We start from the raw sequence: 115,343 nt of genomic DNA, 5'->3' as shown, positions 1-115,343 counted from the left end.
AACAGGGCGAGGCACAACCGTTTGTCCCCGCCTATAAATTGCCTGCTGCTTTTTTACCCGTTTTCAGTAGGGTGACTTCTTGAGTTTGACCCACTAGAATGCATGCCCTTGATTCTGGGGTCGGAAACGGCCGGCTAACGTCTGTGCAACGAGGAATATCCATGCAAGTTTCTGTTGAAAATACTACTGCTCTTGAGCGCCGCATGAGCGTCACCGTGCCGGCTGAGCGTATCGAGAGCCAGGTCAACAAGCGTCTGCAGCAGACCGCCCAAAAGGCCAAGATCGCTGGCTTCCGTCCAGGCAAAGTGCCAATGAGCGAAATCAAGCGCCGTTTCGGTGCTGACGCTCGCCAGGAAGCTGTAGGCGACGTAATCCAGTCTTCTTTCTACGAAGCTGTGGTTGAGCAGAAGCTGAACCCGGCTGGTCAGCCTTCGATCGAGCCTAAATCCCTGGAAGCAGGCAAGGACCTGGAATACGTAGCCGTATTCGAAGTGTTCCCGGAGTTCACCGTTGCCGGTTTCGAAGGTATCGCTGTCGAGCGCCTGAGCGCTGACGTGGCTGATGCCGATCTGGACAAGATGCTGGAAATCCTGCGTAAGCAGAACACCCGTTTCGAAGTCGCTGATCGCGCTGCTCAGAACGAAGATCAACTGAACATCGATTTCGTCGGCAAGGTCGACGGTGAAGTGTTCGCTGGTGGTTCCGCCAAAGGCACCCAGCTGGTACTGGGTTCCGGTCGCATGATCCCTGGCTTCGAAGACGGTCTGGTCGGCGCTAAAGCCGGCGAAGAGCGCGTTCTGAACCTGACCTTCCCTGAGGACTATCAGAACCTCGACCTGGCAGGCAAAGCCGCTGAGTTCACCGTGACCGTGAACACCGTTTCCGAGCCTAAACTGCCAGAGCTGACCGAAGAATTCTTCGCTCAATTCGGCATCAAGGAAACCGGTCTGGAAGGCTTCCGCACCGAAGTTCGCAAGAACATGGAGCGTGAACTGCGTCAGGCGATCAAATCCAAGGTCAAGAATCAGGTTATGGACGGTCTGCTGGCCACCAACCCGATCGAAGTACCAAAGGCTCTGCTGTCCAACGAAGTTGACCGTCTGCGCGTGCAGGCTGTTCAGCAGTTTGGCGGCAACATCAAGCCTGACCAACTGCCGGCCGAGCTGTTCGAAGAGCAAGCCAAGCGCCGCGTTGTGCTGGGTCTGATCGTGGCTGAAGTGGTCAAGCAATTCGACCTCAAGCCTGACGAAGCCCGCGTTCGCGAGATGATTCAGGAAATGGCTTCGGCTTACCAGGAGCCTGAGCAGGTTGTGTCCTGGTACTACAAGAACGACCAGCAACTGAACGAAGTCCGTTCGGTTGTGCTGGAAGAACAAGTTGTGGATACTGTTCTGCAGAAAGCTAGCGTGACCGACAAATCGGTCTCTTACGAAGAAGCTGTCAAGCCGGTAGAAGCTCCACAAGCCGACTGATCGTTTTTGCGGTAAGAAGCACACACCATAAGCCAGCCTTCGTGCTGGCTTATGCGTATTCAAGACATAACTATTTGGGAGTGACTGCAGAGCATGTTCCGTAATTCCTATATTCAGCAGAACTCTGATATCCAGGCCGCAGGCGGCCTGGTCCCGATGGTTGTCGAGCAGTCTGCTCGTGGCGAGCGCGCCTATGACATCTACTCGCGCCTTCTCAAGGAGCGAGTGATTTTTCTGGTTGGTCCGGTAGAGGACTACATGGCCAACCTGATCTGTGCGCAACTGCTGTTCCTTGAAGCGGAAAACCCGGACAAGGACATCCATCTCTATATCAACTCCCCGGGCGGTTCGGTCACGGCGGGCATGTCGATCTATGACACCATGCAGTTCATCAAGCCAAACGTGTCGACCACTTGTATCGGTCAAGCGTGCAGCATGGGCGCGTTTCTTCTGACGGCCGGTGCCCAGGGCAAGCGTTACTGCCTGCCGAACTCGCGTGTGATGATTCACCAGCCACTGGGCGGTTTCCAGGGCCAGGCTTCGGATATCGAAATCCATGCCAAGGAAATCCTCTTCATTCGTGAGCGTCTCAACACGCTGATGGCCAAGCATAGCGGGCGCACTCTTGAAGAAATCGAGCGCGATACCAACCGCGATAATTTCATGAGCGCTGAAGCCGCGCGTGAATACGGGTTGATCGATGAAGTGATCAACCAGCGCCCCGCTTAATAATAAGCAGCTCAAAATAGGGTTGGTCAGCTGGTCTGATCACCGGCGGGCTTGAAAAAGCCCGCAATAGCCTTCATCTTGTGTTGCAAGCCTATCGGATTTGGATCGAACGAATGACTGACACCCGCAACGGCGAGGACAACGGCAAGCTGCTCTATTGCTCCTTCTGTGGCAAAAGCCAGCATGAAGTACGCAAATTGATTGCCGGCCCCTCGGTCTTTATCTGCGACGAGTGCGTCGACCTGTGCAATGACATCATCCGTGAGGAGGTGCAGGAAGCCCAGGCCGAAAGCAGCGCGCATAAATTGCCTTCGCCTAAAGAAATCAGCGGCATCCTTGATCAGTACGTGATTGGTCAGGAACGTGCGAAAAAGGTTCTGGCCGTAGCGGTGTACAACCACTACAAGCGTTTGAACCAGCGTGACAAAAAGAATGACGACGTCGAACTCGGCAAAAGCAACATCTTGCTGATCGGCCCGACAGGCTCGGGTAAAACCCTGCTTGCCGAAACACTGGCCCGCTTGCTGAACGTTCCGTTCACCATCGCCGACGCAACCACCCTCACCGAGGCGGGTTATGTAGGTGAAGATGTCGAGAACATCATTCAGAAGCTGCTGCAGAAGTGCGATTACGATGTAGAAAAAGCCCAGATGGGTATCGTCTACATCGATGAGATCGACAAGATCTCGCGCAAGTCTGACAACCCGTCGATCACCCGGGACGTTTCCGGTGAAGGCGTGCAGCAGGCCCTGCTCAAGTTGATCGAAGGTACGGTCGCTTCCGTTCCACCTCAAGGTGGTCGCAAGCATCCGCAGCAGGAATTCCTTCAGGTCGACACCCGTAACATCCTGTTCATCTGCGGTGGTGCGTTCTCCGGTCTGGAAAAGGTTATTCAAAACCGTTCCACCAAGGGCGGCATTGGTTTCAACGCGGAAGTGCGCAGCAAGGAAGAAGGCAAGAAAGTCGGTGAATCCCTGCGTGAAGTCGAGCCTGACGATCTGGTCAAGTTCGGTCTGATCCCGGAGTTCGTTGGTCGTCTGCCGGTACTTGCCACGCTGGACGAGCTTGATGAGGCTGCGTTGATGCAGATTCTCACCGAGCCGAAAAATGCTCTGACCAAGCAGTATGCCAAGCTGTTCGAGATGGAAGGCGTGGACCTGGAATTCCGGGCTGACGCGCTGAAATCGGTCGCCAAACGTGCCCTGGAACGCAAAACCGGTGCCCGTGGACTGCGCTCGATTCTCGAAGGTGTATTGCTCGACACTATGTATGAAATCCCCTCGCAGTCCGAGGTGAGTAAAGTAGTGATCGATGAAAGCGTTATAGAAGGCAAGTCCAAGCCACTGTATATCTACGAAAACAGTGAGCCGGCTGCCAAGGCAGCGCCAGACGCCTAAGCGTCACACTGCTGAAATAAAGAAGGGGCCTTCGGGCCCCTTTGCTATTGTGGGAGCTGGCTTGTCGGATCGCCGCACCGCTGCGAAGGCAGCATGACATCCGACCTTTTTGGATGTATCCGGACCCATGCAGGCGCTACCGTAAGCGGCGATCTTTAAAGTGGTTTTTTTATCCGCTTGTTTTTTTTGAAAACAGCCCCCATCTTGGTTTCAAGCTTACTTCCATCTGTTTACGGCCTTATGGCCGCCGTAGAGGCGAAATCATGAAGACAACCATCGAATTGCCTCTCCTGCCATTGCGTGATGTCGTGGTTTATCCGCACATGGTTATCCCGCTGTTCGTGGGGCGCGAGAAATCCATCGAAGCCCTCGAGGCAGCGATGACGGGCGACAAGCAGATCCTTCTGCTGGCTCAGCGAAATCCTGCTGACGACGATCCCGGTGAAGAAGCACTTTATCGCGTAGGCACCATCGCTACCGTTCTGCAGCTGCTCAAGCTGCCTGACGGCACGGTCAAGGTTCTTGTCGAAGGCGAGCAGCGGGGCGCCGTGGAGCGCTTCAGCGAAGTCGACGGCCACTGCCGTGCCGAAGTTTCGCTGATCGACGAAGTCGACGCGCCTGAGCGCGAGTCGGAAGTGTTTGTCCGCAGCCTGCTGGCTCAATTCGAACAATATGTGCAGCTGGGCAAGAAAGTCCCCGCTGAAGTCCTGTCGTCGCTTAACAGCATCGACGAGCCAGGCCGCTTGGTCGATACCATGGCCGCGCACATGGCCCTGAAAATCGAGCAGAAGCAGGAAATCCTCGAAATCATCGATTTGTCGGCCCGGGTCGAGCACGTTCTGGCGTTGCTGGATGCCGAGATCGATCTGCTGCAAGTCGAAAAACGCATTCGCGGCCGCGTTAAAAAGCAAATGGAGCGCAGCCAGCGCGAGTACTACCTGAATGAGCAGATGAAGGCCATTCAGAAAGAACTGGGCGACAGCGACGAAGGCCACAACGAAATCGAAGAGCTGAAGAAGCGTATCGATGCCGCCGGTCTGCCGAAAGACGCGTTGGCCAAGGCTCAGGCCGAACTGAACAAGCTCAAGCAAATGTCGCCAATGTCCGCGGAAGCGACGGTGGTGCGTTCGTATATCGACTGGCTGGTTCAAGTGCCGTGGAAGGCCCAGAGCAAGGTGCGTCTGGACCTCGCTCGTGCCGAAGATATTCTCGACGCCGACCACTATGGTCTGGAAGAAGTCAAAGAGCGGATCCTCGAATACCTCGCCGTGCAGAAGCGCGTGAAGAAGATTCGTGGTCCGGTGCTGTGCCTGGTCGGTCCTCCCGGGGTGGGTAAAACCTCTCTGGCGGAGTCGATCGCTCACGCCACCAACCGCAAATTCGTGCGCATGGCCCTCGGTGGTGTGCGCGATGAGGCGGAAATTCGTGGTCATCGCCGGACTTATATCGGTTCGATGCCAGGAAGATTGATTCAAAAAATGACAAAGGTGGGCGTCCGCAACCCGCTGTTCCTGCTCGATGAAATCGACAAAATGGGCAGCGACATGCGTGGCGATCCGGCGTCGGCGTTGCTGGAAGTGCTCGATCCCGAGCAGAACCACAACTTCAACGATCACTATCTGGAAGTCGATTACGACCTGTCCGATGTGATGTTCCTTTGCACCTCCAACTCCATGAACATTCCGCCAGCGCTGCTGGACCGGATGGAAGTGATTCGTCTGCCGGGTTACACCGAAGACGAGAAGATCAACATCGCTGTCAAATATCTTTCGCCGAAGCAGATTACGGCCAACGGACTGAAGAAAGGCGAGCTGGAATTCGACGCCGAAGCGATTCGCGACATCATCCGCTACTACACCCGCGAAGCCGGTGTACGTGGGCTGGAGCGCCAGATTGCCAAGGTTTGCCGCAAGGCGGTCAAAGAGCATGCGATGGAAAAACGCTTCTCGGTGAAGGTCACTGCCGACATGCTCGAGCACTTCCTGGGCGTGCGTAAATTCCGCTACGGTCTGGCTGAGTCGCAGGATCAGATCGGTCAGGTCACAGGCTTGGCGTGGACTCAGGTGGGTGGCGAATTGCTGACCATCGAAGCCGCGGTCGTCCCGGGTAAAGGCCAGTTGATCAAAACCGGTTCTCTGGGTGACGTGATGGTCGAATCGATCACCGCAGCCCTGACCGTTGTCCGCAGCCGTGCGAAGAGCCTGGGGATTCCTCTGGACTTCCACGAGAAGCGCGACACCCATATCCATATGCCGGAAGGGGCAACGCCGAAAGATGGCCCTAGCGCCGGTGTAGGCATGTGCACGGCCCTGGTGTCAGCATTGACTGGCATTCCTGTACGCGCAGATGTTGCCATGACCGGCGAAATCACCTTGCGTGGTCAGGTGTTGGCGATTGGTGGTTTGAAAGAAAAACTGCTGGCTGCTCACCGTGGTGGAATCAAGACGGTGATCATTCCTGAAGAGAACGTACGCGATCTGAAGGAAATTCCTGACAATATCAAGCAAGATCTACAGATTAAACCAGTTAAATGGATTGACGAGGTCCTGCAAATTGCGCTGCAATACGCGCCGGAGCCCTTGCCGGATGTGGTTCCGGAGATCGTTGCAAAGGATGAAAAACGCGAGACTGACTCTAAGGAAAGAATTAGCACGCATTAGTACGCATTTGCCTGGGGGGCTTGTTGACAGTTTTTTAGAGCCCTTGTTATAAAGCGGCTCTTAAGTGTCTGTAGGCCATTCAGCACTCGTTTTTTTGCTTTTACCAAAAAACTTAGAATCAAACTCAAATAGATATAAGGGGACTTAGAGTGAACAAGTCGGAACTGATTGATGCTATCGCTGCATCCGCTGATATCCCGAAAGCTGCTGCTGGCCGTGCGCTGGACGCTGTAATCGAATCCGTCACTGGCGCTCTCAAGGCTGGTGACTCTGTTGTTCTGGTTGGTTTCGGTACCTTCTCCGTAACCGATCGTCCAGCTCGCATCGGTCGTAACCCACAGACCGGTAAGACGCTGGAAATCGCCGCTGCCAAAAAGCCAGGTTTCAAAGCCGGTAAAGCACTGAAAGAAGCTGTCAACTAAGTTCGATTCAGGTTTTTGCCTATCCGGGTCGGGGTCATTCCTGACTTGGCAGCGGAGCGGTAGTTCAGTCGGTTAGAATACCGGCCTGTCACGCCGGGGGTCGCGGGTTCGAGTCCCGTCCGCTCCGCCAGTTACGAGAAGGCGCATCCTCGGATGCGCCTTTCTTCTATCCGGATTCTACCCACGCTCCACGGTTGCCTAATTTTGAAGTTCAACCGTTTCTGGGGGACGCATGCTGCAGAATATCAGGGACAATTCACAAGGCTGGATTGCCAAGACCATTATCGGGATCATCGTTGTACTGATGGCTTTCACCGGTATCGAGGCCATTTTCCAGGCGACGACCAACAGCCAGGATGCGGCCAAGGTCAATGGTGAAGAAATCAGTCAAAACGAGCTGAACCAGGCGGTTGATATGCAACGCCGTCAGCTCATGCAACAGCTTGGCAAGGATTTCGATGCTTCCTTGCTCGACGAAAAAATGCTGCGCGAATCGGCCCTCAAAGGCCTGATCGATCGCAAACTGCTGCTGCAAGGCGCAGAAAAATCGAAATTCGCTTTCTCCGAAGCGGCTTTGGATCAGGTGATCCTGCAAACGCCTGAATTCCAGGTGGAAGGCAAATTCAACGCCGATCGCTTCGATCAGGTGATCCGTCAACTGGGCTATAGCCGTCTGCAATTTCGCCAGATGCTGGCTCAGGAAATGCTGATCGGTCAGCTACGTGCTGGCTTGGCTGGTAGCGGCTTTGTCACCGATGCACAGGTTCTGGCCTTCGCCCGTCTGGAAAAACAGACCCGCGATTTCGCCACCTTGAACGTCAAGGCAGATCCAGCGGCGGTGAAACTGACTGACGACGAAGTCAAAGCCTACTACGACGAGCACGCCAAGGAATTCATGACGCCGGATCAGGTGGTCATCGACTACCTCGAATTGAAGAAGGCGTCCTTCTTTGATCAGGTCGGCGTCAAGGACGAAGACTTGCAAGCGGCGTATCAGAAAGAAACCGCGAACCTGTCCGAGCAACGCCGGGCTGCGCATATTCTGGTCGAAGTGAACGATAAGGTGAGCGAGGCGCAAGCCAAGGCCAAAATTGAAGAAGTGCAGGCGCGTCTGGCCAAAGGCGAGAAATTCGAGGCTCTGGCCAAGGAGTTCTCCCAGGACCCAGGCTCGGCGAACAACGGCGGTGACCTCGGTTATGCAGGTCCAGGCGTCTACGATCCAGCGTTTGAAAAAGCCCTGTATTCGTTGGCCAAGGATCAGGTTTCGGAGCCGGTTCGCACTGACTTCGGTTTCCACTTGATCAAGCTGCTGGGCGTTGAAGCCCCTGAAGTGCCGACGTTTGCCAGCCTGAAAGACAAGCTGACCCGCGAGCTGAAAACCCAGCAGGTCGAGCAGCGTTTCGTCGAGGCGACCAAGCAATTGGAAGACTCGTCGTTCGAAGCCTCCGATCTGGCCCAGCCAGCACAAGACCTGAAGCTGACTGTCCACACGTCCGCGCCATTCGGCCGGGAAGGTGGCGAAGGTATTGCGGCCAATCGTGCCGTAGTGACCGCTGCGTTCAGTCCTGAAGTGCTGGATGAGGGTGCCAACAGCACCGCCATCGAGCTGGACCCGGAAACCGTGATCGTGCTGCGCGCCAAGGAACACCGCAAGCCAGAGCAACTGCCGCTGGAAAGCGTGGCTGCCAGCATCCGTGCGCAGCTGACCAAGGAGCATGCCAGTGCTGCCGCCAAGACCAAGGCTGATCAACTGATCGTCAGCCTGCGCGATGGCAAGACTGCACTGGACCAGGCGATCGATGGCCAGAACTGGAAAGTGACTCAAGCTGCGACGCGTGCTCAGGAAGGGGTCGACCCAACCGTGCTGCAAGCACTGTTCCGTATGCCCAAGCCGGTTGCCAAAGACAAGCCGACCTTCAGCAGCGTGACCCTGGCCGATGGTAGCCTGGTGATCGTGCGTCTGAACGGCGTGAACGAAGCTGCGGCGCCGACCGAAGAAGAGAAGGTTCAGTACCGTCGCTTCCTCGCCTCGCGCATTGGCCAGCAAGACTTCGCGGCTTACCGCAAGCTGTTGGAGAGCGAGGCTGAGATCAAGCGTTTCTGATGCTTGACTGAGCTTTGCGTGACACAAGGACCCCGGCCGAAAGGCTGGGGTTTTTTATGGGTGAAACAAAAATGGCATGAGCTACCCGTCGCCTGCTTATTTACCGCGCGACTTTTTCCTGTCAATGACAGTCAGTAGACTTGTAACTGTTTCAAGACACTAAACGGTGCGACGCTAAGCATCGATCTGTTGCACAATACGCCCCGAACCGTTTTCCTCAGGATGTTCAATGTTTAGATCAATTCCCATGCATGTTGTCGGACTGGCCTTGGTGCTGGTCGCCGCTGCCGGTTGTTCGTCGAAGAAGGCCGCCATCTATGAGCATGAGAACTTCGACGACTCAGGAACGTTTTCGCGCAGCTACCCGGTGACCGATGCGCAGACCTGCGAAGCAGCCCGTCGGGCTTTGCTCAGCCAGGGTTACATCATCACCAGCGCCGATCCGAAGCTGGTCAGTGGTCACAAGAGCTTCCAGCAGACTGGCGAGACCCACATGGAGATCAGCTTCAACGTGGTCTGTGCCGATGACGGCAGCGAAGGGCATCACGCGACCATGTTCGCCAATGCGCTGCAGGACCGTTATGCGCTGAAGAAGACCAATAACTCCGCCAGCCTCGGTGTTGGTGTATTGGGCTCGGTATCGATGCCAATCGGCTCGTCCGACGACTCGATGGTCAAGGTCGCCAGTGAAACCGTGTCCTCGGCCAAGTTCTACGAGCGTTTCTTTGCCCTGGTCGAGTTGTTCCTTCCGCCGGAAGCGAAGAAGGCGGCACACATTACCGAGAAGCCGAAGACTGATCTGGGTGTGCCCGAAGCCAAGGCTGCGCCGGCTCAGTTGGCGCCGACTTCGACCCCGGCGGCAGAACCTGCGCCTGCTCCAGCGCCGGTAGCTGCACCAACCGAAACCGCTCCTGCTGCTTCAGAGCCTGTTGTGCCACCTGCCGAAACAGCGCCGATTACCCCGGCGCAGAGCAGCGAGCCGAGTTCGTCCACCGAAACAGTATCTCCACCGGCGGATTCAAGCACCATGCCGGCACCGACCGAGCCAATTACGGCCATGCCTGTCTCCGGCCAGTAATTGGCCAATGTCATGGGATCGGGTCAGACGACTCCGATCCCGTAACACCTTCCAAGATTGATCCACATCAAATCGAGCTGTATTCCTACAGCTCGTATCGAAAAAAACCTGTGATAAATTCCTGACCACCTGCTACGTTTTATTCAGTAGCGACGTAGTGTAATGCCCGCGTCATTTTTCTTTCATGCGGGCACTTTATGCTCAGGGCGCTGGTCATTTATTCAGACGATTTTTTCAGTAGGCGATGGGGGTTTAATAATGGACGATTATCAAGAAGAACTGCTCGAATACCAGGCGTTTGAACTGGACCCGCTGGAGCCGGCTGAAGACGCTACCGAGCTTTAGGGGGCGCCGCGGGGAAACTTATTGAGAGCGCCCCCTAACCTTACGCGGATTGGCGATGACTGCGGCGAAACTCGCCGGGGGTCTGGCCGTTCCAGCGTTTGAAGGCCCGTTGGAAGGCTTCGGCTGAGGCAAAACCCAGCAGGTAGGCGATTTCCCCGAACGCCAGTTCGGTGTCGCGGATGTAGGTCATGGCGAGGTCGCGGCGTGTGTCGTTGAGAATTGCACGAAACTGCGTGCCTTCCTCGGCGAGTTTGCGACGCAAGGTCCAGGTTGGCAGCTTCAGGCGTGCCGCCACTTCTTCCAGGTCGGGTTCCCGACCACCATTGAGCAACGGCCCCAGTAACTGAGTGATGCGTTCACGCAGGCTGCGGGTGCGTGTCAGTTGCTCCAGTTCCCGTTCACACAGTTGCAGCAGGTGCCGCCAGGTACTCGGGCAGTGTTGCGGGTTGCGCTGGGCGAGGCTCTCCAGGCTCAGGCGCAGTTGATTCTGTTCGGCGCCAAACTGAATCGGACAATCCCCCAGCACGGCGTAGGCCTCACGGTAATCCGGCGCCTGGAATTCGATCTCGATCCGTTCGGCGCGTAGCGGGGCAGGGCTTACGCTGGACAATTGCTGCAACCAGCCGGCGATGATGGAATCCACCACGAAGCGGTTGTAGGCATTGTAGGGACTGATCGAATAGAACCGCAGCCAAGCGCCTTGGGCGTCTTCATGAAAGCTCGATTGGCCGCGATAGTTGGAGCCATACAGCGCTTCAAAGCGAATCAGGCAGCGCGCCGCTTCCCGCACGGTGGGGGCTTGGGCGGCGGTGACTCCGGCCAGGCCTGCCTGGCTCAGACGGCTGAGCTGGCCCATGCGCAAACCCAGTGCCGGGTCGTCAGTCAGTTGAATGGCCCCGTGACCCAGGCGCATGTAGCGCGGGATCGAGAGGCGGGCGCCGGCCTCGGCCAGTCGCGCGGCGTCGAGGCCGTACTGTTCGAGCAGCGGTTGTGGGTCCAGGCCATGGCTGCGCACGGCGTCGGCCAGGCTATGGACGAAGCCCACCGACAAATCCCCGAGGCGCATCGGCTGCGGTTTCATCGGCTTACAGCCAGAGGTTCAGCAAACGCGCGCCCCGGGCATCGCCGTCGGCGAATTGTTGCCCGTTGCTGCTGAGGAAGCTTTGACCGGCGCTGCTCTTGTCCCAGAACTGACCGCGCAGGAACACGCTCATGCCGGCGATGGCCTGGCTGCCGGACGGTTGGGCAATCAGCGTCAACCGATGCCAGGCCTGACCTTCACTGAGTTCGCCAGCCTTGAGACTGACAGAGCTCGGCGTGGACTGGCCTTTGTAGCCGCGCCATGGTTGGTCCCAAGACCCGCGCCCGACGACGAACGCCGGGACCGCCACCAGTTGCGCGCCTTGATCGTCGAGTTTGCGATAGTTTTCCGGATACCAACTGTCGCTGCCGATCAACACGCCCAAGCGTCCGGCCGGTGTGTCGACGACGTTGATCGTGTATTCGGAATTGGCATCGACGGTGTCGTGACCAGCGAAAGTCGGGTGCATTTGCCGCTGCGGCTGGCCGATCGGCAAACCGTCGCGACCGAACACTACGCTGCTGTTGTACAGGGCACCGCGGCCAATCTTCAGGGTGCCATCGCTGACACTCGGCTCGGGCAACACGATGGAACCCGCCACCAGAGTGATGTGGAATTCTTTCGCCAAGCCGCCGAACAGCGCCTGGTAACTCTTGGCCATTTTCTTGGCTTTCATCCGCAAGTGCGCGTCGTCGAGACGATTGCCGCCCTCGGCGCTGATCAGGGCGCGGATGAACTGCAACGGGTTGCTCACCGCCAGCCAGTTCATGGCTTCCTTGAGGGTGGTGGCCTGGTACAACTCGTCTTTCTCGCCGCTGACCATCAGCCAGGTGCCGATATGTTCAGGCAGTACGACGATGGTCTTTTCATTCAGCAGGCCTTGGTCCTGAGCCTTCTGCAAATAAGCCGCGAGCTTGCGGTGCAGGCGTTCGGGGCTTTGATAGTCGGTGGGGAACAGCTCGGGCTGAATACCCAGCAGATTGCCGCGATCGGCGGGAGTGCCCTGATCGACCGCGAGACTGATGCGCAGGTCCGACAGGTAATGACCCACCGGACGGTCCGCGGCCCACATGGCGTAGGTCGTGAGGGCGGCGATCAACGCCATGGAGAAAGTCAGGTACAAAAGTTTGCGCATGGGGAAACAGTCAACGACCGTGTGCAGGGTTCGCGACTAGGGTAGGGCGCATGCCCGCACTTGCCAAGGGGCGCTGCACATTTGGATCAATAAGTTGTCAGTTGCGGTCATTGAGTGACAGCGGTGCGACTCTTAGTCTGTCGAACATGACTGATGGGGCCGAAGAGCTCCTGCATTTTTTCCGTGATCGCTCGTTGTGGAGTTACCGATGGCCGCCGCTCATTACCCGCACCTGTTGGCCCCGCTGGACCTGGGTTTTACCACGTTGCGCAACCGCACCCTGATGGGCTCGATGCACACGGGTCTTGAGGAAAAGCCCGGCGGTTTCGAACGCATGGCCGCGTACTTCGCCGAGCGTGCCCGTGGTGGCGTTGGCCTGATGGTCACCGGCGGTATCGGCCCGAATGATGAGGGCGGGGTTTACTCCGGCGCGGCCAAGCTGACCACCGAGGAAGAGGCGCTCAAGCACCTGATCGTCACCCGGGCAGTGCACGAGGCGGGCGGCAAGATCTGCATGCAGATTCTTCATGCCGGGCGTTATGCCTACAGCCCAAAACAAGTGGCGCCGAGCGCGATTCAGGCGCCGATCAACCCGTTCAAGCCTAAAGAGCTGGACGAGGAGGGCATCGAGAAGCAGATCAGCGACTTCGTCACCTGCTCGACCCTGGCGCAAAAAGCCGAGTACGACGGCGTCGAAATCATGGGCTCCGAAGGTTATTTCATTAACCAGTTCCTCGCGGCCCACACCAACCATCGCACCGACCGTTGGGGCGGCGCTTACGAAAACCGCATGCGCCTGCCGGTAGAAATCGTCCGCCGGGTACGCGAAGCGGTCGGTCCGAACTTCATCATTATCTTCCGCCTGTCGATGCTCGACCTGGTGGAAGGCGGCAGCAGCTGGGAAGAGATCGTGCAATTGGCCAAGGCCATCGAGCAGGCCGGTGCGACGATCATCAACACCGGCATCGGCTGGCACGAAGCGCGGATTCCGACCATCGCCACCAAGGTGCCGCGTGCGGCGTTCAGCAAGGTCACGGCCAAGCTGCGTGGCACGGTGAACATTCCGCTGATCACCACCAACCGCATAAACACCCCGGAAGTCGCCGAGCAGATTCTGGCCGAAGGCGATGCCGACATGGTGTCCATGGCGCGCCCATTCCTCGCCGACCCGGATTTCGTCAACAAGGCTGCGGCCGGTCGTGGCGATGAAATCAACACCTGCATCGGTTGCAACCAGGCATGCCTGGATCACACCTTTGGCGGCAAGTTGACCAGTTGCCTGGTGAACCCGCGGGCCTGCCATGAAACCGAACTCAACTACCTGCCGGTGCAGCAGATCAAGAAAATCGCCGTGGTCGGTGCCGGCCCTGCGGGGCTGTCTGCCGCGACCGTGGCTGCTGAACGTGGTCATCAGGTGACTTTGTTCGATTCGGCCAGCGAAATCGGCGGCCAGTTCAACATCGCCAAGCGCGTGCCGGGCAAAGAAGAGTTCTTCGAAACCCTGCGCTACTTCAACCGCAAATTGCAGACCACCCACGTCGAGCTGTGCCTGAATACCCGTGTCGATGTGGCGAAGCTGGTTGAGGGCGGTTACGACGAAATCATCCTGGCGACAGGTATTGCGCCACGGGTGCCGGCGATTCCGGGCGTCGAACACGCCAAGGTGCTGAGCTACCTGGACGTGATCCTCGAGCGCAAACCGGTGGGTAAGCGCGTCGCGGTGATCGGTGCCGGCGGTATCGGTTTCGACGTGTCGGAATTCCTCGTTCACGAGGGTGTGGCCACCAGTCAGGACCGCGAAGCCTTCTGGAAAGAATGGGGCATCGATACACATCTGGAAGCGCGCGGCGGCGTTGCGGGTATCAAGGCTGAGCCGCATGCACCGGCCCGTGAAGTGTTCCTGCTGCAACGCAAGAAATCCAAGGTCGGCGACGGCCTGGGCAAGACCACTGGCTGGATTCACCGTACGGGTCTTAAGAACAAGCAGGTGCAGATGCTCAACAGCGTCGAGTACCTGAAGATCGACGACGAAGGCCTGCACATCCGCATCGGCGAAAGCGGCGAACCGCAGGTGCTGCCGGTGGACAACATCGTGATCTGCGCCGGACAGGATCCGTTGCGTGAGTTGCAGGACGGCCTGGTCGCGGCGGGGCAGAACGTGCATTTGATCGGCGGCGCGGACGTGGCGGCGGAGCTGGATGCCAAGCGCGCGATCAACCAGGGTTCGCGGTTGGCGGCTGAGTTGTAATACGCATAACTCTGTGGCGAGGGAGCTTGCTCCCGCTGGAGGCCGAAGGACTCCCTCTATCAGCGATGATGTAGTGTCAGGTTAATCAACGTCGCTGATTCTGTGGCTGCTGCGCAGCCAAGCGGGAGCAAGCTCCCTCGCCACAAGTCTGCTGCTAAGATACCGGCTCTTTACCCCGAGCCGGCATCAATGCTTTCCCCTCCAACAGACTGGCTACCCCAAGCCCCCCTCGAACCCCTTCACCTCGACTGGCTCACCACCGCCGGCATCGACGTCGCGATCCTGCGTCTGGACCAGATCGACCCGCTGATCAGCGGTAACAAGTGGTTCAAACTCATCGAACACCTCAAAGCCGCTGACCAGAATGGCGCCCAAGGCATCATCAGCCTGGGCGGTGCCCATTCCAACCATCTCCATGCATTGGCCGCAGCGGGCAAACGCTTCGGTTTCACCACGGTCGGACTGCTGCGCGGGCATCCGCAAGACACCCCGACGGTAAAGGACTTGCAGGCGTTCGGCATGCACTTGCATTGGTTGGGTTATGGCGGTTATCGAGCGCGACATGAACCGGGCTTCTGGCAGCCATGGCGGGAGCAATACCCCGAGCTACATCCTGTACCGGAAGGTGGTGGCGGCTTGCCTGGGGCGAAGGGCTGCGGGCAATTGGTGACTCTGGCCTGCGAGCAATTGAGCGGTCTGGGCTGGAGCCACTACGATGGCTGGTGGCTGGCCTGCGGAACGGGTACCACCTTGGCCGGTCTGGTTCTGGCCGAGGCGGGCGAACATCCGGTGTATGGCGCGCTGGCGGTGCCTGACGACCATGGCGTGGCGCAGCAGGTCGACATAATTGTGCAGGAAGCCGGACTGATCGATCCCGCCTATGAACTGCTGGACGCCAGCCGTGGCGGTTTTGCCAAAGTCGATCCGCCGTTGCTTGCGTTCATCGAGCAGACCGAACAGGTCAGTGGCATTCCTCTCGAGCCGCTGTACACCGGCAAAGCGCTGCTGGCGCTCAAGCAACAAATCGAGGCGGGTAAATTTGCCCGGGGCACGAGGCTGATCTTCATCCATACCGGTGGCTTGCAGGGGCGTCGGGGTTTCAGTTCACAAACCTGAAGGGGCACATTGTACTTTTGTGGAGAGGGGCCAAGAAATTTGAGCGACGATAATCCTGTGGGAGCGTGGTTTGCCCGCGAAGAATGCACCGCGGTTTTCAGGTATTACGCGTCATCGTTCTTCGCGGGCAAGCCACGCTCCCACAGGTTCTGCGTCTTGGCTTACCGAACTCAACCGCGCTTGGGCATCATCCGCAGCAAGGTGTTATCGCGCACCACATAGTGATGATAAAGCCCGGCCACGGCGTGGATTCCGATCAGCCAATAGCCGATCGTCCCGCCGAGCACATGCCAGCCTTCAAGCTGCTTGGCCAGCGGTTTGTTCTCTTCGATCAGCAACGGCAGATCGAAGCCATAGAACATCACCTGATGCCCCTCGGCGCTGGTAATCAGCCAGCCCAGAATCGGCATGGTGATCATGAAAATATACAACGCCCAATGCATCAGTTTGGCGAGCAGGGTTTGCCAGCGAGGCGAGGCGGGAAAGATCTGCGGTGCTGGCCCCAGGCTGCGGGCGAACAGCCGCAACCAGACCAGCACGAACACCGTCAGGCCGAGCATGAAGTGCGCTTCCTTGATCAGCGTCCGGCCGCCACTGCCTTTGGGGAATATCCCGCGCAATTCGATGCAGGCGTAAACCACGATTAGCAGTACCAGCATCAACCAGTGCAGCGCGATTGATACGGTGCTGTAGCGTGATTCGGAATTCTTCCAGGGCATACGGTGTTTCCTCACAGGTCTGGTCTGAAGTCACCGTTCTTGTTCGACGGCGTGGGTTAACTGTAATCCTGTTTGGTGGGTTTGCCTGAGGCGAAGGGGCTGTTCAATGCTCTGAATCAAGTAATCGACCACAAAAAAGCGCCAGTTCCGTTAAAGGAGCTGGCGCTTTTTTATGAAACGAGAGGCGCAATCACTCGGTTTGCGGCATCTCGCCCTTGGCCAGGCGCTTGTTGATGTCGGCGATCACCTCGGGCAGATCGGTGATGGTGTCGATCATGTAGTGCGGCCGCGAGCCTTCGAACATGGCGTGAATGCGCTTGCGTTCGCTGGCCAGTTTATCGCTGCTCAGGGCGCGATAGCCTTCGTAGTCCAGACCCAGCGCGTTGCCGGAGCAGATCAATGCCACGGTCCACATGCCGGCGCGGCGACCTTCGAGAATGCCCGGCACCGTGTCGTCGATCTTCACGCAGGCCGCGACGTCGTCGATGCCCAGGGCAATCACGTTGGCCAGTGCCTGAGCCGGCCATGGGCGGCCGTTGGGCACTTCGTCGGTGGCGACCACGTGATCGGCGACGTAACCGTTGGTGGCGGCCAGTTCGACGACTTTGTCCATGACCTGTTTCGGGTAGCCGGAGCACGAACCGATCTTGATCCCTTGCTGGCGCAGGTTGGCGATGGTGTCCAGGGCGCCCGGAATCAGGGCCGAGTGTTCGGCGATTTTTTCGATTTGCAGCGGCATGAAGCGCTTGTAAATGGCGGTGACGTCATCGTCGGTCGGGGTGCGACCGAACACGTTGCGGTAACGCTCGGCGACTTGCGGCTGATCGCACAGGGTACGAATGTGGTCCCACTTGCCCATGCCCATCGGCCCGCGGGCTTCTTCGATGGACACCTGGACGTCGAACTCGGCGAAGGCTTCGACGAAAATCTGCGTCGGGGCGAAGGAGCCGAAGTCGACGACAGTGCCGGCCCAGTCGAGGATGGCGGCTTGGAGTTTGGTTGGGTTGGTGTAGTTCATGGCAAATAAATCCTATGAGAACGAGATATTCGAGATTCGATGTACCTGTGGGAGCGGGCTTGCCCGCGATGAGGCCTTGTCAGTCGACATCAATGGTGAATGTCAGACCGCTATCGCGGGCAAGCCCGCTCCCACAGGGATTGGTGGTGAATCAGATTTCGAGTACTTCCATCTCGCGTAGCACGTCGGCGACCGCCGCCACTGCCGCGTGCATTTCGGCCTGGTTGACGTGGCCGATGCAGCCGACGCGGAAGGTTTCGACCTGGGTCAGTTTGCCGGGGTAGAGGATGAAACCCTTGGCCTTGACCCGTTCGTAGAATTCCTTGAACTGATAGCGCGGGTCTTTCGGCGCGTGGAAGGTGACGATGATCGGCGCCTGGATCGCGGCCGGAAGGAAGCTGCGCAGCCCCAGTTTGGCCATGTCATCGAGCAGCACCTGGCAGTTATTGGCGTAGCGCTGATGCCGTGCGGGCAAGCCGCCTTCTTCGTTGTATTGCAGCAGCGCTTCGTGCAGCGCCGCGACCACATGGGTCGGCGGGGTGAAGCGCCATTGCCCGGTCTTGGCCATGTAGGTGTGCTGGTCGAACAAGTCCATCGCCAGTGAGTGCGAGTTACCGGCGGCATTGGCCAGCGCTTCTTTGCGTGCGAAGACGAAACCCATCCCCGGCACACCCTCCAGGCATTTGCCCGAGGCGGCGATCAGTGCGTCGAATGGCACGTCTTGGGCGTCGATCGGCAGGGCGCCAAACGAGCTCATGGCGTCGATGATCAGGCGTTTGCCGTGTTGCTCGATAACGTGGGCGATGTCCGCCAGCGGGTTGAGGATGCCGGTGCTGGTTTCGCAGTGAATCAGCGCGACGTGGGTGATGCTGGCATCGGCGCGCAGCAGACGGTCGACGTCGGCGGCGGTGGTTGGTTCGTCTTCGGCGGTTTCGAAGGTGCTGAATGAACGGCCGAGCACTTCACAGATTTTCGCCAGGCGTTTGCCGTAGGCGCCGTTGATCAGCACCAGAACTTTACCGTTCCGAGGCACCAGTGTGCCGATGGCCGCCTCGACCGCGAACGTGCCGCTGCCTTGTAACGGCACGCAGTGATGGCTGTCGCCGCCGTTGATGATCGTTAGCAGTTGTTCGCAGAGGCTGGCGGTCAGTTGGTTGAAGCGGTCATCCCATGAGCCCCAGTCGACCATCATTGCCTGACGGGTGCGGCTCGATGTGGTCAGTGGGCCAGGGGTGAGCAGGATGGGCTCGGCAGTACTCATTCTTGTGTCCTCGCAAAAGCTCAGTGGGATGAAGCTACGGGACATAAATTGCAATTCGGTGAGCTATCAATCAAATTGTTTGTTGTTATGCTAGCCATCAGTAAGGGTTATTCATGAATCTGTTCCAGCTACGCGCCTTCGACGCCGTGGCCCGCGAGGGTAGCTTCACCCGTGCCGCCGAGCGGCTGTTCATCAGTCAACCGGCCGTCACCGGGCACATCAAGGCGCTGGAGGAGCACTACCAGATCACTTTGTTGCGACGTACCGCGCGGCGTGTCGAGCTGACGGAAGAGGGCACCAAACTGGCAGCAATCACCCGGGCGATGTTCGGCCTGGCTGAAGAAGCGCAGGTGATGCTGGAGGCCAACCGGCAGCTGCTGACCGGGCGCCTGGAAGTGGCGGCGGACGGGCCGCACATGGTCATGCCGATGCTCGCCAGTTTGCGTGCGCGTTATCCGGGGATCACCGTGAACTTGCGGTTGGGCAATGCCCAGGAAACATTGGCAGCGTTGCTGTCGGAACATGCCGACGTGGCGGTGCTGACCGAGGTCGAGCCGCGCAAGGGGCTACACTTGCAAGCGTTGAGCGAGTCGAGGATTTGCGCGTTGGTGCCCGCTGCGCATCCGTGGGCGCAGCAGTCGAAAGGGGTGCAGCTCAAGGAGCTGGACCAGGTGATCATGGTCTTGCGTGAGCCGAGTTCGATTACCCGACGCACGTTCGACGAGGCGTGCGCACAGGCCAGGGTCAATCCACGGGTGTTGCTGGAACTGGACAGTCGCGAGGCGGTGACCGAGGCGGTGGCCGCAGAACTGGGCGTGGGTGTGGTGTCGTCTGTGGAAGTCAGCCACGACCCGCGAGTGGCGGCGGTGCCGATTATTGGCGAGGGGTTGGTCAATCGGCACATGATCGGGTGCATGGAGCGGCGGCGGGATTTGCGCTTGATCCAGGCGTTTTTTGGGTTGGCGCCTGGCAGATAGACCGGGGTGCGGCTATCGCGGGCAAGCCACGCTCCCACAGGTTTTGCGTCGTACACAAGGTATGCGGCCAGCACAAATCCCTGTGGGAGCGGGCTTGCTCGCGAAGAGGCCGGGCCTGCCTACACAAGACTCTCGCGAACCATCTCCAGAAACGTCGCCACCACTCGCCGCGAACTCTGTTCGCGCAAGCACACCAGCGTCTCCGTCAGCCGCCGTGTGCAATCGGTAATCGGTAACGCGCATACCCGCGAATCCGCGCCGAACTCAGCGGCCGACACCACCCCCACGCCAATCCCGACCACCACCGCCTCGCGCGCCGCTTCCCGGCCTTCGACTTCAATCGCCGGGCGGATGCGAAACCCGGCGCGGGCCATTTCTTCTTCCAGGGTCTGGCGGGTCACCGAACCGATTTCCCGCAGCACCAGCGGCGTGTCGTCCAGATCTGCCAGGCAGATGGACTCGCGATCGGCCCACGGATGATGACGCGAAACGAACGCCACCATCGGGTCATTGCGCAGCGGCAACGAGAGCAAACGATCGTCGCTGACATCGCGCCCCAGCAAGGCCAGATCGGCCTGGTAGTTGAACAGCCGAAACAGTGATTCGTCGGTGTTGCCGGTTTCGATCTTCACGCTGATGCCGGGGTAGCGCTCGCAGAACCGCGCGATTTGCGGCAGCACATGCACCGGTGCATCCACCGCCAGAATCAGGCTGCCGGTCTGCAGCGCCTGTGACGCGTGAAGCAACTCCTGCGCCTCGGCTTCGATGACGAACAGTCGCTGGGTGATGCTCAACAGACGTTCGCCCAGATCGGTCAGGCGCACCGAGCGTTTATTGCGGTGGAACAGCAACACACCAAAACGCTCTTCGAGTTTGCGCACTTGGTCGGAAATCGCCGGTTGCGTCAGAAACAGCCTCTCGGCGGCTTTGGTAAAGCTTCCGTGGACCGCGACGGCGTGAAAGGCTTTGAGCTGGGCGTGGGACACCGACATCGAACTCTCCAGTAACGAGCTTGGCCAGTAACAAGCTGAGCTTATATTTGAAATACGATAAATCGATTTCACTTATTAGTCAGTTATTGTTTTTATCGCCTCAACCCCGGTGACTGCTCAGTCGAACAGCATCGGCGGCCATGAGCCTGTGCGTGCAATCAGCAGGACTCATCTGACCGGTATCGCCTCAGGGAACAGGCGATACCGCAGTGCTCAACAATAAAAAACACAGGCGTTTTCTTCCAATTCTGCCGGCACACTCACACCCTGAGGTCAGAACCACAATGAACAATCCCATCGGTACCATCAAGCGTTGGCGCGTGCAGATTTTCGCCATCACCTGGCTCGCGTATGCCGCGTTCTACTTCACCCGCAAAGCGTTTTCCGTGGCCAAACTGGGGATCGCCGAAGACCCCACCTTCACCCTCGATAAAATGGCCATGGCCAACCTCGATGCCATCTACCTGGCGGCGTACGCCATCGGGCAATTCACTTGGGGCATCCTGGCCGACCGCTTCGGGCCACGGGTCGTGGTGCTCGGCGGATTGCTGATTTCCGCGGTGGCCGCCTTGGTGATGGGCAGCTTTGCCACGTTGCCGATTTTCGCCACTTGCATGCTGATTCAAGGGCTGGCGCAGTCCACCGGATGGTCGGGGCTGTGCAAGAACATTGGCAGTTTCTTTCCCGCCGAGCAGCGTGGGCGGGTATTGGGTTTATGGAGCTCCTGCTACGCCTTTGGCGGGCTGGTGGCCTCGCCGTTTGCGGGTTGGTGGGCGTATACGCTGATCGGCACCTGGCACGCGGCGTTCATTTCCAGTGCGGCGGTGGTTGGGCTGGTCGCCGTGCTGTTTTTTATTTTTCAACGTAACAAACCCGAAGACGTTGGCTTGCCGGCGGTGGAGCCGGAACCGGAATTAACCGCCGAAGAGGCGCACGCTCAAAGCAAGATCAGCGTTCTGGAGCCGCTGCGGGAAATCCTGCGCAACCGCACGGTGTTGGTGCTGGGGCTGGCGTACTTTCTGTTGAAACCGGCGCGCTACGCGATCCTGTTGTGGGGGCCGGTGATCGTCTTCGAGCAAATGCCGACGGTGGGCAAGGTCGGCGCGGCGATCATTCCTACTGCGTTCGAACTGGCCGGGCTGCTCGGGCCGATTCTGCTGGGGCTGGCCTCGGACAAACTGTTTGGTGCCCGCCGCATGCCGGCCTGTGTGCTGAGTCTGTTGGCGCTCACGGTTTCCCTGGCGCTGTTCATGGGCGCTTTGCATACCGGCAGTGTCTTGCTGGTGGTGGCACTGCTGTTCGTCATGGGCCTGACCCTGTACGGACCGGACTCGATGATCAGCGGCGCGGCGGCGATCGATTTCGGCACCGCCAAGGCCGGTGCCACGGCAGCGGGATTCGTCAACGGTTGCGGCTCGGTCGGGGCGATTCTCGGCGGGCTGCTGCCGGGTTACTTCGACTCGGTCACGGTATTCATCGTCTTTGCCGGCTGCGCGTTGTTCTCGTCGCTGGTGCTGATTCCCCACTGGAACAGTCGCCCGGCGGGTCTGCGTGCCGAAAGAGCCTTTGTGCCTAACCAACCGATGACCGTAAAACCCCTGCGTACATAAGGATTACCCCATGAGACCTTTCTGGCTGGAACAGGCGCTGGCGGCCGAGACCTGCGCGCCGTGCGAACCTTTATCCGGTGATACCCGCGCCGACGTCTGCATTGTCGGTGGCGGCTATACCGGGCTATGGACCGCAATCATGCTCAAGCAGCAGAGTCCCGAACTGGACGTGCTGTTGATCGAAGCGGACATCTGCGGTGCCGGTGCCAGTGGTCGCAACGGCGGTTGTGCGCTGTCGTGGTCGGCCAAGTATTTCACCCTGGAACGGCTGTTCGGCGTCGAGGAGGCGGTGCGGCTGGTCAAGGAATCTGAACGCAGCATCCACGCCATTGGCGCATTCTGCGAACAGTACGCGGTGGACGCCGATTACCGTCTCGACGGCACGCTCTACACCGCCACCAACCGCGCCCAATGCGGCTCGACCGACGCGGTGATTGCGGCGCTGGAGCGCAACGGCATCAATTCTTTCACCCAGCGACCACTGGCGGAAGTACAGCGTATGGCCGGTTCCAGCAAACACCTGGAGGGCTGGTTTTCCCCGGCTGCTGCGAGTGTTCAGCCGGGCAAACTGGTGCGCGGCTTGCGTCGCGTAGCCTTGCAGCTTGGGGTGAGGATTCATGAAAACACTGCGATGACCGGCTTGGTAGAGGGCAAGCCTGCGGGAGTTAAAACCCCTAACGGCACGATCCGCGCCGACCGGGTGGTGCTGGCGATGAATGCCTGGATGGCCCGGGCATTTCCACAGTTCGAACGCAGTGTGGCGATTGTTTCCAGCGACATGCTGATTACCGAACCGCGGCCGGATTTACTCAACGAGATCGGTTTGACCAGCGGCGTGACGGTGCTCGATTCGCGGATTTTTGTGCACTACTACCACAACACCCCGGATGGTCGAATCATGCTCGGCAAGGGTGGCAATACCTTCGCCTACGGTGGGCGAATGCTGCCGGTGTTCGATCAGCCATCGCCCTATGCCGGCGTGTTGCAGCACAGCCTGAGCGAATTCTTCCCGGCGTTCGCCAAGGTCAAGGTCGAGGCTACCTGGAACGGGCCGTCGGATCGTTCCGTCACCGGTTTACCGTTCTTCGGCCAGATGAGCGCCAGCGGCAATGTGTTCTACGGTTTCGGTTACTCCGGCAGCGGGGTCGGGCCTTGCCATATGGGCGGACAGATTCTCGCCTCGATGGTGCTGGGGCTGGACAACGCCTGGACCCGTTCGCCGTTGGTGAATGGCCCGCTGGGCTTTTTTCCGCCGGAGCCGATCCGCTACCTCGGCTCATTGATGGTGCGCAACGCCATCCGCCGCAAGGAGCGCGCCGAGGATCACGGGCGCCGGCCACGGCACCTCGACGTGCGCCTGGCCAAGTTTGCCGCGGCGGCGGGCAAGGCCGACAAGGGTTGAACTCAAGGTGCGAGATCCGAGCGGTTGACCAGCCAATCGAGCAGTAGACGGCCATCGCGGCGTGGCTCGGAAGCAGGCCGGGAAGGCTTTGGATGGCCCATGCCGGCACACAGCACTGGCCGGTCCGGATCGCTGTCGAGAAAACTGATCAGCACGTCGGTGCCGGCCGTGGGCAGCCTGGCCGGATCGATCCGACCGTCTGGTGCTGCGAGGGCGATCGGTAGCCAGAGACCGACGGACTCATCCGCCTCGAACGCCGGCGTCGGCCATAGCCTGACCTGTATCCGGCCTTGATCATCGAGTGCCGCCGGTTGCCCGGCGGGGCCGAGTACCCGGGCGATCTGATAGCCCGGGATGCTCGGCTTGATCTGTTCAAGCGCCGGCCTGAAGACCGTTGACCAGGGAATGGCCGTGAACTGATTGCTATAGCGCCGGGCACTGCCGGGCTGATCCTCGGCGAGAATCGAGGGCTGCTGCCCCTGGTGCCGGATATCGGTGAGCAACCACTGATCGTTGAAACTCGAGAGCGGATGCTGCGCCACTTGCAGGATCCGTCCACTGCGCAGTTCGCTTTGGTTGCTTTGGCCGTGGATCTGCCGTTGCGGGCAACGCAGGCGTTCCAGCCGTCGGCGGCTGAGCTGGTCGTGATGAAGCTGTGCAGGTGCAGGGCGTGCCGTGACCGGGCCCGTTCTGGCGAGCATGTGATTGGCCGCTCCATCGCCGACCACCGGCGCGCCGCGGTTTCTGGCTTCCCATCGTGCCGGGGCGGGGACCGGCTCATGGCGCTGGAACAGTTCGCTGATTACCGGCAACACGGCGTCGCTGAATGGGTCGTCCTGGAACGGCATCAGCAGTGGCTCCTGGGGGAAACTCAAGCTGTCATCGGCCAGCACCAGTACGTGTCCATCGGGCTGATGTTCGAAGTGATAGTGGATGCCTTCTTCCTCACACAGCCGCTGCAGGAAGGCCAGATCGCTCTCATCGTACTGAATGCAAAAAGGCCGGGGCGGGTAGCAGCCGTTTGCCAGTTCGAAACGATAACTGTGCTCGGGCAACTGATGCTCCTCCAGCAACTGGCGCACGATCGCGGGGACGCTGAGACGATGAAACACCCGACGCAAACTGTGTCGATCCAAGTGTTGCAGATGGGGCGTCAGCACCAGGGAATAGCCGACCCGGTGCGGGCCGCGATGTTCGCGACTGACGCTGTGGATCACGCCGTGAATGCCTTGGTCATCCGCCAGCCGCAAAAACGCCGGTTGTTGCAGACATTGGTCGAGGTGCATCGCCGGTGCGAGGCCGATCACGTCGATGTCGAATCGATAGGGCTGGTTGAGACCTTCACGGCCGCTGAACTGCAACACCTGCAGACTCAAACCGCCGTCGAGCAGTGTCAGGGTAAAGGGGCTTTCCTTGTCGTTGTGCATCGAACGCGCTTCTGCCAGGGAGGATGGGCGCAGAGGGTACGAAACCACAGCCCTGAAGCGTCACCGCAAATCGACTTTTCAGAATCGCCCTACAAACACTGGTGAAGATGTCGATTCGTCGCAGGGTGAAGATCTTGGAATTTTTGGTCGATTGGCGTCTTTAGGCCGTATAAACTTGCGCAACGCGTCGGCCAATAGATGTCTCGGCGCCACAGATCAAGAGAGTGAGTAATGGGCGCACAGTGGAAGGTTAAACACAAAGAAGCGGCAGCCAACGCCAAAGGCAAGATCTTCGGCAAACTGGTGAAAGAAATCACCATCGCTGCCCGCAACGGTGCCGATACCACCACCAACGCACACCTGCGTCTGGTGGTCGAACAGGCGAAAAAAGCCTCGATGCCCCGCGAAACCCTGGAACGCGCGATCAAGAAAGGCTCCGGCCAGCTCGGCGAAACCGTGCAATACCATCGCGTGACGTATGAAGGGTTCGCACCGCATCAAGTGCCGCTGATCGTTGAATGCGTGACTGACAACATCAACCGCACCGTCGCTGAAATCCGCGTCGCGTTCCGTAAGGGCCAGTTGGGCGCTTCCGGTTCGGTGGCCTGGGACTTCAACCACGTCGGCATGATCGAGGCGTCCCCGGACAGCCCTGACGCCGACCCGGAAATGGCTGCGATCGAAGCCGGTGCCCAGGATTTCGAACCGGGTGAAGACGGCGCGACGCTGTTCCTGACCGAACCTGCGGACCTGGATGCGGTACAGAAAGCGCTGCCAGAGCAGGGTTTCACCGTGTTGTCGGCCAAGTTGGGCTACCAGCCGAAGAACCCGGTCAGTGGCCTGAGCGATGAGCAGATGGCTGAAGTCGAAGCGTTCCTCGAAGGCCTCGATAACCACGATGACGTGCAGGATATGTTTGTCGGGTTGGCGGGTTAAGTCTGTGTGTCATTGACGGCTTTTGTTGCCTGGCAGGCCGTCTTCGCGAGCAAGCCCGCTCCCACATTCGATCTGTGGCGTTCACAAATCCTATGTGGGAGCGGGCTTGCTCGCGAATGACCGCGCAGCGGTCACCGTCCCTTCAATTCCCGCACAACCTCGCTGAACCCCGGCCGTGCCAGCACATCCGGCTGACAGCAGCGCTGCTGCAATGCCTCTAACGACTCCCGCCTTTCATCACTCAACCCCGAGTCGATCCGCGCCAGCAATTCCCCCAGCAGCACCCCGAATGCCCGCACTTCGATCCGTTGCAGCGCGCGGCTTTCAAGGCTGTCCGAGGTGGCATGGAAAGACGCCGCGCCAAAGTCGCCCAACAGGCAATCGCCGTGCTCGTTCCACATGATGTTGTGACCATAGAGGTCGCCGTGGGTGATGCCTTGGCGGTGCAAATGTTCAGCCACTGAAGCAATGCCATTGGCGATGCGCAGCGCCACGCTGGCGCTGAACCGGGTGTCGTCGGCGTAGACGTCGCGGGTGCAGGACGCCAGGCTCGGCAGCCCGGCCAGGTTGCGGTAACTCGGATCGATCAGTTGCATCACCAGTCCGGCCGTTTGCTGGGGGTGATCGACAATTCGGCCCTCGACCCGGATCAGGTTGGGGTGGATGCCGGCGGTGATGCACGCATTCATTTCGTGCAACGGCGAGCCATCGCTGGTCATTTCGCCTTTGTAGAGCTTCACCGCGACCTGTTTCGTCTGCTCCCACAACGCCTGATGAATAACCCCCGACGCGCCTTCGCCGAGTTTCTTCTCAAGGTTCAACCCCGACCAGGGAATGCTTGCCGTGGCTTCAAGCGCAGCCGCGTCGGCTTCGGTTTCCAGCGGGTTACCGGCGTACGCCAGCCAGGTCAGGCTCGGCAGGGTCAGCAGCCACTCGGGAAGCTCGGTGAGCTGATTGGCGGCGATGCGGATCAGTTCGAGTTGATGACAGTGCCGCAGGCTTTCGGGCAAATGCTGTAACCGGTTGCCGGCGAGCATGAGTTTTTGCAGGTGCGGGCATTCACCCAGTTCGGTCGGCAGCTCCGTGATGCAGTTATCGGTGAGGATCAGCCAGCGCAACAGCGGCGGCAGGGCGGCGCCCGGCACGTTTTCGATGGCGTTGGCCTTGAAGCCGATCATCGTCAGCGCGGTGCACTGGCCAAGGCAAGCGGGCAGTTCGGTGAACTGATTGTCCGAGCAGAACAGCACGCGTAAACGGGTCAGGCGATGCAGGTCGTCCGGCAGGCTGCGCAAGGCGTTGCCGCTGAGGTTGAGCACTTCCAGGGAGTCCGCCAGGTCGAAGATTTCCTGGGGGAACTCGGTCAGGCCGCAGGACAGATCCAGACGGGTGATGCCCGACAGTTGGCCGGCGCGCAGTTGGGCGAGGGTATCCATGGGCAGGTTCGCTATTGATCAGGAGGAGGGCGTGGGGGCCTGGAAATGGGCGACATGATAGCGGGAAAGTTGGGGTGGCTGTCAGGCCGCCTTCGCGAGCAAGCCCGCTCCCACATTTGATCTCCAGTGGCTACAAAATCCGCGAACAATGGAGATCCAATGTGGGAGCGGGCTTGCTCGCGAAGGGGCCGGCAGCCCAAACCCAATCTCCTCGGTCAAGCCAGATCCCTCACCTCCACCAACTGCCCCAACCGGCTGCGCGTGCGCGCCAGGTCGATAGCATCGCCACCCAGGCTTTCGCGCAATGACTGGTGACCGAGCAGAATCAGGTGCTTGTCCTGGTCGTACAAGACGTCGATCAGGTTGATGAAACGCTGCTGGGCGGCGATTGAACAGTCGGCGAGGCTGGGCAGTTTGTCGATGATCCAGCGGTCGAACCGTCGGCACAGTTCCAGGTAGTCCATGACCGCGGTGGGGTGTTCGCACAGGTCGGCGAAGGTGAAGCCGACGCTTCGCCCTTCACAGTATCGGGCTTGAAGGTGCCGTGTCCCGACGGGCAGCTGGATGGCCGGTGCCTCGTGTTCGAGCAGCTGCAACACCTGACGCTGGGCCGCCGTGGCCGGCCAGACGTACTGGCCTTGGGTGAACAGCTGCTGTGCGTGGGGGCGCGCCTGACTGCGGTAATCATGCGGGCCGCCGACTTCCATCACCTGCATGCGCGCGTTGACCAGATCGATTACCGGTTTGAAACGGGCGTGGTAAAGCGGGTTGGGCAGCAAACCTTCCGGCGGGTAGTTGGAGGTCACCAGCAGCACAATCCCCCGGCGAAACAGCGCCTTGAACAGCCGCGTGATGAGCATCGCATCGCCGATGTCATGCACGTGGAATTCATCGAAACACAGCACCCGGCAATCTTGCAGCAGTTCGTCGAGGGTGACCGCCAGCGCATCGGGCTGATCGCGATGGATGAACATGCCCTGGTGCAGTTGCGCAAAAAACTCATGGAAGTGCAGGCGTTGTTTTTCCGCGATGGGGATGGCCTGGAAAAAACCGTCGAGCAACCAGCTCTTGCCGCGCCCGACTGCACCATAGAGGTAAAGACCGGGGAGTGTCGGCGCTGATGTGCCCAGCAGCGCCGAAGCGTGCTGCGCCATGCAGTCGATCACTCGTTGCTGGCTATGGCTGAGGGTGTAGCCCTGGTTATGGGCCTTGCGGTGGAAGTAGTCGTGGATCACCCGGCCCTGCGCGCCGCCACTGACCGGCGCCGCAAATGCCTTGCCGAAGAAACGGCGTAGCGCGGGCCAGCGTGGTGTAAGTCGCGGACGGTTGGGTGGTCGAATGGCCACTGTGAAGTCACCCCGTAGTCTTAAGGCCGCTCCCAAACTGCGGCGGCGTAGTTTAACCAAATGGGGAATTTGCCTTCCACTGGTGTTGGTGAAGCTACTGTGGTGAGGGTGGGGTTGTGGCGAGGGAGCTTGCTCCCGTTGAACTGCGCAGCAGTTCCTTTTTTGGGGCCGCTTCGCAGCCCAACGGGAGCAAGCTCCCTCGCCACATGGATCTTTTGATCTTCGAGGTTAGCGCTCGATACTGCGATTCCACCGGGCATTCCACGCCGGGCGCTGTTCGTTGACCTGATCCCAGTCGATGGCGATCGCGGTCGTCAGATACTGCTTCATCGCCTCGACCTGACCGCGGGTCTTGTCGGTGGTAGGCGTATTCGGGTTGGACGGAATCTGATCGCCGTCTTCAAGCGCGGCGGCTTGCGCTTCGGGCGTCAGCAGGAAGGCCGCGAGTTTCTGCGCCAGTTCCGGTTGGGTGTTGTTGGCGATGGCGCATTCGGCGACGTTGAGCACCACGGAGCCTTCCTTCGGCTGTGCATATTCCACCGGCATGCCCTTGAGTTTCAGCGCGGTGACCTGGGTCGGCGTCAGCGGGAACAGCGCCGCTTCGTCGGTCTGGAGCATTTCGGAGATCTTCGCCGAACTCGGAATGTACTCCAGCACGTTACGCCCGACGGTGTTCGGCCACGCCTTGAACCCCGGTTCGACGTCGGTTTCGCTGCCGCCCTGAATCCGGTTGAACATCAGGAAACCATGCAGGCCGAAGGTCGAAGATGCCATCGACTGAAACACCAGTTTGTCCTTGAAGCGCGGGTCGGCCATGTCCATCCATGAGGTCGGTGCGTTCCAGCCTTTTTCCTTGAACAGCCGCGTGTTGTACGCCAGCCCGGTGACCCCAAGGCTGACCGCCACCGCTTGATCCTTGATGCGGCCCTTGGCCGGAATCTGCGCCAGGGTCGGGCTGTCTTCGAGTTTGTCGCACAAGCCCATGGCGATGGCGCGGTACATGATGCCGTCGTCGAGGAACATCACGTGCATCTGCGGGTTGCCTTTGCTGGCCTGGACCTTGGCCAGAATATCGGCGGAGGTTCCCGGCACGATCACCACTTTGACGTTATTGGCTTTCTCGAAAGCCGGCAGCACCTTGTCGGCGTAGAGCCGCTCCATGGTTCCGCCGTTCATGCCCAGGTAAAGCGTCGGTTCGGCCTGGGCCTGGCTGGTGAGCATGACGCCCAAGCAAGAGAAACCGAGCAGTGCACTGCGTTTGAAATGATTCATGGCGCGACCTTCCTCTATCAAGCAACGGAGATGGAGTGAAACCGGGTGATGGAAAATGCATCCAGCGACGTTTTTGACGCGCCGCTACAGATGATCTCGGTGAGCGCCTGGCCCACCGCAGGCCCGATCTGAAAGCCCGCGCCGGCAAAGCCGAACGCGTGCAACAGACCGGGTTGAGTGCTGCTGTGGCCGATCACCGGTTGGCGATCGGGCAGATAACCTTCGGTGCCGCTCCAGGTGCGAATCGCCTGGGCGCCTTCAAGAAACGGGTATAGCTCGACGGCCTGGCGCAGGATTTCGATGACTGCGTTCTGACCAGGCCGGGCGCGGGCGTCATCGAGGGCAAAGCCCTGGCCGCCGCCCAACACACAATTGCCGCGAGCGACCTGACGGGCATAGATGCCGCCACCCTCGACGCCGGTGCTGGCATTCATCACCAGCGGCAACGGTTCGGTGACCAGCATCGCCGGGTGCCCGGCGTGCATCGGCACTGCTTCGCCGAATTGTGCGGCGAGGCTGCCGGCCCAGGCGCCAGCGCAGTTCAGCAGCCAGGGGGCTTGCAGCTCGTGGCCGGTTTGAGTGCTGACGCGAAAGCGCTGACCGTCATGCTCCACCGCCGTTACTGCGCATTGTTCATGGATTTGCGCACCGTGCCGACGCGCCGCCTGCGCGAAGGCGGGGGACACCAGTCGCGGGTTGGCGTGGCCGTCGTCCGGGCACAACGAGGCACCGACCGCGACCTCTCCGACCCACGGAAAACGTGCGCGCAATTCGTTGCGCTCGAGTACCTGCAAATCGAGGCCGAAGCCCTGGCTGCTGGCGGCATAGTCCTGCAAGGCGTGCAGGTCGTTGAGGCTGCGGGCGAGCTTCAGGTGACCGCTGCGCTGGTACTCGCCGTTGATGCCGATCAACTGCGGCAGTTGCCCCCAGATCTCGTGAGCCCGTTGTGACAGCGGCAATTGCGACAGCGGCCGACCCTGACGGCGCACGCCGCCGTAGTTCACGCCGCTGGAATGCGAGCCGCAAAAGTCCCGCTCCAGCAGCGCAACGCGACGGCCGGCCTTGCTCAAGAACAGGGCGGCGGAGGAGCCGACAATGCCGCCGCCAATGATGACTGCATCGACCTCGATCATGGCTCGACCTCCAGACCGAATGGCAGGGGTTTTATCGGTGCCTGAGCCCGCAACCGGCCGATGTCGGACAGGTTGCGCTGGCTTTCGCAGGCAATGATTTCCGCGGCGGCGGTGCCACACATCCGTCCCTGGCAGCGACCCATGCCGACCCGGCAATGGGCCTTGACCCGATTGATCTCCCAATGGCCTTCGCGCACCACCTGGCGGATGTCGCCGGCGCGCACTTCTTCGCAGCGGCAGATCATCAGGTCATCCGCGGCGTTGGTGGCCCAGCTTTCGGGAAACAGGAAGGCGCGCTCCAGGCCTTGGCGGAATCTGCCGATAGTGTTCAGCGACTGTTCCAGCCGTGTGGCGCGTTGTGGCGGGATCAGGTAACCGATGTCTTCGAGCAGCGCCAGGGCTGCTCGTTCACCGGCCATTTCGGCCGCGTCGGCGCCCATGATGCCGGCGCCATCACCGGCCAGGTACACCTCGGCGATACTGCTGCGACCGGCGCTGTCACGCTGCGGCAGCCAGGCGCGGTTGAGCGGGTTCCAGGTGAATTCGCAGCCCAGCAGGTCGGCGAGTTGGGTTTCACTGCGCAGGCCGTGGGCGAAGGCTACGGCGTCGCATTCGATTCGATGTTCGCTTGCTGCGTTATGCCAGATCAGCGATTGCACGCGGTGTTCGCCATCGATGCGTTTCAAGGTGGCGCTCTGGTGCACCGGGATGCCGTGGGCGGTCAGCCAGGTGCGGTAAAAAATGCCTTTGGCCAGCGTGGCCGGTTGTGACAGCAGACCGGGCAGGGCGCGGGCCTGCGCGCTGAAGGGCGAGCTGTCGAGCACGGCGATCACGTTGGCGCCGGCCTTGGCATATTGGTACGCCACCAGGTACAGCAACGGCCCGCTGCCGGCGAACACCACCCGTTCACCGATGGCACAGCCTTGAAACTTCAAGGCAATTTGCGCCGCACCGAGGCTGTATGTCCCCGGCAACGTCCAGCCTGGCACCGGCAGAATCCGGTCGGTGGCGCCCGTGGCGACTATCGCCCGGGAGAACTCCAGCCGTGCGGCGCGGCCCTCATGCAAGGTGTCGAGCGCCCCAGCTTCGGCGTTCCACACCAGTGTGTCGGGACGGTAATCGAGTTGCTTGCGCAGTTCGTCAATTGTCTGATGCAGTGCCTTGGCCTTGCGTGCTTCGAAGCCATACAACTTGACCGCCGAACGCTTGAAATTCGCCGGCTGACGCCGATAAATCTGCCCGCCACCGCGTGCGGCTTCGTCCAGCAGGACGGGGCGCACGCCATGGGCGACGAGGGTTTGCGCCGCCCGGATTCCAGCGGGGCCTGCGCCGATGATGACCACAGACTTCATACCCACCTCATATGTGATCGACACTGCAATCTTGTGGGAGCGGGCTTGCTCGCGAAGGGGGCGGCACATTCAATAGGTGTGGTGGCTGACACGACGCTTTCGCGAGCAAGCCCGCTCCCACAGGGGATTGGGTTTCTGCAGGGGAAGTTGGTGTTCATAGAGAGCGCCCCGGTTCGCGGTTGATGTGCTGTCCGGCTTCAAGCAGCGTCGAGCAAGCCCGCACCCGGCGACCATCGCCCAGGCGTACCCAGCAGTCCTGGCAGGCGCCCATCAAGCAGAAACCGGCACGGGGTTCGGCGCTGAAATCGCTGCCGCGCAGGTGTTCGCTGCAGGTCAGCACGGCGGTCAGCAGGGTGTCGCCGAGCAATCCACGGGCAGGCTTGCCGTCGAGGGTAAAGTCCAGGGCCGGGCGGTCGCCTTCGGCCAGTCGTTTCAGCAGAGCCATCGGCGCCCTCATTGTTTACCCACCAGAACCCGATCCAGGCCATAGACCCGATCGAGCAGAATCATCGTCAATGCCGTCAGCGCAATCACCAGGGCCGACACCGCCGCCATCATCGGATCGATGGATTCGGTGGCGTACACGTACATGCGCACCGGCAGGGTTTGCGTGGCCGGCGAGGTGACGAAGATCGACAACGTGACCTCATCGAAACTGTTGATGAACGCCAGCAGCCAGCCACCGGCGACCCCCGGCAAAATCATCGGCAAGGTGATTTGCCGGAACAACGTGAAGCGTCCGGCGCCCAGCGATTGCGCGGCATGTTCGGCGCTGCGGTCCAGACCGATGGCCGAGGCCAACACCAGGCGCAGCACGTACGGCGTGATCACCAGCACATGGGCGAAGATCAGCCAGGCGAAGCTGCCGTTGACACCCATCAGCGCAAACAAGCGCAGCAACGCGACGCCCAGTACCAGGTGCGGAATGATGATCGGCGACAGGAACAGCCCGTTGAAAAAGTCCCGTCCTGGAAACTCGAAGCGAGTGATCGCCAGGGCTGCCGGCACTGCAATCAGCGTCGCCAGCGTGGCGGCGCAGAACGCCAGGATCAGGCTGTTGTAGAACGCATCGACAAAGTCTGCGCGCTCGAACACTGCACGGAACCAGCGCAGGGAAAACTCCGTGGTCGGCAGGCTCAGGGTGTTTTCCGGGGTGAAGGCGACGAGGCATACCACCACCAACGGCGCGAGCATGAACAGCACCACCAGGGTATGGAACAGCAGGGCGAAAGGACCGTTTCTGGACATGACGAATTATCCCAATGACTTCTGGTAGCGGCCTTCGATCATTCGGTTCCACGACAGCATGATCAGCAGGTTGAGCAACAGCAGCGCGACGGCAATCGCAGCACCCATGGGCCAGTTGAGCTCCGACAGGTACTGGTCGTAGATCAGCGTGGCGACCATCTTTATCCGGCGTCCGCCGAGCAGTCCGGGAATGGCAAATGAACTGGCCGCGAGGCCGAACACGATCAAGGTGCCGGAGAGCACGCCGGGCATGATTTGCGGCAGCACCACTTTGCGCATCACCGTGAGGTGGCTGGCGCCCAGCGACAGCGCGGCTTGTTCGGCGGCCGGGTCGAGTTTTTGCAGTGAGGTCCAGACCGGAATGATCATGAACGGCAGCATCACGTGAACCAGCGCGATCACCACGGCGAACGGCGTATAAAGCAGCTTCATCGGCGAGCCACCGAAGGCTTGCAGGGTCTGGTTGACCAGGCCGTCGGCGCCGAGCAACAGGCTCCAGCCGAAGGCGCGCACTACGACCGAAATCAGCAACGGCGTGAGGATCAGAATCAGGAAGATCGAGCGCCACGGGGTGCCCATGCGGCTGAGGATGTAGGCCTCGGGCACACCGATCACCACGCAGAGCAGGGTGGTCAGGGCGCTGATCCAGAACGTCCTCAGAAAGATCTCGTAGAAGTACGGATCGCCCAGCAGGCTGCTGTAGTGATCGAGGGTGTAGGCGTCGCTGTTAATTCCTGAGCTGTAGTCGAAGACGTTGAACGACAGCACCAGCGTCAACAGCAACGGGATAACCAGCAGGCCGAAGTACAACGCCAGGGCCGGTGCGGATAACCAATAACCCTGATGTCTCTGGCGGATAACGGCAAGCGTACTCATGCCGACACCTCGTCGACACTCAGCACCCGCAGCAGCGCCGTGTCCCAGTCGAGGCCGACCGCCGTGCCTTCGATCAAGGGGGCCGAACCGTCGTTGCGGCGCACCACGCTGAGTTCGCCCAACGATGTCGATACGCCGTACAGCCATTGGCTACCGAGGAAGAAGCGGCTGACGATCTTGCCTTGCAGACGGCCCAGGCCAACATCACGCAGATCGATTTTTTCCGGGCGCAGGCTCAGGGTCAGCTCGCCGTTGTCACGATTGCAGACCTGCACGACGCCAGCACTGTCCCGTTCGCCGGGCAGCAGATTGGCTTTGCCGACGAAGCCGGAAATGAACTCGGTGCGCGGGTGTTCGTAGAGGGTGTAGGGCGCGTCGATCTGGGTGATGCGTCCGGCCTGCATGACCACCACCCGGTCGCTGATCGACAGCGCTTCGGACTGATCATGGGTGACCATCAGCGTGGTGATGCCGACCTCACGCTGGATGCGGCGGATTTCGAACTGCATTTCTTCGCGCAGATTGGCGTCGAGGTTGGACAGCGGTTCGTCGAGCAGCAGCACCGGCGGTTCGATCACCAAGGCGCGGGCCAGCGCAACACGCTGGCGCTGACCGCCGGAGAGTTCTCGTGGGTAACGCTCGGCGTGTTGGTTCAGACGCACCAGTTTCAGCACCCGATCGACCCGTTGCTGTAGTTCGTCGTTGGGCACTTTACGCATGCGCAGGCCGAAGGCGACGTTGTCTCGCACGGTCATGTGCGGGAACAACGCGTAACTCTGGAACACCACGCCCAGACCACGACTGGCGGGTTTGGCGTGGGTGATGTCGCGACCGTCCAGCACAATGCGCCCGCTGCTGACTTCGACGAAGCCGGCGATCATTTGCAGGGTGGTGGTTTTGCCGCAGCCGGAGGGGCCGAGCAAGGAGACGAACTCACCTTTTTCCACCGACAGATTGGTGGCGACGACCGCGTCGATTTCGCCGTAACGTTTGCCGAGGTTTTCAAGTTGCACGAAGGCCATGACTGCGCTCCACCTGAGATTGTTATGCGTCGCCAAAGGCGCGCTTTTTTGTATGGGCAGATACGAAAAGGATGTTGCCGGGGTGCGTTGGCGCTCGACTTCTGTCGGCTGCCGCTGTTGTTCGAATCGCCCCTGATGGACGCAGAGTAGGACGAAGAATAGGATGGGCTCAATGGCCTATTTCACTGAAGTGATGACTATTTTCAGTTTCATTCAGTGAGTAAATTTATCGTCGAGAAATCACATGCCTGATTCCATTGAGCGGAATGAAAACAAAAATGAAGTCGGTGTTGGTGCAGTCTCAAGACTGTTTGCAGTGCTGCGCAGTCTGGGGGACACCGTCGAAGGTGGAGAGCGCGTGACCCAGCTGGCGCAGCGCATCGGTTTGTCGCAACCCACGACGCACCGCTTGCTGCGCAGCCTGATGGACGAGGGCATGGTCGAGCAGGACGCGCGCAGCAAACGCTATCGCCTGAGCCTGGAGTTTTTTGCCTTGGCGGCCCGCGCCGGCAACACCGGCAATTTGCGCGAGCTGGCGCGGCCGGCATTGCTGCGGCTGTCGGCGTCGTTGGGGGACTCGTTGTTTTTGCTGGCGCGCAGCGGTTTTGATGCGATCTGTCTGGATCGTAGTGAAGGGCCGTTTCCGATCCGCACGTTTACCGGTGACATCGGCGGGCGGGTGGCGCTCGGCGTAGGGCAGGGCAGTCTGGCGATTCTGGCGTTTCTGCCGGAAGAGGAGCGCGACACGGTGATTCATTACAACTTGCCGCGGCTCAAGGACTTCCACCTGTACGACGAAGTGTTCCTGCGTTCGGAAGTCGAGAATGTGCGCACCCTCGGTTACGCCGGGCGCAACACCGGCGTATTGCAAGGCATGGCCGGGGTGGCCGTGCCGATCCTCGACCGCGAAGGCCGGGCGGTGGCGGCGCTGAGTGTGGCCACGGTCAGCGATCGCCTGGGGCCGGATCGCTTGCCGACGGTGGTGGAGATGCTCAAGCGTGAAGCCGCGCTGATCGGGCCGCGGATCAATCCGTTCGATCCGCTGTTGCGAAGGCCTTCGCAGGTGTTTGGGCAGGGTTGAATGCGATCTCCAAATAACCGCTGACCCTGTGGGAGTGTTCAGAACTTCAGCGTCTGTTTGAGCATCTGCGCCGCCGGCGTGTCACTCGGGCTGACCATCGCATAGTTGTACCCGGCCCCCGACCAGTACTCGGCCTGCAACTCACCATCGCTGCGGCTCCCCCGAGGGAGGAGGAAGTTTTTAGGTCCTGGCGGGCGGACGTAGAAGCTGACTTTGTGGCCGCCCTGATCTTCATACACCACCATCGCCGCCGGCCCCTGTTCAGTGCTGAGTAGCCGTCCGCTGATGGGTTGGTATCCGGCTGCGGTCAGGTTGGGCAGGCGTTGGGCCTGGCTGAAATACCGATCGAGCCAGCCCTGCATATCGCCGTCATCGCTGACCTTGTAATCCGCCGGCAGGATGCCTTGCTGGGCAATCAGCCGGTAGGCTTGCATGGCGTCGGTCATCGGTAGCGGGGCGCTGACCAGGGTCATTTGTCGCGCCTGCCAACCGCCTAATCCCCCGACGCTGATTGCGATCAGCAGCATCGCGGCGCTGGCCAGATGGCGGCGTGACTGGCGTGTGACTCGCTGGCGAATCATTGCCGGGTCGAGTTGCGGGTTGGCCGGTTGCTGCAAGGCGCCGCTCAGGGCCGCGCGCAACTGTTGGGCATCGTGCTGCCAGGAGCGCACTTGCGCGGCGACTTCGGCGTTGCCGGCCAGATAAGTCTCCACCAGATGCCGCTCGGCATCGCTGAGTTGGTGATCGACGTAGGCGTGCAGGTCGCGCTCACTGGGAGGCATGCTGATCATTTGAGTCTCCGCAGAGAAGGACGGGTGATTTCGCCGTCGCTGAGCTGGCGCAAGGCCTGGCGCGCGCGGGACAGGCGCGACATCACGGTGCCGGTGGGGACGTCGAGAATCTCGGCGACCTCCTTATAACTCAAGCCTTCCACCGATACCCAGAGCAGCAGCGCACGCTGTTCGGTGCTGAGCTGATCGAAGGCTTGCAGGGTCGATTGGGCGATCACGGTGCGCTCTGCCGAAGGCTGCGCATCGTCACGGCCGGTAAAAAACTCGAGCATCCGCGCATAACGCCGGGAGCGGCGATGAGCGTCGAGAAACTGCCGATAAAGAATCGAAAACAGCCAGGCACGCAAATCGCCTTCGGGGCGTTTTGCGCCCCAACTCGACAGCGCGCGCTCAAGGCAGGCCTGCACCAGATCGTCGGCGCTGCTGGGGTTGCGCGTCAGCGAAGCGGCGAAACGTCGTAGCCTGGGAATGACTTCCCTGAGTTGCTCGTCGATATCGTTCATGAAGTTCTGACTAGTCACTACGCTGTGGTGAGTGTTCAGGAAGACGTCCGGCATTCGAGGTTATTCCACGCCTGGAAAAATAAACACCGGGCGATGGAATAAACCCTGGCGCGGTTCGTCTGCCTGATTCTTCTCACTTGTGGCCGATGGCCCTGGAGTCATTCATGGTAGATCGCTCATCACCGCCAACGGGGCCAGGCCGGCCCCCGTTGAGTGCCGCGAGCCTGACGTTGCGCCTGACCGGCATTGCCGTGGTGGTCGCGGCGCTGGCCGGGGCTTTTGCCTACGTCAACGGCACACTCGACCCACAGCGCCTGACGCCGAAAGCCTTGGTCAATGTGCTGGAGAAAAACAACGGCGTACACCCGGGGTTCCGTCGTAACCACGCCAAAGGCGTATGCGTGATCGGGCATTTCGAGAGCAGCAGCCAGGCGCGCGAGTATTCCACTGCCCAAGTGTTCAGCGAAGCGCGGACCCCGGTGGTCGGGCGTTTCGCGCTGCCTGCCGGTAACCCTTACGCGCCGGACAACAGCGTGCCGATCCGTAGTCTGGCGTTGCGTTTTACTCAGGCTAACGGTCAACAGTGGCGCACCGGGATGAACAGCATGCCCGTGTTCCCGGTGGGCACGCCCGAGGCGTTCTATCAGTTGCAACAAGCACAGTCACCGGATCCGGCTACCGGCAAACCAAACCCGGCGGCGGTGTCAGCATTCTTTGGTTCTCACCCGGAAGCCGCGCCGTTTCTGGCCTGGATCAAAACCGCCAAACCTTCGGCCAGTTACGCGACGCAAACCTATAACAGCGTCAACGCGTTTTACCTGGTGAACGCGGCCGGGCAACGGCAAGCGGTGCGTTGGAGCATGATGCCAGTGGCTCAGGATGCGGCAGGTGCAACGGTCCCCGAGGGCGGTGATTTCCTTGAGAAAGACTTGATGCAGCGTTTGGCCGCCGGACCGCTGCGTTGGCAGTTGAACATTACTCTGGCGAACCCCGAAGATCCGGTCAACGACGCGAGCAAGGCCTGGCCCGACGGCCGAAAAGTGCTGAACGCCGGTACCTTGGTGCTCGAAAGTACTCAGCCGCAACTCAGTGGTGAGTGCCGTGACATCAACTACGACCCACTGGTATTGCCCAGCGGTATCGAAGGCTCCGACGACCCGCTACTCGCTGCTCGTTCAGCGGGTTACGCCCGTTCCTACCTGCGCCGCACCAGCGAAGTGACGCAATTGCCCAACGCCAAACAGGAGTCTCGACAATGAGCACTCAACCGAATCATTTCGCGCCATTGGCGCGGCTGCTGCACTGGCTGATGGCGCTGATGATCATCTCGATGCTGTTTATCGGCGCGGGCATGGCGGCCTCGGTGTCCGAGCGCCATCAGTGGCTGATCCATCTGCACAAACCTTTGGGCGTTGCGATTCTGTTGCTGGTGGTCGTGCGTCTGGTCGTGCGCTTTTCGACCCGCCAACCACCGCTGCCAGCGGACCTGCCGGGCTGGCAAGCGTTCGCGGCCAAGGCTTCGCATACTTTGTTGTACGCCTTGATGTTGATTTTGCCATTGCTGGGTTGGGCGATGATTTCGGCGGCTGGCGATCCGGTGATGCTTAGTAGTTCACTGCAATTGCCGTCGATCCTGCCGGCGAATGCGCAGGTGTTTGCGTTCCTGCGCAAGGCGCATGGGTATCTGGCGTATCTGCTGTTCCTGACCGTATTGCTGCATTTGGCTGCGGCGTTGTTTCACGGTTGGGTGCGCCGCGACGATGTGCTGAACAGCATGCTGCGGGGTAAGGATCGCAGCTGATCCGGGCTGCTGAAAAGTGTGGCGAGGGTGCAAGCCCCCTCGCCACAGGATTTGCTCCGGGTTGGGGCCAATGTCAGCCACCAATAAATCAGCGCCACCGCATTGATGCCCGCACCCAGCCAGCACACCCCGATCCATCCCGCCCAGGCGTACATCGCCGTCGAACCGATGGAACCCAAGGCGCTGCCGATCGAATAGAACAGCATGTAGCCGGCGGTGAGTCGGCTTTGCGCTTCGGGGCGCACGCTGTAGATCATGCTCTGGCTGGTGACATGAACGGCCTGCAAACCCAGATCCAGCGTAATCACCCCAAGCAGCAGCGCCCATAACGAGGATTGGGTGAGTGCGATGGGTAACCACGAGGCGAGCATCAGCAGCAACGACAGCCCACTGGTCCATTGACCCAGACCGCGATCGGCCAGATGCCCGGCGCGAGCGGCGGCCAGCGCACCGGCGGCTCCGGCCAGGCCAAACAGTCCGATTTCGGTGTGGGAAAGTGAAAGCGGCGGGGCACTCAGCGGCAGCACCAAGGGTGTCCACAACACCATGGCGCTGGCGAAGGTCAGCAGGGCGAGCATGGCTCGTTGACGCAATACCGGTTCTTCCTTGAACAACGTGAATACCGAGCCGATCAACGCACCGTAAGCGCTATCCGGTCGCGGGTCTTCGTGCCTGGGCAGCACACGAAACAACAGCAGCGCCATCACCAGGGTCAACCCGGCGGACAGCAGATAAATCGAACGCCAACCGGCCAGATCGGCCATGCCGCCCGCCACCGTTCGTGCCAACAGGATGCCGACGACAATGCCGCTGGTAATCACGCCCACCACGCGTCCACGTTGTGCCGGGATGGCCAGGGTCGCTGCGTAGGCCACCAGGACTTGTGTCACGACCGCCAGTAATCCGGTCAGCGCCATGCCGAGCAATAGCCAGATGCTGTTCGAGGCAAACCCGATCATCAACAAGGCCAGCGCCGACAACAGCGTTTGCACGACGATCAGCCGGCGGCGGTTGAGCAGATCCCCTAGCGGAACCAGCAACAACAGACCCACGCCATAACCGATCTGGGTAAGGGTGACGACGATTCCGATAGTTGCCGGTTCCATGGCGAAAGCGTCGGCCATGGCATCGAGCAGCGGTTGTGCGTAATACACATTGCCGACGGCCAGGCCGCAGGCGACAGCAAACAGCAGCACGACTGCGCGGCTCAAGGTGTGGTCAGGTTTCATCACAGGCTTCCTTGTGTGGTTTCAAAATAAAACCAGTTGTACGGTAGGGAGTCTGGTTTTATATTGCAACCACATTGGTTGCCAGCGGACGTGGTCATGGTTAAACGTACAAGCATGGAAGGCGCCGAATGCCCGGTCGCCCGTTCACTGGACGCGATTGGTGATTGGTGGTCGTTATTGATCGTGCGCGATGCGTTTGATGGCCTGCGGCGATTCGGTGAGTTCCAGCGCAATCTGGGCATGGCCAAAAACATTCTCTCGGCACGCCTGCGCACGTTGGTGGCTCACGGGATTTTCGATCTGGTGCCAGCGTCAGACGGCAGCGCGTATCAGGAATACGTGCTGACGGAGAAGGGCAAGGGCCTGTTCCCGTTGATCATAGGATTGCGGCAGTGGGGCGAGGCGTTTTTCTTTGAGGCGGGGGAGGCGCATTCGCGGGTTGTCGATCGTGAGAACGGTCGACCGGTGCGGGCGCTGGAGTTGCGTGCCGAGGATGGGCGTTTGTTGGGACCGCAGGATTGTGTGCGGATCGCTGCCCAGTGAAAACGTCAAAAGATCGCAGCCTTCGGCGCAAGCCAGCGATCTTTTGACGTTAAAGGACAATCAGCGCAGGGTATCGACCACGTCGGCGATGGTCGTCAGCACGTCCTTGCCCAATTGCTTGGAGCGTTTGCCGCACCAGCCGGTCAGCGGGTTCGGTGCGTCGTTGTGGTCTTTGAAGGGCATTTCCAGGGTCAGCGACAGGCAGTCGAACTTCTGACCGACGCTGTTGCAGGCCAGGGTCATGTTGGCTTTGCCAGGCTCGTCGCGGGTATAGCCGTGTTTGGTCTGGAAGTCTTTGGTCTGATGTTTCAGATGACTGCGGAAATGCTCTTCGAGTTTTTCGATCCGCGGCGTATAGCCCGGGTTGCCTTCGCAACCGGCGGTGAACACGTGGGGGATTTCTTCATCGCCATGGATGTCGAGGAACAGGTCGACGCCATACTTTTCCATCTGTTGCTGAACGAACAGCACTTCCGGGCTGACTTCCTGGCTGGCGCTCTGCCAGGCGCGGTTCAGGTCCTGGCCCATGGCGTTGGTGCGCAAATGACCGTGGAAGGCGCCGTCCGGGTTCATGTTCGGCACCAGGTACAGGTCGGCACTGGCCAGGAGTTTTTTCAGCACCGGGTCGTCGTGTTTTTCCAGGCGCTCGATCACGCCTTCCATGAACCATTCGGCCATGTGTTCGCCGGGGTGTTGCTGAGCGATGATCCAGACCTTGCGCTGGCCTTCGGCGCCAGTACCTTTGCGTAACAACTGGATGTCGCGGCCTTCAACGCTCTTGCCGGTAGCCAGCAGTTCGGTGCCGGCCTTGGTGAGTGCCTGTTCGATCAGCCAGTCATGGCGGCCCCGGCTGTAAGGTTCGAAGTAGGCGAACCAGGCATGGGTCGCAGTGGCTTCGAGACTGAAACGCAGGCAGTCGCCTTCGAAGATGGTCGGTACCCGGAACCAGTTGACGTGGTCATAGGACGCCACCGCCTGATAGCCATCCCAAGCTTTGTTGTACGAGGATTTACTGGCGTTGTTCAGACGAAACCAATGCTCTTGACCGACGTGCAGACCGCTGGCCTTGAAGTGGAACCACTGGAAATGCTGGCTGCGAGTGTCTGGCTTGATCGCCAGCAGTGCTTGCAAAGGATTGCTGATGTCCAGCACTTCGATGTTGCCACTGTCGAAGTTCGCGTTGATGTCGAAAGAAGATCTAGCCACGGCCATAATCAATTCCTGAATACGTTTTTTTATGGCTGCTACTTTACACGCAAGAGAGGGAGAAACCGGGGGAAATTGCGAGGGTGAAAAGGGGGGGCGTCCTCCTTGACGCCGATGCAGCTTAGAGACTGTGCAAGTGATTCTCAAGTGCTATTTTGCGTTAGTTTGGCCCAATGCTACCGGGCCTCTCTTGCCAACAGATATTCTTTTGATATCATCCGCGCCAATCGGATTTTGCAGCACCCACAGACTTCATTAGCCTGAAGCCAAAGCCAGAATAACTGGCAAAAAAAGACCCGGCAAAAAGCCGGGTCAAAAACCGTGATTAGCCTGATGAGGAGATAGTCCAGGAGACCGACCTAAGGTCCCTGGTCCATCGACTGATCTCGCGACCAGCTGCTTGCAATAATAATCATTATCATTTGCAAGTCAAATGTTTTTATCTGCATGATTGGAAAATTCTTTCCTTTCTACTCCTGCGTATTCGCCTCAGCCCTGCTGTGCCCCTTCCAGGGATCGATCGACCATCGCCTTGGCCATGTCGATCATGTGCACCGTCGAAAACGCCAGATCCCGGCTTGCGCCCTGCAGCTGGTTGGCTGATTCATGCGCGGTGGCGGCGGCACATCGCAATAGATCCGAAGCATGGACCAGTGCCTCTTCGCTGCTGATGTTACGGTTCACATCGAAGAAACGTTCTTCGCCGGCCTCTTCTGACACAGCTGGTTTCAAGTAATAGTCCAGTGCCCGCTGCGCGGCAGCCGAGCCTTTTGGCGAGTTGAGTGTGGTGTCGAATTGCATGTCGGGCAGGGTAATGCTGGGGATGGTCATGACGATGGCAAGCTCCGTGATAGATTCAAATCCGTGAGCCCAGCTTAGTACGTACTGTATTTGTGTCTTGAATTTAAATACTACAATTTGTGTTTTGTTGGTCGGAGTACCCCACGTATCGTGCCGCACATGGATAAATGGATTGAATTGGTCAAGGCCAAAATGAGTGAACTCAAAGTCACTCAAGAGATACTCGCCGAGCGCATCGGAATGTCCCAGGGCGGCGTCGGCCATTGGCTGAATAAACGTCGTCAGCCCCGCATCCAAGAGATGAACCGTGTCTTGCAGGCGCTGGGGATGGACTATCTGGAAGTCGCGATGGTGATCAGGGAACCGCAGATCTCACAGGATGAGGAGATCTCTCTGACGCAAAAGTACAACCCGTACTTTCGCTACCCGGTCAGTGACTGGCGGGAAACCGGAGAGGTGCGCGATGGAGAACTATCGGCTTACGGCGCCTCATCGACTGTCAGCAAGCCGCGCTTCGAGTTGTCCGATTACCATGCCCAGGGCGCAGCGTTCTGGCTGGTGGTGGTTGGCGATGCGATGACCGCACCCACGGGGGTGAGCATTGCCGCGGACATGTTGATTCTGGTGGACCCGGCCATCGTGCCCGAGCCTGGCAAACTGGTGATCGCCCAATGGCCCGGCAGCGCCGAGGCGGTTTTTCGCAAACTGATCGAAGAGGGCGGGCAGCGTTACCTGGTCCCGCTCAATCCGACCTATCCGAAAGCCCTTTTCACCGAGGAATGCCGAATTATCGGCGTAGTGGTTCAGGCGACTGCCAAATTCTAATCAGATCGGTCCTCGCAACGCGTAGGACCGATCTTCATTTCACGCGTGTTCCAACTCCACCAACGCACTGCCTTCGCTGACCATCTCGCCTTCCTGGCAATACAACGCCTTGATAATCCCAGCGTGGGGCGCGCGAATGCTGTGCTCCATTTTCATCGCTTCCAGCACCACCAATTGCGCCCCGGCTTCGACCGTTTGCCCGGCCTCCACCAGCACTCGCACGATGCTGCCGTTCATAGGCGCGGTGAGCCCGCCCTGATGGCTGTGACTGGCTTCGACGGCACTGATCGGGTCATACGACTCGATGCGGCGCAGCTCACCATCCCATTGCAGATACAGCGTATCGCCCCGGCGGATTGCCCGATGCTGGCGGCGCAAGCCGTTGTGTTCGGTCAGCAGGTATTCACCCTTGAGCTGCGCGGTATGAGCGTCGGCATCGCCCAGGGTCAGCGCCCGGTCTTGCTCTTCGCAACTCAAATGCAGGGTGATTTCTGTTGGCAGTCCGGCACGGAATCCGTTGCCAATACCCCAAGGCGAACTCAGGTCATCAGCGCGGGTCGTGCTCGACTGACTCTGGGCAAATGCCTGCGCGGCCGCTTGCCAGAATTCATCGCTGAGGTCTGAAGGTGCTGGCAGCAGTTGTTCCTGATAACGCGGAATAAAACCGGTATCCAGCTCCGCCGCCGCAAATGCCGGGTGGCCGATGATTCGGCGCAGGAAGTTGATGTTGGTTTTCAGCCCGCCGATGGCAAACTCATCAAGCATGCTCAGCAAACGCAGCCGTGCCTGTTCACGGTCTTCGCCCCAGGCAATCAGCTTGCCGAGCATCGGGTCGTAGAAGGGCGAAATCTCGTCGCCTTCTTCGACACCACTGTCGACGCGACGCCCCGGTCCTGCGGCGGATTCACGATACAACGCCAGACGCCCGGTCGCCGGTAGAAAATCGTTGCCCGGGTCTTCGGCATACAGCCGCACTTCGATCGCATGGCCGATCAGCGGCACCTGGTCTTGAGTCATCGGCAGCGCTTCACCGCGGGCCACGCGAATCTGCCAGGCCACCAGATCGAGGCCGGTGATCGCTTCGGTAACCGGGTGTTCAACTTGCAGGCGCGTGTTCATCTCCATGAAGAAGAACTCACCGCGCGCATCCAGCAAAAACTCCACGGTGCCGGCGCCGACGTAACCGATGGCCTGTGCCGAGCGCACAGCGGCTTCGCCCATGGCTCGACGCAGTTCCGGGCTCAGACCCGGAGCCGGGGCTTCTTCGACGACTTTCTGATGCCGACGCTGGATCGAGCAATCACGTTCGTTGAGGTATAGGCAGTTGCCATGCTGGTCGGCGAATACCTGGATTTCCACGTGGCGTGGCTTGAGCAGGTACTTCTCCACCAACATCCGCGAGTCGCCGAACGAGGACAGCGCTTCACGTTGCGCCGAGGCCAGGGCTTCGGCCAGTTGGCTGACGTCCTCGACCACTTTCATGCCTTTGCCACCGCCGCCCGCCGTGGCCTTGAGCAGCACCGGATAACCGATGCGTTCGCAGGCGTCGCGGAAGGTTTCGAGGTCTTGGGCTTCGCCGTGATAGCCGGGCACCAGTGGCACGCCTGCGGTTTCCATCAAGGCTTTGGCCGCGGACTTGCTGCCCATGGCGTCGATGGCCGAGGCGGGCGGGCCGAGAAAGATCAGGCCGGCCGCTTCGATTGCGCGGGCGAACCCGGCGTTTTCCGAGAGAAAACCATAGCCGGGATGAATCGCCTGAGCGCCGCTGGCTTTCGCGGCGGCGATCAGTTTGTCGATTTGCAGGTAACTGTCGGCGGCTTTGCTGCCGCCCAGATCAACGCGGATATCGGCTTCGCGGCTGTGCCGGGCATCCCGGTCGGTGGCGCTGTGCACGGCCACGGTGGTCAGGCCCAGGGCTTTGGCGGTGCGCATCACCCGGCAAGCGATTTCGCCGCGGTTGGCCACCAGCAAGGTGGTGAGAACAGGTGCGCTCATCAACGCGGCTCCTTGAGGGTGGTTTCGGCTTGCCAGGCTGGCGAGCGTTTTTGCAGGAAGGCGCGCAGGCCTTCCTGGCCTTCGGGACTGACGCGGATTCGGGCGATGGCGTTCTCGGTGTAGCGCCGCAGCGCCGGGGTCAGCGCACCGTGGCCGACTTCACGCAGCAAGTCCTTGCTGGCACGCATGGCTGCCGGACTGTTGAGCAGCAGGTTGTCGATCCACTGATCGACTTTCTGTTCCAGTTCAGCCATCGGGTAACTCTCCGACAACAAGCCGATTTCCCGAGCCCGTTGCCCGCCGAAACGTTCGGCGGTCAAGGCATAGCGCCGTGCCGCGCGCTCGCCGATGGCTTGCACCACGAACGGGCTGATGACCGCCGGTGCCAGGCCGATGCGCACTTCCGACAGGCAGAACTGCGCGTCATCGGCGCCGATGGCCATGTCGCAGCAACTGATCAGGCCCAGCGCGCCGCCATAGGCCGCGCCTTGTACCACCGCCACGGTCGGGATTTTCAGCTTGGCGAGGTTGTACATCAACTCCGCCAGTTCCCGGGCGTCGTCGAGGTTGGTGTGGTAATCGAGTTCGGCCGATTGCTGCATCCAGGCCAGATCGGCACCGGCGCTGAAATGCTTGCCGCGCCCACGGATCAGCAGAAAACGCAGGCTGGCATCGCTCGACACTTTGTCCAGCGCGAGGATCAGTTCGCGGATCATTTCGGCGTTGAAGGCGTTGTTTTTTTCTTCACGGCTGAGCCACAAGGTCGCAAAACCCCTTGGATCGCTCAGCAGTTCGAGGGTGTTGAAGTCGCTCATGTTTGTCCGTCTCCACAACTCATGTGGGAGCGGGCTTGCTCGCGAAGAACGATAACGCGGTGCATCAGGTAAACCGCGGTGAATCCTTCGCGAGCAAGCCCGCTCCCACAGAAAATCACATCCGGAACACGCCGAAGCGGCTCGGTTCGATTGGCGCATTCAGCGATGCAGACAAGGCCAGGGCCAGCACGTCGCGGGTCTGCGCCGGGTCGATGACACCGTCGTCCCACAGTCGAGCGCTGGAATAATAGGGATGCCCCTGTTCTTCGTACTGATCGAGGATCGGTTGCTTGATCTCGGCTTCCTGCTCGGCGCTGAAACCATGGCCACTGCGCTCAGCCTGCTCACGCTTGACCTGCACCAGTACGCCCGCCGCCTGTTCGGCCCCCATCACGCCGATCCGTGCGTTCGGCCACATCCACAGGAAGCGCGGATCGTAGGCTCGCCCGCACATGCCGTAATTACCGGCACCGAAGCTGCCGCCGATGATCACCGTGAATTTCGGCACCTTGGCGCAGGCCACCGCCGTCACCAGCTTGGCGCCGTGCTTGGCAATGCCGCCAGCTTCGTATTTCTGGCCGACCATGAAACCGGTGATGTTTTGCAGGAACAGCAACGGGATGCCGCGCTGGCAGGCCAGTTCGATGAAGTGCGCGCCTTTCTGCGCGGCTTCGGCGAACAGGATGCCGTTGTTGGCGAGGATCGCGATCGGGTAACCGTGCAGGTGGGCAAAGCCGCACACCAGCGTAGTGCCGAACAACGCCTTGAACTCATCGAACACCGAGCCGTCCACCAGCCGCGCGATCACTTCGCGCACGTCGAACGGTTGCTTGGCGTCCGCCGACACCACGCCGTACAACTCGTCGCTGCTGTACAGCGGCGCGATCGGCGTGCGTTGTTGCAGTTCACCGAGCTTGCGCCAATTGAGATTGGCGACGCTGCGCCGGGCCAAGGCGAGGGCGTGTTCATCGCTTTCGGCGTAGTGGTCGGCAACTCCGGAAATCTTGCAGTGCACATCGGCACCGCCGAGGTCTTCGGCGCTGACCACTTCACCCGTCGCGGCTTTCACCAGCGGTGGGCCGGCGAGGAAAATTGTCGCCTGCTGACGAACCATGATCGCTTCATCGGCCATCGCTGGTACGTAAGCGCCCCCGGCGGTGCACGAGCCCATGACCACCGCAATCTGCGGAATGCCCATGGCGCTCATGTTGGCCTGGTTGAAGAAGATCCGCCCGAAGTGTTCGCGGTCCGGGAACACTTCATCCTGACGCGGCAAGTTGGCGCCGCCGGAGTCCACCAGATAAATGCAGGGCAGGCGATTCTGTTGGGCTATGGTTTGCGCGCGCAGGTGTTTTTTCACGGTCAGCGGGTAGTACGAGCCACCTTTCACGGTGGCATCGTTGGCGACGATCATGCATTCGACGCCTTCCACCCGGCCGATTCCGGCAATCACACCAGCGGCGGGAACGTCTTCGCCGTACACCGCGTAGGCCGCCAATTGGCTGATTTCGAGAAATGGCGAACCCGGATCGAGCAGGCGATTGATCCGCTCACGGGGCAGCAGTTTGCCCCGCGATGTATGCCGCTCCTGGGCCTTCGGGCCGCCACCTTGCTGCACTTGCGCGAGCAGGGTGTGCAGGGCGTCTACCTGCTTGAGCATTGCCGCGCTGTTGGCCGCGAACTCCGCCGAACGGGGGTTGAGCTGGGTATGCAGGATAGCCATGTGCAGCTCCGTTTAGCGGGTTTCGTTGAACAGTTCGCGACCGATGAGCATGCGACGGATCTCACTGGTGCCGGCACCGATTTCATACAGCTTGGCGTCACGCAGCAGACGACCGGCCGGGAATTCGTTGATGTAGCCGTTGCCACCGAGAATCTGGATCGCGTCGAGGGCCATTCGGGTCGCGCATTCGGCGCTGTAGAGGATGACTCCGGCGGCGTCCTTGCGGGCGGTTTCGCCACGCTCGCACGCCTGGGCCACCGCATAGAGGTAGGCGCGACTGGCGTTGAGTTGGGTGTACATGTCGGCGACTTTGCCCTGGATCAACTGGAATTCGCCGATGCTTTGGCCGAACTGTTTGCGGTCGTGAATGTACGGAACGATCAAGTCCATGCAGGCCTGCATGATCCCGGTCGGGCCACCGGAAAGCACCACGCGCTCGTAGTCGAGGCCGCTCATCAGTACTTTCACGCCACCGTTGAGCACGCCGAGGATGTTTTCTTCCGGGACTTCGACGTCATCGAAAAACAGCTCGCAGGTGTTCGACCCGCGCATGCCGAGCTTGTCGAATTTGTTGCTGCGGCTGAAGCCTTTGGAATCACGTTCAACGATGAACGCGGTGATGCCGTGCGGCCCTTTTTCCAGGTCGGTCTTGGCGTAGATCACGTAGGTGTTGGCGTCAGGGCCGTTGGTGATCCAGGTTTTGCTGCCGTTGAGTACGTAGTGGTCGCCACGTTTATCGGCGCGCAGTTTCATCGACACCACGTCGGAACCGGCATTCGGTTCGCTCATGGCCAAGGCACCGATGTGCTCGCCGCTGATCAGTTTTGGCAGGTATTTGCTTTTCTGTTCGTGAGTGCCGTTGCGGTTGATCTGGTTGACGCAAAGGTTGGAGTGGGCGCCGTAGGACAGGGCGACCGAGGCCGAGCCACGGCTGATTTCTTCCATGGCGACGACGTGCGCCAGGTAACCCAGGCCCGCACCGCCGTACTCTTCAGGCACGGTGATACCCAGCAGGCCCATGTCGCCGAATTTGCGCCACAGGTCAGCGGGGAACAGGTTGTCGATGTCGATCTGAGCGGCGCGTGGCGCGATCTCTTTGGCGACGAAGGACTGAACCTGATCGCGCAGCATGTCGATGGTTTCACCGAGGGCAAAGTTCAGGGATGGGTAGCTCATGGGGCACCTTTTGGCTTTTTTGTAGGGTGGGGAGGGCAGTGATCCGGCTCTCACCTTTACGTTAACGTAAGCCTGTGACGAATGGCTGTCAATCACCCTTTACGTTAACGTCAACTTGAGCGAGAGTAGAGCCAGTTCTGAAAGACCAGCGTCGCACGTTGTGGCGAGGGAGCTTGCTCCCGCTCGAGCGCGAAGCGGTCGCAAATTGGTAAGTAAGGTGGATTAGACAGTACCTGATTTGCTGATAGCGACTGCTGCGCAGCCGAGCGGGAGCAAGCTCCCTCGCCACACAAGCCTCGCTCCTACAATAAAGACAATAGGGGTCGTCATGGATCAACCCAGTGCAAGCCCGCAGCGCAGCTATACCCGTGGTTCCCAGGATAAAGCCTTGCTGGCGATGACCATCGGTCAGGCGTTTGATAACACGGTCGCGCAACACCCGAACGGGGAGGCGCTGGTCGTGCGCCATCAACAGCTGCGTTACACCTGGCAGCAGCTGTCAGAGACCGTCGACCTGCACGCCAGAGCATTTTTGGCGCTGGGCTTGCAGACCGGTGACCGGCTCGGCATCTGGGCGCCGAACTGTGCCCAGTGGTGCATCAGCCAGTTCGCCAGCGCGAAAATCGGCGTGATCCTGGTCAACATCAATCCGGCTTACCGCAGTTCCGAACTCGAATACGTGTTGAAGCAGTCCGGTTGCCAGTGGCTGGTCTGTGCCGGTGCCTACAAGACCTCCGACTATCACGGCATGTTGCAAGGATTGATTCCGGAACTGGCGGAGCAATCCATCGGCCAGTTGCAGAGCGAACGCCTGCCGGAACTGCGCGGGGTGATCAGCCTGGATGCGCAGCCGCCATCGGGTTTCCTGCCGTGGTCGCAGCTGACCGATCTGGCGGCCAGCGTGTCAATCGAGCAATTGCGCGAGCGTCAGGACAGTCTGCATTTCGATCAAGCGGTAAACATCCAATACACCTCCGGCACCACCGGTTTCCCCAAGGGCGCGACCCTCAGCCACTACAACATTCTCAACAACGGCTACATGGTCGGCGAAAGCCTAGGGCTGACGGCCAATGATCGGCTGGTGATTCCGGTGCCGCTGTATCACTGCTTCGGGATGGTCATGGGCAACCTCGGCTGCGTCACCCACGGCAGTACCATGATTTATCCCAACGACGCTTTCGATCCATTGCTGACGCTGAGCACCGTCGCCGAAGAAAAAGCCACCGCGCTTTACGGCGTGCCGACCATGTTCATCGCCATGCTCGATCAGCCCAAGCGCGCTGAGTTTGATTTGTCGAGCCTGCGCACCGGGATCATGGCCGGGGCGACGTGTCCGATCGAGGTGATGCGCCGGGTTATCAATGAAATGCACATGAGCGAAGTGCAGATTGCCTACGGCATGACGGAAACCAGCCCCGTGTCTTTGCAGACCGGTCCGTCAGACGAGCTGGAATTGCGCGTCACCACCGTTGGCCGAACGCAGCCGCAACTGGAAAGCAAAATCATCGACGAGGCGGGCAACCTGGTGCCACGTGGCACCATCGGTGAGCTGTGTACCCGGGGCTACAGCGTGATGCTCGGCTACTGGAACAACCCGCAAGGCACCGCCGAGGCTATCGATGAGGCGGGCTGGATGCACACCGGCGATCTGGCGAGCATGAACGACGAAGGCTACGTGTGCATTGCCGGGCGTAACAAAGACATGATCATCCGCGGCGGTGAGAATATTTACCCAAGGGAGCTGGAAGAGTTCTTCTTCACCCACCCGGCGGTCGCCGACGTGCAGGTAATCGGCATTCCTTGCTCCCGGTACGGCGAAGAGATCGTCGCCTGGATCAAGTTCCATCCCGGCCACAGCGCCACCGAGCAGGAGTTGCAAGCCTGGTGCAAGGAGCGCATTGCGCACTTCAAGACGCCGCGTTACTTCAAGTTCGTCGAGGAGTTTCCGATGACGGTGACCGGCAAGATCCAGAAGTTCCGGATGCGTGAGATCAGCATTGAGGAATTGGCCTCAACGGATCGCCAAGAGGTTTGAGTGCCCTGACCGGCAATACCGGCCAGGGCACGCTCAGCCTATGAGTGGGTTGCAAATTGCGGAGCTCGCTTGTCGCGCGCTTTCAGTTCTTCCAGCCGCGCGAGGCGATTCTGCTCGTGGATGCGTCGGGTGGTGATTCGATCCGGGTAGCAGCGCATGAACATATGGGTGAAGTGCTCGCCGTAATGAATGCGCTCTTGGCTGCCTGGTTCGAACAACGGTCGGGCAGAAGCTTCGAAACCCGGTTCGTGGAAGTACGCGCAGGCGAAGCGTTCACGAGTATTGAGCTTGACCTTGTGTGGGGTGGAAAGCAGGTAGCCATTGGTCATGAACTGCATGATGTCGCCAGGGAACACCGTCCACACCCTTGGCGTGGGTGTCACGAAAGTCCAGGGTTCCTCGTGTTCGAACAAGCCTGCCGAACTTTCTTCCGGCAGCCAGTTGCGGTTGCGCTTCTCGCCCTCGACCGGTGGGCGAATGTACAGGCCGCCGACATCGTCTTGGGCTGCGATGACCAGCAAGCCATAGTCCGTGTGTGCACCAATGCCTCGGGACGATTTGGACGTTTCGGTCGGGAAGCGTAGTACGCGCATGTGGTGCCAGCCATCGCGTGTCAGGTCGGTGAAGGTGCTGATTGGCAGGTTCATGCCCAGCGCCGTGAGCTTGAGTAGTTTCTCGCCTGCTGCGCCGAGCTCGTCTATGAACGCTTTCATGCGTTTGTGATAAACGCTATCGGGCCATGGCACCGGACCATGGCAAGGCCAGCCGTTTCGAACGCGCGGGTCACTCTCGGGCAAGTCTTTGCAAATGGTGAAAATCTCCGAGTAATCCGCCTGGCCGGCAGTGATTTCCTCGCCGGAAGCGATATAGCCGCTGTAGGTCAAATCACTGATGCAGCGGCTTTTGAAGGTTTGAGACTCCTTGAAAAAGCGTTTGCTGGCGGCTATTGCCGCTAGCGTCGTGCCATCCTGTTTATCATCAGTGGCAATCTGGAAAATGCCATCGGCGCGCCAAGCGCGGATCAGCTTTTGCCCCAGCGTGACGTCAGTCGCGGTGCCCGTGACTTGGGCGGGTAACTCGAAAGTCTGCAATACGGTCATGTTCGTCTCCTTTTATCCAGTAAAGGGACGTGTACTCATTCGAGAGACGTTGACGAACAGCGGTGGCCAACGGAACAGCTCCAGGCCTTCATGGCATGGATCATGAGTGTCCCTGCAATCCCCGGAGGGAAGGCGATTTATAGGACATCCGGGTTTTGATTTGACCTGTCATTTATGACAGTTTCGACGAGCGGGCAGTCAGAGGGTGTTGCGCAGGGGGTATACAAGGGGCAGAAAGCACAAAGGGGAGCCGAAGCTCCCCTTTAATTTTGTCGTTACGTGCTCTTTTTTTATTATTGAGGGGCGGTCTGTTGTTGTTTTTGGCAACCGTGGCCCTTTACCGCTGTTTTTGTCGATCCCCATCCGGGATCAAGAGCAAACGTATTTTTTTGAGCGCTGATCTACTTTTTCGCTAAGCGATCCAACCAGTTCGGGAGCTACCTGAAGGTAGTTTTATTGTTCTCTGCCCGGTTGCGGGTTACTTCGAAAAGCACCCTGAAAAGCACACCTTCTCCAAAAAAATCTGTTAGCTGCGTCTCTGCCGTGTTGTTCTTGTTATGTCAGAGTCGTTACGTCTTATTTTTATTGGTTTGCAGTTTTTATTCTTGTTATGCCATAGAGATAGCAGAAGCCGTGCCAACTTTTAAAAACCCTTTAAATTCAACAAGTTGAGTTTTTCGTAGGTTTTTTCATCCGACCCAAACCCGACAATTTGTTTCCGTGTTACTCGTTTCCGCCCACGTTTCAGCACACGCGGTAACACCTGGACACATCCACATTGTCACTGCGCGCTGCGGGCCTTGGCCACGCGTGAACCGGTAGGGCGCCCCAGCACCGCGCAAATCTGCTGGCCGGCGCGGATCAAGGCGTCCAGGTCGATTCCGGTCTCGATACCCAGGCCGTTGAGCAGGTAAACCACGTCTTCGGTCGCGACATTGCCGCTGGCGCCCTTGGCGTACGGGCAGCCGCCGAGGCCGGCGATGGAGCTGTCGAACACCGCGATGCCTTCCAGCAGGCTGGCGTAGATGTTGGCCATGGCCTGGCCGTAGGTATCGTGAAAGTGCCCGGCCAGTTTTTCACGTGGTACATCGGCCGATACCACTTCGAACATCTTGCGGGTCGCGCCAGCGGTGCCGGTGCCGATGGTGTCTCCCAGCGAAACCTCGTAGCAGCCCATCGCATAGAGCTCACGAGCAACCCGGGCGACTTGTTCCGGTGCGATGTCCCCTTCGTAAGGGCAGCCCAGCACGCAGGACACGTAACCGCGCACGCTGACGCCATGTTGTCTGGCGGCGTCCATGATCGGCACGAAGCGCTCGAGGCTCTCGCTGATCGAGCAATTGATGTTGCGCTGGGAAAACGATTCGGACGCTGCGGCAAACACGGCGACTTCCTTGACCCCGGCGGCGATGGCATCTTCAAAGCCTCGCAGGTTGGGGGCGAGGGCGCCATAGGTCACGCCCGGCTTGCGCTGGATCTGCGCGAAGACCTCGGCGGAGCCGGCCATTTGCGGCACCCATTTGGGCGAGACGAAACTGCCGACTTCTATATAACCCAGACCTGCGGCGGTCAGTGCGTCGACCAGTTGCACCTTGTCTGCAACGCTGATGGGTTGGGCTTCGTTTTGCAGACCGTCGCGGGGGCCGACTTCGACCAGGCGTACGTGGGTGGGTAGGGACATGGAGGATTCACCTGTAGTAGTGGGCGAACGACGATCTACTGTGGGAGCGGGCTTGCTCGCGAAGGCGTCGGGCCAGCCGACATCAGTGTTGAATGACAGACCGCTTTCGCGAGCAAGCCCGCTCCCACATTAAATCGTTGTACGGTTATTGGACGGCCTGCTGGCTCTTGATTGTCTGCTCCAGCGCCTGGGTGCAGCGCTCTTCGGCCGTATCGAGTTCCAGTTTCATCTGTTCGATGTCCAGCAGTTGCTGTTCGAGTTGCTCCCGACGCTCGGCGATTTTCGCCAGCATGCTGTGCAGTTGCTTGGTGTTACCGCTGGAGGGGTCATAGAGCTCGATCAGCTCGCGGCATTCGGCCAGGGAAAAACCAATGCGCTTGCCCCGCAGGATCAGCTTCAGGCTGACCTTGTCACGGGGCGAATAAATGCGTTCCTGACCACGGCGCTCGGGGCTGAGCAGGCCTTGCTCTTCATAGAAGCGAATAGCCCGGGTGGTGATGTCGAGCTCGCGGGCGAGGTCGGAAATGCTATAGGTCTGGCTGCTCATGGAAGCGCTCGAAAAAGGTCATGGCGCTAAGCTAATGGCAGGTTGACGTTTACGTCAAGGGGCATGGATTTATGGTGCTGCTGACGGCCTCTTCGCGGGCAAGCCTCGCTCCTACAGGTTTGGTGTCGATCATTTAACCTTGTAGGAGCGAGGCTTGCCCGCGAAGAACGATTACGCGGTCCAAAGCCCTACACCTTATCGAGCTTCTTCTCATGCGCCGTAACCTGTTGGCACAACTCGATCATCTGCTCGCGCATCCAGCGGTTGGCCGGGTCCTGGTCGGTGCTTTCGTGCCAGTAAAGGTGAGTTTCCACCGGCGGAACTTCTTTGACCGGCAGGTTCACCGAGTACAAGTCATGGCGACGGGCGAAGCGTTCCGGCACGGTCATGACCATGTCAGTCTGTTGCAACACCTGGGACGCCATCAGGTAATGCTGGGAGCGCAGGGCGATCTTGCGCTGGATGCCCATTTTGCCCAGGGCCAGGTCGACATAACCCAGACCGCTGCGACGGCTGGAAATATGGATGTGAGTCAGGGACAGATAATCGTCGAGGGTGAATTTCTCTTTGCCCGCCAACGGATGGCCCTTGCGCATGGCGCACACGTAACGGTCCTCCATCAACTTGACGTGACGCACCTGCGGGTCGGTGTTGAGCGGCGCATCCACCGCGAAATCGAGACGCCCGGCCGCCAGTTCCTTGGTGGTCTCGCGACGTTTGGACAGGAAGCTTTCGATGATCACCGTCGGCGCCAGGCGTCGCAGGCGCTGGAACAGCGGCGGCAGGATCACCGCTTCAGTGAGGTCGGTCATGCTGATACGGTAGGTCTTGACCGCCTGCAATGGGTTGAAAATGCGGCTTTCCTGCACCGATACCCGCAGCAAAGAAAGGGCGTTACGCACCGGGCCGATGATGTTCTGCGCCATCGGCGTCGGCACCATGCCTTGGGCCGTGCGCACGAAAAGTGGATCGTTGAAGGTCTCGCGCAGGCGGGCCAGAGCGTTCGAGACTGCCGGTTGAGTAATGCCGACAATCTGCCCGGCGCGCGTCAGGTTGGCTTCGGTGTAGATCGCGTCGAAGACGATGAAAAGGTTGAGGTCGACCTTGCTCAGATTCATTGCGCTGCGCTCTCTGCTCTTGTTATTAGGAAGGTGGCTCGATCAGTCGATCATATATCGGTGATGAATGTTAATACACGCCGAGAATAGGCTAGGTAAATTATCAACGCTGTTCTAGCATCGATTGCATGACCTGAACAACCTCCCTTTAGAAGGTAGCTGCCCATGGATTTCGCTTATTCGCCCAAAGTGCAAGAACTGCGTGAGCGCGTGACCGCGTTCATGGACACCTACGTTTATCCCGCTGAAGCGGTGTTCGAACGCCAGGTCGCCGAGGGCGATCGCTGGCAGCCGACAGCGATCATGGAAGAACTCAAACTCAAGGCCAAAGCTGAAGGCCTGTGGAATCTGTTTCTGCCTGAATCCGAACTCGGCGCCGGCTTGACCAACCTCGAATACGCGCCATTGGCGGAAATCATGGGCCGCTCGCTGCTCGGTCCTGAGCCGTTCAACTGCTCTGCGCCGGACACCGGCAACATGGAAGTGCTGGTGCGTTACGCCAATGAAGAACAGAAGCAACGCTGGCTCGAACCGCTGTTGCGCGGCGAGATTCGCTCGGCGTTCGCCATGACCGAGCCTGACGTGGCCTCGTCTGATGCCACCAACATGGCCGCCCGCGCTGTGCGTGATGGCGACGAATGGGTGATCAACGGCAAGAAATGGTGGACCTCTGGCGCCTGCGATCCACGCTGCAAGATCCTGATCTTCATGGGCCTGAGCAACCCGGATGCGCCGCGCCATGCGCAGCACTCGATGATTCTGGTGCCGGTGGATACCCCAGGCGTGAAGATTGTGCGTCCGCTGCCGGTGTTCGGTTACGACGACGCGCCTCACGGCCACGCCGAAGTGCTGTTCGAAAACGTCCGGGTGCCGTACGAAAACGTCCTGTTGGGTGAAGGCCGCGGCTTCGAAATTGCTCAGGGGCGCCTCGGCCCGGGCCGGATTCACCACTGCATGCGTTCGATCGGCATGGCCGAGCGAGCGTTGGAGCTGATGTGCAAACGTGCAGTCAACCGCACCGCGTTCGGCAAACCCTTGGCGCGTCTGGGCGGCAACATCGACAAGATCGCCGACTCACGGATGGAGATCGACATGGCGCGCCTGCTGACGTTGAAAGCGGCGTACATGATGGATACCGTCGGCAACAAGGTGGCGAAGAGCGAAATCGCGCAGATCAAAGTCGTCGCGCCGAACGTGGCATTGCGGGTGATCGACCGGGCGATCCAGATCCATGGCGGGGCAGGGGTTTCCAACGATTTCCCGCTGGCCTACATGTATGCCATGCAACGCACCCTGCGCTTGGCCGACGGCCCGGACGAAGTGCACCGCGCGGCGATCGGCAAGTTCGAGATCGGCAAGTATGTGCCTAAAGAGATGATGCGTAGCGGTCACTGACAGGCACCGCGTCATCGTTCATCGCGGGCAAGCCCGCTCCCACAGTTGCAGTGGTGTTCACAGATTTTGTGTACGACACGGACACTGTGGGAGCGGGCTTGCCCGCGATGGGGTCAGCCGACTCACTACATCAGTATCTGATTCAATACACCCAAACCTCAACCCGCCGATTCTTGATCCGCCCCTCATCCCCGCTGTTGGTCGCCACCGGCATCTCGGCGCCGAACCCGCGAATCTCGCGAAACACCACGCCGCTTTTCACCAATTCTCGCCGCACCGCCATGGCCCGCAGTTTCGACAGCAGGTCAGCCCGCGCCGGGTCGCTCTTGGCGTCGCCAAACCCCACTAGCGTCACCTGCCGATTGGTTTTGTCGTGCTGCTTTATATAGTCGAGCACCCGCGACAGGTCTTGTCGGGCCTTGTTGTCCAGCGTCGCGCTGCCTTCTTCGAAACGAAAGTTCACCGTCAGCCGCTGGGCATGACGGCTGAGTGCCTGATAACCCTCGGGCATCAACGCATTCGGCGTGACCGCCATGGCCTGAACAGTCTGTGCGATAAAGCCATTGGCTGCGACGATCGCCTGGCCTTTGCTGCTTTGCGCGAACCTCACCAAGGCCTTGGCCCAGGGATTTTTCCCATTTGGCGGCAGGTAAAAGAACAGCCGACGGGATAGCGGGTAATCTTCCGTCGCGATCAGGCTATTGACCGGCAGCATGGCCTGGGAGTCGCCATCGACAATGGCCACGGCTTTGGCCTGGTGCACATAAGGCAAACCGATGAAGCCAATGCCTTGCGGGTCCAGACTGACCGCGTCGGACAATTGCTCGCTGGATTCGAAGCGTTTCGCGTTGCTGCTCAGGGTTTTCCCACGCGGGCTGAGGACCAGTTCCTTGAACGTGTCGTAGGTGCCCGATTGATCATCCCGCGCATAGAGATGAATCGTCCCACCGCTGCCGCCGAGTGCTTCCCAGGTTTTCGCTTCGCCGCTGAAAATACGCGCCAGTTGCACGGTGTTGAGTTGCTTCAGCGGATTGTGCGGATGAAGGATGATTGCCAGCCCGTCGATGGCGATGACTTGTTCGGCAACCGGGCTTTTCAGGTCGCCTAGCGGTTCGAGATCCACCCGTTCGCTGTCCTTGATCGGGCGCGACGAGGCCGCGAGATCGGCAGAGGTGTTTTTCAGGGCTTTGAACCCGGTGCTGGAACCGTGGGCTGCGACTTCCACCTCGACCCGGCGTCCCTGAACGGTTTCTCCGACGATGCGTTGTTCGTTGGCCTTGTCCGGGGTTTCGCGATGAACCTTGAGCAAGCCCTGTTCACGCATCAGGCCCTCGACCAGCGCCGGGCCCAATGCTGCGCCAATGGTGTTGGAGCCTTGGATGCGCAACACCGGCCCACGTTCGGACGTCGGCAAGTTGCCGGCCGACGCCGACGCTGACGCCGGCAGCACAGCGCCGAGCAGCAACAGAAACAACACGCGCAGCGTCATGCCGGCACCTAATGAAGCCAAGGAAAGTGCCGGGAGAATAAGTCAGTAAGGTTTCTGAACGATGACAGTGATCGTTCCCACGCTCTGCGTGGGAACGCCGCCGGGGACGCTCCGCGTTCCGCTCTTGAATGTGACGCAGAGCGTCACGGGATGCATTCCCACGCAGAGCGTGGGAATGATCAGCAACGCCGCCGGATCAGCTCAACTCAAGCCAGATCGGTGCGTGGTCGGAGGGCTTTTCCATTGCGCGCAAATCGTAATCCACGCCGGCATCCTTCACGCGTGGCAACAACCCATGGGAGGCCATAATCAGGTCAATCCGCAGCCCGCGCTTGGGCTCATCTTCAAACCCGCGGCTGCGGTAGTCGAACCAACTGAAACGGTCGGCAACGTCTGGGTGCAAGAGACGGAAACTGTCGACCAGGCCCCAATTCTTCAGGCGAGCCATCCATTCGCGTTCTTCCGGCAGGAAGCTGCATTTGCCGGTTTTCAGCCAGCGCTTCATGTTGTCCGGGCCGATGCCGATGTCGCAGTCTTCCGGGGAAATGTTCACATCGCCCATCACCACAATCGGCTGGTCGTTGCTGAACTGGCTTTCCAGCAACTGCTGCAAATCGCTGTAGAAACGTTCCTTGGCCGGGAATTTGGTGGGGTGATCGCGGCTTTCGCCCTGTGGGAAATAGCCGTTCATGATGGTTACCGGCACGCCATTGGCGTCGGCGAACGTGCCCCAGATGAAGCGCCGCTGAGCGTCTTCTTCGTCAGTGGCGAAACCTTTGTACAACGCAATCGGTTCCTGGCGCGAGAGCAGGGCCACGCCGTAATGGCCTTTTTGTCCATGGAAATGCACGTGATAACCCAGTGCCTGAACCTCGGCCAGGGGGAACTGATCATCGTGGACCTTGGTTTCCTGCAACCCGATCACGTCCGGATTATGCTTTTCAATCAGCGCCGCCAGCTGATGCGGGCGAGCGCGCAGCCCGTTGATGTTGAAGGAGACGATCTTCATGGTCGGCAGTCCTGGCAAAAGTGCGATGCTAGCTGACATGTAGGAATGGGGCCAGCCTTGGGGTGAGGGGATTCGTTGTGTTCTGTCAGAGATGTGTTGGCAGATCGGGCCTCTTCGCGGGCAAGCCCGGTCGATGAAGATCCCGGCTTGGTCTATACCTGTGTGGGGAACTGTGAAGCCACCCAAAGGCTCGTACCAATAAGAACGCGACCTTCTGAGCCGCGCCCAGGGGAGAACTACCGTTATGCCCGAAACCTCAACCGTCATCGCCGATATTCACATGCTCGACAGCGGCTATTCCCGCGAAGCACGCTCCTTGTTGTATCAGGCGTACCGGCACGAGCCGACGTTCGGCTACCTGTTCGAAGCCGAACGCCCCGGTTATGAACAGCGAGTACGGGCCACGGTGCGCGAACTGGTCAAGCAACACTTTCTTCAGGAGTTGCCAGCCATCGGCCTGCTGGTCAACGACCGCTTGATCGGCATCGCCCTGATCGCACCGCCACAACGCCGCCTGGGCATTACCGAAAGCTGGGCCTGGCGCCTGCGGATGGTGCTCAGCACCGGGTTTCGCTGTACCCGACGCTACCTCGATTACCACGCCGCCGTGATGGCGTGCGTGCCGTCCGACTCGGTGCATGTCCTGCCATTACTGGGGGTTCATCCGCAATTCCAGGGCAAGCACTTCGGCGAACAATTGCTACAAGCGGTCCATAACTGGTGCGCGGTCGATGAACACTCCCAAGGCGTGATCCTCGACACCGGGAATCCTCGTTATCTGGAGTTCTATAAGCGTCAGGGCTATGAGGAAATCGGCGAAGTGGCCGTAGGACCGATTCGTGAACACGTATTTTTCCACGCCAACCCGCAGGTGTTACAAACAGCAACGGGATAAAGGTAGAACTTTCAGCGCACGCCAGGCTCTATCACGCTCCCAAGCTCGTGATAGCATCCGCGCCTATGAAGTTTCCACGAAGATTTACCAGTGGCGTGCTGATGCTGATCTCCAGCTGCGCGGCGCTGGCGCAAAGTGAATTGGATGTGCGGATCAAACCGTCCAACGATGAACTGAAGGCCAATATAGAAGGCTATATCGGTAGCCTCGGCGATCGCGATGAAGAAGCCTTGCTGCGCTTCAGTCGTGGCGCCGAAGAACAGGCGCGCAAGGCCGCCCAGGCCTTGGGTTATTACCAGCCGCAAATCGACAGCGACGTGAAGGGCGGCAAGACGCCGCGCCTGGTGTTGAATATCGACCCTGGCGAGCCGATCCATTTGCGCAACGTCACGGTGCGCATCGATGGTCCGGCAGCCTCGTTCAAATCCTTTCGTGTACCGAAAAGCGACCTGCTCAAACCCGGTGCAGTGCTTAACCATGGCCGTTACGAAGACGCCAAGCGGCTGATCCAGAACCAGGCCTCGCGCTACGGCTATTTCAGTGGGCGCTTCACCCGCCAGAAACTGTTGGTGGACCCGCAGGCTGGTGTCGCCGACATCGAATTGATCTACGACAGCGGCCCGCGCTATGCGCTGGGCAAGGTCAGTTTTGAAGGCGACACGCCGTTCGACGAAGACCTGCTGCAACGCATGGTGCCGTTCAAGGCCGGTGCGCCCTATGACTCTGAACTGATCGCCGAACTCAATCAGGCGCTGCAATCGAGCGGCTATTTCGAGGGCGTTCGCGTGGACGCGGCGCCGACCGCGTCCAAGGACGACGTGATCCCGGTGGCAGTCAAACTGGAAACCCGCAAGCCACGGACCATGGGCCTCGGTCTGGGCTTTTCCACGGACGTCGGTCCACGGGCCAAAGCCAACTGGACTCGGCATTGGGTCAATCCTCAAGGGCACAGTTACGGCTGGGAGGCGGAGATTTCGGCGCCACGGCAGAACGTCGGGCTGTTTTATGACGTTCCTCTGGACCCGCCATTGACCGACAAACTGCGCTTTGCCGGTGGTTATCAATATGAAGAAATCGCTGGCACCGACACCCTCAGCAAGCTGCTGACCCTCGGCCCCGAATGGCACAGCAAGTTGCCCAGCGGCTGGCAGCGGGTGGTGTCGCTCAAATGGCAGCGCGAGGAGTACAAACTGGGCGACGACTCGGGGCTCAGCACCTTGCTGATGCCCGGCGTGAGCTATTCGTACCTGAAAAGTGACAACCGCATCGACCCGCACAACGGTTATCGCCTGCAATTCGAAACCAAGGTCGCCAAGGAAGGGTTGGGTTCGGACACCAACCTGATCTACGGTACGGCGCTGGTCAAAGGCCTGACCACTGTCTTCGACAAACACCGTTTGCTCGGTCGGGTGCAGGTCGGCGGCAGCGCCACCAACGGCTACAAATCGGTGCCGCCGTCCTTGCGCTTCTTCGCCGGTGGCGATCAGAGCGTGCGCGGTTACGACTACCAGAGCCTGTCTCCGGAAAACTCCGATGGCGACCGTATCGGTGGCCGCTACATGGTGGCCGGCAGCGTCGAGTATCAATACTCCATCGCCGAAAAATGGCGGGTCGCGACCTTCATCGACCAGGGCAACTCCTTCAACACACTTGAACTGCCGAACCTCAAGACCGGGGTCGGTATTGGTGTGCGCTGGGTCTCACCGGTGGGGCCGATTCGCCTCGACCTGGCCCACGCGATGGACGATGACGGCGGCATTCGATTGCACTTTTCCATGGGGCCTGAGCTGTGAAGCGTGGTTTGAAAATAACGCTGCTGGCGATTCCGGCGCTGTTGATGCTGATCGTGCTGACACTGGTCAGCGTGCTAGGCACTCCGACGGGCAGTCGCTGGGCGCTCGGGTTTGTGCCGGGTTTGACCGTGGAGAATTTCCAGGGCCGTTTGGGTGGGCAGTGGAGCGCCGATCATCTGGTGTGGCAGCAGGACAGCAGCCGGGTTGAGCTGAACAAAGCGATTTTCGCCTGGTCGCCGCTGTGCCTGATGCGCATGACGTTGTGCATCGAGCAATTGCAGGCGGAGCAGGTCAGCCTGCAATTCCCGCCGGGCGTGGAAGAGGAAAGCAGCGGGCCGATCAGTCTGCCGGACTTGAAATTGCCGCTGGCCATCGAATTGGGCGACGTCAAAATCGGCCGCCTGCTGTTCAACGGCAGTGAAGAGCTCAAGGGCCTGCAACTGGCAGCGCACTGGACCGAGAAGGGTTTGCAGATCGACTCGGTGCACTTGCAGCGTGATGAGCTGAGCCTGAACCTGTCCGGCCTGTTGCAACCGAGCGGTAACTGGCCGCTGACCGCTGAAGGCAAACTGACCTTGCCGGCGCCGGGTACCGAGCCTTGGACACTGGCCCTGAAGGTCGATGGCGATCTGCTGAAAACCCTGAACCTGAAAGCCGACAGCAGCGGCTACCTGAACGGCCAACTCACTGGCGAGCTGCAACCGCTGGTGGAAAACCTCCCGGCCAACGTGCGCATCACCGCCGACGGCTTCAAACCTGGCGCCGATCTGCCGGATACCTTGCAACTCAATCAACTGGAGCTCACCGGCGACGGCGACCTGAAAAACGGTTACCAATTGCTCGGCAAAGCCACGTTACCCGCAGAGCAAGGCCCGGTTGCGCTGTTGCTGCAAGGCAAGGTCGACGCCAAGGGCGCGCAGATCGCCGGCCTTGATTTGACGGCCAACGACAAACAAAGCCTCAAGCTCACCGGGCAAGTGGACTGGAGCAAAGGCCTGAGTGCTGAAGCGAAAATCGACTGGCTGGATTTCCCGTGGCGCCGTCTCTATCCGCTGATTGACGAGCCGCAAGTGGCGCTGCGCGCCTTCAACGGTGAGGTCTCTTATACCGACGGCAACTACATCGGTAACTTCAAAGCCGCACTGGATGGCCCGGCGGGGGCGTTCAGTCTGAACAGCCCGTTCAGCGGCAACCTAACCCAAATCCATCTGCCGCAATTCAAGCTTGAAGCCGGGCAGGGCAAGGCCGAAGGGCACCTGAATCTGCAGTTTGCCGACGGTATCGCCTGGGATACGGCGCTGGACCTCTCGGCAATCAACCCGGCGTACTGGCTCGCGGAGTTGCCAGGCACCTTGGCTGGGCCATTGCGTAGCAAAGGTGAGATGAAGAACGAAACGCTCAGCCTGACCGCCGACCTGGACCTGAAAGGCAAGCTGCGCGGGCAACCGGCGGTGTTGCAAGCCAAGGCTGATGGCGCCGGCGAGCAGTGGAACCTCAATACCTTGCAGATTCGCCTCGGCGACAACAGCATCAACGGCAAAGGCAGCCTGCAACAGAAACTTGCCGGGCAGATCGACATTAAAATGCCACGCCTGGCCCAGCTCTGGCCGCAGCTGCGCGGTCAGCTCAATGGCCGGGTCGATGTCGCCGGCACACTCAAGGCGCCACAAGGCGAGCTCGGTCTGCAAGGTACGCAACTGGCCTTCGAAGACAATCGCCTGCAAAGCCTCAATCTGGACGCCACCCTCGACAGCGCCCAGCGGGCGAAAATCGACCTCAAGGGCAGCGGCATTCAGACCGGCGACACGTCACTGGGCACATTGACCGCCAGCGGTCAGGGTGACATCAAAAACCAGAAACTGGCCCTCGACCTGCAAGGACCAAAGCTGAAACTGGCGCTCGGTCTCGACGGCACGCTGGACAAGGGCAATTGGCGCGGGCGTCTGGCCAGTGGGGTTATTCAGGCTGGCGGTCAGGACTGGAAACTGCAAAATCCGGCGAAGCTTGAGCGACTGGCGGACGGCAAGATCAACTTCGGCGCCCATTGCTGGATGTCTGGCCCGGCTAGCCTGTGCGGCGAAGACCAGCGCTTGATGCCCGAGCCGAAACTGCGTTACCACCTCAAGCAGTTCCCCATCGACAGCCTCGCACAGTGGTTGCCGAAGGATTTTGCCTGGAAGGGCAAGCTCAACGCCGACCTGCAACTGGACTTGCCGGCCAGCGGTCCGAACGGCCAGATCAGCATCGACGCCAGCGGCGGCACCTTGCGTATGCGCGAGAAGGAGCAATGGCTGGACTTCCCGTACCAGACCCTGAAACTCACCAGCAAACTCACGCCAAAACGCATCGACACCGACCTCAACTTTGTCGGCGGCAAGCTCGGTGAACTGATGGTTCAGGCGCAGATCAATCCGCTACCGAAGAACAAACCGCTGACCGGTTCATTCCGCCTCAGTGGTCTGGACTTGTCGGTGGCGCGGCCGTTTGTGCCGATGGTCGAGAAACTCACCGGGCATTTGAGCGGCAGCGGCACATTGTCCGGCGGACTGCTGGCGCCGCTGGTCAATGGCAACCTTGAGCTGCGCGACGGTGAGATCTCCGGGCCTGAGTTGCCGATGGCGCTCGAAGCCTTGCAACTTCAAGCCGTGATTGCCGGCGAAACCGTGCAACTGAACGGCGGCTGGAAAAGCGGCAAGAGCGGGCAGGGCAGCCTCAATGGCAACATCGCCTGGGGGCAGGCGCTGGTCGTGGATCTGGCGCTCAAGGGCTCGCAGTTGCCGGTCACCGTCGAGCCCTACGCCGCGCTGGAAGTCGCGCCGGACCTGAAGATCTCCATGAAGGACGACAGACTGGCAATCGTCGGCAAAGTGCTGGTGCCCAAGGGTGAAATCACCGTGCGCGAACTGCCGCCGTCGACCGTCAAGGTCTCCGATGACACGGTGATCGTCGGTCAGCAGACTGAAGAGGGTAAACCGCCGATGGCCATGGCGATGGACATCGATGTGGTGGTGGGGCAGGACAAACTCAGCTTTGCCGGGTTCGGCCTGACCGCCAACCTGCAAGGTCAGGTGCACATCGGCGACAACATGGACACCCGTGGTGAGCTGTGGCTCAACGACGGGCGTTACCGCGCCTACGGTCAGCGACTGACGGTGCGCCGGGCGCGTCTGTTGTTTGCAGGTCCCATCGATCAGCCGTATCTGGACATCGAAGCGATTCGCCAGACCGACGATGTCATTGCCGGCATTCGCCTGAGTGGCAGCGCCGAGCAGCCGACCACACAGATCTTTTCCGAACCGGCGATGAGTCAGGAGCAGGCATTGTCCTATCTGGTGCTGGGGCGTCCGCTGAGCACCACCGGTGAAGACAACAACATGCTCGCCCAGGCCGCCCTCGGGTTGGGCTTGATGGGCAGTTCCGGCGTGACCAGCGGCTTGGCCAAGGATCTGGGCATTCAGGACTTCCAGCTCGATACCCAAGGCAGCGGCGCCAACACCGCCGTAGTGGCCAGCGGCAACATCTCGGAAAAACTCAGCCTGCGTTATGGCGTCGGCGTGTTCGAACCGGCCAACACCATTGCCTTGCGCTACAAACTGAGCAAAAAGGTCTACCTCGAAGCCGCCAGCGGCGTGGCCAGTTCGCTGGACATCTTCTACAAGCGGGATTTCTAACTCCCCGTTCTCTTCCAGATACCGCGTCGCCCCCAATCGCGGGCAAGCCCGCTCCCACAGGGATCACACTGAACCTTGTGGGAGCGGGCTTGCCCGCGATGGCGTCAGAGCGTCCACCGCATAATCCGGCCTCGTTTATCAGCTAAATACAAAGCATCCTAACTATTGCATTGACATTCTCTGCCTAGGCAGTAACATCTCGACATACATTCTCTGCCTAGGCAGCTAATCGGTGGTCAGATGAAGCATTTCACCCCAGAAAATTTCCAGCATTGCCATCTCGGCCTCTTGCTCGGGCGCGCCGCGCTGCTCAAGGACCGGATCATCGACACGCACATGGCGCCCCACGGCATTACCGCCGCGCAGTTCAAAGTGCTGATCATCATGGCCCAGTTCGGCGTCGATACCCCGGCCGAGCTGTGCCGTCACCTGTCGCTGGACAGCGGTTCGATGACCCGCATGCTCGATCGTCTGGAACAGAAAGGTTTCCTCGCCCGCCAACGCTCTGAGGCAGACCGGCGTCAGGTTCAGCTGGTGCTGACCGAACAGGGCCAGCAGCTGACCGACCAGCTGCCGCAGATCGGTGCCGACGCCATGAATGAACTGGCCGGCGCCATCACCCCGCAAGAATTGAAAACCCTGGAACAGATCCTGAAGAAAATTCTGGTAGCGGCGGGTGACTCGATCACTCTGCTGCGGGTAGGTGGCCATGAACAGTAAAAGCCTGCGTAGCGGCCTGAGCCTGGCGCTGTTGGCCATGAGCCTCGCCGGTTGCGCCAATTACAGCGGCCTGACCACCGAAGGCGTCAGCCTCGATGCGAAAAATCTCAAAGCCGCGCAATCCCTCAACGGTGTGACTCTGTCGCCCGCGGCGTGGCCGAAAAGCGACTGGTGGAAAAGCCTCGGCGATCCGCAGCTCGACGGCCTGATCCGCGAAGCCCTACACGACAGCCCCGACATGCAAATCGCCGACGCCCGGGCCCATCAGGCCAGTGCTGCCGCGTATGCCGCCGACGCTGCGCGGATGCCGACCCTGGATGCCAGCGCCGGTGTCAGCCGTTCGCGTCTGGCCCGCGATCAGGACCCGAGCGGGCAGGGCGGCACCTATTCCACCGTGCGTAATCTCGGTGCGAGTTTCAATTACAACTTCGACCTTTGGGGCGGCCAGCGCGATGCCTGGGAAGCCGCATTGGGCCAGGCCCGTGCCGCCGAAGTCGATCAGCAGGCCGCGCAGCTGACCTTGTCCGCCGATGTCGCCCGCGCCTACAGCGATCTGGGGCAGGCGCACATCATCCATGACCTGGCCAGCGAAGACCTCAAGCGCACCCAACAAATGCTCGACCTCAGCCAGCGTCGCCTGAGCTCGGGGATCGACAGCCAGTACCAGTTCCAGCAGACCGAAAGCCTGGAAGCCAGCGCCGAAGCCAGCCTGATCGACGCCGAGAAACGCCTGCAAAGCGCGAAAATCGCCTTGGCGGTGCTGTTGGGTAAAGGCCCGGACCGCGGCAATGAAATCGCCCGCCCGAAAGTGCTTCAGACCAGCGCCGTGGCGTTGCCGTCGGTGCTGCCGGCGGAGTTGCTCGGTCGTCGCCCGGACCTGGTGGCGGCGCGCTGGCGGGTTGAAGCCGCGAGCAAAAACATCGCGGCGGGCAAGACCCGGTTTTACCCCAACCTCAACCTGAGTGCGGCGGCGGGTGTGGAGTCGTTGCTGGGCGATGCGATGTTCGGTTCGGCGAGTCGTTTCTTCAACGTCGCGCCGACGATCTCGGTGCCGATTTTCGACGGTGGCCGTTTGCGGGCCGATCTCGATTCCCGCGACGCCGATTACGACCTCGCGGTGGCGCAGTACAACAAAAGTCTGGTGAAAGCCCTGGGCGATGTCAGCGACACCATCAACCAGTTGCGCGATATCGGCCGGCAAATCGGCGCCCAGCAGCACGCCACCGACATTGCCCAGGATTCTTACAACACCGTGGTCCAGCGCTACGGTTCCGGTATCGGTAATTACCTGGATGTGCTCAGCATCGAGCAGCAATTGCTCCAGGCCCAGCGTCAGCTGGCCAACCTGAATGCCGAGCAGATCGACCTGTCGATTCAACTGATGCAAGCGCTGGGCGGCGGCTACCAGGGTGAAACCCTGACCGCAGCCAACGCAACCCCAGCCACGCAGCACAACTAATTCAAGGTACCCGTCATGGCCACTGTTGATACATCCCAAGCCCCTGACAACGCTCAAGACACGAGCAATCTACGCAAACGCAAAGTGATGCTGTTTGCACTGACCATCGTGGTGATCCTCGCCGGGCTCGGCGTCTGGGGTTATCAAGAATTTTACGGTCGCTGGAATGAAAGCACCGACGACGCCTATGTGAACGGCAACGTGGTGGAAATCACCCCGCTGGTCACTGGCACCGTGGTCAGCATCGGCGCCGATGATGGCGACCTGGTTCACGAAGGCCAGGTGCTGGTCAACTTTGACCCGAACGATGCCGAAGTCGGTTTGCAAAGTGCCCAGGCCAATCTGGCCCGCACCGTGCGCCAGGTGCGCGGTTTGTACAGCAATGTCGACGGCATGAAAGCCCAGGTCAATGCGCAACAGGCCGAAGTGCAGAAGGCCCAGGACAACTTCAATCGCCGGAAAAACCTCGCTGCTGGCGGGGCGATTTCCCAGGAAGAACTGTCCCACGCCCGTGATGACTTGACCTCGGCGCAAAACGCCCTGGCCAACGCCAAACAACAGCTCATGACCACCAGCGCGCTGGTCGATGACACCGTGGTGTCGTCGCACCCGGACGTGATGTCCGCCGCCGCGCAACTGCGTCAGGCGTACCTGACCCATGCCCGTAGCACCTTGATCGCGCCGGTCACCGGTTACGTGGCCAAACGCAGCGTGCAACTGGGCCAGCGGGTCCAGCCGGGCACCGCGCTGATGGCGGTGATCCCGCTGGATCAGCTGTGGATCGACGCCAACTTCAAGGAAACCCAACTGCGTGACATGCGCATCGGTCAGCCGGTGGACATCGAGGCCGACCTCTACGGCAGCGATGTCAAATACAGCGGCACCATCGACAGCCTCGGCGCCGGGACCGGCAGCGCGTTTGCCTTGCTGCCGGCGCAGAACGCCACCGGTAACTGGATCAAGATCGTGCAGCGGGTGCCGGTACGCATTCACATCAATGCCGAAGAGCTGGCCAGGCACCCATTGCGGGTTGGCCTGTCGACTCAGGTCGATGTGAACCTGCGTGACCAGAGTGGTCCGGTGCTGGCCCAACAGTCGCCGCAAAAGGCCTCTTTCAGCACCAGCATCTATGACCGTCAGTTGGCCGAGGCCGACGCGATGATCACCCAGCTGATCCACGACAACAGCGCCGCGGTCAGTAAAACCGCACAGCGCTGATTGGTCATCACACCGACCCTGTGGGAGCGAGCCTTTGTGGCGAGGGAGCTTGCTCCCGCTGGGTCGCGAAGCGACCCCAAAAGCTCTGCGACTGCTTCGCAGCCGAGCGGGAGCAAGCTCCCTCGCCATAAAGGCTCGCTCCCATAAGGTCAGCTGCGTCTGTAACAGGCGCAGCGCCAATCAGGTTTCAAAGGATTCGCGATGAGCAATAACGCGTCTTTCACGCCGCCCAGCCTGCTGCTCAGCACCATCGGCCTGTCGCTGGCGACCTTCATGCAGGTGCTCGACACCACCATCGCCAACGTGGCCTTGCCGACGATTTCCGGCAACCTGGGCGTGAGTTCGGAGCAGGGCACCTGGGTGATCACCTCGTTTGCCGTGAGCAACGCCATCGCACTGCCGCTGACCGGTTGGCTCAGCCGGCGTTTTGGTGAGGTGAAGCTGTTTCTCTGGGCGACGATGCTGTTCGTGCTGGCCTCGTTTCTCTGTGGCATCTCAACCTCGATGCCAGAGTTGATCGGCTTTCGGGTGCTTCAAGGCCTGGTGGCCGGTCCCTTGTACCCGATGACCCAGACGCTACTGATTGCAGTCTATCCGCCCGCCAGGCGAGGCATGGCCCTGGCGTTGCTGGCGATGGTAACGGTGGTGGCGCCGATTGCAGGGCCGATCCTCGGCGGCTGGATCACCGACAGTTACAGCTGGCCGTGGATCTTCTTTATCAACGTGCCGATCGGGGTTTTCGCGGTGATGGTCGTGCGCTCGCAGCTCAAGGCGCGGCCGGTGGTGACCAGTTACCAGCCGATGGATTACGTCGGTTTGATCACCTTGATCATCGGTGTCGGCGCGTTGCAGGTGATCCTCGACAAGGGCAATGACCTGGACTGGTTCGAATCGAACTTCATCATCGTCGGCGCGGCTATTTCAGTGATTGCGCTGGCGGTGTTCGTGATTTGGGAAATGACCGACAAACACCCGGTGGTCAACCTGCGGCTGTTCGCTTACCGCAACTTCCGTATCGGCACCATCGTGCTGGTGGGCGGTTATGCCGGGTTCTTCGGTATCAACCTGATCCTGCCGCAATGGCTGCAAACCCAGATGGGCTATACCGCGACTTGGGCGGGTCTGGCGGTGGCTCCAATCGGTATTTTGCCGGTGCTGCTGTCGCCGTTTGTCGGCAAGTACGCGCACAAGTTTGACCTGCGACTATTGGCCGGTGGCGCGTTCCTGTGCATCGGCTTGAGTTGCTTCATGCGCGCCGGGTTTACCAACGAAGTGGACTTCCAGCACATCGCTTTGGTGCAGCTGTTCATGGGCATCGGGGTGGCGCTGTTCTTCATGCCGACACTGAGCATTTTGATGTCGGACTTGCCACCGAGCCAGATTGCCGACGGCGCAGGCCTTGCGACCTTCCTGCGGACCCTGGGCGGTAGTTTTGCGGCATCGTTGACCACCTGGATCTGGATTCGCCGCGCCGATCAACACCATGCATATTTGAGTGAAAGCATTACCACGTATGAGCCGGCGACCCGGGAGGCGTTGAACACGCTCGGCGGGGCGGGTAACCCGGCTTACGCGCAACTGGATCATGTGCTGACCAGCCAGGCGTACATGCTCTCCACCGTGGATTACTTCACGTTGCTGGGGTGGGCGTTCATGGGGTTGATTCTGCTGGTGTGGCTGGCGAAACCGCCGTTTGCGGCGAAGGCGGGGCCGGCTGCCTCCGGTCATTGAGCCCAGAAGATCATTCCCACGCTCCGCGTGGGAATGCAGCGCGGGACGCTCCGCGTCCCATTCAAAGCCGAACGCAGAGCGTCCGTTGAGGCATTCCCACGCAGAGCGTGGGAATGATCGGGTCGATTAGGCAGAAGGTGCTGCCAGTTGTGGCGGCGGGGCGAAATCAAACGGCGCCAGCGCAAACCCATTCTCATCCACCTGCAACGCCCAGCCCTGACGGTCCCAATCCCCCAACACAATGCGTTTGGCCGCCTGCTCGCCAATCTGCAACTTGTGGATGGCCGGGCGGTGGGTGTGCCCGTGGATCAAGGTTTTCACGCCATATTGCTGCATGACCCGCGGCACTTCTTCCGGCGTGACATCGACAATGTCATTGGCCTTCATCCGCGTTTGCGCGCGGCTTTCGCTGCGCAGCTTGCGCGCCAGTTTATGGCGAGTGCGCAAGGGCAGATTTCGCAGGATGAACCGGGTGATCGGGTTGCGCAGATAGCGACGCAGCTTCATATAAGCCTCGTCGCGGGTGCAGAGGCTGTCACCGTGCATCAATAGCACGGGCTCGCCATAGAACTGCACGACACTCGGGTCTTTCAACAATGTGCAGCCGGCCTGTTTGCAGAAGGCCTGGCCAAGCATGAAGTCGCGATTGCCGTGCATCAGAAAAATCGCCGTGCCGCTGTCGCTGAGGTCGCGCAGGGCCTGGCAGATGGAACGCTGGAACGGCGTCATGGCATCGTCGCCAATCCACGCCTCGAAAAAGTCGCCCAGAATGTACAACGCACTCGCTGAGCGGGCGCGTCTAGCGAGCAAATCCAGAAACGCCCGGGTAATGTCCGGGCGCTCCTCTTCCAGATGCAAGTCTGAAATCAGCAGTATCACTCAATGATCTCGGCTTTCTCGATGATCACGTCGTCTGCAGGTACGTCCTGGTGACCGGCCTTGGAGGTGGTGGCCACGCCTTTGATCTTGTCGACCACGTCGGTGCCTTCGACTACTTTGGCGAATACGGCGTAGCCCCAGCCCTGAACGGTCTTGGCGCTGTGGTTCAGGAAGCTGTTGTCAGCCACGTTGATGAAGAACTGGGCGGAAGCCGAATGCGGCTCCATGGTGCGGGCCATGGCCACGCTGTACTTCACGTTCGGCAGGCCGTTGTCGGCTTCGTTCTGGATGCTTGGGCGCTTGTCTTTCTTTTCTTTCATGCCTGGCTCGAAACCGCCGCCCTGGATCATGAAGTTGCCGATGACACGGTGGAAAACAGTGTTTTCGTAGTGACCGGCTTTGACGTATTCGATGAAGTTGGCCACGGTGATCGGGGCTTTCTCAGCGTTCAGTTCCAGGACGATGTCGCCGAAGTTGGTAGACAGTTTGACTTGGGTCATGATGGGTACTCATTCTAGGAATTCGTGGGTTTCGGGGCTCTACAGCCCTCAACCGGTCCGGCCAGTGTCGGCCAAGGCACGCAGTTTAGCGTGCCGGGCGCGAATTTCGAGGCTGTTTTTCATTGCTGGCCGATTAAATGCAGCCGATTGCCGGCCTGCTCTGTCAGCCACTTGACAGCATCGGCTATGATAAGCCCCTTTGATTTATAACAGCCGCTTTGATTTGGCCAACTGGCCGCGCACTTGTACGTTCAAGGATCCTATGAGCAAGCCCACTGTCGACCCTACCTCGAATTCCAAGACCGGCCCTGCCGTGCCGGTCAATTTCCTGCGCCCGATCATCCAGGCGGACCTGGACTCGGGTAAGCACACGCAGATCGTCACCCGTTTCCCGCCTGAGCCCAACGGCTACCTGCACATCGGTCACGCTAAGTCGATCTGTGTAAACTTCGGTCTGGCCCAGGAATTCGGCGGCGTCACGCACCTGCGTTTCGACGACACCAACCCGGCCAAGGAAGACCAGGAATACATCGACGCAATCGAAAGCGACGTCAAATGGCTGGGCTTCGAATGGTCCGGTGAAGTGCGCTACGCCTCGCAGTATTTCGACCAGTTGCACGACTGGGCGGTAGAGCTGATCAAGGCCGGCAAGGCCTACGTCGACGACCTGACCCCCGAGCAAGCCAAGGAATACCGTGGCAGCCTGACCGAACCGGGCAAGAACAGCCCGTTCCGTGACCGCTCGGTTGAAGAAAACCTCGACCTGTTCGCCCGCATGAAGGCCGGCGAATTCAAGGACGGCGCACGCGTGCTGCGGGCCAAGATCGACATGGCCTCGCCGAACATGAACCTGCGCGACCCGATCATGTATCGCATCCGTCATGCCCATCACCACCAGACCGGCGACAAGTGGTGCATCTACCCGAACTACGACTTCACCCACGGTCAGTCGGACGCCATCGAAGGCATCACCCACTCGATCTGCACCCTGGAGTTCGAAAGCCATCGTCCGCTGTACGAATGGTTCCTCGAGAACCTGCCAGTACCGGCGAAACCGCGTCAATACGAGTTCAGCCGCCTGAACCTGAACTACACCATCACCAGCAAGCGCAAGCTCAAGCAACTGGTCGATGAAAAGCACGTTCACGGTTGGGACGATCCGCGCATGTCCACGCTGTCGGGTTTCCGTCGCCGTGGCTACACGCCGAAATCGATCCGCAACTTCTGCGAAATGATCGGCACCAACCGTTCCGACGGCGTGGTCGACTTCGGCATGCTTGAATTCAGCATCCGTGACGACCTCGACCACAGCGCCCCACGCGCCATGTGCGTATTGCGTCCGCTGAAAGTCGTGATCACCAACTACCCGGAAGGCCAGGTCGAAAACCTCGAATTGGCGTGCCACCCGAAAGAAGACATGGGCGTGCGCGTTCTGCCGTTCGCCCGTGAGCTCTACATCGACCGTGAAGACTTCATGGAAGAGCCGCCGAAAGGCTACAAGCGCCTGGAGCCGAACGGCGAAGTGCGCCTGCGTGGCAGCTACGTGATCCGTGCCGACGAAGCGATCAAGGACGCCGATGGCAACATCGTCGAACTGCGTTGCTCATACGATCCGGAAACCCTGGGCAAGAACCCTGAAGGTCGCAAGGTCAAAGGCGTGGTGCATTGGGTGCCGGCTGCGGCCAGCGTCGAGTGCGAAGTGCGTCTGTACGATCGCCTGTTCCGTTCGGCCAACCCTGAAAAGGCCGAAGACAGCGCCAGTTTCCTGGACAACATCAACCCTGACTCGCTGCAAGTTCTCACTGGTTGTCGTGCCGAGCCTTCGCTGGGCAATGCACAGCCGGAAGACCGTTTCCAGTTCGAGCGCGAAGGTTACTTCGTCGCGGATATCAAGGACTCGAAACCGGGCGCTCCGGTATTCAACCGTACCGTGACCTTGCGTGATTCGTGGGGCCAGTGATTCAAGGAACAACATAAAGTGCTAACGATCTACAACACGCTCACTAAGAGCAAAGAAGTTTTCAAGCCGCTGGATGGCAACAATGTGCGCATGTACGTCTGCGGGATGACCGTGTACGACTACTGCCACATTGGCCACGGCCGCAGCATGGTCGCGTTCGACCTGGTGACCCGCTGGTTGCGTTTCAGCGGTTATAACCTGACGTATGTGCGCAACATCACCGATATTGAAGACAAGATCATCAATCGGGCCAAGGAGAACGGCGAGCCGTTCGACGTATTGACCGAACGCATGATCACCGCGATGCACGAGGACGAGGCGCGCCTCAATATCCTCAAGCCGGACATGGAGCCGCGGGCCACCGATCATATCGCTGGCATGCAGAGCATGATCCAGACCTTGATAGACAAGGGCTATGCCTACGCACCGGGCAATGGCGACGTGTACTACCGCGTCGCCAAGTTCATGGGCTACGGCAAGCTGTCGCGCAAGAAGATCGAAGACCTGCGCATCGGCGCACGGATCGAAGTCGACGAGTCGAAACAGGATCCGCTGGACTTCGTGCTGTGGAAAGCCGCCAAGCCGGGCGAGCCGAGCTGGCCTTCGCCGTGGGGCGACGGACGTCCGGGTTGGCACATCGAGTGCTCGGTGATGTCGACTTGCTGCCTCGGCGAGACCTTCGACATTCATGGCGGCGGCAGCGACCTCGAATTCCCGCACCACGAAAACGAAATCGCCCAGAGCGAAGCGGCCACCGGCAAGACCTACGCCAACGCGTGGATGCATTGCGGCATGATTCGCATCAATGGCGAGAAGATGTCCAAGTCCTTGAACAACTTCTTCACCATTCGCGACGTGCTGGAAAAGTACCACCCCGAAGTCGTGCGTTACCTGCTGGTATCGAGCCACTACCGCAGCGCGATCAACTATTCGGAAGACAACCTCAAGGACGCCAAAGGCGCGCTCGAGCGTTTCTACCATGCGTTGAAAGGCCTGCCGAGCGTGGCACCGGCTGGTGGCGAAGCCTTTGTCGAACGTTTTACTCAGGTGATGAACGACGACTTCGGTACCCCGGAAGCCTGTGCAGTGCTGTTCGAGATGGTCCGCGAGATCAACCGTCTGCGCGAGAGCGATCTTGATGCGGCGGCTGGTTTGGCGGCGCGCTTGAAGGAATTGGCGAGCGTGTTGGGCGTGTTGCAACTCGAAGCCGATGACTTCCTGCAGGCCGGTGCCGAAGGGCGGGTCGATGCGGCTGAAGTCGATGCACTGATCCAGGCTCGTTTGACGGCTCGTGCCAACAAGGACTGGGCCGAATCCGACCGCATCCGCGACCAGCTCACCGCCATGGGCGTAGTGCTGGAAGACGGCAAGGGCGGCACGACCTGGCGTTTGGCTGACTGATGATCGTTCCCACGCTCCGCGTGGGAATGCAGCCCGGGACGCTCCGCGTCCCTTTCGAGAGCCGAACGCGGAGCGTCCGTTGAGGCATTCCCACGCGGAGCGTGGGAACGATCAGTCGCCTGACTGGCGCAATCGCTTGTAAAGGGTATTGCGACTAACCCCCAACCGCCGCGCCAGGTGCGAAATATTCCCCCCAGCCGCCTGCAACTGCCGATTCAATTCCTCGGCATCATTCAAATCAACCGCTACCGGCTCCGGCGAATCCACCGGCTCCATCTCCAGATCGACAAAAAAATCATCCGGCAAATGCTCCGGTCTCACCGGCTGCTCCTCAGCCATGGCCAGTGCCACCTGCATCACACTGCTGACCTGACGCAAATTCCCCGGCCACGGATGACGGCTGAACAGCTCCATCACTTCACGGCTCAAGCCAGCCCATTGGCTCGGTTCGCGGTGCTGTTCCCACAGCCGTTTGAACAGCGCTTCCTTATCGCTACGCTCCCTGAGCGGCGGCAGTTCCAGGGTCAAACCGCCGATGCGGTAATACAAATCCTCACGAAACCGCCCCAACTGAACCTGTTCGCGCAACGAGCGGTTGGTCGCTGAAATGATCCGAATGTCCACCGGGAACAACTCGCTGCTGCCCACCGGTTGCACGCAACGCTCTTGCAATACCCGCAACAGCCGGGCTTGGGTCGGCAACGGCATGTCGCCGATTTCATCGAGGAACAGGGTGCCTTTGTCGGCCTTGCGGATCAGCCCGATGCTGCCTTTCTGATTGGCGCCGGTGAACGCGCCTTTCTCGTAGCCGAATAGTTCGGACTCCACCAGTTCGGCGGGGATCGCTGCACAGTTGACGGCAATGAACGGCTGTTTGCTGCGTGAACTGGCCTGATGCAGGGCTTTGACGAAGACTTCCTTGCCGACTCCGGTTTCCCCGTGGATCAGCAACGGGATGTCCTTTTCCAGCAAGCGCTCGGCCTGGCGCACGGCTTTTTCCACGCGGCTGTCGCCAAAATGCAGGGTGTTGAGGCTGATCGCTATGGGAGCCGGCGCCGTGGGTTCAGCGCTCTTTATTTCAGAAAACAGCCTCGCCTGAATCGGCGCTTGTTTCGGTCGTTTCAACAGGCACTGGAAACGGTTGCGCCCCGAGGCTTGCAGGGCAAACGGCAGGCCGTCCGGCTGGTTCAGCAGTTCCAGCAAAGAGACTTTGAACAGGCTTTCGACGCTGACCCGCGACAGGCTGATGCCCAGCAGGTTGTCGGCCCGGCGATTGGCCGACAGCACCTGCCCGGTTTCATCGAAGATCAGCAACCCGGCCCATTGGCTGTCGAGGTTGTTCAGTCCGGTGTTGAAGGTCAGCTGGAAATGTTGGCCATGGAACAGGTTGAGGATCAGCCGGTTCTCCACGGTCTGGCTCATCATCTTGACCATGCCCAGGGTGTGCGACGGCGGCAGGTAGCTGTCGCTGGACACATCCAGCACCGCGATCACTTTGCGCTCGGCATCGAAAATCGGCGCGGCGGAACCGGTCATGAAGCGGTTGGCCTTGAGAAAATGTTCATCGTGCTCGATGTGCACCGCCTGCTCGCAGGCCAACGCGGTGCCGATCGCATTGGTCCCGCTGCAACGCTCCATCCAGCTGGCGCCGGCGCTGAAACCGCGGGTCAGGCTCGGCTCGATGAAACGCTGGGTGCCCCAGGACGTCAGCACCTGGCCCTGATTGTCGGCGAGCATGATCAGGCAATTGGAGTTGCTGAGGATGTTCTCGTAATACGGCAGGACTTCCTGATGGGTGGTCTGCACCAGTGAATGCTGACTCTCCAGCAACTGGGCGATGCCATCGGCCGGCAGTTGATCGAACGCCGGTGCGCTCTGATGATCGAGCCCGAACGCGCGGCAGCGGGACCAGGAGTCCTGGATGATGGCGTCGTGGGAGAGCGGCGGGGCAGGTGCGGCCATGGCGGTCGATCTCTGAGCAAGCTTTTATTGTTTTTATGGGTTTTGCAAAACGTTCAGCGCGCCACAGAGCCTCTTTGGGCCACCGCGATATCACGCCGAAAACAATACCTGTAGGAGCTGCGTTCATCACGAGATGAATGCGGTGGATCACGCAAAAAGCATCCGTAGAGTGTTGTTCACTATTGTTCATTGTCAATCTTTTAACTGTTCAATTGTTCAGTCGCGGTTGTTCATTTCTGTTCAGCTACGAACGCAGTTTTTCCTCCATTTGAAGGATTTCCAAGCCAGATCAACCGCTTGGAGTTTCTGGCACGAATGTCGCTGTAGTGCTCCGGTCGCTTGACTCCAATAATAAAAAGGCCGAGCCATGTCACTAATCCTGGAGCACGTCAGCCGTACCGTCGAGGGTCAAACCTGGATCGACGATGCGTGCCTTAACTTCGAACCCGGATCGTTCAACGTTTTGCTCGGTCGCACACTGTCCGGCAAAACCAGTCTCATGCGCCTGATGGCAGGTCTGGACAAGCCCGACAGCGGTCGCATCCTGATGAACGGCGTCGACGTCACTCAACGCCCGGTGCGTTTGCGCAACGTGTCGATGGTCTATCAGCAGTTCATCAACTACCCGACCATGACGGTGTTCGAGAACATCGCCTCGCCGCTGCGTCAGTCCGGCGTTTCCAACGAGCTGATCCAGAGCAAAGTGCTGGAAACCGCGAAGATGCTGCGCATCGAGAAATTCCTCCAGCGCCATCCTTTGGAGCTCTCCGGCGGCCAGCAACAGCGCACCGCCATGGCCCGAGCGCTGGTCAAGGATGCCGAGCTGATTCTGTTCGACGAGCCACTGGTCAACCTCGACTACAAGCTGCGCGAAGAGCTGCGCCAGGAAATGCGTGAGCTGTTCGCGGCCCACCACACCATCGCTATCTACGCCACCACAGAACCCAATGAAGCCCTGGCACTGGGCGGCACCACCACGATTCTTCACGAAGGTCGGGTGGTTCAAAGTGGCAAGTCCTCCGAGGTGTATCACCAGCCACAAACCGTGCTGGCGGCGGAATTGTTCTCCGAACCGCCGATCAACCTGATGCCGGGGCGTATCGCCGGTAACGAAGTCAGTTTCGCCAATTTTGTGCACTTTCCGTTGAACGTCGATCTTCGGCCGGTGGGCGAGGGCGAGTTCCGTTTCGGCGTGCGCCCCAGCCACATTTCGCTGGTGCCGAGCAATGACGATGACCTCGAACTGGCGGTAACCGTCGAGGTGGCCGAGATCAGCGGTTCGGAAACCTTCTTGCACGTGCGCAACGAGTATTTCCTGCTGGTGCTGCACTTGCCGGGTGTTCACGAATACGACGTCGATGCGCCGATTCGCATCTATATCCCGACCCATAAACTGTTTGTGTTCGATATGCAGGGGCGGCTGGTTCAGGCGCCCGGTCGCCGCATTGCGAGGGTTGCCTGATGGCCGAAATCCGTTTGCAGAACCTTGCCCACAGCTACACCTCGACGCCGACCGGCCCTGAGGATTACGCGATCCGCGAGATGGACCACGTCTGGGAGCAGGGCGGCGCGTATGCGCTGCTCGGGCCATCGGGGTGCGGCAAGTCGACCTTGCTCAACATCATTTCCGGGTTACTCAGCCCGTCCCAGGGCCAAGTACTGTTCGACAGTAAAGTGGTTAACGAACTGACCCCGGAAAAGCGCAACATCGCCCAGGTTTTCCAGTTTCCGGTGGTCTACGACACCATGACGGTGTTCGATAACCTGGCCTTCCCGTTGCGCAATCAGGGCATGGCGGAAGCGAAAATTCACACCAAGGTGCATGAAATCGCTGAAGTCCTCGATCTCCAGGCACTGCTGTACAAAAAGGCGCGCAACCTTACCGCCGATGAAAAACAGAAAGTCTCCATGGGCCGTGGGCTGGTGCGCGATGACGTGTCGGCGATCCTCTTCGATGAACCGCTGACGGTGATCGACCCACATCTGAAATGGAAACTGCGACGCAAGCTCAAGCAGATCCACGAGCAGTTCAACATCACCATGGTCTACGTCACCCACGATCAGCTCGAAGCTTCGACCTTCGCTGACAAGATCGCGGTGATGTATGGCGGCCAAATCGTGCAGTTCGGTACGCCACGGGAATTGTTCGAGCGACCGAGCCACACCTTTGTCGGTTATTTCATCGGCAGCCCGGGGATGAACCTGATCGAGGTCCAGCCGCAAGCCGGCGGTGTCGGTTTTACCGGGACTCATTTGCCGTTGTCCGACGCGATGCAGAAACGAATCGCCGAGTCCGAATGGAAAACCCTGAAGGTCGGCATTCGCCCGGAGTTCGTTCATGTGTGGGACGAACCCTGTGATGACGCGATGCAGGCACAGGTCGTACACGTCGAAGACCTGGGCACCTACAAGATCATGACCCTGAACCTCGACGGCGCTCCGCTCAAAGTACGCCTGGCCGAAGACAAACCGGTGCCCGAAGGCACGGCATACATCAGTTTTCCGGCGCAATGGCTGATGGTCTATGCCGATGATTACCTGCTGGAGGTGCTGCCATGAACAAGGTGCAGAACAACAAAGCCTGGTGGCTGGTGTTGCCGGTGTTCCTGCTGGTGGCATTCAGTGCGGTGATCCCGATGATGACCGTGGTCAACTACTCGGTGCAGGACATCTTCGACCAGTCCAGCCGCTACTTCGTCGGCGCCGACTGGTACAAGCAAGTGCTGCTCGACCCTCGGTTGCATGACTCGCTGCTGCGCCAGTTCATCTACTCCGGTTGCGTGCTGCTGATCGAAATTCCGTTGGGCATCGCCATCGCCCTGACCATGCCGACTAAGGGCCGCTGGTCGTCGGTTGTGCTGATTGTTCTGGCGATTCCGCTGCTGATCCCGTGGAACGTGGTCGGCACCATCTGGCAGATTTTCGGCCGCGCGGACATTGGTCTGCTCGGCGCCAGCCTCAAGGCCATGGGCCTTAACTACAACTATGCATCCAACACCATGGACGCCTGGGTCACGGTGTTGGTGATGGACGTCTGGCACTGGACGTCGCTGGTGGCGCTGTTGTGTTTCTCCGGTTTGCGGGCGATTCCGGACGTGTATTACCAGGCGGCGCGGATTGATCGGGCGTCGGCCTGGGCGGTTTTCCGACACATCCAGTTGCCCAAGCTCAAGAGCGTGCTGCTGATCGCGGTGATGCTGCGGTTCATGGACAGCTTCATGATCTACACCGAGCCGTTTGTGTTGACCGGTGGTGGTCCGGGGAATGCCACGACCTTCCTGAGTCAGACTCTGACCCAAATGGCCGTAGGGCAATTCGACCTCGGCCCGGCGGCTGCATTCTCGCTGGTGTACTTCCTGATCATTCTGTTGGTGTCGTGGCTGTTCTACACCGCCATGACTCACTCTGACGCCAATCGGTGAGGCCTGCCATGAGCAAGAGAAAGCTGATTCCACTGCTAATCTACATCCTGTTCCTGCTGGTGCCGATCTACTGGCTGCTGAACATGTCCTTCAAGAGCAACACCGAAATCCTCGGCGGTCTGACCCTGTTTCCCCAGGATTTCACCTTCGCCAACTACAAGGTGATCTTCACTGACCCGAGCTGGTACACCGGTTATCTCAACTCGCTGTACTACGTGAGCCTGAACACGGTGATTTCCTTGAGCGTGGCGCTGCCGGCGGCGTATGCGTTTTCACGCTATCGTTTCCTCGGTGACAAGCACCTGTTTTTCTGGCTACTGACTAACCGCATGGCGCCACCGGCAGTTTTCCTGCTGCCGTTCTTCCAGTTGTATTCCTCGATCGGGCTGTTCGACACCCACATCGCGGTTGCGCTGGCTCACTGCCTGTTCAACGTGCCGTTGGCGGTGTGGATTCTTGAAGGCTTCATGTCTGGCGTTCCCAAGGAAATTGACGAAACCGCCTACGTCGACGGCTACAGTTTCCCCAAGTTCTTCGTGAAGATCTTCGTCCCGCTGATCGGCTCCGGGATCGGCGTCACGGCGTTTTTCTGCTTCATGTTTTCCTGGGTCGAGCTGTTGCTGGCGCGAACCCTGACCTCAGTGAACGCCAAACCCATTGCGGCGGTGATGACCCGCACGGTCTCGGCGTCCGGCATCGACTGGGGCGTGCTGGCGGCAGCGGGGGTGTTGACTATCCTGCCGGGCATGTTGGTGATCTGGTTTGTTCGCAACCACGTGGCCAAGGGCTTTGCCCTGGGCCGGGTATGAGGAACTGATGATGGAATGGATGAGTTGGACTGGCCCCACGGCGGCGTTCTTCAGCGTCATTGCCTTGATCCTGACGGGCATGACGACCTGGGAATTGCGTTCGCCGAGTATCCCTCGGCGTGGTTTTTTGCCGATTGCCACTACCCGTGGTGATCGGCTGTTTATCGGTCTTCTCGGCAGCGCCTACCTGCATTTGCTGGTAATCGGCGTCACCGACTGGAGCATCTGGGTAGCGTTCGCGTTGTCCCTGGTGTGGCTGTTGGCTGTGATGCGTTGGGGCTAGTCGAAATCGATCGGCATGCATGTCCCGAAACCTAAACAGGAGGTCTCTATGTTCGACAAAAACAATAAGCTGCGACATAGCGTTTCATTGGCAGCCATGCTGGCACTCAGCGGGTTGAGCGCTGCGGCCTGGGCCGATGCCTATGAAGACGCTGCCAAGAAATGGATTGGCAGCGAGTTCAAACCGTCCACCCTGACCGAAGCCCAGCAACTCGAAGAGCTGAAGTGGTTTATCAAGGCGTCCGAGCCGTTTCGCGGGATGAGCATCAAGGTGGTTTCGGAAACCATCGCGACCCACGAATATGAATCCAAAACGCTGGCCAAGGCCTTTACCGAGATCACCGGGATCAAGCTGACCCACGACTTGCTGCAAGAAGGCGACGTGGTGGAAAAACTGCAGACCCAGATGCAATCGGACAAGAACATCTATGACGGTTGGGTCAATGACTCGGACCTGATCGGTACGCACTTTCGCTACGGCAAGACCGAATCGATTACCGACCTGATGGCCAACGAAGGCAAGGCCTACACCTCGCCAACGCTGGACATCAAAGACTTCATCGGCATCTCATTCACCACCGCGCCGGACGGCAAAGTCTATCAACTGCCCGACCAGCAGTTTGCCAACCTTTACTGGTTTCGCGCCGACTGGTTCGAGCGGGCGGATCTGAAAGCGAAATTCAAAGAAAAGTACGGTTATGAACTGGGTGTACCGGTGAACTGGTCGGCCTATGAAGACATCGCCAGGTTCTTCAGCGAAGACATCAAGGAAATCGACGGCAAGCGTATCTACGGCCACATGGACTACGGCAAGAAAGACCCGTCCCTCGGCTGGCGCTTCACCGATGCCTGGTTCTCCATGGCGGGTGCTGGCGATAAAGGCATACCCAACGGTTTGCCGGTGGACGAGTGGGGTATCCGCGTCGAGGATTGTCATCCGGTCGGCTCCAGCGTGACCCGCGGCGGCGATACCAACGGCCCGGCGGCGGTATATGCGACCACCAAGTACGTAGACTGGATGAAAAAATATGCGCCACCGGAAGCGGCGGGCATGACCTTCTCCGAGTCTGGGCCGGTGCCGTCCCAGGGCAACATCGCCCAGCAGATCTTCTGGTACACAGCGTTTACCGCCGACATGACCAAACCGGGCCTGCCGGTGATGAACGCCGACGGCACGCCGAAATGGCGCATGGCACCTTCGCCAAAAGGTCCGTACTGGGAGGAGGGCATGAAGCTCGGTTATCAGGACGCCGGTTCCTGGACCTTCCTCAAGTCCACGCCTGAAAAGCAAAAACTCGCGGCCTGGCTGTACGCGCAGTTCGTGACGTCGAAAACCGTATCGTTGAAGAAAACCATTGTCGGTCTGACCCCGATTCGCGAATCGGATATCAACTCGCAAGCCATGACCGACCTGGCGCCGAAACTCGGTGGCCTGGTGGAGTTCTATCGCAGCCCGGCCCGCGTGCAATGGACCCCGACCGGGACCAACGTGCCGGACTATCCGCGTTTGGCACAGCTGTGGTGGAGCCACATCGCGGAAGCGGCCAGTGGCGAGAAAACGCCGCAACAGGCACTGGACGGTCTGGCCAAGGATCAGGATGCGATCATGACCCGTCTGGAACGCTCCAAGGTACAACCGACCTGCGGGCCGAAAATGAATCCGGAGCGGGATGCGCAGTATTGGTTCGATCAACCGGGTGCGCCGAAAGCGAAACTGGCGAACGAGAAGCCTAAAGGCGAAACCGTGAGCTATGCCGAACTGCTGAAATCGTGGGAGGCGGCGCGTAAGTAATCGTCTGTAATGTGTAACGCGAACGGCACCGTAAGGTGCCGTTTTTGTTTGTGTCTGTTCCACCGCCATCGCGGGCAAGCCCGCTCCCACAGTAGATAGGGAATGGTCATAAAATCTGCTACTAGCGCGAAACCTGTGGGAGCGGGCTTGCCCGCGATGGCGTCATCGGACACAACAGTGGATTCAGGTCAGCGCCGCCAGTTGTTCAACCGTTTCCGGAAAACGCTCAACCAGCCGGATAAGGGTGGTGGCCTGAGCATTAGGTTTCGCCCGTCCTTGTTCCCAGTTCTCCAGCGTCCGGGTATTCGTACGCAAATACATCGCGAATACCGAACGGGAAAGGTTGAGCTGTTGGCGTATGGCTACCACTTCCTCGGCAGTGATTGGCACCAGTTTTGGCAGTTTGATCTTGTGGGTTCGCAGCGTGACCTTGCCTTGGCGCTCGTCGGCCAAGGCTTCAAGGCCTTCCATCAGTTCGGCAAAAATGTCACGTTTCATAGTGGGATCTCGTGTTGATTTCGCTATATAGAGTTTGTCTGAAAAGTTTCTTCTGGGAAGGCGACAAGTCGTCTTGCTCGTTTTTGCTATATACGGTGAACAGCCAGAATTGATCAAAACCCGACCACCAGTAATAAATCACCCTCAGTCCACTGCGCTTGTCTTTGCCGCGTCGCTGGTCGGAGAAACGGACCTTTCGCAACCCACCCATACCTTCCACCAGGTCGCCAGTTTCCGGGTTTTTCAGCAGCTCCAGTTGAAAGCTGCGAAACAGTTCGTCGTCCAGGTAGTCATTTCGATGCTTTTGAAATGCGGGTAATTCGATAAAAAGAGCGTCCATGTTCTGTACGTTACCTGCGTATATTTCTATCACAAGAATCGAATAGGTCAAGGCTTCTGTGCCTGCCAATTCGGTCAAGTCATTACATTAAAGTCGAAGGCGGGATCGGGATGTAGGACGCGGCTGATTCACCCGCGAGACGATTCTGGAAAGGGGGGATGAGACTGGGAAAGGCAGGCCGGGCTAACCCAAAATTGCTAAATCTGCGTACTGGGCAACCAATGGGGCGGCGACATTTATTCCTCGGGAGCGGGAAACCCCAATCGAAACACCGTCACCGTCCCGGGCAAGCTTTTAACCTCAGCGACCCCCTGATGCAGGCTCATGATCGAACGCACGATGGCCAGGCCCAGTCCGGTGCTGCCTTGCGAGCGGGAGCGGCTACTGTCGACCCGGTAGAAGCGGTTAAACAGATGCGGCAGATGCTGCGCTTCGATGCCCGCGCCGGGGTTGCTGACCCGCAGCGAAACCTCAGTCGCTTCTTGTTCAATGTGTAGCGAAACCGTTTGCCCGGCCGGGCAGTGGCGCAGGGCGTTGGACAGCAGGTTCGAGATCGCCCGTTGAATCATCAGGCGGTCGCCCCGTACCCGCGCGCTGGCGCCGGTCACGCTCAGGCTGATGCGCTTGTCTTGCGCCGACAAGGAAAACAGCTCGGCCACTTTCTCGGCTTCTTCTTCCAGAGCGACCGACTCGAAGGACGTGAGCGCTGCCGGGTTACTGGCCTGCGCTAGAAACAGCATGTCCGAGACAATCCGCGCGACACGCTCCAGTTCTTCGGTGCAAGACACCAAAACGTTCTTGTACTCCTCGGTCGGGCGTTCCCGTGACAGCGTCACCTGTGCCTTGCCCATCAGATTGTTGATCGGCGAGCGCAATTCATGAGCCAGATCATCGGAGAACTGCGACAACTGCTGCACACCATTATCGAGGCGATCGAGCATGAAGTTGATCCCCCGGGCCAGTTCACTGAGTTCCTGGGGCATGTCGAGCACCGACAACCGATGGCCGAGGTCTTGCGTCGAGACCATCGCCGCCACTTTGCGAAACTCGCGCAGCGGCGTCAGCCCCCGCTGTACGGCGGCCCAGGCACTGAGGCCGATGAAGATCAGCAGCAACGGCAAGGCAATCAGTGTCGAGCGCAGATAGGCGTTGAGCAACGCCTGATTGTGGGCATCGTCCATCGACAGCAGCACCGGGACGCGGGTGCCGTCCTTGATGCGGATCAACCGAGAGGCCGTCAGGTAGCGCTTGTCTTGATCGTCGGTGCTGCTGGAGAACGTCAGTTGTTCGTTGGCGGCCAGCGCTGCCTTGCGTTCAAGGCGCGGGTCGGCCATTCCGGAGCCGGATTTCAACAGTGGCGTGCGTAAGTTGGGGCGGTCATAAATCGTCAGGGTGAGGTTGTCATGGCCCATGACCTGATCGAGCAGAATGTGCGGCGCCGAACGAATTTCTGCGGAATCGGCGTACAGCGACAAGCTGTGTTCCACCTGTTCCATCTTCTGGGCCAGGCTGTTTCTGGATAACGCGTTCAACTCATGGGTCAGGGCGAAATACGCCAGGATCGCCAGAAACACCACCAGCAGCGCCCCGAGAATACTCACCGTCAGCCCCAGCCGCATTGACAGGCTGGCCGGCTTCATTCCCGCGCCTCCAGCACATAGCCGACACCGCGCAGGGTATGGATCAGTTTGCCGTCGAACGGGTCGTCGATCTTGGCGCGCAAACGCCGGATCGACACTTCGACCACGTTGGTGTCGCAGTCGAAATTCATGTCCCACACCAGCGAAATGATCTGGGTGCGGGTGAGCACTTCCCCGGACTGACGCATCAGCAGATGCAGCAGGGCGAACTCCTTGGTGGTCAGGTCGATGCGCTGCTCGCCGCGAAAGGCGCGGTGGCGCCCCGGATCGAGCTCCAGATCGGCGACTTTGAGCACTTGCGGCACCGGGATGTTTTCGCTGCGGCGCATCAGCGTGCGGACCCGCGCGAGCAATTCCGGAAACTCGAATGGCTTGACCAGATAATCATCGGCACCCAGATCCAGGCCGCGAATCTTGTCGGCCAGACGGCCACGCGCGGTGAGCATCATCACTCGGGTGGAGTGGGTACGACGCAGTTGTTCAAGCACGCCCCAGCCGTCCAGCTCCGGCAGATTGACGTCCAGTATCACCAGGTCATAAACCTGTTGTCGGGCCAGATGCAGTCCATCGGCGCCCGTGGCCGCGTGGTCAACGATATAACCACTTTCCGTCAGTCCCTGATGTAAGTATTCGGCAGCTTTAAGCTCGTCCTCGACGACAAGGATTCGCATGGTCAATCACCACTTTTATTTAATGAATATTTAATTAAGGTGGCCGGGAAAGTTGTTGTTTTTGTAGGGGAGGCCGGACGGGTTTTAATAACGACTAGAGGTTGTGAGTTTCTGGTTTCCTACAGCGGTTTCCCTGTGTGATGGCGTGCAAGGTAAAGGCTGTAGTGGCTACAGAGTCAACTGAAATGCTGGGTCTTGAGCCTTGAAAATGGCGATCTGCGACAGCCTGTCGCAGCAGGCAAGCCTGAGTGCCCATGCACCGTATTCAGGCAAGGGCTGTTCGGCAGATAACTACCGTGTATTTGTTTCCATGTATTGCTATGTCGCTTTTCGCACTTCGCATCCTAAATCAAAACAACTTCCACATGCCGTGGATAACGTATTTGTAATGTTTCAGTCACCTTGTCGATAAGTTCAAAACCCTACCGTGGCGGCATCAAAGATTCTTGAATGAAGGAAGTCCTCCATTGCCCGGTTTAAAAGAACTGACGGCGCGATCACGCCTGAAAAAAATAACGAGGACAGTGACGGCCAGCGTTGTGTTGCTGGCCGGCACGGGTCTTGTGCATGCATCGACCCTGACCCTGGATCAAGCCCTGCAAACGGCATTCGCCGGTAACCCGGATCTGGCGGCTGCGCAGTGGGAAATCGGCATCGCCGAGGGTGAGCGCAAACAGGCAGGTCTGATCCCCAACCCCGAAGTCTCGTGGGAGGCCGAAGATACCCGTCGTGATTCGCGAACCACCACGGTGATGCTCAGCCAACCCATCGAACTGGGCGGCAAACGTGGCGCACGGATCGACGTCGCCAGCCGCGCGCAGGACGCTGCCGGGATCGAACTGGAGCGCAAGCGCTATGCGTTGCGCGCCGATGTGATTCAGGCGTTCAACAGCGCCCAGACCGCGCAACAACGCTTGCAGTTGTCCCGCCAGTCGCTGCAACTCGCCGAACACGGTTTGCGCGTCGCCCAAGGACGCATCGAGGCCGGTAAATCATCGCCAGTCGAAGGCACCCGTGCGCAAGTGCAGCTTTCCGAAGTGCGCCTGGAACTGAGCCGCGCCGAACGCGATCAGGCCAACGCCTATCAGCAATTGGCGCAGGTCATGGGCTCACCGTTGCCCACCTCGACCACCGTGCAAGCGGCCACGCAAAGCATGCCCACCGTGTCACCGCCGACCCGATTGCTTGAGCGCCTGAACGAGACCGCCGAACTGCGTCTGGCCAAATTGCAGATCGATCAGCGCGAAGCCTCATTGGGTCTGGAAAAGTCGCAACGCATTCCCGACCTGACCGTAAGCATTGGCAGCCAATACAGCGAAACCGAGCGCGAGCGGGTCAACGTGGTCGGGCTGTCGGTGCCGATTCCGCTGTTCAACCGCAATCAGGGCAACGTGCTGGCGGCGGCCCGGCGCAGCGATCAGGCGCGGGATCTGCGCAACGCCACCGAGCTGCGTTTGCGCACGCAAATCCAGACCACCCTGGAGCAATGGCAGACCGCCAACGGCGAAGTCGCAGCGTTCAACCAGACCATCCTGCCCGCCGCGCAAAGTGCGGTCGACAGCGCCACGCGCGGCTTCGAAATGGGCAAGTTCGGATTCCTCGACGTGCTCGATGCCCAGCGCACCCTGATCAGCGCGCGCAGCCAGTACATCCAGGCCGTCAGCGAGGCGACGGATGCCCGAGTACGCATCGAACGCATCTTCGGCGACCTCACCGTCAGCCCTTGAATTTCATCTTTCAGATCACTGCGCGATGGCATGGCGCAGAGGAGTTTCCATGGAAAAAAAACTGATCATTGTTGCCGCGGCGACGTTGGCGCTGGGCCTTGGTATTGGCTCGATGCGGCCGGGCAATGCGTCCATCGACGCTCACGCCGATGAAGCGGCGGAACACGCCGATCACGCTGAAGAAGGTGCCGCAGCCGAGGGTGAACATGCAGAAGAAGGGCGCCTGGAGTTGAGCGCCGAACAGATTGCGGCGGCAGGCATTCAATTGACCGAAGCGCGAGCGCAGAACATCAGCCTCGGCTTGCCATTCCCCGGTGAAGTGCGCTTCGACGAAGACCGCACCGCGCACGTGGTGCCTCGGGTGCCCGGCGTGGTCGAGTCGGTGTCGGTCAACCTCGGGCAGTCGGTGAAAAAGGGTCAGTTGCTGGCGGTGATCGCCAGTCAGCAGATCTCCGATCAGCGCAGCGAACAGGCTGCCGCACAGCGTCGCCTGACCTTGGCGCGCACCACCTACGAACGCGAGAAAAAACTGTGGCAGGACAAGATCTCCGCCGAGCAGGATTTCCTTCTGGCACGCCAAGCATTGGAAGAGGCCGAAATTGCCTTGGCCAATGCCCGGCAAAAAATCAGTGTACTTAGCGGCAGCGTGGTCGCCACCGGCGGCAATCGCTATGAATTGCGCGCGCCGTTCGACGGCGTGGTGGTGGAGAAACACCTGACGCCGGGGGAGGTGGTCGATGAAACCACCAATGCCTTCACGCTTTCGGACCTGTCCCGGGTGTGGGTGACCTTCGGCGTATCGCCCAAGGATCTGACCAAGGTGCAGGTGGGCAAACCGGTCACCGTCAGCGCCCCGGAACTCAATGCCGAAGTCGCCGGCACCGTGGCGTACGTCGGCAGTTTGCTCGGTGAACAGACCCGCACTGCAACGGTTCGCGTGACCCTGGAAAATCCGCAAGGCGCGTGGCGCCCCGGCCTGTTCGTCACAGCGCTGGTTGCTACCGACAGTCGCCAAGCCAAGGTCGCCGTACCTGAAACCGCGATCCAGACCGTCGAGGACAAACCCACGGTGTTCGTGCGCACCGACGACGGCTTCAAGGCGCAACCGGTGGAACTGGGCAGTCGCGCGGCCGGTTTGGTGGAAGTTACTCAGGGGCTGGAATCGGGCGTGCAAGTCGCCAGTGCCGGCAGCTTCGTTCTCAAATCGGAACTGGGCAAAGCCTCGGCCGAGCACTCTCACTAAAGACGCTCACTGAATACTCCCACTGATCCGCCCCTCGACGAGAAGGTTCTTATGTTCGAACGCCTGATCCAGTTTGCCATCGAGCAGCGCATCATCGTGCTGCTCGCCGTTCTTCTCATGGCCGGCCTCGGCATCGCCAGTTATCAAAAGCTGCCGATCGACGCCGTGCCGGACATCACCAACGTCCAGGTGCAAATCAACACCGGCGCGGCCGGGTTCTCACCGCTGGAAACCGAGCAGCGCATCACCTTCCCGATTGAAACCGCCATGGCTGGTTTGCCGGCGCTGGAACAGACCCGTTCGCTGTCGCGTTCGGGGCTGTCGCAGGTCACGGTGATTTTCAAGGACGGCACCGATCTGTTCTTCGCCCGGCAATTGGTCAACGAGCGTTTGCAGATCGCCAAGGAGCAATTGCCCGAGGGCGCGGAAGCGCTGATGGGGCCGATTTCCACCGGGCTTGGCGAGATTTTCCTGTGGACAGTGGAGGCGCAGGAAGGTGCGCTCAAGGACGACGGCACGGCCTACACGCCGACCGACCTGCGGGTGATTCAGGACTGGATCATCAAGCCGCAATTGCGCAACGTTCCGGGCGTGGCCGAGATCAACACCATCGGCGGATTCGCCAAGGAGTACCAGATCGCCCCCGACCCGAAACGGCTGGCGGCTTACAAACTGACGCTCACCGATCTGATCACGGCGCTGGAACGCAACAATGCCAACGTCGGCGCCGGTTACATCGAGCGCAGCGGCGAGCAGTTGCTGATTCGTGCGCCCGGGCAAGTGGCAAGCACAGACGACATCGCCAACATCGTCATGGCCAACGTCGACGGTACGCCGATCCGGATCAAGAACGTCGCGACCGTAGACATCGGCCGCGAACTGCGTACCGGTGCCGCCACCGAAAACGGTCGCGAAGTGGTGCTTGGCACGGTGTTCATGCTGATCGGCGAAAACAGCCGAACGGTCTCCCAGGCAGTGGCGACCAGGCTCGAACAGATCAATCGCTCCCTGCCCCAAGGCGTGATCGCCGTTGCGGTGTATGACCGCACGCACCTGGTGGACAAAGCCATCGCCACGGTGAAAAAGAACCTGGTGGAAGGGGCGATTCTGGTCATTGCGATTCTGTTCCTGTTTCTGGGCAACATCCGCGCGGCGTTGATCACCGCGATGGTCATTCCGCTGTCGATGCTGTTCACCTTCACCGGCATGTTCACCAACAAAGTCAGCGCCAACCTGATGAGCCTCGGCGCGCTCGACTTCGGCATCATCGTCGACGGCGCGGTGGTGATCGTCGAAAACACCCTGCGCCGGCTGGCCCATGCGCAGCAACATCACGGGCGTTTACTGACCCGCTCCGAGCGTTTCCGCGAAGTGTTTTCGGCAGCCAAAGAGGCGCGCCGACCGCTGATTTTCGGCCAGTTGATCATCATGGTCGTGTACCTGCCGATCTTCGCCTTGAGCGGTGTCGAAGGGAAAATGTTCCACCCGATGGCCTTCACTGTGGTCATCGCGCTGCTGGGCGCCATGCTGTTGTCGGTGACCTTTGTTCCGGCGGCCATCGCGCTGTTTGTCACCGGCAAAGTCAAAGAAGAAGAGGGCGTGGTCATGCGCGGCGCGCGTCGCGTTTATGCGCCGGCGCTGGCCTGGGTGATGAGCCATCGGGCGCTGGCCGTGGGCATGGCACTCGGGGTGATTGCGCTCAGCGGTGTGATGACCAGTCGCATGGGCAGCGAGTTTGTGCCGAGCCTCAGTGAGGGCGATTTTGCCTTGCAAGCGTTACGCGTGCCGGGCACCAGCCTGACCCAGTCGGTGGATATGCAGCAGCGTCTGGAAACCCTGATTCTCGGCAAAGTGCCGGAGGTCGAGCGCGTGTTCGCCCGTACCGGCACCGCTGAAATCGCCTCCGACCCGATGCCGCCGAACATCTCCGACAGCTACGTGATGCTCAAGCCGAAGGAGCAGTGGCCGGACCCGGGCAAGTCCCGTGAAACGCTGATGGCCGAACTGCAACAAGCCGCCGCGACGCTGCCGGGCAGCAACTATGAACTGTCGCAGCCGATCCAGTTGCGCTTCAACGAACTGATCTCCGGCGTGCGCAGTGATGTGGCGGTCAAGGTGTTCGGGGATGACATGGACGTGCTCAACGCCACGGCAGCGAAGATCGCCGCCGCCATGCAGAAGGTCAACGGCGCGTCCGAGGTCAAAGTCGAGCAAACCACCGGCCTGCCGGTGCTGACCATCAACATCGACCGCGACAAGGCGGCGCGTTACGGGCTCAACGTCGGCGACGTGCAAGACACCATTGCGGTGGCGGTCGGCGGGCGCCAGGCCGGGACGCTGTATGAAGGCGATCGGCGTTTCGACATGGTGGTGCGTCTGTCCGATGCCATGCGCAAGGACATCGAAGGCTTGTCGGCGCTGTTGGTTCCGGTGCCGGCGCCCCCGAATGGCGCTGCCGATCAGATTGGCTTCATCGCCCTCAAGGAAGTCGCCAGCCTTGATCTGGTGCTCGGGCCGAATCAGGTCAGCCGCGAAAACGGCAAGCGGGTGGTGATCGTCAGCGCCAACGTGCGTGGGCGGGATATTGGCTCTTTCGTTAAAGAGGCGGGTGAGGTGATCGAGCGCGATGTTCAGGTTCCGGCGGGTTACTGGACCCGTTGGGGCGGGCAGTTCGAGCAACTGCAATCGGCGGCCAAGCGCTTGCAGATCGTGGTGCCAGTGGCCTTGCTGTTGGTGTTCGGGCTGCTGTTCATGATGTTCAACAACCTCAAGGACGGCTTGCTGGTGTTCACCGGGATTCCGTTTGCTTTGACTGGCGGCGTCATGGCGTTGTGGTTGCGGGACATTCCGTTGTCGATCTCGGCGGGCGTCGGTTTCATTGCGCTGTCGGGGGTGGCGGTGCTCAATGGTCTGGTGATGATCGCATTCATCCGTAACCTGCGTGAGGAGGGGCGTTCACTCAGTGATGCAATCAATGAGGGTGCGCTCACACGACTGCGTCCGGTGTTGATGACGGCGCTCGTGGCGTCCCTGGGTTTTATTCCGATGGCTTTGGCGACGGGCACTGGCGCCGAAGTGCAGCGTCCACTGGCGACGGTGGTGATCGGCGGGATTCTGTCTTCGACCATCCTCACGTTGCTGATACTGCCGGCGTTGTATCAGCTCGCCCATCGACGCGACGAAGACGCAACCCTAGCTAAGTAGGTGATCCCCTGTGGGAGCGGGCTTGCGAAGAGGCCGTGTCAGTCAACAAATGCTTTGAATGACACACCGCCTTCGCGAGCAAGCCCGCTCCCACATTTAGTTACTTGCCCTGATTCAACAGAGTGGCAGCCACATAACGGATATGTAATCTGCGCGCCACCGTCACGAAAGGTTCGGATTGTTACCTTGACCTCGTTAGTTAATTAAACGAGGAATCAAACATGAAACTTGCACAACTGAGTGCGTTTGCAGCGGCGTTGGTGATGTCTTCTGCTGTTTTGGCTGAAGGTGGCGGCGATAGAGCCTTTGAAAAAATGATGGCGGCCAATGACCGCTCGGTGGAGAAGTTTGTCGCCAAAGAACAGGCGCGTGACCCCGTCGTGTTGAATGAAAAGAAGGACGACAAGACTAAAGACTTGTAAGCGTGTCGCACTTGAACTAGCCCGTCATCGATTGTCGATGCCGGGCTTTTTTATGAGTCGGGTTTTGAAGGTGCGGAATATGAAGTTGATCAGTTTGATTGCGTTCGCCGGGGTGATGGCGATGTCCATGGATGTGCTCGCTGAAGGTGGCGGTGACAGGACGTTCGAAAAGATGCTGAGCGCTAACACCCAAGCCATGGAGCAATACGCTGCCAGCCAGGGCAAACCTGCGCCGGTGGTGAAAGACTACGAATACGGAATGAGGCTGGATGTGGTGAAAGTGGTGAGCGTAGTGCGACCGCAAATTGCCTGCGCCGTGGTGCCTACTGCCATGACCTATGAAGATTCTCAGGGCCAACTTAACACCATCAAATACACAGTGGCGGGGGATTGCCGCAAACGTGGCGGCTGACAACGCCTTTCTCTTTGCAAACGCGGTAACTGACATCGGATCCCCCAAGGAGCTGCCGAAGGCTGCGATCTTTTGATCTTGCTTTTGAAGATCAAGATCAAAAGATCGCAGCCTTCGGCAGCTCCTACACAGTGCGTATTTCAATTCGGGATGTTTAAAGGTTGTGCCTGGAATACAGAAGCTTCCCACAATGTTTTCAGGTTGTCCGTCGGACGTCCGGTCTCTAGCCTGTGTTCGTCGCTGCCAATTCAGCGACCGGGCCTGGAAACCCGAGGACTTGAGAGAGCAAAAGGCGCCTTTCATAACGTATGCTTGCGCACCTTCATGGTGTGTACTCTGTTATGGCGGCTGTGCGCGGGAGACATTCGTGTCTGCCGGGTTGCTCTCTCTCCCGGATTTCCAGCCTGCGTACAGCTGCCACCCATTCGCTTGGAAATCGAATGGGTCAGCTGCAACTATCAAAGAGAGAGAAACATCATGAAAAAGCCAACACCCAACCCTCCCGAAGCAGATACCGCTACGGACACCGACCCAACATCCCCTTACGCCTCCATCGACGCCAAAAAACTCCACGAAGCAGCCGAACGCGCGCTCGATTACTACCTGAACCCTACCGCCCACGTCATGGCCACGCCCCACACCCCCAACCAGATGTTTTTCGCCAATCCCAAAGCCGACACCGAATCCCTGCTGGCCAATGCCTGCGAGTCATTGTCCTCGGCCACGGTCATGCTCGGTGACTTCGCCGCACTGCTGGAAGGCACCCACCGCAAGACTTTGTTGGGTATTGCGCAAGTGGTGATGTTGGGCGAACTGGCGGTGAATCAGGCATTGGATAACGTCGAGCCGGGTAAGTAACTCTCCCGCAACGCAATCCCTGTAGGAGCTGCCGAAGGCTGCGATCTTTTGATCTTTAAAATCAAAGTCAAAGGATCGCAGCCTTCGGCAGCTCCTACAGTTCTCAATTTACGCACATAAAAAAGGCGCCCCGAAGGACGCCAAAAGATTCACCTCTTACCAAAGGAGCAAGGAGCTTCTAAAGGTGAATGTGCATCAACCGTGAAGTCAGAGAATCGCCAGCGGATACTCGACAATCACCCGTACCTCATCCAGATCCGACTCAAATGCCGTGGCGCGGGTAGTGGCTTGGCGCAGGCGCAACGACATGTCTTTCAGCGAGCCGCTCTGCACCACGTATTTGACTTCGATATCACGCTCCCAGCGCTTCTGGTCGGTCAGCGGGTTGCCGTCGGCATCGCGACGCATGTACACGGCGTTGGCGCTGGAATAGTCGGCGTCGGTGCCACGGGCGTAACGGGTCATGAACGACAAACCCGGCACGCCATAGCTGCTCATGTCGAGGTCGTAGCGCACCATCCACGAACGTTCCTTGGGCGAGTTGAAGTCGCTGTACTGGATGGAGTTGTCGAGGAAGATCGAGTCGGACTGACGCAGGTAATCGAAGTCGTCGTTGCCGTTGTTGCGCTGGTGCGATAAGGCAACGGAGTGGGCGCCGAGTTTTACCCCGACGCGGCCGCTCCAGATGTTGTTGTCGAACTCGCCGAGCAGTTGTTTGCCTTCGTCGACCGCCTTGTAATAGTTCAAACCACCGAACAGCGACAGGTCATCCGACAGCGGATAAGTCCATGCAGTGCCGGCGTAGTACTGATTCCAGGCATCCTTGAGGCGACTGGAATACAGGCTGAAACTGAGGTTTTTGTTCAGCGCGTAGTCGCCACCGCCGTAAGCGATCCATGGCGAATTGACCGGGCCGGCATAGAAGGTCGCGAAGTTCTCGCGCATGTCGCTGGACACCGGTTGGCTCATCGCATGCAGACGACCGCCCTGTACCGACAGACCTTCGATACTGGTGTTGGTGGCCGTGACACCCCGGAAGCTTTCCGGCAACAGTCGGGAGTCACCCGCCGCAACCACCGGGTTGGCGGGGAACACATCGCCGACCTTCACGACAGTATCGAAGGCGCGAACTTTGGCGGCGCCACCAACCTTGGTGTATTCGTCCCGCGCCTGGCCGTCACTGTCGACCGGCAACACGTCGAACGAACTGCGGCCACCGTTGCGACCGTCGCCGGTATCGAGCTTCAAGCCGATCATCGCAAACGCATCGACACCGACCCCGACGGTGCCTTGGGTAAAGCCGGATTCGAACTTGCTGATAACCGCGTGAGCCCAGGCCTGGGAATAACCATTGCCGGTGGGACTCGACTGGCCGTCACGGTGATCACGATTGAAGTATAAGTTGCGGTTGAGCACCGTCAGGCTGCTGCCCTCGATAAACCCCTCCGCTTTATCTTCCGCCCACACCATGGACGGCCCGGAGCCGACCACCACCGCTAACGCGGCCATCGACATTTTTGTATTGTTAACCATCAATCACTCCTTGGGTTCGGCAGAACGGGAACGTGCTTCGGCGTGGGTTTTGTTGTTCGGCGGGCAAGGGCCCGCCGGCATGGTCGCCGGGTAACATCGTTGCAAGCTGCGGATAACGCCAAGGTGATGGGGGAATTACAATTTCGTCATGTGGGTGTCTTCGGCAGCTCAGGACGTATGTCATCCCAATGTAGGAGCTGCCGAAGGCTGCGATCTTTTGATCCTGAATCCCCAAACGCAAAAACGGCACCCGAAGGTGCCGTTTCTATTTTCTACCGAGTATCGCCTAAGCGATCAACCCGCCAACCCCGACTGTTGAACCAGGTTCAGCAGCGGCTGTGGATACAGGCCGAGGAAGAACGCCAGTACGGCAATCGCCAGCAGCATCACGCCGCCTGCACGTTGTTCCCAGTGCAGTTGCGCATCGTGGCGACGCAGGTTTGGTTCCATCAGGTACAAGGTGACCATCACACGCAGGTAGTAGAAGACGCCGATGGCGCTGCCCAATACCAGGGAGCCGACCAGCCACCATTGGTGCGATTCGACACCGGTAGCGATGATGTAGAACTTGCCGATGAAGCCCGCGGTCAGCGGGATACCGGCCAGGGACAGCATCATCACGGTCAGGACGGCGGTCAGGTACGGACGGCGCCAGAACAGGCCGCGGTATTCGTACAGGGCATCCGCGTCACGGCCGTTGTACGGCGAGGACATCAGGGTGATCACACCGAACGCGCCGAGGCTGGTGATCACGTAGGTGACCAGGTACACGCCGATGGCTTCCACGGCCAGGCCTTTGCTCGCCACCAGGGCGATCAGCAGGTAGCCGAAGTGGGCGATGGACGAGTAACCCAGCAGACGCTTGAGGTTGCTCTGGGTCAGTGCCAGCAGGTTACCGAACAGGATCGATGCGATGGCAATGATGGTCAGCACATCACTCAGCACACCGCTGCTCGCCGCTGGCGAGATCTGGAACAGACGCACCATCACCGCGAACACAGCGACTTTTGACGCGGTGGCCAGGAACGCTGCCACCGGTGCCGGAGCACCTTCGTAAACGTCCGGGGTCCAGAGGTGGAACGGTACCAGCGACAACTTGAACGCCAGGCCGATCAGCATCATGCCCAGGCCCAATTGAGCCAGAGAGCTTGGCAGACCGGTGGCCGCCAGGGCCTGACCGATGCCGTTGAAGCTCAGGCTGCCAGCGTCGGCGTAGAGCAGGGCCATGCCGAACAACAGGAACGCGGAACCGGCAGCCGACAGCACCATGTACTTGATGCCGGCTTCCAGCGAACGTTTGTTGAAGAAGGCATACGCCACCAGACCGTAGACCGGTACCGAGAGCAGTTCCAGACCGACGAACAAGCCGGCCAGGTGCTGCGCGCTGACCAAGACCAGGCCACCGGCGGCGGACATCAGGATCAGCAGGTAAAGTTCTTCACGGTTGCCCGGGTAACCCGAACCGCCATCGCCCAGGTAGGCGTGGGCGAGGGTCACACAGGCGAGGGTGGCAACCAGGATCAGCGCCATGTACAGGCAAGCGAAGGTGTCGATCTGCAGCAATGGCGTCACGGCCAGTGGCGCGACTTTCAGGGCTGGCAGGATCGACAGCAAGGCCAGGTTCAGACCTGCCACCGACAGCAGGAAGGTCTGAGAGTGGTTGCGGCGCCATGCGATAGCCAGCATCACCACGATGATCGTGGCGCTGGTGATCAACAACGGCGCAAGCGCGATAAAGTGTTGAGTCGTGAATTCCATAGCGCTCTTACCGGGCCGAAGCGAGTTGAGTGAAGGCGGTGCCGAGCCACTGCTGCACGCCATGCATCGTCGCGGCAGAGGTATCGAGGAACGGCTGCGGGTACACACCGATGTAGATCAGCAGCGCCGCAAGCCCAACCACCATGATCAGTTCGCGACCGTCCATGCCATGCAGCACCGCGTCCGATTTCGACGGGCCGAAGAAGGCACGGTGGACCATGATTAGCGAGTAGACCGAACCGAACACCAGACCGGACGTCGCAATCACAGTGATCCATGGGGCGCTGGCGAAGGTGCCGATCAGGATCAGGAACTCACCGACAAAGTTACCGGTCGCCGGCAAGCCCAGGGACGCGGCGGCGAAGAACAGGCTGAGAGCCGGCAGGTAGGCAATCTTTGACCACAGGCCACCCATCTCACGCATATCGCGGGTGTGGGTACGCTCGTACAGCTGACCGGAGAGGATAAAGAGTGCCGCGGCCGACAGACCGTGCGCCAGCATCTGCATCACTGCGCCCTGCAGCGCCAGTTGGCTGCCGGAGTAGATGCCGATCAACACGAAGCCCATGTGGGAAACGGACGAGAAGGCGATCAGACGCTTGATGTCGGTTTGTGCGAAAGCCAGGAACGCACCGTAGAAGATCCCGATCAGACCCAGGGTCATGGCGAACGGCGCGAACTCGGCCGAGGCATTCGGGAACAGCGGCAGGGCGAAACGCAGCAGGCCATAGGCCGCAGTCTTCAACAAGATACCGGCCAGGTCCACGGAACCTGCGGTCGGCGCCTGGGCGTGAGCGTCAGGCAACCAGGAGTGGAACGGTACGACTGGCAGCTTGACCGCGAAGGCGATGAAGAAGCCGAGCATCAGGATGTACTCGGTGGTCGTCGACATCTTGGTCTTCAACAGGTCGGCGTAGTTGAAGGTAATCACGCCGGTGTCGTTGAAGTTGACCAGTACCAGGCCCAGGATCGCCACCAACATGATCAGGCCGGAAGCCTGAGTGAAGATGAAGAACTTGGTTGCCGCGTAGATCCGGGTTTTCTTGCCGTCCGAAGAACTGTGACCCCAGAGCGCGATGAGGAAGTACATCGGCACCAGCATCATTTCCCAGAAGAAGAAGAACATGAACAGGTCGAGGGCGAGGAACACGCCGACGACACCGCCCAGGATCCACATCAGGTTCAGGTGGAAGAAGCCCACATGACGCTGGATCTCTTTCCACGAGCAGAGTACCGAGAGGACACCCAGCAGGCCGGTCAGCAGGATCATCAACAGCGACAGGCCGTCGAGGGCCAGGTGCACGTTGATGCCGAAGCGCTGGATCCAGACGTGCTTGAACTCAATCGCCCAGGTCGGATCGGCGCCAGGCGCCGGTGCAAATGAATAGTCACCGTTGGCCCACAGCCAGAGGCCAAGGGAGAGCAACAGGGACATGGTGATCAGCGCAATCCAGCGGGGGAGGGTGGCGCCGAAGCGCTCACCCATCCAGCACAGCAGGCCGCCGATGAAGGGGATCAGGATTAGCCAGGGCAGAATCATGACGGGCTCGTTTCCTTTCGCAAGTTCGCAAGGTTCATATCAGACCGCTACCAGCACGACGGCGCCGATTACCAGCACGGCACCAGCAGCCATCGAGGCGGCATACCAACGCAGTTGACCGGTCTCGGTGCGGCTCAGGGCGGTGTGACCGCCTTTGGCCATACGCGGGATCAGACCGATGGTCTGGTCGAGCGGGTCTTTGCGCAGAATGTGGCTGATCGCAAGGTAAGGCTTGACGAACAGTTTGTCGTAGATCCAGTCGAAGCCCCAGGCAGCGAACCACCAGGCCGAAAGGAAGCGGCCGACGCCGCTGTTGGCGATGGCGGTGACGAAGCGGCGCTTGCCGAGGAACAGCAGCGCGGCCAGCAGGATACCGGCCAGGGCGATGGCACCCGAGGCGATTTCCAGACTGTGCTTGGCTTCGCCGCCGGCATGGCCGACGCTTTGTGGCAGCACACCGTGCAGCGGTGGAACGATCATCGCGCCGACGAACGTCGACAGTACGATCAGCACCGACAGTGGCAGCCAGTGAGCAATGCCGTGACCAGCGTGCGCTTCGGTCTTCGCTTCACCGTGGAACGCGATGAAGATCAGGCGGAAGGTGTACAGCGAGGTCATGAAGGCACCGACCAGACCGGCATAAAGCAGACCCTGGTTACCGCTGGCGAACGCTTCCCAAAGGATTTCATCCTTGGAGTAGAAGCCCGCAGTCACCAGAGGCAAGGCCGCCAGGGCCGCGCCGCCGACGATGAAGCTGGCATAGGCCAGTGGCAGTTTCTTCCACAGACCGCCCATCTTGAAGATGTTCTGCTCGTGGTGGCAGGCAACGATCACCGAACCGGACGCAAGGAACAGCAGCGCCTTGAAGAAGGCGTGGGTCATCAGGTGGAAGATCGCGCCTTCCCACGCACCTACGCCCAGGGCCAGGAACATGTAGCCGATCTGGCTCATGGTCGAGTAGGCGAGGATACGTTTGATGTCGGTCTGCACCAGTGCGGCAAAACCTGCCAGCACCAGCGTCACACCACCCACGACACCCACCAGGTGCAGGATATCCGGCGCCAGGGCGAACAGACCGTGGGTACGGGCGATCAGGTAGACACCGGCGGTCACCATGGTCGCGGCGTGGATCAGTGCCGAAACCGGGGTCGGGCCGGCCATCGCATCCGCCAGCCAGGTTTGCAGCGGCAGTTGCGCGGATTTACCGACAGCGCCGCCCAGCAGCATCAGGGTCGCCAGAACGATCCAGAAGTCGCCGGCCTTGAAGTGCTCAGGCGCCTTGACCAGCAGTTCCTGGATGTTCAGCGTGCCCAACTGTTGGAACAGGATGAACAGGCCGATGGCCATGAACACGTCGCCGACGCGGGTCACGATGAAGGCTTTGAGTGCCGCATTACCGTTGTTGCGGTTGCTGTAGTAGAAACCGATCAACAGGTACGAGCACAGGCCCACGCCTTCCCAGCCGAAGTACACGAACAGCAGGTTATCGGCCAGGACCAGGAACAGCATGCTGGCGATAAACAGGTTGGTGTAGGCGAAGAAACGCGAGTAACCGGCTTCACCGCGCATGTACCAGGACGCGAACAGGTGGATCAGGAAGCCCACACCGACCACCACACCCAGCATGGTCAGGGACAGACCATCCAGGTACAGGGCGAAGTTAGGCGTAAAGCCTTCTACCGCCATCCACTGCCACAACACCTGGGTGTAGTGACCGCCTTCAGGTGGCGCAACGTTGAACTGCCAGATTATGTAAGCAGTGACGATTGCCGACAGGCCAATGGAGCCGACGCCGATCAGCGCCGAAAGGTTTTCCGAGAGGCGACCGCGTGAGAACGCCAGCAGCAGGAAACCAATGAGAGGGAATACGAAAGTCAGATAGAGAAGGTTCATCCGCGCATCTCGCTGGCAGCGTCGATATCGAGAGTGTGGAAGCGGCGATACAGCTGCAACAGAATCGCGAGGCCAATACTGGCCTCGGCGGCTGCCAGGCTGATCACCAGGATGAACATGATCTGTCCATCCGGTTGACCCCAGCGGCTACCGGCAACGATGAACGCCAAAGCGGAGGCATTCATCATGACCTCCAGGCTCATCAGCACGAAGAGAATGTTGCGCCGGACCATCAGGCCGACCAGACCGAGGCAGAACAGGATGCCGGCGACCGCCAGACCATGCTCCAAAGGGATAGCAGGCATCGTCATTGCTCCTTGGCTTCGTTGCGGCCCAAGTGGAACGCCGTGACGGCTGCGGCGAGCAGCAGCATCGAGGCGAGTTCGACCACCAGCAGATACGGACCGAACAGGCTGATGCCCACGGCCTTGGCGTCTACGGTGGTGTGGCCGATGGCCTGACCGCTGGCATCGCTGAACAGCACATACAGCAGTTCAACCAGCAGCAGGGTGCCGAGGGCGACGGGGCCCAGCCAGATACCGGGCTTGAGCCAGACGCGCTCTTGCTGAACCGAGGCCGGGCCCAGGTTCAGCATCATCACCACGAACACGAACAGCACCATGATGGCGCCAGCGTAGGCGATCACTTCCAGTACACCGGCAAACGGTGCGCCGAGGGCGAAGAACGTCATGGCCACGGCGATCAGCGAAATGATCAGGTAGAGCAGGGCGTGCACGGGGTTGGTGTTGGTGATCACGCGAAGCGTGGACACAACAGCGATACCCGATGCGAAATAGAAAGCGAATTCCATCTTTCTTCCTTAAGGCAGCAAGCTCTTCACGTTGATCGGCTGGGCTTCATTCTGCGCGGCGCCTTTTGGCTTACCGGCAATCGCCATACCTGCAACACGATAGAAGTTGTAATCAGGGTTTTTGCCGGGGCCGGAGATCAGCAGATCTTCTTTCTCGTACACCAGGTCCTGACGTTTGAACTCGGCCATTTCGAAATCCGGTGTCAGCTGGATCGCGGTGGTCGGGCAGGCTTCCTCGCAGAGGCCGCAGAAAATGCAGCGCGAGAAGTTGATGCGGAAGAAGTCCGGGTACCAGCGACCGTCTTCGGTTTCAGCTTTCTGCAGCGAGATGCAACCCACCGGGCATGCCACGGCGCACAGGTTGCAGGCTACACAACGCTCTTCACCGTCAGGGTCGCGGGTCAGCACGATACGCCCACGGAAGCGCGGCGGCAGGTACACGGCTTCTTCCGGGTACTGCAGCGTGTCGCGCTTGCGGAAGGCGTGGCCGAAAATCATCACCAGGCTGCGAAGCTGGGTGAAGAAGCCATGCACGATGTCAAAAATGTACTTCATGATTCTCTATCCTCACTGAGCCGCGACGGCGGGCGTGTTGAGCAACACGACTGCAGCGGTCACCAGCATGTTGACGAGGGTCAGCGGCAGGCAGAACTTCCAGCTGAAATCCATCACTTGGTCATACCGTGGGCGCGGAATCGAGGCGCGCAACAGGATGAAGAACATGATGAAGAACGCGGTTTTCAGCGCGAACCAGATGAACGGGATCTGCGGCAGAATGCCGAACGGACCGTGCCAGCCACCGAAGAACAAGGTCACCAGCAGCGCCGAAATCAGCACGATGCCGATGTACTCACCGACGAAGAACATGCCCCATTTCATGCCGGCGTATTCAATGTGGTAACCGTCGGCCAGTTCCTGTTCCGCTTCCGGCTGGTCGAACGGGTGACGGTGAGTCACGGCGACGCCAGCGATGAAGAAGGTCAGGAAACCGAAGATCTGCGGAATGATGAACCACATGTTCTGCGCCTGGTATTCAACGATGTCGCGCATGTTGAACGAGCCGACCTGGATCACGATGCCCATCAGCGACAGGCCCATGAACACTTCGTACGACACGGTTTGTGCCGAGGCCCGCAAGCTGCCCAACAGGGCGAACTTGTTGTTACTCGACCAGCCGGCGAACAGCACCGCGTAGACCGACAGACCGGCCATGGCAAAGAAGAACAGGATGCCGATGTTGATATCCGCCACGCCCCAGGTCGGGGTGATCGGGATGATCGCGAAGGCCATCAGCAAGGCGCTCATGGCCACGACCGGCGCCAAGGTGAAGATCACTTTGTCGGCGAACGGCGGGGTCCAGTCTTCCTTGAAGAACATCTTGATCATGTCGGCGGCGATCTGGAACGCGCCGAACGGGCCGACGCGGTTCGGACCGTAACGGTCCTGCCAGAGGGCGAGCAGACGACGCTCGACCCAGCTCAGCAGCGCGCCGCACACCACGACGGCGAGCAGAATCACGATGGCCTTGAGGACCGCGATGATTACGTCGATCACTTCAGGAGTGAACCAGGTCATAGCGCTGCCTCCTGCAGACCGTCAACGGATTTGCCAAAGATCGCTGGCGGAATACCGGCGATACCGGCCGGCAATGCGACCAGACCGGCACCCAGCTCTTCGTTGATGCGCAGCGGCAGACGCAAGGTCTGGCCGGCTACGTTCAGGCTCAGCAGAGCACCGTCATTGACACCCAGGCGGTCGGCTTCGGACTTGGCCAGCGACACATAAGCGGCCGGGATGCGTTCCTGAACCGGTGCGGCTTTGGAAGAGTTCTCTTCGCTGCCGAACAGGTGGAAGAACGGCACGACCTGCCAGGTGCCCGGAGCCGGGTTGAACGCGCGTGGAACACTGGCGAACCAGTTCAGCGAATCACCGGTGCTTTCGATCAGGCGAGTGCCCGGGTCGCCCGCACGGAGGTGACCACCGACTTCGTCCTGGAACTTGTTCCAGGCTTGCGGCGAGTTCCAGCCCGGAGACCAGGCGAAGGGTACTTGCTGACGCGGTTCGACCGAGCCCGAGTAACCTTCCATGGAGAACGAGAACGCGGTGTCGTTGTCCTGGGAAGTACGCGGTTCGTGCACGCTGATGTCGGCGCGCATGGCGGTCCGGCCGCTGTAACGCAGCGGTTCGCGAGCCAGTTTCAGGCCTTTGATGCGGAACGCGGCGGACGGTGCGGCATCGACGATGCGCGCCAATTGCGGTTTGCTCGCAGCAACGGCAGCGGTGACGTGGTCCAGTTGGGTCCAGTCGATCGGCTGGTTCAACAGGGTCGAACGCAGGGCATGCAGCCAGCGCCAGCCTTCGTGAACCAGAATGCTTGCGTCGAGGTAAGTCGGGTCGAAGACCTGGAAGAAACGCTGGGCGCGGCCTTCCTGGCTGACCAGCGTACCGTCGCCTTCAGCGAAGCTGGCCGCTGGCAGCACCAGGTGCGCGCGATCGCTGGTGGCGGTCTTCTGATGGTCCGCCACGATTACCACTTTCGCGGCGTTCAGGGCAGCATCGACACGGGCTTTGTCGGTGCGGGTGTACAGATCGTTTTCGAGCACGACGATGGCGTCGGCCTTACCGTCGATCACCGCTTGCAGGGCTGCGTCGACCGAGTCACCACCGAGCATGGCCAGGCCGAGGCTGTTAGCCTCTGGCACGATCAGGCTGATGGAACCGTTCTTCTCGCGCAGCTTCAGGGCCTTGGCGATGTTCGCTGCAGCTTCGATCAGCGCCTTGGAACCCAGCGAGGTACCGGCAATGATCAGTGGACGCTTGGCCGCGAGCAGGGCGTCGGCAATGCGTTTGGCCAGTTCGAGGGCTTCGGCATCGAGGCCTTCAACCGCTGGAGCGCTGGCATCGAGGGCGTGAGCCACGGCGAAACCGATGCGGGCCAGGTCGTCGGGAGCTGCGTGAACGCACTCTTCAGCCACGTCGTCGAGCTTGGTTTCAGCCAGGCTGGCGATGAACAGCGGGTTCAGCGCGTCCTGACCGATGTTCTTCACCGCAGCATCGAGCCATGGCTGAACGCGCATGGCGTCGGCCATGTCTTCGGCCTTGCCCTTGACCGATTGACGCAGGGCCAGGGCCATGCGCGCAGCAGTCTGGGTCAGGTCTTCGCCGAGGACGAAAATCGCATCGTGATCTTCGATGTCGCGCATGTTCGGGATCGGCAGCGGGCTGTCTTTGAGCACCTGCACAACCAGGCGAATGCGCTCAAGTTCAGCAGCTTCGATACCGGAGTAGAAGTGCTCGGCACCGACCAGTTCCAGCAACGCGTAGTTGCTTTCGAGGCTGGCGCGCGGCGAACCGATACCGACGATATTGCGACCGCGCAGCAGGTCAGCAGCTTTATCCAGCGCTTCGTCGAGGCTCAGCTTGGCGCCGTTGGCCAGCAGTGGCTGACGCGGGCGGTCTTCGCGGTTGACGTAGCCGTAGCCGAAACGGCCACGGTCGCACAGGAAGTACTGGTTCACCGAACCGTTGAAACGGTTTTCGATGCGACGCAGTTCGCCGTAACGCTCGCCCGGGGAAATGTTGCAACCGCTGGAGCAGCCATGGCAGATGCTCGGCGAGAACTGCATGTCCCACTTGCGGTTGTAGCGCTCGGAGTGCGTCTTGTCGGTGAACACACCGGTCGGGCAGACCTCGGTGAGGTTGCCGGAGAACTCGCTTTCGAGGGTGCCGTCTTCAACGCGACCGAAGTACACGTTGTCGTGGGCGCCGAATACACCGAGGTCGGTGCCGCCAGCGTAGTCTTTATAGAAGCGCACGCAGCGATAGCAAGCGATGCAGCGGTTCATTTCGTGGGAAATGAACGGGCCCAGTTGCTGGTTCTGGTGAGTGCGCTTGGTGAAGCGATAACGGCGCTCGTTGTGGCCGGTCATCACCGTCATGTCTTGCAGGTGGCAGTGACCGCCTTCCTCACAGACCGGGCAGTCGTGAGGATGATTGGTCATCAACCATTCAACGACGCTGGCGCGAAACACTTTCGCTTCTTCGTCGTCGATGGAGATCCAGCTGCCGTCGGTGGCGGGGGTCATGCAGGACATGACGATCCGACCACGCTTGTCGTTCTCGTCGGTGTACTGCTTGACCGCGCACTGGCGGCAAGCGCCAACGCTGCCAAGGGCTGGGTGCCAGCAGAAATAAGGGATATCGAGGCCTAGCGACAGACACGCCTGTAACAGGTTGTCTGCCCCATCGACTTCGAGCTCTTTGCCGTCTACGTGGATAGTGGCCATGGTTCAAAGTTCTTCGTTGGCCCGGTGTCAGCGGGCGTGGCTAATGGAATCTTGTTATTCGCGTGAATCAACACAGCCGTTTACGGCGTCATCACACGACAAAGCGAAGGGCACGGACCCTTCGCTTTTTTAAGCGTTTACGCGCCGACTACGATCGGCCTTGCCAGAGGCGGGACGACGGCGCTGGTAGGCGCGATGCCGGCTTCGAACTCTGGACGGAAGTATTTGATGGCACTGCCCAACGGCTCCACGGCACCTGGTGCGTGAGCACAGAAGGTCTTGCCCGGGCCGAGGAAACCGACCAGACCCAGCAGGGTCTCGATATCGCCGGCTTGGCCTTCACCGTTCTCGATCGCGCGCAGCAGCTTGACGCTCCACGGCAGACCGTCACGGCACGGGGTGCAGAAGCCGCAGGATTCGCGGGAGAAGAACTCTTCCATGTTGCGCAGCAACGACACCATGTTGACGCTGTCGTCCACCGCCATGGCCAGGCCGGTACCCATACGGGTGCCCACTTTGGCGATGCCGCCGGCATACATTTGTGCGTCCAGGTGTTCCGGCAACAGGAAACCGGTACCGGCGCCGCCTGGCTGCCAGCACTTGAGCTTGTAACCGTCGCGCATGCCGCCAGCGTAGTCTTCGAACAGCTCGCGACCGGTGACGCCGAACGGCAATTCCCACAGGCCAGGGTTCTTGACCTTGCCGGAGAAGCCCATGAGCTTGGTGCCCATGTCTTCGCTGCCTTCGCGGGCCAACGATTTGTACCAGTCCACGCCGTCGGCAATGATCGCCGGCACGTTGCACAGGGTTTCAACGTTGTTCACGCAAGTCGGCTTGCCCCACACGCCGACGGCGGCAGGGAAGGGCGGCTTGGAACGCGGGTTGGCGCGACGGCCTTCGAGGGAGTTGATCAGTGCGGTTTCTTCACCGCAGATGTAACGCCCGGCGCCGGTGTGCACGAACAGCTCGAAATCGAAGCCGCTGCCCAGGATGTTTTTACCCAGCAGGCCTGCTGCCTTGGCTTCTTCCACGGCACGGTTGAGGTGCTTGGCGGCGGTGGTGTATTCGCCACGCAGGAAGATGTAGCCACGGTAGGTTTTCAGCGCGCGAGCACTGATCAGCATGCCTTCGATCAGCAGATGGGGCAGTTGCTCCATCAGCATGCGGTCTTTCCAAGTGTTCGGCTCCATCTCATCCGCGTTGCACAGCAGGTAGCGGATGTTGATGGATTCGTCCTTGGGCATCAGGCCCCACTTCACGCCCGTGGGGAAGCCTGCACCGCCGCGGCCCTTGAGGCCGGAGTCTTTCACGGTCTGGACGATGTCGTCCTGGGCCATGTCGGCGAAGGCCTTGCGCGCAGCGGCGTAACCGTTCTTGGCCTGGTATTCGTCGAGCCATACGGCTTCGCCGTCGTCACGCAGACGCCAGGTGAGCGGGTGAGTCTCGGCCGAACGCTTGATGCGGTTGGCTGGACCGAAGGAAGTCAGGGTCATACGTAGCCCTCGAGCAATTTGGCAACACCGGCAGGCTGCACATCACCGAACGTGTCGTCGTCGATCATCAACGCCGGCGCCTTGTCGCAGTTGCCGAGGCAGCAGACTGGCAGCAGGGTGAAACGACCGTCGGCGGTGGTCTGACCCAGGCCGATGCCCAGCTTGCTCTGGATTTCGCTGACTACGGACTCATGACCGCCGATGTAGCAGACCATGCTGTCGCAGACGCGAATGATGTGACGGCCCACAGGCTGACGGAAGATCTGGCTGTAGAACGTCGCCACGCCTTCAACGTCGCTGGCCGGGATGCCGAGGATTTCGCCGATGGCGTAGAGCGCGCCGTCAGGCACCCAGCCACGTTCCTTCTGGACGATCTTCAGGGCTTCGATCGACGCCGCGCGCGGGTCTTCGTAGTGATGCAACTCATGCTCGATGGCCGAGCGCTCGGTTTCGCTCAGGGCGAAACGGTCTGTCAGGATAAGCGTGCTGTTCATGCTTAACGGTCCACGTCGGCCATAACGAAATCGATACTACCCAGGTACGCGATCAAGTCCGCGACCATGCTGCCTTTGATCACCGAAGGGATCTGCTGCAGGTGCGGGAAGCTTGGAGTACGAATCCGGGTGCGGTAGCTCATGGTGCCGCCATCGCTCGTCAGGTAATAACTGTTGATGCCCTTGGTCGCTTCGATCATCTGGAAGGATTCGTTGGCCGGCATGACCGGGCCCCACGAAACTTGCAGGAAGTGCGTGATCAGGGTCTCGATGTGTTGCAGCGTGCGCTCTTTGGGTGGCGGCGTGGTCAGCGGGTGATCCGCCTTGTACGGGCCTTCCGGCATGTTGCGCATGCACTGCTCGATGATCTTGATGCTCTGGCGCATTTCTTCGACGCGAACGATGCAACGGTCATAGGCATCGCCATTGGCCGCCAGCGGGATTTCGAATTCGAAGTTTTCGTAGCCGGAGTAAGGGCGAGCCTTACGCAGGTCGAAATCGCAACCGGTGGAACGCAGGCCGGCACCGGTGACGCCCCATTCCAGGGCTTCCTTGGTGTTGTAGGCGGCGACGCCGATGGTGCGGCCACGCAGGATGCTGTTGTCCAGTGCGGCTTTCTGGTATTCGTCCAGACGCTTTGGCATCCACTCGACGAAATCCTTGACCAGTTTTTCCCAGCCGCGCGGCAAGTCGTGAGCGACGCCACCGATGCGGTACCAGGCCGGGTGCAGACGGAAACCGGTGATGGCTTCGATCACCGTGTACGCCTTCTGGCGGTCGGTGAAGGTGAAGAACACCGGGGTCATGGCGCCGACGTCCTGGATGTAAGTCCCCAGGAACAGCAGGTGGCTGGTGATCCGGAAGAACTCGGCCATCATGATGCGGATGACGTCGACCTTCTCGGGCACCTTGATGCCGGCCAGCTTCTCGACCGAGAGCACGTACGGCAGGTTGTTCATCACGCCGCCGAGGTAGTCGATACGGTCGGTGTACGGGATGAAGCTGTGCCAGGACTGACGCTCGGCCATTTTCTCGGCACCACGGTGGTGGTAACCGACGTCCGGCACGCAGTCGACGATCTCTTCACCGTCCAGCTGCAGAATGATGCGGAACGCACCGTGCGCCGAAGGGTGGTTGGGACCTAAGTTGAGGAACATGTAGTCCTCGTTCGCACCGGAACGCTTCATGCCCCAGTCTTCAGGCTTGAAGCGTGCGGCCTCTTCCTCAAGCTGTTGCTTGGCCAGGGTCAGGCTGAACGGGTCGAACTCGGTGGCGCGGGCCGGGAAGTCCTTGCGCAACGGGTGACCTTCCCAGGTCGGCGGCATCATGATGCGGGTCAGGTGCGGGTGACCGGCAAAGTTGATGCCGTACATGTCCCACACTTCACGCTCGTACCAGTTGGCGTTCGGCCAGAGACCGGTAACGGTCGGCACGCTGAGGTCGCTCTCGGACAAGGCGACCTTGATCATTACGTCACTATTACGTTCGATCGACATCAAGTGATAGAACACAGTGAAGTCGGCGCCGCTTGGCAGCCCTTGACGCTTGGTGCGCAGACGCTCGTCCACGCCGTGCAGGTCATAGAGCATGACGTACGGCTTGGGCAGGTTACGCAGGAAGGTCAGGACTTCGACGAGTTTGGCGCGGGCAACCCAAAGCACCGGCATGCCGGTGCGGGTAGGCTGGGCGGTGAACGCCTCCGGGCCAAAACGATTGTTCAGTTCGACGACCACATCCTGGTCGTCTGCCTTGTAAGGCGGGATGTACAGAGCACTGCCTGTAGTCATGGTTATTTATCGCTTTCGGTCAACGTAAAGAATGAAGCCAGTTTCTCGTTTCTTTGTAAGAACAGATCTGGATCAGACTTCGTCGGGGCTGCGCAGGTTGGTTACCTGAATACGCTGTTCGCGGCGCTTTTCCTTTTCGGAAGGCATCTCGGCGCGATAGACGCCTTGATCACCAACGACCCAGGAAAGTGGACGACGCTCCTGGCCAATCGACTCCTGCAACAGCATCAAGCCTTGCAGAAAAGCTTCAGGGCGGGGCGGGCAGCCAGGCACGTAGACGTCCACGGGCAGGAACTTGTCCACCCCTTGAACGACGGAGTAGATGTCGTACATGCCACCGGAGTTGGCGCACGAACCCATGGAGATGACCCATTTAGGCTCGAGCATTTGCTCGTAGAGACGCTGAATGATCGGCGCCATCTTGATGAAGCAGGTACCGGCGATAACCATGAAATCCGCCTGACGCGGCGATGCCCGGATAACCTCGGCGCCAAAGCGCGCGATGTCGTGGGGCGCCGTGAAGGCGGTGGTCATTTCCACGTAGCAGCACGAAAGACCGAAGTTATACGGCCACAGGGAGTTCTTGCGCCCCCAGTTGATCGTGCCGTTGAGCACGTCTTCGAGCTTGCCCATGAAAATGTTTTTGTGGACTTGATCTTCTAACGGATCGGAAACGGTTTCCCGTTTGCCAATCGGATACTGCTCGTTAGGAGCATCGGGGTCGATCCTGGTGAGATTGTATTGCATTGCCAAAGCCTCATTGTTTCAGCTTCGCTTGCCGCTTGCGCCGAGCTTCCGGAGCCCAGTCAAGGGCGCCCACTCGGAATAGGTAGACAAGGCCTGCCAACAGAATTGCTATGAAAACGAGAGCTTCGACGAATCCGGTCCAGCCGCTTTCGCGGACGGACACAGACCAGGCAAAGAGAAAAAGGGCTTCGATATCGAAGATCACGAAGAGCATCGCGACCAGATAGAATTTGGCTGAGAGCCGCAAGCGGGCGCCACCGGTAGGTAGCATGCCGGACTCGAACGGTTCGTTTTTGCTGCGGCCCCAGGCTTTTGACCCGAGGAGGCTGGAGACGCCGAGCATGAAGGCGCAAAGGCCGCCGACACCCAGAAGGAAAATGGCAAAGCCCCAGTTATGGGCCATGAGTCCGGTCGCTTCGGGCATGCTGGTAATCCTTAACAGAGAGCAAAGGTCTCTGAGCTTGAAAAGAAACAAAGCAGTGACGATATGTCGCAGCAATCAATCGCGGTGATTTTATGGCTAAACACCGAGCAAGTAAAATTCAGATAGCGAAATTATTTACAAGAATAAGGACATAGCGTGCCTCCAAAGCCCTGTAGCCCATGCCGCTCGGGCATTAGCGGGGGTTTTGTCAAATATGTTTTGTAGGGAATGTAACGAACATACTTGTCGCTAAATGATAATCAATATTATTTGTCGCAGTTTTCAAACTGTTTAACGGGTGAGTGGCTGGGAAGTTGTCTTATATGCGCGTTACTGCAAGTAGCGAGCACGGTCGTTTTACCTGATTTTCCGGGTCGTGAAACTGCTCTGGATCAATGTGTTTCGCAAGATTTTGTGGGGTGTCGCGTTCCCTGTGGGAGCCGGGCTTGCCCGCGATGACGGCGCGTCAGACGCTGCAGATGTTGACTGACAGGCCGTCATCGCGGGCAAGCCCGGCTCCCACAGGGTTTCTTGGTGGCCGATAAATCGCAGGCAAAAAAACGCCCCGAACCAGTCGGGGCGTCAGATATGCAGCGCTGCGGTTAGCTTTTATTCGGTCCGCAACGGCCGTTTACTCAGATGAAGCAGATCAGTGGAACTGTTCTTCTTCGGTCGAGCCGGTCAGCGCGGTCACCGAGGACGTGCCACCCTGGATCACGGTGGTCATGTCGTCGAAGTAGCCGGTGCCCACTTCCTGCTGGTGAGCCACGAAGGTGTAACCCTTGGCAGCGTCAGCGAACTCTTGCTCTTGCAGCTTCACGTAGGCAGTCATGTCGTTGCGGGCGTAGTCGTGCGCCAGGTTGAACATGCTGTGCCACATGTTGTGAATGCCGGCCAGGGTGATGAACTGGTGCTTGTAACCCATGGCGGACAGTTCGCGCTGGAACTTGGCGATGGTCGCGTCGTCCAGGTTTTTCTTCCAGTTGAAGGAAGGCGAGCAGTTGTACGACAGCAGTTGGTCCGGGTATTCCTTTTTGATCGCTTCAGCGAAGCGACGAGCCTCGTCCAGATCCGGCTTGGCGGTTTCGCACCAGATCAGGTCGGCGAACGGCGCGTAGGCCAGGCCGCGAGCGATGGCCTGGTCGAGACCGGCGCGCACTTTGTAGAAACCTTCCTGGGTGCGTTCGCCAGTCACGAATGGCTGGTCATACGGGTCGCAATCGGACGTCAGCAGGTCGGCTGCGTTGGCGTCGGTACGGGCCAGGATGATGGTCGGTGTACCGGCAACGTCAGCTGCCAGACGAGCAGCGGTCAGCTTCTGCACAGCTTCCTGGGTAGGAACCAGTACCTTGCCGCCCATGTGGCCGCATTTTTTCACGGAAGCCAGTTGGTCTTCGAAGTGAACGCCGGCGGCGCCTGCTTCGATCATGCTCTTCATCAGTTCGTAGGCGTTCAGTACGCCACCGAAACCGGCTTCAGCGTCAGCCACGATCGGTGCGAAGTAGTCGATGTAACCTTCGTCGCCCGGGTTCTTGCCGGCTTTCCACTGGATCTGGTCAGCGCGACGGAACGAGTTGTTGATGCGCTTGACCACGGTCGGAACCGAATCCACCGGGTACAGCGACTGATCCGGGTACATCGATTCGGCGGAGTTGTTGTCCGCAGCTACTTGCCAGCCCGACAGGTAGATCGCCTGGATACCGGCCTTGACTTGTTGCACAGCCTGGCCGCCGGTCAGGGCGCCCATGCAGTTGACGAAATCTTTCTCAGGACGGAAGGACGGCTTGGCACCCTGGGTTACCAGGTTCCAAAGCTTGTCGGCGCCCATTTTTGCAAAGGTGTGCTCAGGTTGAACCGAGCCACGCAGACGGACGACGTCAGCAGCGGAGTAATTGCGTGTCACGCCTTTCCAGCGCGGGTTTTCAGCCCAATCTTTTTCGAGGGCTGCAATTTGCTGTTCGCGTGTCAGTGCCATGGAGATAAACCTCGTCGCATAGGTCTTGATTGGATATTCATGCTCCTGCCAGGTACGCAATTCAAAGGGGCGTAAAAGGCTGCTCGCTGACCAGAAGCTTAGGTGGTCAAGTCGGGTTCGGCGGGGATGGCGACGGGATGAACGATGGGCTCGAGGGGAAGTGAGCAGGTAAGGGCGAACTGGCGAGCGCATTCAGGCGTCGTGGGCCTTGGTGCGAACTTCAGTGTGGAGCCGGGTTACCTAATTACGCTTCCGTCCCTCGGGACAACTTCGTTCCAGTCGGCAACCTCGTCAAACACACCTTGTGGGCGGTACAGACACGAATCGGCTCGCGGGGTAGGTGCGAACAGCGACTCGAAAGCCCTTGCCAGGGCCTCTGATTAGCGGGAGCGAGGCCATCATGCCTTTGCTTTTTTGGC

At 59.8% G+C, this 115,343-nt stretch carries 94 protein-coding genes and 1 tRNA gene; 42 read left to right on the top strand and 53 right to left on the bottom strand.

The features are described 5' to 3' along the window. The first annotated feature begins 161 nt into the window (after positions 1-161). From tig to AC1RQB_RS01570, 8 genes are all read left to right on the top strand, one after another. Positions 162-1,472, top strand: coding sequence for a trigger factor (gene tig / locus AC1RQB_RS01605; protein WP_008073093.1), 1,311 nt, complete (start codon positions 162-164; stop codon positions 1,470-1,472). A 93-nt stretch (positions 1,473-1,565) separates the two neighbouring features. Continuing rightward, on the top strand, positions 1,566-2,201 hold the full coding sequence (gene clpP / locus AC1RQB_RS01600; RefSeq protein ID WP_007901795.1) for an ATP-dependent Clp endopeptidase proteolytic subunit ClpP: 636 nt from the start codon (positions 1,566-1,568) through the stop codon (positions 2,199-2,201). A gap of 113 nt (positions 2,202-2,314) precedes the next feature. Then, positions 2,315-3,598: an ATP-dependent Clp protease ATP-binding subunit ClpX gene (clpX, locus tag AC1RQB_RS01595; protein WP_007946893.1), complete on the top strand. Its 1,284-nt coding sequence runs from the start codon at positions 2,315-2,317 to the stop codon at positions 3,596-3,598. 263 nt (positions 3,599-3,861) lie between these two features. After that, positions 3,862-6,258 carry an endopeptidase La gene (gene lon, locus AC1RQB_RS01590; RefSeq protein ID WP_008073094.1) on the top strand — a complete coding sequence of 799 codons (2,397 nt, stop codon included), beginning with the start codon at positions 3,862-3,864 and terminating at the stop codon, positions 6,256-6,258. Positions 6,259-6,407: 149 nt separating this feature from the next. Further along, the gene (locus tag AC1RQB_RS01585) at positions 6,408-6,680 is read left to right on the top strand and encodes an HU family DNA-binding protein (RefSeq protein WP_002552737.1); all 273 of its coding nucleotides are present in this window, start codon (positions 6,408-6,410) and stop codon (positions 6,678-6,680) included. A gap of 53 nt (positions 6,681-6,733) precedes the next feature. Next, positions 6,734-6,810: transfer RNA gene (locus tag AC1RQB_RS01580), tRNA-Asp, on the top strand. Positions 6,811-6,912: 102 nt separating this feature from the next. Then, entirely contained in the window at positions 6,913-8,784 is a 1,872-nt protein-coding gene (locus tag AC1RQB_RS01575) for a SurA N-terminal domain-containing protein (RefSeq protein WP_063343059.1), read from the top strand. A 229-nt stretch (positions 8,785-9,013) separates the two neighbouring features. Then, complete coding sequence (locus AC1RQB_RS01570; protein ID WP_008073096.1) at positions 9,014-9,862, top strand: DUF2242 domain-containing protein; 849 nt, start codon at positions 9,014-9,016, stop codon at positions 9,860-9,862. A gap of 385 nt (positions 9,863-10,247) precedes the next feature. Here the strand turns inward: AC1RQB_RS01570 and AC1RQB_RS01565 are convergent, their stop codons facing one another. Next, positions 10,248-11,288 carry an AraC family transcriptional regulator gene (locus AC1RQB_RS01565; RefSeq protein ID WP_207267363.1) on the bottom strand — a complete coding sequence of 347 codons (1,041 nt, stop codon included), beginning with the start codon at positions 11,286-11,288 and terminating at the stop codon, positions 10,248-10,250. Between the two features lie 4 nt (positions 11,289-11,292). Beyond that, positions 11,293-12,423 carry a nitrilase-related carbon-nitrogen hydrolase gene (locus AC1RQB_RS01560; protein WP_063343060.1) on the bottom strand — a complete coding sequence of 377 codons (1,131 nt, stop codon included), beginning with the start codon at positions 12,421-12,423 and terminating at the stop codon, positions 11,293-11,295. Positions 12,424-12,631: 208 nt separating this feature from the next. Here AC1RQB_RS01560 and AC1RQB_RS01555 point away from each other — a divergent pair, with 208 nt between their 5' ends. Both AC1RQB_RS01555 and AC1RQB_RS01550 read left to right on the top strand, forming a co-directional pair. Next, positions 12,632-14,671, top strand: coding sequence for an NADPH-dependent 2,4-dienoyl-CoA reductase (locus AC1RQB_RS01555; RefSeq protein WP_063343061.1), 2,040 nt, complete (start codon positions 12,632-12,634; stop codon positions 14,669-14,671). A 189-nt stretch (positions 14,672-14,860) separates the two neighbouring features. Next, positions 14,861-15,787 carry a 1-aminocyclopropane-1-carboxylate deaminase/D-cysteine desulfhydrase gene (locus AC1RQB_RS01550; protein ID WP_207267361.1) on the top strand — a complete coding sequence of 309 codons (927 nt, stop codon included), beginning with the start codon at positions 14,861-14,863 and terminating at the stop codon, positions 15,785-15,787. Between the two features lie 170 nt (positions 15,788-15,957). Here the strand turns inward: AC1RQB_RS01550 and AC1RQB_RS01545 are convergent, their stop codons facing one another. From AC1RQB_RS01545 to AC1RQB_RS01535, 3 genes are all read right to left on the bottom strand, one after another. Next, the gene (locus AC1RQB_RS01545) at positions 15,958-16,506 is read right to left on the bottom strand and encodes a cytochrome b (protein ID WP_063343062.1); all 549 of its coding nucleotides are present in this window, start codon (positions 16,504-16,506) and stop codon (positions 15,958-15,960) included. A 190-nt stretch (positions 16,507-16,696) separates the two neighbouring features. Beyond that, positions 16,697-17,524 carry a phosphonoacetaldehyde hydrolase gene (gene phnX, locus AC1RQB_RS01540; protein WP_063343063.1) on the bottom strand — a complete coding sequence of 276 codons (828 nt, stop codon included), beginning with the start codon at positions 17,522-17,524 and terminating at the stop codon, positions 16,697-16,699. Positions 17,525-17,675: 151 nt separating this feature from the next. Beyond that, positions 17,676-18,785 carry a 2-aminoethylphosphonate--pyruvate transaminase gene (locus AC1RQB_RS01535; RefSeq protein WP_063343064.1) on the bottom strand — a complete coding sequence of 370 codons (1,110 nt, stop codon included), beginning with the start codon at positions 18,783-18,785 and terminating at the stop codon, positions 17,676-17,678. 113 nt (positions 18,786-18,898) lie between these two features. On the opposite strand from AC1RQB_RS01535, the gene AC1RQB_RS01530 reads away from it, so the two are divergent. Next, a complete protein-coding gene (locus AC1RQB_RS01530) occupies positions 18,899-19,762 on the top strand; it encodes a LysR substrate-binding domain-containing protein (protein ID WP_063343065.1) in 864 nt (287 codons plus the stop codon). 119 nt (positions 19,763-19,881) lie between these two features. Here the strand turns inward: AC1RQB_RS01530 and AC1RQB_RS01525 are convergent, their stop codons facing one another. After that, on the bottom strand, positions 19,882-20,754 hold the full coding sequence (locus AC1RQB_RS01525; protein WP_007903388.1) for a LysR family transcriptional regulator: 873 nt from the start codon (positions 20,752-20,754) through the stop codon (positions 19,882-19,884). 284 nt (positions 20,755-21,038) lie between these two features. Between AC1RQB_RS01525 and AC1RQB_RS01520 the strand changes: the two genes are divergently transcribed. Beyond that, positions 21,039-22,364, top strand: a complete 1,326-nt coding sequence (locus AC1RQB_RS01520; RefSeq protein WP_063343066.1) for an MFS transporter — start codon at positions 21,039-21,041, stop codon at positions 22,362-22,364. Positions 22,365-22,374: 10 nt separating this feature from the next. After that, on the top strand, positions 22,375-23,766 hold the full coding sequence (locus AC1RQB_RS01515; RefSeq protein ID WP_063343067.1) for an FAD-dependent oxidoreductase: 1,392 nt from the start codon (positions 22,375-22,377) through the stop codon (positions 23,764-23,766). A gap of 2 nt (positions 23,767-23,768) precedes the next feature. On the opposite strand, the gene AC1RQB_RS01510 is transcribed toward AC1RQB_RS01515, so the two are convergent. Continuing rightward, on the bottom strand, positions 23,769-25,193 hold the full coding sequence (locus AC1RQB_RS01510; protein ID WP_063343068.1) for a type VI secretion system Vgr family protein: 1,425 nt from the start codon (positions 25,191-25,193) through the stop codon (positions 23,769-23,771). Between the two features lie 231 nt (positions 25,194-25,424). On the opposite strand from AC1RQB_RS01510, the gene AC1RQB_RS01505 reads away from it, so the two are divergent. After that, positions 25,425-26,129, top strand: coding sequence for a YebC/PmpR family DNA-binding transcriptional regulator (locus AC1RQB_RS01505; protein ID WP_007903391.1), 705 nt, complete (start codon positions 25,425-25,427; stop codon positions 26,127-26,129). A 131-nt stretch (positions 26,130-26,260) separates the two neighbouring features. On the opposite strand, the gene AC1RQB_RS01500 is transcribed toward AC1RQB_RS01505, so the two are convergent. From AC1RQB_RS01500 to AC1RQB_RS01460, 9 genes are all read right to left on the bottom strand, one after another. Beyond that, entirely contained in the window at positions 26,261-27,562 is a 1,302-nt protein-coding gene (locus tag AC1RQB_RS01500; protein ID WP_063343069.1) for a leucine-rich repeat-containing protein kinase family protein, read from the bottom strand. Positions 27,563-27,777: 215 nt separating this feature from the next. Next, positions 27,778-28,908, bottom strand: coding sequence for a cell division protein ZapE (gene zapE, locus AC1RQB_RS01495; RefSeq protein WP_063343070.1), 1,131 nt, complete (start codon positions 28,906-28,908; stop codon positions 27,778-27,780). A gap of 228 nt (positions 28,909-29,136) precedes the next feature. After that, positions 29,137-30,180, bottom strand: a complete 1,044-nt coding sequence (locus AC1RQB_RS01490; RefSeq protein WP_063343071.1) for an ABC transporter substrate-binding protein — start codon at positions 30,178-30,180, stop codon at positions 29,137-29,139. Between the two features lie 17 nt (positions 30,181-30,197). After that, entirely contained in the window at positions 30,198-31,313 is a 1,116-nt protein-coding gene (locus tag AC1RQB_RS01485) for an NAD(P)/FAD-dependent oxidoreductase (RefSeq protein WP_063343072.1), read from the bottom strand. Continuing rightward, entirely contained in the window at positions 31,310-32,665 is a 1,356-nt protein-coding gene (locus AC1RQB_RS01480; RefSeq protein ID WP_063343073.1) for an FAD/NAD(P)-dependent oxidoreductase, read from the bottom strand. Before AC1RQB_RS01480 ends, AC1RQB_RS01485 begins: the two co-directional genes overlap by 4 nt. Before the next feature lie 154 nt (positions 32,666-32,819). Further along, a complete protein-coding gene (locus AC1RQB_RS01475; protein ID WP_007896924.1) occupies positions 32,820-33,110 on the bottom strand; it encodes a (2Fe-2S)-binding protein in 291 nt (96 codons plus the stop codon). Positions 33,111-33,118: 8 nt separating this feature from the next. Then, positions 33,119-33,913 carry an ABC transporter permease gene (locus tag AC1RQB_RS01470; RefSeq protein ID WP_007896923.1) on the bottom strand — a complete coding sequence of 265 codons (795 nt, stop codon included), beginning with the start codon at positions 33,911-33,913 and terminating at the stop codon, positions 33,119-33,121. Between the two features lie 6 nt (positions 33,914-33,919). Then, positions 33,920-34,789, bottom strand: coding sequence for an ABC transporter permease (locus tag AC1RQB_RS01465; RefSeq protein ID WP_063343074.1), 870 nt, complete (start codon positions 34,787-34,789; stop codon positions 33,920-33,922). Further along, complete coding sequence (locus tag AC1RQB_RS01460; RefSeq protein WP_063343075.1) at positions 34,786-35,811, bottom strand: ABC transporter ATP-binding protein; 1,026 nt, start codon at positions 35,809-35,811, stop codon at positions 34,786-34,788. Before AC1RQB_RS01460 ends, AC1RQB_RS01465 begins: the two co-directional genes overlap by 4 nt. Positions 35,812-36,055: 244 nt before the next feature. Between AC1RQB_RS01460 and AC1RQB_RS01455 the strand changes: the two genes are divergently transcribed. Next, on the top strand, positions 36,056-36,892 hold the full coding sequence (locus tag AC1RQB_RS01455) for an IclR family transcriptional regulator (protein ID WP_007896916.1): 837 nt from the start codon (positions 36,056-36,058) through the stop codon (positions 36,890-36,892). A gap of 38 nt (positions 36,893-36,930) precedes the next feature. Here AC1RQB_RS01455 and AC1RQB_RS01450 read toward each other — a convergent pair whose 3' ends face one another. After that, a complete protein-coding gene (locus AC1RQB_RS01450) occupies positions 36,931-37,683 on the bottom strand; it encodes an anti-sigma factor family protein (protein ID WP_063343076.1) in 753 nt (250 codons plus the stop codon). Continuing rightward, on the bottom strand, positions 37,680-38,186 hold the full coding sequence (locus AC1RQB_RS01445) for an RNA polymerase sigma factor (RefSeq protein ID WP_008073118.1): 507 nt from the start codon (positions 38,184-38,186) through the stop codon (positions 37,680-37,682). The genes AC1RQB_RS01450 and AC1RQB_RS01445 overlap by 4 nt, the downstream gene beginning before the upstream one ends. A 164-nt stretch (positions 38,187-38,350) precedes the next feature. On the opposite strand from AC1RQB_RS01445, the gene AC1RQB_RS01440 reads away from it, so the two are divergent. Continuing rightward, positions 38,351-39,445, top strand: coding sequence for a catalase family peroxidase (locus tag AC1RQB_RS01440; protein ID WP_063343077.1), 1,095 nt, complete (start codon positions 38,351-38,353; stop codon positions 39,443-39,445). Beyond that, positions 39,442-39,987, top strand: coding sequence for a cytochrome b (locus AC1RQB_RS01435; protein ID WP_063343078.1), 546 nt, complete (start codon positions 39,442-39,444; stop codon positions 39,985-39,987). The genes AC1RQB_RS01440 and AC1RQB_RS01435 overlap by 4 nt, the downstream gene beginning before the upstream one ends. On the opposite strand, the gene AC1RQB_RS01430 is transcribed toward AC1RQB_RS01435, so the two are convergent. Then, a complete protein-coding gene (locus AC1RQB_RS01430) occupies positions 39,924-41,216 on the bottom strand; it encodes an MFS transporter (RefSeq protein WP_241824479.1) in 1,293 nt (430 codons plus the stop codon). The genes AC1RQB_RS01435 and AC1RQB_RS01430 overlap by 64 nt on opposite strands. A 96-nt stretch (positions 41,217-41,312) precedes the next feature. Here AC1RQB_RS01430 and AC1RQB_RS01425 point away from each other — a divergent pair, with 96 nt between their 5' ends. Further along, on the top strand, positions 41,313-41,759 hold the full coding sequence (locus AC1RQB_RS01425; protein WP_008073121.1) for a winged helix-turn-helix transcriptional regulator: 447 nt from the start codon (positions 41,313-41,315) through the stop codon (positions 41,757-41,759). A 60-nt stretch (positions 41,760-41,819) separates the two neighbouring features. Here AC1RQB_RS01425 and AC1RQB_RS01420 read toward each other — a convergent pair whose 3' ends face one another. Both AC1RQB_RS01420 and AC1RQB_RS01415 read right to left on the bottom strand, forming a co-directional pair. Further along, on the bottom strand, positions 41,820-42,971 hold the full coding sequence (locus tag AC1RQB_RS01420; RefSeq protein WP_063343079.1) for a M14 family metallopeptidase: 1,152 nt from the start codon (positions 42,969-42,971) through the stop codon (positions 41,820-41,822). 483 nt (positions 42,972-43,454) lie between these two features. Further along, on the bottom strand, positions 43,455-43,796 hold the full coding sequence (locus AC1RQB_RS01415) for a DUF6124 family protein (protein WP_007896908.1): 342 nt from the start codon (positions 43,794-43,796) through the stop codon (positions 43,455-43,457). Positions 43,797-43,925: 129 nt separating this feature from the next. Here AC1RQB_RS01415 and AC1RQB_RS01410 point away from each other — a divergent pair, with 129 nt between their 5' ends. Further along, entirely contained in the window at positions 43,926-44,591 is a 666-nt protein-coding gene (locus AC1RQB_RS01410; RefSeq protein ID WP_007896907.1) for a LexA family protein, read from the top strand. A 39-nt stretch (positions 44,592-44,630) separates the two neighbouring features. Here the strand turns inward: AC1RQB_RS01410 and AC1RQB_RS01405 are convergent, their stop codons facing one another. From AC1RQB_RS01405 to AC1RQB_RS01390, 4 genes are all read right to left on the bottom strand, one after another. After that, on the bottom strand, positions 44,631-46,586 hold the full coding sequence (locus tag AC1RQB_RS01405) for an acetyl/propionyl/methylcrotonyl-CoA carboxylase subunit alpha (RefSeq protein WP_063343080.1): 1,956 nt from the start codon (positions 46,584-46,586) through the stop codon (positions 44,631-44,633). Then, the gene (locus tag AC1RQB_RS01400) at positions 46,586-47,401 is read right to left on the bottom strand and encodes a gamma-carboxygeranoyl-CoA hydratase (protein ID WP_063343081.1); all 816 of its coding nucleotides are present in this window, start codon (positions 47,399-47,401) and stop codon (positions 46,586-46,588) included. The genes AC1RQB_RS01405 and AC1RQB_RS01400 overlap by 1 nt, the downstream gene beginning before the upstream one ends. Positions 47,402-47,516: 115 nt before the next feature. Continuing rightward, a complete protein-coding gene (locus AC1RQB_RS01395) occupies positions 47,517-49,124 on the bottom strand; it encodes a carboxyl transferase domain-containing protein (protein WP_008014290.1) in 1,608 nt (535 codons plus the stop codon). Positions 49,125-49,136: 12 nt separating this feature from the next. After that, positions 49,137-50,300 (bottom strand): isovaleryl-CoA dehydrogenase, encoded by a 1,164-nt coding sequence (locus tag AC1RQB_RS01390; protein WP_007904074.1) that lies wholly within the window; start codon positions 50,298-50,300, stop codon positions 49,137-49,139. 328 nt (positions 50,301-50,628) lie between these two features. Here AC1RQB_RS01390 and AC1RQB_RS01385 point away from each other — a divergent pair, with 328 nt between their 5' ends. Beyond that, positions 50,629-52,335, top strand: coding sequence for an AMP-binding protein (locus AC1RQB_RS01385; RefSeq protein ID WP_063343082.1), 1,707 nt, complete (start codon positions 50,629-50,631; stop codon positions 52,333-52,335). A 38-nt stretch (positions 52,336-52,373) separates the two neighbouring features. Here the strand turns inward: AC1RQB_RS01385 and AC1RQB_RS01380 are convergent, their stop codons facing one another. From AC1RQB_RS01380 to AC1RQB_RS01365, 4 genes are all read right to left on the bottom strand, one after another. Next, positions 52,374-53,435 carry a 2OG-Fe(II) oxygenase family protein gene (locus AC1RQB_RS01380; protein ID WP_063343083.1) on the bottom strand — a complete coding sequence of 354 codons (1,062 nt, stop codon included), beginning with the start codon at positions 53,433-53,435 and terminating at the stop codon, positions 52,374-52,376. A 781-nt stretch (positions 53,436-54,216) separates the two neighbouring features. Next, positions 54,217-55,116: a hydroxymethylglutaryl-CoA lyase gene (locus AC1RQB_RS01375; RefSeq protein WP_063343084.1), complete on the bottom strand. Its 900-nt coding sequence runs from the start codon at positions 55,114-55,116 to the stop codon at positions 54,217-54,219. A gap of 145 nt (positions 55,117-55,261) precedes the next feature. After that, on the bottom strand, positions 55,262-55,663 hold the full coding sequence (locus AC1RQB_RS01370) for a MerR family transcriptional regulator (RefSeq protein WP_008068244.1): 402 nt from the start codon (positions 55,661-55,663) through the stop codon (positions 55,262-55,264). A gap of 188 nt (positions 55,664-55,851) precedes the next feature. Then, on the bottom strand, positions 55,852-56,781 hold the full coding sequence (locus AC1RQB_RS01365; RefSeq protein WP_008068246.1) for a LysR family transcriptional regulator: 930 nt from the start codon (positions 56,779-56,781) through the stop codon (positions 55,852-55,854). 165 nt (positions 56,782-56,946) lie between these two features. Here AC1RQB_RS01365 and AC1RQB_RS01360 point away from each other — a divergent pair, with 165 nt between their 5' ends. Then, positions 56,947-58,176, top strand: coding sequence for an acyl-CoA dehydrogenase (locus AC1RQB_RS01360; protein WP_008014296.1), 1,230 nt, complete (start codon positions 56,947-56,949; stop codon positions 58,174-58,176). A gap of 142 nt (positions 58,177-58,318) precedes the next feature. Here AC1RQB_RS01360 and AC1RQB_RS01355 read toward each other — a convergent pair whose 3' ends face one another. Continuing rightward, positions 58,319-59,665, bottom strand: coding sequence for a substrate-binding domain-containing protein (locus tag AC1RQB_RS01355; protein ID WP_063343085.1), 1,347 nt, complete (start codon positions 59,663-59,665; stop codon positions 58,319-58,321). Positions 59,666-59,861: 196 nt separating this feature from the next. Further along, positions 59,862-60,674: an exodeoxyribonuclease III gene (xthA, locus tag AC1RQB_RS01350; RefSeq protein ID WP_063343086.1), complete on the bottom strand. Its 813-nt coding sequence runs from the start codon at positions 60,672-60,674 to the stop codon at positions 59,862-59,864. Between the two features lie 244 nt (positions 60,675-60,918). Between xthA and AC1RQB_RS01345 the strand changes: the two genes are divergently transcribed. The 7 genes from AC1RQB_RS01345 to AC1RQB_RS01315 all read left to right on the top strand — a co-directional run bounded on the left by AC1RQB_RS01345 (position 60,919) and on the right by AC1RQB_RS01315 (position 72,161). Continuing rightward, positions 60,919-61,569 carry a GNAT family N-acetyltransferase gene (locus AC1RQB_RS01345; RefSeq protein WP_008068254.1) on the top strand — a complete coding sequence of 217 codons (651 nt, stop codon included), beginning with the start codon at positions 60,919-60,921 and terminating at the stop codon, positions 61,567-61,569. 65 nt (positions 61,570-61,634) lie between these two features. Beyond that, positions 61,635-63,362 (top strand): autotransporter assembly complex protein TamA, encoded by a 1,728-nt coding sequence (locus AC1RQB_RS01340; RefSeq protein ID WP_063343087.1) that lies wholly within the window; start codon positions 61,635-61,637, stop codon positions 63,360-63,362. Then, positions 63,359-67,033 carry a translocation/assembly module TamB domain-containing protein gene (locus tag AC1RQB_RS01335; RefSeq protein WP_063343088.1) on the top strand — a complete coding sequence of 1,225 codons (3,675 nt, stop codon included), beginning with the start codon at positions 63,359-63,361 and terminating at the stop codon, positions 67,031-67,033. The genes AC1RQB_RS01340 and AC1RQB_RS01335 overlap by 4 nt, the downstream gene beginning before the upstream one ends. Before the next feature lie 240 nt (positions 67,034-67,273). Next, positions 67,274-67,753 carry a MarR family winged helix-turn-helix transcriptional regulator gene (locus AC1RQB_RS01330; protein WP_063343089.1) on the top strand — a complete coding sequence of 160 codons (480 nt, stop codon included), beginning with the start codon at positions 67,274-67,276 and terminating at the stop codon, positions 67,751-67,753. Continuing rightward, positions 67,743-69,212 carry an efflux transporter outer membrane subunit gene (locus AC1RQB_RS01325; protein ID WP_063343090.1) on the top strand — a complete coding sequence of 490 codons (1,470 nt, stop codon included), beginning with the start codon at positions 67,743-67,745 and terminating at the stop codon, positions 69,210-69,212. The genes AC1RQB_RS01330 and AC1RQB_RS01325 overlap by 11 nt, the downstream gene beginning before the upstream one ends. Before the next feature lie 15 nt (positions 69,213-69,227). Beyond that, on the top strand, positions 69,228-70,430 hold the full coding sequence (locus AC1RQB_RS01320; RefSeq protein ID WP_063343091.1) for an HlyD family secretion protein: 1,203 nt from the start codon (positions 69,228-69,230) through the stop codon (positions 70,428-70,430). Between the two features lie 201 nt (positions 70,431-70,631). Further along, the gene (locus AC1RQB_RS01315) at positions 70,632-72,161 is read left to right on the top strand and encodes a DHA2 family efflux MFS transporter permease subunit (RefSeq protein WP_063343092.1); all 1,530 of its coding nucleotides are present in this window, start codon (positions 70,632-70,634) and stop codon (positions 72,159-72,161) included. Positions 72,162-72,287: 126 nt separating this feature from the next. On the opposite strand, the gene lpxH is transcribed toward AC1RQB_RS01315, so the two are convergent. Next, positions 72,288-73,040, bottom strand: a complete 753-nt coding sequence (gene lpxH, locus AC1RQB_RS01310) for a UDP-2,3-diacylglucosamine diphosphatase (protein ID WP_063343093.1) — start codon at positions 73,038-73,040, stop codon at positions 72,288-72,290. Next, positions 73,037-73,540, bottom strand: a complete 504-nt coding sequence (locus AC1RQB_RS01305) for a peptidylprolyl isomerase (RefSeq protein ID WP_008068271.1) — start codon at positions 73,538-73,540, stop codon at positions 73,037-73,039. Before AC1RQB_RS01305 ends, lpxH begins: the two co-directional genes overlap by 4 nt. A gap of 262 nt (positions 73,541-73,802) precedes the next feature. Here AC1RQB_RS01305 and AC1RQB_RS01300 point away from each other — a divergent pair, with 262 nt between their 5' ends. Further along, entirely contained in the window at positions 73,803-75,500 is a 1,698-nt protein-coding gene (locus AC1RQB_RS01300) for a glutamine--tRNA ligase/YqeY domain fusion protein (RefSeq protein ID WP_008068272.1), read from the top strand. 18 nt (positions 75,501-75,518) lie between these two features. Next, complete coding sequence (cysS, locus tag AC1RQB_RS01295) at positions 75,519-76,901, top strand: cysteine--tRNA ligase (protein WP_063343094.1); 1,383 nt, start codon at positions 75,519-75,521, stop codon at positions 76,899-76,901. 111 nt (positions 76,902-77,012) lie between these two features. Here cysS and AC1RQB_RS01290 read toward each other — a convergent pair whose 3' ends face one another. Beyond that, complete coding sequence (locus tag AC1RQB_RS01290; protein WP_063343095.1) at positions 77,013-78,863, bottom strand: sigma-54-dependent Fis family transcriptional regulator; 1,851 nt, start codon at positions 78,861-78,863, stop codon at positions 77,013-77,015. A gap of 367 nt (positions 78,864-79,230) precedes the next feature. On the opposite strand from AC1RQB_RS01290, the gene AC1RQB_RS01285 reads away from it, so the two are divergent. Genes AC1RQB_RS01285 through AC1RQB_RS01260 form a run of 6 tightly spaced genes read left to right on the top strand, consistent with a single transcriptional unit; the run spans position 79,231 to position 85,168 of the window. Then, positions 79,231-80,325 (top strand): ABC transporter ATP-binding protein, encoded by a 1,095-nt coding sequence (locus AC1RQB_RS01285; RefSeq protein ID WP_008068278.1) that lies wholly within the window; start codon positions 79,231-79,233, stop codon positions 80,323-80,325. Then, positions 80,325-81,422 carry an ABC transporter ATP-binding protein gene (locus AC1RQB_RS01280; protein ID WP_063343096.1) on the top strand — a complete coding sequence of 366 codons (1,098 nt, stop codon included), beginning with the start codon at positions 80,325-80,327 and terminating at the stop codon, positions 81,420-81,422. Before AC1RQB_RS01285 ends, AC1RQB_RS01280 begins: the two co-directional genes overlap by 1 nt. Further along, complete coding sequence (locus AC1RQB_RS01275; RefSeq protein WP_063343097.1) at positions 81,419-82,285, top strand: carbohydrate ABC transporter permease; 867 nt, start codon at positions 81,419-81,421, stop codon at positions 82,283-82,285. The genes AC1RQB_RS01280 and AC1RQB_RS01275 overlap by 4 nt, the downstream gene beginning before the upstream one ends. An 8-nt stretch (positions 82,286-82,293) precedes the next feature. Continuing rightward, a complete protein-coding gene (locus AC1RQB_RS01270; RefSeq protein WP_063343098.1) occupies positions 82,294-83,094 on the top strand; it encodes a carbohydrate ABC transporter permease in 801 nt (266 codons plus the stop codon). A gap of 10 nt (positions 83,095-83,104) precedes the next feature. After that, positions 83,105-83,377: a DUF2160 domain-containing protein gene (locus AC1RQB_RS01265; RefSeq protein WP_032830117.1), complete on the top strand. Its 273-nt coding sequence runs from the start codon at positions 83,105-83,107 to the stop codon at positions 83,375-83,377. Positions 83,378-83,425: 48 nt separating this feature from the next. Beyond that, the gene (locus tag AC1RQB_RS01260; protein ID WP_063343099.1) at positions 83,426-85,168 is read left to right on the top strand and encodes an ABC transporter substrate-binding protein; all 1,743 of its coding nucleotides are present in this window, start codon (positions 83,426-83,428) and stop codon (positions 85,166-85,168) included. 183 nt (positions 85,169-85,351) lie between these two features. On the opposite strand, the gene AC1RQB_RS01255 is transcribed toward AC1RQB_RS01260, so the two are convergent. From AC1RQB_RS01255 to AC1RQB_RS01240, 4 genes are all read right to left on the bottom strand, one after another. After that, entirely contained in the window at positions 85,352-85,666 is a 315-nt protein-coding gene (locus AC1RQB_RS01255) for a helix-turn-helix domain-containing protein (RefSeq protein WP_008068284.1), read from the bottom strand. Then, a complete protein-coding gene (locus AC1RQB_RS01250; protein ID WP_063343100.1) occupies positions 85,656-86,006 on the bottom strand; it encodes a hypothetical protein in 351 nt (116 codons plus the stop codon). The genes AC1RQB_RS01255 and AC1RQB_RS01250 overlap by 11 nt, the downstream gene beginning before the upstream one ends. A 236-nt stretch (positions 86,007-86,242) precedes the next feature. Then, a complete protein-coding gene (locus AC1RQB_RS01245; protein WP_063343101.1) occupies positions 86,243-87,646 on the bottom strand; it encodes a heavy metal sensor histidine kinase in 1,404 nt (467 codons plus the stop codon). Then, a complete protein-coding gene (locus tag AC1RQB_RS01240; protein ID WP_063343102.1) occupies positions 87,643-88,317 on the bottom strand; it encodes a heavy metal response regulator transcription factor in 675 nt (224 codons plus the stop codon). The genes AC1RQB_RS01245 and AC1RQB_RS01240 overlap by 4 nt, the downstream gene beginning before the upstream one ends. A gap of 467 nt (positions 88,318-88,784) precedes the next feature. Between AC1RQB_RS01240 and AC1RQB_RS01235 the strand changes: the two genes are divergently transcribed. The 6 genes from AC1RQB_RS01235 (at position 88,785) to AC1RQB_RS01210 (ending at position 96,183) form a co-directional block, all read left to right on the top strand. Beyond that, positions 88,785-90,044, top strand: a complete 1,260-nt coding sequence (locus AC1RQB_RS01235; RefSeq protein ID WP_063343103.1) for a TolC family protein — start codon at positions 88,785-88,787, stop codon at positions 90,042-90,044. A gap of 49 nt (positions 90,045-90,093) precedes the next feature. Further along, complete coding sequence (locus AC1RQB_RS01230) at positions 90,094-91,287, top strand: efflux RND transporter periplasmic adaptor subunit (RefSeq protein ID WP_063343104.1); 1,194 nt, start codon at positions 90,094-90,096, stop codon at positions 91,285-91,287. 51 nt (positions 91,288-91,338) lie between these two features. Next, positions 91,339-94,491, top strand: coding sequence for a CusA/CzcA family heavy metal efflux RND transporter (locus tag AC1RQB_RS01225; protein ID WP_207267359.1), 3,153 nt, complete (start codon positions 91,339-91,341; stop codon positions 94,489-94,491). 221 nt (positions 94,492-94,712) lie between these two features. After that, a complete protein-coding gene (locus AC1RQB_RS01220; RefSeq protein WP_063343105.1) occupies positions 94,713-94,913 on the top strand; it encodes a co-regulatory protein PtrA N-terminal domain-containing protein in 201 nt (66 codons plus the stop codon). A 79-nt stretch (positions 94,914-94,992) separates the two neighbouring features. Then, positions 94,993-95,325, top strand: a complete 333-nt coding sequence (locus AC1RQB_RS01215) for a DUF2790 domain-containing protein (protein ID WP_063343106.1) — start codon at positions 94,993-94,995, stop codon at positions 95,323-95,325. A 477-nt stretch (positions 95,326-95,802) separates the two neighbouring features. Next, positions 95,803-96,183 carry a DUF6124 family protein gene (locus tag AC1RQB_RS01210; RefSeq protein WP_063343107.1) on the top strand — a complete coding sequence of 127 codons (381 nt, stop codon included), beginning with the start codon at positions 95,803-95,805 and terminating at the stop codon, positions 96,181-96,183. A 207-nt stretch (positions 96,184-96,390) separates the two neighbouring features. Here the strand turns inward: AC1RQB_RS01210 and AC1RQB_RS01205 are convergent, their stop codons facing one another. From AC1RQB_RS01205 to aceA, 15 genes are all read right to left on the bottom strand, one after another. Continuing rightward, positions 96,391-97,716: an OprD family porin gene (locus AC1RQB_RS01205; RefSeq protein ID WP_207267357.1), complete on the bottom strand. Its 1,326-nt coding sequence runs from the start codon at positions 97,714-97,716 to the stop codon at positions 96,391-96,393. A gap of 294 nt (positions 97,717-98,010) precedes the next feature. Next, a complete protein-coding gene (gene nuoN / locus AC1RQB_RS01200; RefSeq protein WP_007905081.1) occupies positions 98,011-99,474 on the bottom strand; it encodes an NADH-quinone oxidoreductase subunit NuoN in 1,464 nt (487 codons plus the stop codon). A gap of 7 nt (positions 99,475-99,481) precedes the next feature. Continuing rightward, the gene (gene nuoM / locus AC1RQB_RS01195) at positions 99,482-101,014 is read right to left on the bottom strand and encodes an NADH-quinone oxidoreductase subunit M (protein WP_007905080.1); all 1,533 of its coding nucleotides are present in this window, start codon (positions 101,012-101,014) and stop codon (positions 99,482-99,484) included. 39 nt (positions 101,015-101,053) lie between these two features. Then, positions 101,054-102,907 (bottom strand): NADH-quinone oxidoreductase subunit L, encoded by a 1,854-nt coding sequence (gene nuoL, locus AC1RQB_RS01190; RefSeq protein WP_008068287.1) that lies wholly within the window; start codon positions 102,905-102,907, stop codon positions 101,054-101,056. Then, complete coding sequence (nuoK, locus tag AC1RQB_RS01185) at positions 102,904-103,212, bottom strand: NADH-quinone oxidoreductase subunit NuoK (RefSeq protein ID WP_007905077.1); 309 nt, start codon at positions 103,210-103,212, stop codon at positions 102,904-102,906. Before nuoK ends, nuoL begins: the two co-directional genes overlap by 4 nt. 2 nt (positions 103,213-103,214) lie before the next feature. Next, entirely contained in the window at positions 103,215-103,718 is a 504-nt protein-coding gene (gene nuoJ, locus AC1RQB_RS01180; protein ID WP_007905076.1) for an NADH-quinone oxidoreductase subunit J, read from the bottom strand. Between the two features lie 9 nt (positions 103,719-103,727). Next, positions 103,728-104,273: an NADH-quinone oxidoreductase subunit NuoI gene (gene nuoI, locus AC1RQB_RS01175; RefSeq protein WP_008014903.1), complete on the bottom strand. Its 546-nt coding sequence runs from the start codon at positions 104,271-104,273 to the stop codon at positions 103,728-103,730. Positions 104,274-104,285: 12 nt separating this feature from the next. Beyond that, the gene (gene nuoH, locus AC1RQB_RS01170; protein ID WP_008068290.1) at positions 104,286-105,293 is read right to left on the bottom strand and encodes an NADH-quinone oxidoreductase subunit NuoH; all 1,008 of its coding nucleotides are present in this window, start codon (positions 105,291-105,293) and stop codon (positions 104,286-104,288) included. Beyond that, positions 105,290-108,004, bottom strand: a complete 2,715-nt coding sequence (gene nuoG, locus AC1RQB_RS01165; protein WP_008068292.1) for an NADH-quinone oxidoreductase subunit NuoG — start codon at positions 108,002-108,004, stop codon at positions 105,290-105,292. Before nuoG ends, nuoH begins: the two co-directional genes overlap by 4 nt. A 137-nt stretch (positions 108,005-108,141) precedes the next feature. Continuing rightward, positions 108,142-109,497 carry an NADH-quinone oxidoreductase subunit NuoF gene (gene nuoF / locus AC1RQB_RS01160; protein ID WP_008068294.1) on the bottom strand — a complete coding sequence of 452 codons (1,356 nt, stop codon included), beginning with the start codon at positions 109,495-109,497 and terminating at the stop codon, positions 108,142-108,144. Then, positions 109,494-109,991, bottom strand: a complete 498-nt coding sequence (gene nuoE / locus AC1RQB_RS01155; protein WP_007905058.1) for an NADH-quinone oxidoreductase subunit NuoE — start codon at positions 109,989-109,991, stop codon at positions 109,494-109,496. The genes nuoF and nuoE overlap by 4 nt, the downstream gene beginning before the upstream one ends. Before the next feature lie 2 nt (positions 109,992-109,993). Beyond that, positions 109,994-111,778 (bottom strand): NADH-quinone oxidoreductase subunit C/D, encoded by a 1,785-nt coding sequence (nuoC, locus tag AC1RQB_RS01150; RefSeq protein WP_007905056.1) that lies wholly within the window; start codon positions 111,776-111,778, stop codon positions 109,994-109,996. Between the two features lie 72 nt (positions 111,779-111,850). Then, positions 111,851-112,525, bottom strand: a complete 675-nt coding sequence (locus AC1RQB_RS01145) for a NuoB/complex I 20 kDa subunit family protein (RefSeq protein ID WP_007905053.1) — start codon at positions 112,523-112,525, stop codon at positions 111,851-111,853. A gap of 10 nt (positions 112,526-112,535) precedes the next feature. Beyond that, positions 112,536-112,949 (bottom strand): NADH-quinone oxidoreductase subunit A, encoded by a 414-nt coding sequence (locus AC1RQB_RS01140; protein ID WP_007905050.1) that lies wholly within the window; start codon positions 112,947-112,949, stop codon positions 112,536-112,538. Positions 112,950-113,598: 649 nt separating this feature from the next. Then, on the bottom strand, positions 113,599-114,924 hold the full coding sequence (gene aceA, locus AC1RQB_RS01135; protein WP_007905048.1) for an isocitrate lyase: 1,326 nt from the start codon (positions 114,922-114,924) through the stop codon (positions 113,599-113,601). Positions 114,925-115,343: the final 419 nt, after the last annotated feature.

It is taken from the genome of Pseudomonas sp. GW822-FHT02E03 (assembly GCF_058802325.1).
This window is presented reverse-complemented; position numbering and strand designations above follow the sequence as displayed.

Excerpts from the sequence above, each read along its gene's own strand:
- tig (WP_008073093.1), top strand. The coding sequence starts at position 162 with ATGCAAGTTTCTGTTGAAAATACTACTGCTCTTGAGCGCCGCATGAGC.
- clpP (WP_007901795.1), top strand. The coding sequence starts at position 1,566 with ATGTTCCGTAATTCCTATATTCAGCAGAACTCTGATATCCAGGCCGCA.
- clpX (WP_007946893.1), top strand. The coding sequence starts at position 2,315 with ATGACTGACACCCGCAACGGCGAGGACAACGGCAAGCTGCTCTATTGC.
- lon (WP_008073094.1), top strand. The coding sequence starts at position 3,862 with ATGAAGACAACCATCGAATTGCCTCTCCTGCCATTGCGTGATGTCGTG.
- AC1RQB_RS01575 (WP_063343059.1), top strand. The coding sequence starts at position 6,913 with ATGCTGCAGAATATCAGGGACAATTCACAAGGCTGGATTGCCAAGACC.
- AC1RQB_RS01570 (WP_008073096.1), top strand. The coding sequence starts at position 9,014 with ATGTTTAGATCAATTCCCATGCATGTTGTCGGACTGGCCTTGGTGCTG.
- AC1RQB_RS01565 (WP_207267363.1), bottom strand. The coding sequence starts at position 11,288 with ATGAAACCGCAGCCGATGCGCCTCGGGGATTTGTCGGTGGGCTTCGTC.
- AC1RQB_RS01560 (WP_063343060.1), bottom strand. The coding sequence starts at position 12,423 with ATGCGCAAACTTTTGTACCTGACTTTCTCCATGGCGTTGATCGCCGCC.
- AC1RQB_RS01555 (WP_063343061.1), top strand. The coding sequence starts at position 12,632 with ATGGCCGCCGCTCATTACCCGCACCTGTTGGCCCCGCTGGACCTGGGT.
- AC1RQB_RS01550 (WP_207267361.1), top strand. The coding sequence starts at position 14,861 with ATGCTTTCCCCTCCAACAGACTGGCTACCCCAAGCCCCCCTCGAACCC.
- AC1RQB_RS01545 (WP_063343062.1), bottom strand. The coding sequence starts at position 16,506 with ATGCCCTGGAAGAATTCCGAATCACGCTACAGCACCGTATCAATCGCG.
- phnX (WP_063343063.1), bottom strand. The coding sequence starts at position 17,524 with ATGAACTACACCAACCCAACCAAACTCCAAGCCGCCATCCTCGACTGG.
- AC1RQB_RS01535 (WP_063343064.1), bottom strand. The coding sequence starts at position 18,785 with ATGAGTACTGCCGAGCCCATCCTGCTCACCCCTGGCCCACTGACCACA.
- AC1RQB_RS01530 (WP_063343065.1), top strand. The coding sequence starts at position 18,899 with ATGAATCTGTTCCAGCTACGCGCCTTCGACGCCGTGGCCCGCGAGGGT.
- AC1RQB_RS01525 (WP_007903388.1), bottom strand. The coding sequence starts at position 20,754 with ATGTCGGTGTCCCACGCCCAGCTCAAAGCCTTTCACGCCGTCGCGGTC.
- AC1RQB_RS01520 (WP_063343066.1), top strand. The coding sequence starts at position 21,039 with ATGAACAATCCCATCGGTACCATCAAGCGTTGGCGCGTGCAGATTTTC.
- AC1RQB_RS01515 (WP_063343067.1), top strand. The coding sequence starts at position 22,375 with ATGAGACCTTTCTGGCTGGAACAGGCGCTGGCGGCCGAGACCTGCGCG.
- AC1RQB_RS01510 (WP_063343068.1), bottom strand. The coding sequence starts at position 25,193 with ATGCACAACGACAAGGAAAGCCCCTTTACCCTGACACTGCTCGACGGC.
- AC1RQB_RS01505 (WP_007903391.1), top strand. The coding sequence starts at position 25,425 with ATGGGCGCACAGTGGAAGGTTAAACACAAAGAAGCGGCAGCCAACGCC.
- AC1RQB_RS01500 (WP_063343069.1), bottom strand. The coding sequence starts at position 27,562 with ATGGATACCCTCGCCCAACTGCGCGCCGGCCAACTGTCGGGCATCACC.
- AC1RQB_RS01490 (WP_063343071.1), bottom strand. The coding sequence starts at position 30,180 with ATGAATCATTTCAAACGCAGTGCACTGCTCGGTTTCTCTTGCTTGGGC.
- AC1RQB_RS01485 (WP_063343072.1), bottom strand. The coding sequence starts at position 31,313 with ATGATCGAGGTCGATGCAGTCATCATTGGCGGCGGCATTGTCGGCTCC.
- AC1RQB_RS01480 (WP_063343073.1), bottom strand. The coding sequence starts at position 32,665 with ATGAAGTCTGTGGTCATCATCGGCGCAGGCCCCGCTGGAATCCGGGCG.
- AC1RQB_RS01475 (WP_007896924.1), bottom strand. The coding sequence starts at position 33,110 with ATGGCTCTGCTGAAACGACTGGCCGAAGGCGACCGCCCGGCCCTGGAC.
- AC1RQB_RS01470 (WP_007896923.1), bottom strand. The coding sequence starts at position 33,913 with ATGTCCAGAAACGGTCCTTTCGCCCTGCTGTTCCATACCCTGGTGGTG.
- AC1RQB_RS01465 (WP_063343074.1), bottom strand. The coding sequence starts at position 34,789 with ATGAGTACGCTTGCCGTTATCCGCCAGAGACATCAGGGTTATTGGTTA.
- AC1RQB_RS01460 (WP_063343075.1), bottom strand. The coding sequence starts at position 35,811 with ATGGCCTTCGTGCAACTTGAAAACCTCGGCAAACGTTACGGCGAAATC.
- AC1RQB_RS01455 (WP_007896916.1), top strand. The coding sequence starts at position 36,056 with ATGCCTGATTCCATTGAGCGGAATGAAAACAAAAATGAAGTCGGTGTT.
- AC1RQB_RS01450 (WP_063343076.1), bottom strand. The coding sequence starts at position 37,683 with ATGATCAGCATGCCTCCCAGTGAGCGCGACCTGCACGCCTACGTCGAT.
- AC1RQB_RS01445 (WP_008073118.1), bottom strand. The coding sequence starts at position 38,186 with ATGAACGATATCGACGAGCAACTCAGGGAAGTCATTCCCAGGCTACGA.
- AC1RQB_RS01440 (WP_063343077.1), top strand. The coding sequence starts at position 38,351 with ATGGTAGATCGCTCATCACCGCCAACGGGGCCAGGCCGGCCCCCGTTG.
- AC1RQB_RS01435 (WP_063343078.1), top strand. The coding sequence starts at position 39,442 with ATGAGCACTCAACCGAATCATTTCGCGCCATTGGCGCGGCTGCTGCAC.
- AC1RQB_RS01430 (WP_241824479.1), bottom strand. The coding sequence starts at position 41,216 with ATGAAACCTGACCACACCTTGAGCCGCGCAGTCGTGCTGCTGTTTGCT.
- AC1RQB_RS01425 (WP_008073121.1), top strand. The coding sequence starts at position 41,313 with ATGGTTAAACGTACAAGCATGGAAGGCGCCGAATGCCCGGTCGCCCGT.
- AC1RQB_RS01420 (WP_063343079.1), bottom strand. The coding sequence starts at position 42,971 with ATGGCCGTGGCTAGATCTTCTTTCGACATCAACGCGAACTTCGACAGT.
- AC1RQB_RS01415 (WP_007896908.1), bottom strand. The coding sequence starts at position 43,796 with ATGACCATCCCCAGCATTACCCTGCCCGACATGCAATTCGACACCACA.
- AC1RQB_RS01410 (WP_007896907.1), top strand. The coding sequence starts at position 43,926 with ATGGATAAATGGATTGAATTGGTCAAGGCCAAAATGAGTGAACTCAAA.
- AC1RQB_RS01405 (WP_063343080.1), bottom strand. The coding sequence starts at position 46,586 with ATGAGCGCACCTGTTCTCACCACCTTGCTGGTGGCCAACCGCGGCGAA.
- AC1RQB_RS01400 (WP_063343081.1), bottom strand. The coding sequence starts at position 47,401 with ATGAGCGACTTCAACACCCTCGAACTGCTGAGCGATCCAAGGGGTTTT.
- AC1RQB_RS01395 (WP_008014290.1), bottom strand. The coding sequence starts at position 49,124 with ATGGCTATCCTGCATACCCAGCTCAACCCCCGTTCGGCGGAGTTCGCG.
- AC1RQB_RS01390 (WP_007904074.1), bottom strand. The coding sequence starts at position 50,300 with ATGAGCTACCCATCCCTGAACTTTGCCCTCGGTGAAACCATCGACATG.
- AC1RQB_RS01385 (WP_063343082.1), top strand. The coding sequence starts at position 50,629 with ATGGATCAACCCAGTGCAAGCCCGCAGCGCAGCTATACCCGTGGTTCC.
- AC1RQB_RS01380 (WP_063343083.1), bottom strand. The coding sequence starts at position 53,435 with ATGACCGTATTGCAGACTTTCGAGTTACCCGCCCAAGTCACGGGCACC.
- AC1RQB_RS01375 (WP_063343084.1), bottom strand. The coding sequence starts at position 55,116 with ATGTCCCTACCCACCCACGTACGCCTGGTCGAAGTCGGCCCCCGCGAC.
- AC1RQB_RS01370 (WP_008068244.1), bottom strand. The coding sequence starts at position 55,663 with ATGAGCAGCCAGACCTATAGCATTTCCGACCTCGCCCGCGAGCTCGAC.
- AC1RQB_RS01365 (WP_008068246.1), bottom strand. The coding sequence starts at position 56,781 with ATGAATCTGAGCAAGGTCGACCTCAACCTTTTCATCGTCTTCGACGCG.
- AC1RQB_RS01360 (WP_008014296.1), top strand. The coding sequence starts at position 56,947 with ATGGATTTCGCTTATTCGCCCAAAGTGCAAGAACTGCGTGAGCGCGTG.
- AC1RQB_RS01355 (WP_063343085.1), bottom strand. The coding sequence starts at position 59,665 with ATGACGCTGCGCGTGTTGTTTCTGTTGCTGCTCGGCGCTGTGCTGCCG.
- xthA (WP_063343086.1), bottom strand. The coding sequence starts at position 60,674 with ATGAAGATCGTCTCCTTCAACATCAACGGGCTGCGCGCTCGCCCGCAT.
- AC1RQB_RS01345 (WP_008068254.1), top strand. The coding sequence starts at position 60,919 with ATGCCCGAAACCTCAACCGTCATCGCCGATATTCACATGCTCGACAGC.
- AC1RQB_RS01340 (WP_063343087.1), top strand. The coding sequence starts at position 61,635 with ATGAAGTTTCCACGAAGATTTACCAGTGGCGTGCTGATGCTGATCTCC.
- AC1RQB_RS01330 (WP_063343089.1), top strand. The coding sequence starts at position 67,274 with ATGAAGCATTTCACCCCAGAAAATTTCCAGCATTGCCATCTCGGCCTC.
- AC1RQB_RS01325 (WP_063343090.1), top strand. The coding sequence starts at position 67,743 with ATGAACAGTAAAAGCCTGCGTAGCGGCCTGAGCCTGGCGCTGTTGGCC.
- AC1RQB_RS01320 (WP_063343091.1), top strand. The coding sequence starts at position 69,228 with ATGGCCACTGTTGATACATCCCAAGCCCCTGACAACGCTCAAGACACG.
- AC1RQB_RS01315 (WP_063343092.1), top strand. The coding sequence starts at position 70,632 with ATGAGCAATAACGCGTCTTTCACGCCGCCCAGCCTGCTGCTCAGCACC.
- AC1RQB_RS01305 (WP_008068271.1), bottom strand. The coding sequence starts at position 73,540 with ATGACCCAAGTCAAACTGTCTACCAACTTCGGCGACATCGTCCTGGAA.
- AC1RQB_RS01300 (WP_008068272.1), top strand. The coding sequence starts at position 73,803 with ATGAGCAAGCCCACTGTCGACCCTACCTCGAATTCCAAGACCGGCCCT.
- AC1RQB_RS01290 (WP_063343095.1), bottom strand. The coding sequence starts at position 78,863 with ATGGCCGCACCTGCCCCGCCGCTCTCCCACGACGCCATCATCCAGGAC.
- AC1RQB_RS01285 (WP_008068278.1), top strand. The coding sequence starts at position 79,231 with ATGTCACTAATCCTGGAGCACGTCAGCCGTACCGTCGAGGGTCAAACC.
- AC1RQB_RS01280 (WP_063343096.1), top strand. The coding sequence starts at position 80,325 with ATGGCCGAAATCCGTTTGCAGAACCTTGCCCACAGCTACACCTCGACG.
- AC1RQB_RS01275 (WP_063343097.1), top strand. The coding sequence starts at position 81,419 with ATGAACAAGGTGCAGAACAACAAAGCCTGGTGGCTGGTGTTGCCGGTG.
- AC1RQB_RS01270 (WP_063343098.1), top strand. The coding sequence starts at position 82,294 with ATGAGCAAGAGAAAGCTGATTCCACTGCTAATCTACATCCTGTTCCTG.
- AC1RQB_RS01265 (WP_032830117.1), top strand. The coding sequence starts at position 83,105 with ATGGAATGGATGAGTTGGACTGGCCCCACGGCGGCGTTCTTCAGCGTC.
- AC1RQB_RS01260 (WP_063343099.1), top strand. The coding sequence starts at position 83,426 with ATGTTCGACAAAAACAATAAGCTGCGACATAGCGTTTCATTGGCAGCC.
- AC1RQB_RS01255 (WP_008068284.1), bottom strand. The coding sequence starts at position 85,666 with ATGAAACGTGACATTTTTGCCGAACTGATGGAAGGCCTTGAAGCCTTG.
- AC1RQB_RS01250 (WP_063343100.1), bottom strand. The coding sequence starts at position 86,006 with ATGGACGCTCTTTTTATCGAATTACCCGCATTTCAAAAGCATCGAAAT.
- AC1RQB_RS01245 (WP_063343101.1), bottom strand. The coding sequence starts at position 87,646 with ATGAAGCCGGCCAGCCTGTCAATGCGGCTGGGGCTGACGGTGAGTATT.
- AC1RQB_RS01240 (WP_063343102.1), bottom strand. The coding sequence starts at position 88,317 with ATGCGAATCCTTGTCGTCGAGGACGAGCTTAAAGCTGCCGAATACTTA.
- AC1RQB_RS01230 (WP_063343104.1), top strand. The coding sequence starts at position 90,094 with ATGGAAAAAAAACTGATCATTGTTGCCGCGGCGACGTTGGCGCTGGGC.
- AC1RQB_RS01225 (WP_207267359.1), top strand. The coding sequence starts at position 91,339 with ATGTTCGAACGCCTGATCCAGTTTGCCATCGAGCAGCGCATCATCGTG.
- AC1RQB_RS01220 (WP_063343105.1), top strand. The coding sequence starts at position 94,713 with ATGAAACTTGCACAACTGAGTGCGTTTGCAGCGGCGTTGGTGATGTCT.
- AC1RQB_RS01215 (WP_063343106.1), top strand. The coding sequence starts at position 94,993 with ATGAAGTTGATCAGTTTGATTGCGTTCGCCGGGGTGATGGCGATGTCC.
- AC1RQB_RS01210 (WP_063343107.1), top strand. The coding sequence starts at position 95,803 with ATGAAAAAGCCAACACCCAACCCTCCCGAAGCAGATACCGCTACGGAC.
- AC1RQB_RS01205 (WP_207267357.1), bottom strand. The coding sequence starts at position 97,716 with ATGGTTAACAATACAAAAATGTCGATGGCCGCGTTAGCGGTGGTGGTC.
- nuoN (WP_007905081.1), bottom strand. The coding sequence starts at position 99,474 with ATGGAATTCACGACTCAACACTTTATCGCGCTTGCGCCGTTGTTGATC.
- nuoM (WP_007905080.1), bottom strand. The coding sequence starts at position 101,014 with ATGATTCTGCCCTGGCTAATCCTGATCCCCTTCATCGGCGGCCTGCTG.
- nuoL (WP_008068287.1), bottom strand. The coding sequence starts at position 102,907 with ATGAACCTTCTCTATCTGACTTTCGTATTCCCTCTCATTGGTTTCCTG.
- nuoK (WP_007905077.1), bottom strand. The coding sequence starts at position 103,212 with ATGCCTGCTATCCCTTTGGAGCATGGTCTGGCGGTCGCCGGCATCCTG.
- nuoJ (WP_007905076.1), bottom strand. The coding sequence starts at position 103,718 with ATGGAATTCGCTTTCTATTTCGCATCGGGTATCGCTGTTGTGTCCACG.
- nuoI (WP_008014903.1), bottom strand. The coding sequence starts at position 104,273 with ATGAAGTACATTTTTGACATCGTGCATGGCTTCTTCACCCAGCTTCGC.
- nuoH (WP_008068290.1), bottom strand. The coding sequence starts at position 105,293 with ATGACCTGGTTCACTCCTGAAGTGATCGACGTAATCATCGCGGTCCTC.
- nuoG (WP_008068292.1), bottom strand. The coding sequence starts at position 108,004 with ATGGCCACTATCCACGTAGACGGCAAAGAGCTCGAAGTCGATGGGGCA.
- nuoF (WP_008068294.1), bottom strand. The coding sequence starts at position 109,497 with ATGACCCTGACTTCCTTCGGTCCAGCCAACCGCATCAAGCGTTCGGCC.
- nuoE (WP_007905058.1), bottom strand. The coding sequence starts at position 109,991 with ATGAACAGCACGCTTATCCTGACAGACCGTTTCGCCCTGAGCGAAACC.
- nuoC (WP_007905056.1), bottom strand. The coding sequence starts at position 111,778 with ATGACTACAGGCAGTGCTCTGTACATCCCGCCTTACAAGGCAGACGAC.
- AC1RQB_RS01145 (WP_007905053.1), bottom strand. The coding sequence starts at position 112,525 with ATGCAATACAATCTCACCAGGATCGACCCCGATGCTCCTAACGAGCAG.
- AC1RQB_RS01140 (WP_007905050.1), bottom strand. The coding sequence starts at position 112,949 with ATGCCCGAAGCGACCGGACTCATGGCCCATAACTGGGGCTTTGCCATT.
- aceA (WP_007905048.1), bottom strand. The coding sequence starts at position 114,924 with ATGGCACTGACACGCGAACAGCAAATTGCAGCCCTCGAAAAAGATTGG.